General features: G+C 65.5%; 108 protein-coding genes (2 of these 108 cut by a window edge). 72 read left to right on the top strand and 36 right to left on the bottom strand.

Translation table 11 applies throughout. The annotated features are described in order from the left end of the window. The 18 genes from ASC89_RS08435 to ASC89_RS08350 all read left to right on the top strand — a co-directional run. Positions 1–543: the 3' portion of an outer membrane protein gene (locus ASC89_RS08435; protein WP_162247919.1), read on the top strand. The gene continues 42 nt to the left of window position 1, outside the view; 543 of the gene's 585 nt are visible here — the last part of the coding sequence; the start codon falls outside the window, past its left edge; the stop codon is at positions 541–543. A gap of 288 nt (positions 544–831) precedes the next feature. Beyond that, positions 832–1,197 (top strand): NADH-quinone oxidoreductase subunit A, encoded by a 366-nt coding sequence (locus tag ASC89_RS08430; protein WP_055881655.1) that lies wholly within the window; start codon positions 832–834, stop codon positions 1,195–1,197. Further along, complete coding sequence (locus tag ASC89_RS08425; protein ID WP_055881654.1) at positions 1,188–1,763, top strand: NADH-quinone oxidoreductase subunit B family protein; 576 nt, start codon at positions 1,188–1,190, stop codon at positions 1,761–1,763. Before ASC89_RS08430 ends, ASC89_RS08425 begins: the two co-directional genes overlap by 10 nt. An 8-nt stretch (positions 1,764–1,771) precedes the next feature. Next, positions 1,772–2,383, top strand: a complete 612-nt coding sequence (locus tag ASC89_RS08420; RefSeq protein WP_055881651.1) for an NADH-quinone oxidoreductase subunit C — start codon at positions 1,772–1,774, stop codon at positions 2,381–2,383. Beyond that, entirely contained in the window at positions 2,383–3,573 is a 1,191-nt protein-coding gene (locus tag ASC89_RS08415) for an NADH-quinone oxidoreductase subunit D (protein WP_055996659.1), read from the top strand. The genes ASC89_RS08420 and ASC89_RS08415 overlap by 1 nt, the downstream gene beginning before the upstream one ends. After that, entirely contained in the window at positions 3,573–4,847 is a 1,275-nt protein-coding gene (gene nuoE, locus ASC89_RS08410) for an NADH-quinone oxidoreductase subunit NuoE (RefSeq protein ID WP_055996656.1), read from the top strand. The genes ASC89_RS08415 and nuoE overlap by 1 nt, the downstream gene beginning before the upstream one ends. After that, complete coding sequence (gene nuoF, locus ASC89_RS08405; protein ID WP_055881645.1) at positions 4,847–6,160, top strand: NADH-quinone oxidoreductase subunit NuoF; 1,314 nt, start codon at positions 4,847–4,849, stop codon at positions 6,158–6,160. Before nuoE ends, nuoF begins: the two co-directional genes overlap by 1 nt. Before the next feature lie 5 nt (positions 6,161–6,165). Beyond that, complete coding sequence (nuoG, locus tag ASC89_RS08400) at positions 6,166–8,277, top strand: NADH-quinone oxidoreductase subunit NuoG (protein WP_055996652.1); 2,112 nt, start codon at positions 6,166–6,168, stop codon at positions 8,275–8,277. A gap of 9 nt (positions 8,278–8,286) precedes the next feature. Beyond that, positions 8,287–9,384, top strand: a complete 1,098-nt coding sequence (gene nuoH, locus ASC89_RS08395; protein WP_082528229.1) for an NADH-quinone oxidoreductase subunit NuoH — start codon at positions 8,287–8,289, stop codon at positions 9,382–9,384. Next, positions 9,384–9,872, top strand: a complete 489-nt coding sequence (nuoI, locus tag ASC89_RS08390) for an NADH-quinone oxidoreductase subunit NuoI (protein WP_055881640.1) — start codon at positions 9,384–9,386, stop codon at positions 9,870–9,872. The genes nuoH and nuoI overlap by 1 nt, the downstream gene beginning before the upstream one ends. Before the next feature lie 9 nt (positions 9,873–9,881). Further along, a complete protein-coding gene (locus ASC89_RS08385) occupies positions 9,882–10,490 on the top strand; it encodes an NADH-quinone oxidoreductase subunit J (protein WP_055881639.1) in 609 nt (202 codons plus the stop codon). Continuing rightward, a complete protein-coding gene (nuoK, locus tag ASC89_RS08380) occupies positions 10,491–10,811 on the top strand; it encodes an NADH-quinone oxidoreductase subunit NuoK (protein ID WP_055881636.1) in 321 nt (106 codons plus the stop codon). 7 nt (positions 10,812–10,818) lie between these two features. Continuing rightward, a complete protein-coding gene (gene nuoL, locus ASC89_RS08375) occupies positions 10,819–12,885 on the top strand; it encodes an NADH-quinone oxidoreductase subunit L (protein ID WP_055996649.1) in 2,067 nt (688 codons plus the stop codon). After that, on the top strand, positions 12,882–14,399 hold the full coding sequence (locus tag ASC89_RS08370; RefSeq protein WP_055996646.1) for an NADH-quinone oxidoreductase subunit M: 1,518 nt from the start codon (positions 12,882–12,884) through the stop codon (positions 14,397–14,399). Before nuoL ends, ASC89_RS08370 begins: the two co-directional genes overlap by 4 nt. A gap of 9 nt (positions 14,400–14,408) precedes the next feature. Continuing rightward, complete coding sequence (gene nuoN / locus ASC89_RS08365; RefSeq protein WP_055881631.1) at positions 14,409–15,854, top strand: NADH-quinone oxidoreductase subunit NuoN; 1,446 nt, start codon at positions 14,409–14,411, stop codon at positions 15,852–15,854. Then, entirely contained in the window at positions 15,854–16,678 is an 825-nt protein-coding gene (locus ASC89_RS08360) for a biotin--[acetyl-CoA-carboxylase] ligase (RefSeq protein ID WP_055996643.1), read from the top strand. The genes nuoN and ASC89_RS08360 overlap by 1 nt, the downstream gene beginning before the upstream one ends. A 2-nt stretch (positions 16,679–16,680) precedes the next feature. After that, entirely contained in the window at positions 16,681–18,360 is a 1,680-nt protein-coding gene (locus ASC89_RS08355; protein WP_055881625.1) for a ribonuclease J, read from the top strand. 8 nt (positions 18,361–18,368) lie between these two features. Beyond that, positions 18,369–18,617 (top strand): DUF1467 family protein, encoded by a 249-nt coding sequence (locus ASC89_RS08350; RefSeq protein WP_055881622.1) that lies wholly within the window; start codon positions 18,369–18,371, stop codon positions 18,615–18,617. 133 nt (positions 18,618–18,750) lie between these two features. Here the strand turns inward: ASC89_RS08350 and ASC89_RS08345 are convergent, their stop codons facing one another. After that, a complete protein-coding gene (locus tag ASC89_RS08345; protein WP_055881619.1) occupies positions 18,751–19,098 on the bottom strand; it encodes an MmcQ/YjbR family DNA-binding protein in 348 nt (115 codons plus the stop codon). Positions 19,099–19,485: 387 nt separating this feature from the next. Between ASC89_RS08345 and proS the strand changes: the two genes are divergently transcribed. The 4 genes from proS to ASC89_RS08325 are packed head-to-tail and all read left to right on the top strand — an operon-like array spanning position 19,486 to position 24,230. After that, complete coding sequence (gene proS / locus ASC89_RS08340) at positions 19,486–20,835, top strand: proline--tRNA ligase (protein WP_055881614.1); 1,350 nt, start codon at positions 19,486–19,488, stop codon at positions 20,833–20,835. Then, the gene (locus tag ASC89_RS08335; protein ID WP_055881611.1) at positions 20,832–22,193 is read left to right on the top strand and encodes an ABC transporter permease; all 1,362 of its coding nucleotides are present in this window, start codon (positions 20,832–20,834) and stop codon (positions 22,191–22,193) included. The genes proS and ASC89_RS08335 overlap by 4 nt, the downstream gene beginning before the upstream one ends. Further along, a complete protein-coding gene (locus tag ASC89_RS08330) occupies positions 22,190–23,551 on the top strand; it encodes an ABC transporter permease (RefSeq protein ID WP_055996636.1) in 1,362 nt (453 codons plus the stop codon). Before ASC89_RS08335 ends, ASC89_RS08330 begins: the two co-directional genes overlap by 4 nt. Further along, positions 23,544–24,230 (top strand): ABC transporter ATP-binding protein, encoded by a 687-nt coding sequence (locus tag ASC89_RS08325; protein ID WP_055881605.1) that lies wholly within the window; start codon positions 23,544–23,546, stop codon positions 24,228–24,230. The genes ASC89_RS08330 and ASC89_RS08325 overlap by 8 nt, the downstream gene beginning before the upstream one ends. A gap of 122 nt (positions 24,231–24,352) precedes the next feature. On the opposite strand, the gene ASC89_RS08320 is transcribed toward ASC89_RS08325, so the two are convergent. Both ASC89_RS08320 and ASC89_RS08315 read right to left on the bottom strand, forming a co-directional pair. Continuing rightward, the gene (locus ASC89_RS08320; protein WP_055881601.1) at positions 24,353–24,718 is read right to left on the bottom strand and encodes a hypothetical protein; all 366 of its coding nucleotides are present in this window, start codon (positions 24,716–24,718) and stop codon (positions 24,353–24,355) included. Between the two features lie 99 nt (positions 24,719–24,817). Next, positions 24,818–25,645, bottom strand: coding sequence for an oxaloacetate decarboxylase (locus tag ASC89_RS08315; protein ID WP_055881599.1), 828 nt, complete (start codon positions 25,643–25,645; stop codon positions 24,818–24,820). Positions 25,646–25,937: 292 nt separating this feature from the next. On the opposite strand from ASC89_RS08315, the gene dnaE reads away from it, so the two are divergent. Further along, positions 25,938–29,411: a DNA polymerase III subunit alpha gene (gene dnaE, locus ASC89_RS08310; RefSeq protein ID WP_055996633.1), complete on the top strand. Its 3,474-nt coding sequence runs from the start codon at positions 25,938–25,940 to the stop codon at positions 29,409–29,411. Positions 29,412–29,449: 38 nt separating this feature from the next. On the opposite strand, the gene ASC89_RS08305 is transcribed toward dnaE, so the two are convergent. Further along, positions 29,450–30,826, bottom strand: a complete 1,377-nt coding sequence (locus ASC89_RS08305; protein WP_055996630.1) for an FAD-binding oxidoreductase — start codon at positions 30,824–30,826, stop codon at positions 29,450–29,452. 124 nt (positions 30,827–30,950) lie between these two features. Next, positions 30,951–31,265, bottom strand: a complete 315-nt coding sequence (locus tag ASC89_RS08300; protein ID WP_055881590.1) for a hypothetical protein — start codon at positions 31,263–31,265, stop codon at positions 30,951–30,953. A 304-nt stretch (positions 31,266–31,569) separates the two neighbouring features. Here ASC89_RS08300 and rpsB point away from each other — a divergent pair, with 304 nt between their 5' ends. The 13 genes from rpsB (at position 31,570) to ASC89_RS08235 (ending at position 44,435) form a co-directional block, all read left to right on the top strand. Further along, positions 31,570–32,355, top strand: a complete 786-nt coding sequence (rpsB, locus tag ASC89_RS08295) for a 30S ribosomal protein S2 (RefSeq protein WP_055881587.1) — start codon at positions 31,570–31,572, stop codon at positions 32,353–32,355. A 73-nt stretch (positions 32,356–32,428) separates the two neighbouring features. Beyond that, a complete protein-coding gene (gene tsf, locus ASC89_RS08290) occupies positions 32,429–33,355 on the top strand; it encodes a translation elongation factor Ts (RefSeq protein WP_055881584.1) in 927 nt (308 codons plus the stop codon). 110 nt (positions 33,356–33,465) lie between these two features. Next, positions 33,466–34,179 (top strand): UMP kinase, encoded by a 714-nt coding sequence (gene pyrH, locus ASC89_RS08285; protein WP_055881581.1) that lies wholly within the window; start codon positions 33,466–33,468, stop codon positions 34,177–34,179. Between the two features lie 26 nt (positions 34,180–34,205). Further along, positions 34,206–34,766 carry a ribosome recycling factor gene (gene frr / locus ASC89_RS08280; RefSeq protein ID WP_055881578.1) on the top strand — a complete coding sequence of 187 codons (561 nt, stop codon included), beginning with the start codon at positions 34,206–34,208 and terminating at the stop codon, positions 34,764–34,766. Positions 34,767–34,802: 36 nt separating this feature from the next. Further along, positions 34,803–35,564, top strand: a complete 762-nt coding sequence (locus ASC89_RS08275) for an isoprenyl transferase (RefSeq protein ID WP_055881576.1) — start codon at positions 34,803–34,805, stop codon at positions 35,562–35,564. Further along, positions 35,561–36,448, top strand: coding sequence for a phosphatidate cytidylyltransferase (locus ASC89_RS08270; protein WP_055996627.1), 888 nt, complete (start codon positions 35,561–35,563; stop codon positions 36,446–36,448). Before ASC89_RS08275 ends, ASC89_RS08270 begins: the two co-directional genes overlap by 4 nt. Positions 36,449–36,532: 84 nt before the next feature. Continuing rightward, positions 36,533–37,666: an RIP metalloprotease RseP gene (rseP, locus tag ASC89_RS08265; protein ID WP_055881570.1), complete on the top strand. Its 1,134-nt coding sequence runs from the start codon at positions 36,533–36,535 to the stop codon at positions 37,664–37,666. Between the two features lie 263 nt (positions 37,667–37,929). Beyond that, entirely contained in the window at positions 37,930–40,068 is a 2,139-nt protein-coding gene (gene bamA, locus ASC89_RS08260) for an outer membrane protein assembly factor BamA (RefSeq protein ID WP_055996625.1), read from the top strand. A 91-nt stretch (positions 40,069–40,159) separates the two neighbouring features. Further along, entirely contained in the window at positions 40,160–41,188 is a 1,029-nt protein-coding gene (gene lpxD / locus ASC89_RS08255) for a UDP-3-O-(3-hydroxymyristoyl)glucosamine N-acyltransferase (protein ID WP_162247918.1), read from the top strand. Between the two features lie 47 nt (positions 41,189–41,235). Further along, positions 41,236–41,673 (top strand): 3-hydroxyacyl-ACP dehydratase FabZ, encoded by a 438-nt coding sequence (gene fabZ / locus ASC89_RS08250; RefSeq protein WP_055881562.1) that lies wholly within the window; start codon positions 41,236–41,238, stop codon positions 41,671–41,673. Beyond that, positions 41,670–42,479: an acyl-ACP--UDP-N-acetylglucosamine O-acyltransferase gene (gene lpxA, locus ASC89_RS08245; RefSeq protein ID WP_055996620.1), complete on the top strand. Its 810-nt coding sequence runs from the start codon at positions 41,670–41,672 to the stop codon at positions 42,477–42,479. Before fabZ ends, lpxA begins: the two co-directional genes overlap by 4 nt. Further along, positions 42,479–43,297, top strand: a complete 819-nt coding sequence (gene lpxI / locus ASC89_RS08240) for a UDP-2,3-diacylglucosamine diphosphatase LpxI domain-containing protein (protein ID WP_055996615.1) — start codon at positions 42,479–42,481, stop codon at positions 43,295–43,297. The genes lpxA and lpxI overlap by 1 nt, the downstream gene beginning before the upstream one ends. Next, a complete protein-coding gene (locus ASC89_RS08235; protein WP_055996612.1) occupies positions 43,290–44,435 on the top strand; it encodes a lipid-A-disaccharide synthase in 1,146 nt (381 codons plus the stop codon). Before lpxI ends, ASC89_RS08235 begins: the two co-directional genes overlap by 8 nt. Here the strand turns inward: ASC89_RS08235 and ASC89_RS08230 are convergent. Further along, positions 44,411–45,703, bottom strand: coding sequence for a citrate synthase (locus tag ASC89_RS08230; protein WP_055881552.1), 1,293 nt, complete (start codon positions 45,701–45,703; stop codon positions 44,411–44,413). The two genes, ASC89_RS08235 and ASC89_RS08230, sit on opposite strands and share 25 nt — an antisense overlap. Before the next feature lie 157 nt (positions 45,704–45,860). Then, a complete protein-coding gene (gene gltX / locus ASC89_RS08225; RefSeq protein WP_055996609.1) occupies positions 45,861–47,276 on the bottom strand; it encodes a glutamate--tRNA ligase in 1,416 nt (471 codons plus the stop codon). A gap of 140 nt (positions 47,277–47,416) precedes the next feature. Here gltX and ASC89_RS08220 point away from each other — a divergent pair, with 140 nt between their 5' ends. Further along, entirely contained in the window at positions 47,417–49,552 is a 2,136-nt protein-coding gene (locus ASC89_RS08220; RefSeq protein ID WP_055996606.1) for a ComEC/Rec2 family competence protein, read from the top strand. Here the strand turns inward: ASC89_RS08220 and ASC89_RS08215 are convergent. The 7 genes from ASC89_RS08215 to ASC89_RS08185 all read right to left on the bottom strand — a co-directional run bounded on the left by ASC89_RS08215 (position 49,521) and on the right by ASC89_RS08185 (position 58,692). Beyond that, complete coding sequence (locus ASC89_RS08215; protein WP_055996603.1) at positions 49,521–51,479, bottom strand: beta-galactosidase; 1,959 nt, start codon at positions 51,477–51,479, stop codon at positions 49,521–49,523. The genes ASC89_RS08220 and ASC89_RS08215 overlap by 32 nt on opposite strands. A 7-nt stretch (positions 51,480–51,486) precedes the next feature. Then, positions 51,487–52,359, bottom strand: a complete 873-nt coding sequence (locus ASC89_RS08210) for an SMP-30/gluconolactonase/LRE family protein (protein ID WP_055996600.1) — start codon at positions 52,357–52,359, stop codon at positions 51,487–51,489. Next, positions 52,356–52,967, bottom strand: coding sequence for a 2-dehydro-3-deoxy-6-phosphogalactonate aldolase (locus tag ASC89_RS08205; protein WP_055996597.1), 612 nt, complete (start codon positions 52,965–52,967; stop codon positions 52,356–52,358). The genes ASC89_RS08210 and ASC89_RS08205 overlap by 4 nt, the downstream gene beginning before the upstream one ends. 3 nt (positions 52,968–52,970) lie before the next feature. Then, positions 52,971–53,876 carry a 2-dehydro-3-deoxygalactonokinase gene (locus tag ASC89_RS08200; protein WP_055996594.1) on the bottom strand — a complete coding sequence of 302 codons (906 nt, stop codon included), beginning with the start codon at positions 53,874–53,876 and terminating at the stop codon, positions 52,971–52,973. 271 nt (positions 53,877–54,147) lie between these two features. Continuing rightward, entirely contained in the window at positions 54,148–54,870 is a 723-nt protein-coding gene (lexA, locus tag ASC89_RS08195; RefSeq protein ID WP_055881535.1) for a transcriptional repressor LexA, read from the bottom strand. A gap of 149 nt (positions 54,871–55,019) precedes the next feature. Further along, complete coding sequence (locus tag ASC89_RS08190) at positions 55,020–57,800, bottom strand: winged helix-turn-helix domain-containing protein (protein ID WP_055996591.1); 2,781 nt, start codon at positions 57,798–57,800, stop codon at positions 55,020–55,022. A gap of 4 nt (positions 57,801–57,804) precedes the next feature. Beyond that, positions 57,805–58,692, bottom strand: a complete 888-nt coding sequence (locus ASC89_RS08185) for a hypothetical protein (RefSeq protein ID WP_055996588.1) — start codon at positions 58,690–58,692, stop codon at positions 57,805–57,807. Positions 58,693–58,925: 233 nt separating this feature from the next. Here ASC89_RS08185 and ASC89_RS08180 point away from each other — a divergent pair, with 233 nt between their 5' ends. The 7 genes from ASC89_RS08180 (at position 58,926) to ASC89_RS08150 (ending at position 64,498) form a co-directional block, all read left to right on the top strand. Next, on the top strand, positions 58,926–59,693 hold the full coding sequence (locus ASC89_RS08180; RefSeq protein WP_197421260.1) for an alpha/beta hydrolase: 768 nt from the start codon (positions 58,926–58,928) through the stop codon (positions 59,691–59,693). A 121-nt stretch (positions 59,694–59,814) separates the two neighbouring features. After that, positions 59,815–60,648, top strand: coding sequence for an alpha/beta fold hydrolase (locus ASC89_RS08175; RefSeq protein WP_055996585.1), 834 nt, complete (start codon positions 59,815–59,817; stop codon positions 60,646–60,648). Between the two features lie 200 nt (positions 60,649–60,848). Next, a complete protein-coding gene (locus tag ASC89_RS08170; RefSeq protein WP_055996583.1) occupies positions 60,849–61,337 on the top strand; it encodes a helix-turn-helix domain-containing protein in 489 nt (162 codons plus the stop codon). Continuing rightward, entirely contained in the window at positions 61,330–62,040 is a 711-nt protein-coding gene (locus ASC89_RS08165; protein WP_055996580.1) for a hypothetical protein, read from the top strand. The genes ASC89_RS08170 and ASC89_RS08165 overlap by 8 nt, the downstream gene beginning before the upstream one ends. Then, on the top strand, positions 62,037–62,765 hold the full coding sequence (locus ASC89_RS08160; protein WP_055996577.1) for a glutamine amidotransferase: 729 nt from the start codon (positions 62,037–62,039) through the stop codon (positions 62,763–62,765). The genes ASC89_RS08165 and ASC89_RS08160 overlap by 4 nt, the downstream gene beginning before the upstream one ends. A gap of 34 nt (positions 62,766–62,799) precedes the next feature. Next, positions 62,800–63,618 carry an alpha/beta hydrolase gene (locus ASC89_RS08155; RefSeq protein ID WP_055996574.1) on the top strand — a complete coding sequence of 273 codons (819 nt, stop codon included), beginning with the start codon at positions 62,800–62,802 and terminating at the stop codon, positions 63,616–63,618. 49 nt (positions 63,619–63,667) lie between these two features. Next, positions 63,668–64,498: an MBL fold metallo-hydrolase gene (locus ASC89_RS08150; RefSeq protein WP_055996571.1), complete on the top strand. Its 831-nt coding sequence runs from the start codon at positions 63,668–63,670 to the stop codon at positions 64,496–64,498. On the opposite strand, the gene ASC89_RS08145 is transcribed toward ASC89_RS08150, so the two are convergent. Both ASC89_RS08145 and ASC89_RS08140 read right to left on the bottom strand, forming a co-directional pair. Beyond that, on the bottom strand, positions 64,495–67,275 hold the full coding sequence (locus ASC89_RS08145; protein WP_055996568.1) for a winged helix-turn-helix domain-containing protein: 2,781 nt from the start codon (positions 67,273–67,275) through the stop codon (positions 64,495–64,497). The two genes, ASC89_RS08150 and ASC89_RS08145, sit on opposite strands and share 4 nt — an antisense overlap. A 223-nt stretch (positions 67,276–67,498) precedes the next feature. Then, positions 67,499–68,857 (bottom strand): MFS transporter, encoded by a 1,359-nt coding sequence (locus ASC89_RS08140; RefSeq protein WP_162247917.1) that lies wholly within the window; start codon positions 68,855–68,857, stop codon positions 67,499–67,501. Between the two features lie 217 nt (positions 68,858–69,074). Between ASC89_RS08140 and ASC89_RS08135 the strand changes: the two genes are divergently transcribed. Then, positions 69,075–71,696: a winged helix-turn-helix domain-containing protein gene (locus ASC89_RS08135; protein ID WP_162247916.1), complete on the top strand. Its 2,622-nt coding sequence runs from the start codon at positions 69,075–69,077 to the stop codon at positions 71,694–71,696. On the opposite strand, the gene ASC89_RS08130 is transcribed toward ASC89_RS08135, so the two are convergent. From ASC89_RS08130 to ASC89_RS08105, 6 genes are all read right to left on the bottom strand, one after another. Then, positions 71,683–72,981: a winged helix-turn-helix domain-containing protein gene (locus ASC89_RS08130; RefSeq protein ID WP_274532697.1), complete on the bottom strand. Its 1,299-nt coding sequence runs from the start codon at positions 72,979–72,981 to the stop codon at positions 71,683–71,685. The genes ASC89_RS08135 and ASC89_RS08130 overlap by 14 nt on opposite strands. A 198-nt stretch (positions 72,982–73,179) precedes the next feature. Continuing rightward, positions 73,180–74,097 (bottom strand): AraC family transcriptional regulator, encoded by a 918-nt coding sequence (locus ASC89_RS08125; RefSeq protein ID WP_082533235.1) that lies wholly within the window; start codon positions 74,095–74,097, stop codon positions 73,180–73,182. Positions 74,098–74,194: 97 nt separating this feature from the next. Continuing rightward, entirely contained in the window at positions 74,195–75,355 is a 1,161-nt protein-coding gene (locus ASC89_RS08120) for an MFS transporter (protein ID WP_244488417.1), read from the bottom strand. Positions 75,356–75,374: 19 nt separating this feature from the next. Then, the gene (locus ASC89_RS08115) at positions 75,375–76,133 is read right to left on the bottom strand and encodes a DeoR/GlpR family DNA-binding transcription regulator (RefSeq protein ID WP_055996556.1); all 759 of its coding nucleotides are present in this window, start codon (positions 76,131–76,133) and stop codon (positions 75,375–75,377) included. A 62-nt stretch (positions 76,134–76,195) separates the two neighbouring features. Further along, positions 76,196–77,569 carry a sensor histidine kinase gene (locus ASC89_RS08110; protein ID WP_055996553.1) on the bottom strand — a complete coding sequence of 458 codons (1,374 nt, stop codon included), beginning with the start codon at positions 77,567–77,569 and terminating at the stop codon, positions 76,196–76,198. Beyond that, positions 77,569–78,240 (bottom strand): response regulator transcription factor, encoded by a 672-nt coding sequence (locus ASC89_RS08105; protein WP_055996550.1) that lies wholly within the window; start codon positions 78,238–78,240, stop codon positions 77,569–77,571. The genes ASC89_RS08110 and ASC89_RS08105 overlap by 1 nt, the downstream gene beginning before the upstream one ends. Before the next feature lie 89 nt (positions 78,241–78,329). Here ASC89_RS08105 and ASC89_RS08100 point away from each other — a divergent pair, with 89 nt between their 5' ends. From ASC89_RS08100 to cysW, 8 genes are all read left to right on the top strand, one after another. Further along, positions 78,330–79,397, top strand: a complete 1,068-nt coding sequence (locus ASC89_RS08100) for an ABC transporter substrate-binding protein (protein WP_055996547.1) — start codon at positions 78,330–78,332, stop codon at positions 79,395–79,397. Positions 79,398–79,633: 236 nt separating this feature from the next. Further along, positions 79,634–80,584: a tripartite tricarboxylate transporter substrate binding protein gene (locus ASC89_RS08095; RefSeq protein ID WP_055881495.1), complete on the top strand. Its 951-nt coding sequence runs from the start codon at positions 79,634–79,636 to the stop codon at positions 80,582–80,584. 8 nt (positions 80,585–80,592) lie between these two features. Then, positions 80,593–81,126, top strand: coding sequence for a tripartite tricarboxylate transporter TctB family protein (locus ASC89_RS08090; protein WP_055882524.1), 534 nt, complete (start codon positions 80,593–80,595; stop codon positions 81,124–81,126). After that, entirely contained in the window at positions 81,126–82,643 is a 1,518-nt protein-coding gene (locus tag ASC89_RS08085) for a tripartite tricarboxylate transporter permease (protein WP_055881493.1), read from the top strand. Before ASC89_RS08090 ends, ASC89_RS08085 begins: the two co-directional genes overlap by 1 nt. Positions 82,644–82,736: 93 nt before the next feature. Continuing rightward, positions 82,737–82,892 carry a hypothetical protein gene (locus tag ASC89_RS28770; RefSeq protein WP_197421256.1) on the top strand — a complete coding sequence of 52 codons (156 nt, stop codon included), beginning with the start codon at positions 82,737–82,739 and terminating at the stop codon, positions 82,890–82,892. 184 nt (positions 82,893–83,076) lie between these two features. Further along, positions 83,077–84,075, top strand: a complete 999-nt coding sequence (cysP, locus tag ASC89_RS08075; RefSeq protein WP_055996544.1) for a thiosulfate ABC transporter substrate-binding protein CysP — start codon at positions 83,077–83,079, stop codon at positions 84,073–84,075. A gap of 66 nt (positions 84,076–84,141) precedes the next feature. Beyond that, positions 84,142–84,987: a sulfate ABC transporter permease subunit CysT gene (gene cysT / locus ASC89_RS08070; protein WP_407065062.1), complete on the top strand. Its 846-nt coding sequence runs from the start codon at positions 84,142–84,144 to the stop codon at positions 84,985–84,987. Next, positions 84,974–85,813 carry a sulfate ABC transporter permease subunit CysW gene (gene cysW / locus ASC89_RS08065; protein ID WP_407065061.1) on the top strand — a complete coding sequence of 280 codons (840 nt, stop codon included), beginning with the start codon at positions 84,974–84,976 and terminating at the stop codon, positions 85,811–85,813. Before cysT ends, cysW begins: the two co-directional genes overlap by 14 nt. A 41-nt stretch (positions 85,814–85,854) precedes the next feature. Here cysW and ASC89_RS08060 read toward each other — a convergent pair whose 3' ends face one another. From ASC89_RS08060 to ASC89_RS08020, 9 genes are all read right to left on the bottom strand, one after another. Then, a complete protein-coding gene (locus ASC89_RS08060) occupies positions 85,855–87,240 on the bottom strand; it encodes an MFS transporter (protein ID WP_055996538.1) in 1,386 nt (461 codons plus the stop codon). A gap of 88 nt (positions 87,241–87,328) precedes the next feature. Then, positions 87,329–87,775 (bottom strand): Cu(I)-responsive transcriptional regulator, encoded by a 447-nt coding sequence (gene cueR, locus ASC89_RS08055; RefSeq protein ID WP_055881481.1) that lies wholly within the window; start codon positions 87,773–87,775, stop codon positions 87,329–87,331. A 63-nt stretch (positions 87,776–87,838) separates the two neighbouring features. After that, the gene (gene glp / locus ASC89_RS08050; RefSeq protein ID WP_055881477.1) at positions 87,839–89,044 is read right to left on the bottom strand and encodes a gephyrin-like molybdotransferase Glp; all 1,206 of its coding nucleotides are present in this window, start codon (positions 89,042–89,044) and stop codon (positions 87,839–87,841) included. After that, positions 89,041–89,505, bottom strand: a complete 465-nt coding sequence (moaC, locus tag ASC89_RS08045) for a cyclic pyranopterin monophosphate synthase MoaC (protein WP_055996535.1) — start codon at positions 89,503–89,505, stop codon at positions 89,041–89,043. Before moaC ends, glp begins: the two co-directional genes overlap by 4 nt. Next, positions 89,505–90,296 carry an indole-3-glycerol phosphate synthase TrpC gene (gene trpC / locus ASC89_RS08040; protein WP_055881471.1) on the bottom strand — a complete coding sequence of 264 codons (792 nt, stop codon included), beginning with the start codon at positions 90,294–90,296 and terminating at the stop codon, positions 89,505–89,507. The genes moaC and trpC overlap by 1 nt, the downstream gene beginning before the upstream one ends. A 3-nt stretch (positions 90,297–90,299) precedes the next feature. Continuing rightward, entirely contained in the window at positions 90,300–91,319 is a 1,020-nt protein-coding gene (trpD, locus tag ASC89_RS08035) for an anthranilate phosphoribosyltransferase (protein ID WP_055881468.1), read from the bottom strand. Beyond that, complete coding sequence (locus tag ASC89_RS08030) at positions 91,316–91,912, bottom strand: aminodeoxychorismate/anthranilate synthase component II (protein WP_055881465.1); 597 nt, start codon at positions 91,910–91,912, stop codon at positions 91,316–91,318. Before ASC89_RS08030 ends, trpD begins: the two co-directional genes overlap by 4 nt. A 98-nt stretch (positions 91,913–92,010) precedes the next feature. Continuing rightward, positions 92,011–93,522, bottom strand: a complete 1,512-nt coding sequence (trpE, locus tag ASC89_RS08025; RefSeq protein ID WP_055996532.1) for an anthranilate synthase component I — start codon at positions 93,520–93,522, stop codon at positions 92,011–92,013. Then, entirely contained in the window at positions 93,519–95,393 is a 1,875-nt protein-coding gene (locus tag ASC89_RS08020) for a peptidylprolyl isomerase (protein WP_055996529.1), read from the bottom strand. Before ASC89_RS08020 ends, trpE begins: the two co-directional genes overlap by 4 nt. 133 nt (positions 95,394–95,526) lie before the next feature. Here ASC89_RS08020 and tpiA point away from each other — a divergent pair, with 133 nt between their 5' ends. The 5 genes from tpiA to ASC89_RS07995 all read left to right on the top strand — a co-directional run bounded on the left by tpiA (position 95,527) and on the right by ASC89_RS07995 (position 99,697). Then, positions 95,527–96,282 carry a triose-phosphate isomerase gene (gene tpiA / locus ASC89_RS08015; protein WP_082528220.1) on the top strand — a complete coding sequence of 252 codons (756 nt, stop codon included), beginning with the start codon at positions 95,527–95,529 and terminating at the stop codon, positions 96,280–96,282. A 104-nt stretch (positions 96,283–96,386) separates the two neighbouring features. Beyond that, positions 96,387–96,917 carry a preprotein translocase subunit SecG gene (gene secG, locus ASC89_RS08010; protein ID WP_055881457.1) on the top strand — a complete coding sequence of 177 codons (531 nt, stop codon included), beginning with the start codon at positions 96,387–96,389 and terminating at the stop codon, positions 96,915–96,917. Between the two features lie 125 nt (positions 96,918–97,042). After that, on the top strand, positions 97,043–98,671 hold the full coding sequence (locus tag ASC89_RS08005) for a CTP synthase (RefSeq protein WP_055996526.1): 1,629 nt from the start codon (positions 97,043–97,045) through the stop codon (positions 98,669–98,671). Then, a complete protein-coding gene (locus ASC89_RS08000; RefSeq protein WP_200940424.1) occupies positions 98,671–99,168 on the top strand; it encodes a GNAT family N-acetyltransferase in 498 nt (165 codons plus the stop codon). Before ASC89_RS08005 ends, ASC89_RS08000 begins: the two co-directional genes overlap by 1 nt. Positions 99,169–99,193: 25 nt before the next feature. Beyond that, positions 99,194–99,697, top strand: coding sequence for a GNAT family N-acetyltransferase (locus ASC89_RS07995; protein WP_055996523.1), 504 nt, complete (start codon positions 99,194–99,196; stop codon positions 99,695–99,697). Positions 99,698–99,737: 40 nt separating this feature from the next. Here the strand turns inward: ASC89_RS07995 and ASC89_RS07990 are convergent, their stop codons facing one another. After that, the gene (locus tag ASC89_RS07990) at positions 99,738–100,457 is read right to left on the bottom strand and encodes a glutathione S-transferase family protein (protein ID WP_055881452.1); all 720 of its coding nucleotides are present in this window, start codon (positions 100,455–100,457) and stop codon (positions 99,738–99,740) included. Between the two features lie 68 nt (positions 100,458–100,525). Between ASC89_RS07990 and ASC89_RS07985 the strand changes: the two genes are divergently transcribed. The 4 genes from ASC89_RS07985 to ASC89_RS07970 all read left to right on the top strand — a co-directional run bounded on the left by ASC89_RS07985 (position 100,526) and on the right by ASC89_RS07970 (position 102,619). Continuing rightward, entirely contained in the window at positions 100,526–101,137 is a 612-nt protein-coding gene (locus ASC89_RS07985; protein WP_055881449.1) for a TetR/AcrR family transcriptional regulator, read from the top strand. 21 nt (positions 101,138–101,158) lie between these two features. Next, positions 101,159–101,350 (top strand): DUF4169 family protein, encoded by a 192-nt coding sequence (locus ASC89_RS07980; RefSeq protein ID WP_055996520.1) that lies wholly within the window; start codon positions 101,159–101,161, stop codon positions 101,348–101,350. 34 nt (positions 101,351–101,384) lie between these two features. Next, on the top strand, positions 101,385–102,050 hold the full coding sequence (locus tag ASC89_RS07975; RefSeq protein ID WP_055996517.1) for a LuxR C-terminal-related transcriptional regulator: 666 nt from the start codon (positions 101,385–101,387) through the stop codon (positions 102,048–102,050). Positions 102,051–102,139: 89 nt separating this feature from the next. After that, positions 102,140–102,619: a glutathione peroxidase gene (locus ASC89_RS07970; RefSeq protein WP_055881441.1), complete on the top strand. Its 480-nt coding sequence runs from the start codon at positions 102,140–102,142 to the stop codon at positions 102,617–102,619. Between the two features lie 164 nt (positions 102,620–102,783). On the opposite strand, the gene ASC89_RS28415 is transcribed toward ASC89_RS07970, so the two are convergent. From ASC89_RS28415 to ASC89_RS07960, 3 genes are all read right to left on the bottom strand, one after another. Beyond that, positions 102,784–102,942, bottom strand: a complete 159-nt coding sequence (locus ASC89_RS28415) for a hypothetical protein (RefSeq protein WP_156384543.1) — start codon at positions 102,940–102,942, stop codon at positions 102,784–102,786. 116 nt (positions 102,943–103,058) lie between these two features. Next, positions 103,059–103,598, bottom strand: a complete 540-nt coding sequence (locus ASC89_RS07965; RefSeq protein WP_244488416.1) for an isopentenyl transferase family protein — start codon at positions 103,596–103,598, stop codon at positions 103,059–103,061. 69 nt (positions 103,599–103,667) lie between these two features. Next, complete coding sequence (locus ASC89_RS07960) at positions 103,668–104,846, bottom strand: hypothetical protein (protein ID WP_055996514.1); 1,179 nt, start codon at positions 104,844–104,846, stop codon at positions 103,668–103,670. Positions 104,847–105,162: 316 nt separating this feature from the next. On the opposite strand from ASC89_RS07960, the gene ASC89_RS07955 reads away from it, so the two are divergent. The 3 genes from ASC89_RS07955 to ASC89_RS07945 all read left to right on the top strand — a co-directional run bounded on the left by ASC89_RS07955 (position 105,163) and on the right by ASC89_RS07945 (position 108,890). After that, positions 105,163–106,539, top strand: coding sequence for a DegQ family serine endoprotease (locus ASC89_RS07955; protein WP_055996735.1), 1,377 nt, complete (start codon positions 105,163–105,165; stop codon positions 106,537–106,539). Beyond that, the gene (locus ASC89_RS07950; protein ID WP_055996511.1) at positions 106,539–107,855 is read left to right on the top strand and encodes a replication-associated recombination protein A; all 1,317 of its coding nucleotides are present in this window, start codon (positions 106,539–106,541) and stop codon (positions 107,853–107,855) included. Before ASC89_RS07955 ends, ASC89_RS07950 begins: the two co-directional genes overlap by 1 nt. A 375-nt stretch (positions 107,856–108,230) precedes the next feature. Then, positions 108,231–108,890 carry a YqiJ family protein gene (locus ASC89_RS07945; protein ID WP_320410459.1) on the top strand — a complete coding sequence of 220 codons (660 nt, stop codon included), beginning with the start codon at positions 108,231–108,233 and terminating at the stop codon, positions 108,888–108,890. Here the strand turns inward: ASC89_RS07945 and ASC89_RS28925 are convergent. Continuing rightward, a complete protein-coding gene (locus ASC89_RS28925; protein WP_200940423.1) occupies positions 108,871–109,083 on the bottom strand; it encodes a hypothetical protein in 213 nt (70 codons plus the stop codon). The two genes, ASC89_RS07945 and ASC89_RS28925, sit on opposite strands and share 20 nt — an antisense overlap. 100 nt (positions 109,084–109,183) lie before the next feature. Between ASC89_RS28925 and ASC89_RS07940 the strand changes: the two genes are divergently transcribed. From ASC89_RS07940 to ASC89_RS07910, 7 genes are all read left to right on the top strand, one after another. After that, the gene (locus tag ASC89_RS07940; RefSeq protein WP_200940422.1) at positions 109,184–110,527 is read left to right on the top strand and encodes a flotillin domain-containing protein; all 1,344 of its coding nucleotides are present in this window, start codon (positions 109,184–109,186) and stop codon (positions 110,525–110,527) included. A gap of 59 nt (positions 110,528–110,586) precedes the next feature. After that, positions 110,587–110,964: a fluoride efflux transporter CrcB gene (crcB, locus tag ASC89_RS07935; protein WP_055881426.1), complete on the top strand. Its 378-nt coding sequence runs from the start codon at positions 110,587–110,589 to the stop codon at positions 110,962–110,964. Further along, positions 110,961–111,947, top strand: a complete 987-nt coding sequence (locus ASC89_RS07930) for an RluA family pseudouridine synthase (RefSeq protein WP_055996505.1) — start codon at positions 110,961–110,963, stop codon at positions 111,945–111,947. The genes crcB and ASC89_RS07930 overlap by 4 nt, the downstream gene beginning before the upstream one ends. Positions 111,948–112,032: 85 nt before the next feature. Beyond that, positions 112,033–112,662, top strand: coding sequence for a hypothetical protein (locus ASC89_RS07925; protein ID WP_055996502.1), 630 nt, complete (start codon positions 112,033–112,035; stop codon positions 112,660–112,662). Positions 112,663–112,740: 78 nt separating this feature from the next. Then, positions 112,741–113,403 (top strand): HAD-IA family hydrolase, encoded by a 663-nt coding sequence (locus ASC89_RS07920; RefSeq protein WP_055996499.1) that lies wholly within the window; start codon positions 112,741–112,743, stop codon positions 113,401–113,403. 203 nt (positions 113,404–113,606) lie between these two features. Further along, positions 113,607–114,266, top strand: a complete 660-nt coding sequence (locus ASC89_RS07915; RefSeq protein WP_055996496.1) for an HAD family hydrolase — start codon at positions 113,607–113,609, stop codon at positions 114,264–114,266. Then, positions 114,266–114,520, top strand: the 5' end (the start) of a protein-coding gene (locus tag ASC89_RS07910; RefSeq protein WP_055996492.1) for an ATP12 family chaperone protein. It continues 522 nt past the right edge of the window; 255 of the gene's 777 nt are visible here — the first part of the coding sequence; the start codon lies at positions 114,266–114,268; the stop codon falls past the right edge of the window. Before ASC89_RS07915 ends, ASC89_RS07910 begins: the two co-directional genes overlap by 1 nt.

The following is a 114,520-nucleotide window of genomic DNA, read 5'->3' as shown; positions in this document are numbered from 1 at the left end:
ATGCTGGTGCCATTGCGACTGGTGTTTGCAGGAACGTTGCTGGCCGCCATGGCAGGCGCTGCGACGGCTTCTGATCTGATCACCGTGCCAGTGGGCTCGAGCGATGTCGCGGTACCGGTCGCCACGGGATTCAACTGGAGCGGCTTTTACGCCGGGGTCTACGGCGTGGTGCAGTCCAGCCCGGCTCGCGGCACCGAGGTTGGCGCGGGAATCGCTGCCGGCGTAAACGCGCAACTCGACTTCTTCCTCATTGGTGGCGAGGTGGCCCTGCACGGGCTGACCGGCGACACAATCGATACGGCCTATGGCCAGGTGACCGGTCGCGGCGGGGTGCTGGTGACCGATGACCTGTTGGCCTATGCCTCGGCCGGCTATGGCATGGAACTCAGCGGGACCGGCGAGCGCGACTTCCTTGCCGGCGGCGGCCTCGAGTATGCCGTCACCGACGACATCTCGTTGAATGCCGAATACCTGCGTGGCTTCGACCTCGAGGGCGGCAACCCCAAGGACCAGTTCAGCCTCGGCGCGCGGTTCCACTTCTAGGCGAATCCGAGGGTCACATAGCCGGGCGCAGCATTGCGTTTGCGGGGCCTCAACCATGAGTGGAACACTCACGCGGCACCAATAGCCGGAAGACCGTTGCGGGCAGGGCGTCTCAGCCAGTTTTCCGTACTAAGTTGAGCGTAATGATCAACATTAGTTTTTCTTGAATCGCTGCAAGGCGTGGGCTAAGCCCGTGCCACACGAAGTCGCGTCGTCTGAGGGGCCCAAAATTGCCCGTCTGGCCGCGCGAGCCGGCCACTCCAGCCGGCCCGACCATTAGGCTGCACAATGAACGAGTTGCTCAGCAACTACCTGCCGATCATCATATTCGTCGGTCTGGCTGCCGTTATCGGCCTGGCCCTCATGGTTGCCCCCTTCATCGTTGCCTACAAGCGGCCCGACCCCGAGAAGGTGTCGGCGTTTGAAGCGGGTTTTGAAGCGTTCGACGATGCGCGCATGAAGTTCGATGTGCGCTTCTACCTGGTGTCGATCCTGTTCATCGTCTTCGATCTCGAAGTGGCGCTGCTGTTCCCCTGGGCCGTGGCGTTCCGTGATGTCGGCTGGTTCGGCTTCTGGTCAGTCATGATCTTCCTTGGCGTGCTGACTATCGGCTTCATCTACGAATGGAAGAAGGGCGCGCTGGAATGGGATTGAGTGAACAGACGCTGGTCGCGCCGCAGCCCAAGGGCCTGATCGACCCACGCACCAACAAGCCGATCGGCGCCGACGATCCGTTCATGGCGGATGTGAATGCCGAGCTCGCCGACAAGGGCTTCCTGGTTTCGACAGCGTCGCAGCTGATCACCTGGGCACGCACCGGCTCGCTGATGTGGATGCAGACCGGCCTCGCCTGCTGCGCCGTGGAAATGATCCAGATGTCGATGCCGCGCTACGACATCGAGCGATTCGGCACTGCGCCGCGCGCCTCGCCGCGCCAGGCGGACGTGCTGATCGTCGCCGGTACGCTGACCAACAAGATGGCCCCGGCGCTGCGCAAGGTCTACGACCAGATGCCGGAGCCGCGCTACGTCATCTCGATGGGCAGCTGCGCCAATGGCGGCGGCTACTATCACTATTCGTACTCTGTGGTGCGCGGCTGCGATCGCGTCATGCCCGTCGACATCTATGTTCCGGGCTGCCCGCCGACCGCCGAGGCACTGCTCTACGGCATCCTGTTGCTGCAGAAGAAAATCCGCCGCACCGGCACGATCGAACGTTAGGACCGGCCATGACTGACGGCCCCATTCCTTCACCGCTCGCGGCGCTCGCTGAACGCGCTCGCAACGCGCTCGGCGAAAAAATCATCGACCACAAGCTGGCTTACGGCGAACTGACGCTCTCGGTGCAGCGCGACGCGATCATCGATGTCGCGACGTTCCTGCACGATCACGAGGCGTTTGCCGGTATCACCGACGTGTGCGGGGTGGACTATCCGGAGCGCGCAGAGCGCTTCGACGTGGTCTACCACCTCCTGAGCCCCAAGCAGAACCTGCGCGTGCGGCTGAAGCTCTCCACCGACGACACCCAGCCGGTGCAGTCGATCACCGGCCTGTTCCCGGGTGCCGACTGGTTCGAGCGCGAGACCTACGATCTGTTCGGCATCCTGTTCACCGGCCACCCGGACCTCCGCCGGCTGCTGACCGACTATGGCTTTGACGGCTATCCGCTGCGCAAGGATTTCCCGACCACCGGTTACGTCGAAGTCCGCTACGACGAAGAGCGCAAGCGCGTCGTCTATGAGCCGGTGAAGCTGCCGCAGGAATTCCGGCAGTTCGATTATCTGTCACCGTGGGAGGGTACGGATTACGTGCTGCCCGGCGACGAGAAGGCGAAGAACTGATGTCCGAAGTCGATGTAAGAAACTTCACCATCAACTTTGGGCCGATCCATCCCTCCGCCCACGGTGTGCTCCGCCTCATCCTCGAGCTCGACGGCGAAGTGGTCGAGCGCGTCGATCCGCATATCGGGCTGCTGCATCGCGGTACCGAGAAGCTGATCGAGACCAAGACGTACCTGCAGGCCGTGCCGTATTTCGACCGGCTCGACTATGTCGCGCCGATGAATCAGGAGCATGCCTTCTGCCTCGCAGTCGAAAAGCTGCTCGGCATCGAAGTGCCGCTGCGTGGCCAGCTGATCCGCGTGCTTTATGCCGAGATCGGCCGGCTGTTGTCGCACATGCTCAACTGCACGACGCAGGCGATGGACGTCGGCGCGCTGACCCCGCCGCTATGGGGGTTCGACGAGCGCGAGAAGCTGATGATCTTCTACGAGCGCGCCTCGGGCAGCCGCATGCATGCGGCCTATTTCCGTCCGGGTGGCGTGCACCAGGATCTGCCGCAGGCGCTGATCGACGATATCGGCGCGTTCTGCGACCCGTTCCTGCTGGTGCTCGACAACCTCGAGAAACTGCTCACCGGCAACCGCATCTACATGCAGCGCAACGCCGATATCGGCGTGGTGTCGGCGGAAGATGCATGGAAGTGGGGCTTTTCCGGCGTGATGGTGCGCGGCTCGGGCGATGCCTGGGACCTGCGCAAGTCGCAGCCCTATGAGTGCTACGACCGGCTCGAGTTCGACGTGTCGATCGGCAAGAACGGTGATTGCTACGACCGTTACCTGGTCCGCATGGACGAGATGCGCCAGTCGATCCGGATCATGAAGCAGGTGCTCGACCTGTTGAATTCGCCCGAAGGGCAGGGGCCCGTCGCCTCGACCGACGGCAAGGTGGTGCCGCCCAAGCGCGGCGAGATGAAGCAGTCGATGGAAGCACTGATCCATCACTTCAAGCTTTACACCGAAGGCTACAAGGTGCCGGCCGGTGAGGTGTATGCCGCAGTCGAAGCGCCCAAGGGCGAGTTCGGCGTCTACCTGGTCAGCGACGGCACCAACAAGCCATACCGCTGCAAGATCCGCGCGCCGGGCTTTGCGCACCTGCAGGCAATGGATTTCCTCTGCCGGGGACACATGCTGGCCGACGTCGCCGCTATCCTCGGTTCGCTCGATATCGTGTTTGGTGAGGTCGATCGGTAATGTCCGTCCGCCGTTTAGCAGATGAGGCCGTCCAGCCGACTACCTTCGCCTTCACGAAGGAAAACCAGGCCTGGGCCGAAAAGAAGATGGCGGAGTATCCGCCGGGCCGTCAGCAGTCGGCCGTGATTCCGGTGCTGTTCCGCGCCCAGGAGCAGCAGGGTTGGGTTAGCCGCGCCGCGATCGAAGCGGTCGGCAAGCTGCTCGAGATGCCCTATATCCGGGTGCTGGAAGTCGCGACCTTCTACACGCAGTTCCTGCTGCAGCCGGTCGGCACCCGCGCCCACATCCAGGTGTGCGGCACGACGCCGTGCATGCTGCGTGGCGCCGAGGACATCCGCCATATCTGCGAGCGCCGCATCAACCACAACCCGTTCGAGACCAATGCCGAGGGTACCCTCAGCTGGGAAGAGGTTGAGTGCCTTGGCGCCTGCGTGAATGCGCCGCTGGTGATGGTGGGCAGCGACACCTACGAAGACCTGACGGTCGAGAGCTTTGAGGCGATCCTCGACAAGTTTGCCGCCGGCAAGGGCAGCGATGTGAAGCCCGGCCCGCAGGTCGCCCGTCAGTTCGCGGCTGCCGAGGGTGGCCAGACGACGCTGCTCGAAAAGCCGACCGCCAAGCGCACCTACAAGCCGTTCCCGCCGCCGCCGGCCGCTCCCGCGACTGCTCCGGGCGCCGCGGCTCCTGCGGCTCCCGCCGCCGCTGCGCCCGCTCCTGCCGCCGCTGCGCCGACCGCTGCCGGACGCAAGAACACCACGACGGAAGAGACGGCGCCGGCCCTGAAGTCGCCGTCGCCCGAGAAGGTCTCGACGGCGACCGCCGAAGCCGAGCGCAAGGCCGCCAACAAGGCGGCCAAGGCCGACGGCACACCCAACAGGGCGATGCGCGAGACGGCCACCGGCGCGGAATCGCCGGCCGGCAAGATCGATGCCGGTAAGACCGACACCAAGGCCAAGCGCGCACCCGCGCCGGCGACCGCGGTGTCGCCGAGCGAGGATGGCGGCGCCAAACTGTTCCAGGCGCCTGCCGGCACGCCGGATGACCTCAAGCTGATCTCGGGCGTCGGCCCGGTGCTCGAGGGCAAGCTCAATGCCATCGGCATCACCACCTGGGCCCAGGTGGCGGGGCTGAAGAAGGCCGATATCGCAAAGCTCGAAGATCACCTCGCATTCCCGGGCCGGGTGGCCCGCGATGAGTGGATCAAGCAGGCCAAGGCGCTCGCTAAGGGCGGCGTCGAGGAATATCGCAAGGTGTTCGGGAAGGACCCGCGCTGATGCTCGCTGACCAGGATCGCATCTTCACCAATCTCTACGGCACTGGCGACTGGGGCCTCGAAGGCGCCCGGGCGCGTGGCGGCTGGGTCGATACCAAGAAGTTCATCGACAACGGTCGCGACTGGATCGTCAACGAGGTCAAGGGTTCGGGCCTGCGTGGCCGTGGCGGCGCCGGTTTCCCGACTGCGCTCAAATGGACCTTCATGCCCAAGGAAGGCGTCAATGACGGCCGTCCGAGCCAGCTCCTCGTCAATGCCGACGAGTCCGAGCCTGGCACCTGCAAGGACCGCGAGATCCTGCGCCACGACCCGCATCACCTGATCGAAGGGTGCCTGCTCGCCGGCCGCGCCATGGGCGCACACATCGCCTATGTCTACATCCGCGGCGAGTTCATCCGCGAGCGGCAGAATTTCGAAGCCGCCGTGCAGCAGGCCTATGACGCCAAGCTGATCGGCAAGAACAACGTGCATGGCTGGGACTTCGAGATCGTGGTCCATCACGGCGCCGGCGCCTACATCTGCGGCGAAGAAACCGCGCTGATGGAGTCGCTCGAGGGCAAGAAGGGCCAGCCGCGCCTGAAGCCGCCGTTCCCGGCGGCGATGGGCGTCTACGGCAACCCGACCACGGTGAACAACGTCGAATCCATTGCCGTGGTGCCTGAGATCCTGCGCCGCGGCGGCGCCTGGTTCGGCGGCATCGGCCGGCCCAACAATACCGGTACCAAGCTGTTCATGGCCTCGGGCCACGTCAACAAGCCGGCGGTGTTCGAGGATGCGATGGGCTGCACCTTCGAAGAGCTGATCGAAAAGCATTGCGGCGGCATCCGCGGCGGCTGGGATAACCTGCTCGCGGTGATCCCCGGCGGCGCGTCCTGCCCGGTGGTGCGCGGCGAAGACATGCGCACCGCGATCATGGATTTCGACGGGCTGCGCGAGAAGAAGTCCTCGTTCGGCACCGGCGGCATGATCGTGCTCGACAAGTCGGCCGACATCATCAAGGCGATCTGGCGCATCCAGGCGTTCTTCAAGCATGAGAGCTGCGGCCAGTGCACGCCGTGCCGTGAAGGCACCGGCTGGATGATGCGTGTCATGGAACGCATGGTCGAAGGCCGCGCCCAGAAGCGCGAAATCGACATGCTGTTCGATGTGACCAAGCAGATCGAAGGGCACACCATCTGTGCGCTCGGCGATGCGGCGGCCTGGCCGGTGCAGGGCCTGATCCGCAACTTCCGCGACGTCATCGAGGCGCGGATCGACCAATACACCTGGTCCTCGACCAGCGAGGGCGCCGTGCCCTCGATCGCGGCGGAGTAAGGCCAATGGCCAGCATCAAAGTCGACGGTACGCTCGTCGAGGTCCCCGATTACTACACCCTGATGCAAGCCGCGGAAGCAGCCGGCGCGGAAATCCCGCGCTTCTGCTACCACGAGCGCCTGTCGGTGGCGGGCAATTGCCGCATGTGCCTCGTCGAGGTGAAGGGTGGCCCGCCCAAGCCGCAGGCCAGCTGCGCCATGTCGGTCAAGGACCTGCGTCCCGGCCCGAACGGCGAGCCGCCGGAGATGTTCACCAACACCCCGATGGTCAAGAAGGCCCGCGAAGGGGTGATGGAATTCCTGCTCATCAACCACCCGCTGGATTGCCCGATCTGCGACCAGGGTGGCGAGTGCGACCTGCAGGACCAGGCCATGGCCTATGGCGTGGACAAGAACCGCTTCGCCGAGAACAAGCGCGCCGTCGAGGACAAGTATCTCGGGCCGCTGGTGAAGACCGAGATGAACCGTTGCATTCACTGCACGCGCTGCGTCCGTTTCACCACCGAGGTTGCCGGCATCACCGAGATGGGCCTGCTCGGCCGCGGTGAAGACGCCGAGATCACCTCGTATCTCGAGCAGGCGCTGACCAGCGAGCTGCAGGGCAACGTCATCGACCTCTGCCCGGTGGGTGCGCTCACCAGTAAGCCCTACGCGTTCCATGCGCGTCCGTGGGAGCTGGTGAAGACCGAGACCATCGACGTGATGGACGCGGTCGGCTCCAACATCCGCGTCGACAGCCGTGGCCGCGAAGTGATGCGCATCCTGCCGCGCGTCAACGAGGCGATCAACGAAGAGTGGATTTCGGACAAGACCCGCTTCATCTGGGATGGCCTCAAGAGCCAGCGCCTCGATCGCCCCTATGTTCGCTCCGGCGGCAAGCTGAAGCCGGCGTCGTGGGATGAGGCGTTTGCCGCCATCGCCAAGGCGATCAAAGCTTCGGGCGGCGGCAACAAGGTCGGCGCCATTGCCGGCGACCTGGCGGCCGTCGAGGACATGTATGCCCTCAAGGCGCTGATGAGCTCGCTCGGCTCGGGCATGACCGATTGCCGTCCGGCAATGTCGGGGATCGACCCATCGATGCCGCGCTCGGCCTATATCTTCAACCCGACCATTGCGGGCATCGAAGAGGCCGATGCGATCCTGATCATCGGCTCGAACCCGCGCAAGGAAGCGGCGCTGGTCAACGCGCGCATCCGCAAGGCCTGGCGTGCAAAGAATACCCCGATCGCGGTGATCGGCGACAATGCGGACCTCACCTACAAGTACGAGTACCTGGGCAACGGGCTGTCGGCGCTGGCCGACCTCGTGGCGCGCAAGGGCAGCTTCGGCGAGATCCTGTCGAAGGCTGTGCGTCCGCTGATCATCGTGGGCGAGGGCGCCGTGTCGCATGGCGCCGCGCATTCCAAGCAGATCGGCCGTGACGTCCTCGCCATGGCGGCCAAGCTGGCCACCGGCTCGGGCGCCGCGGAAGACTGGAATGGCCTCGCGCTGCTGCACAATGCCGCCGGTCGCGTCGGCGGCCTCGATATCGGTTTCGTGCCGCATGACGGCGGCGTCTGTTCGGCCGACCAGATCGGCCTTGCCGGCAAGGGCGAGCTCGACGTGCTGTTCCTGCTCGGTGCCGATGAGTACGACACCTCGGCGATGGGCAAAGCGTTCGTCGTCTATGTCGGCACGCATGGCGATGCCGGCGCACACCGCGCCGACGTGATCCTGCCGTCTGCCGCCTACACCGAGAAGTCGGGCACCTATGTCAACACCGAGGGTCGCGTGCAGCTCGCCGAGCGCGCCGTGTTCCCGCCGGGCGAGGCGAAGGAAGACTGGGCGATTTTCCGGGCGCTCAGCGCCGTGCTCGGCCAGCCGCTGCCGTTCAACTCGCTCAGCCAGTTGCGCGCCGCGATCTATGCCGAGTTCCCGCACCTGGCGCGGCTCGACCAGATCGCCCAGGGTTCGCTGGCCGATGTGAAGAAGCTCGCCGGCGCCGCGATCAAGACCAAGTCCGCGACCTTCACCTCACCGGTTGCCGACTTCTACCTCACCAACCCGATCGCGCGGTCGTCCGCGACGATGGGCGAATGCGCCGCGCTGCAGGCCGGTCTCCGGCAGGCAGCAGAGTAAGGGGCCCAGATGGATTTCGTTGTTTCAGCGCTGGACTACCTGCTCGGTATCCCGATCTTCGGGTGGGGTGAACAGGTCGGCTTCATCTACAAGGGGCTGCTGCTGCTCATCGCGCTGCTGTTGTTCACCGCGTATATCCTGCTCGCCGACCGCAAGATCTGGGCGGCGGTGCAACAGCGTCGCGGCCCCAACGTCGTCGGCCCGTTCGGGCTGTTGCAGAGCTTCGCGGACTTGTTGAAGTTCGTCCTCAAAGAGCCTGTAATTCCGGCAAGTTCGGACAAGGTGCTGTTCATCCTGGCGCCGCTGGTGACCTCCATCCTGGCGCTCTCGGCCTATGCCGTGATCCCCTTCGACAAGGGGTGGGCACTGGCCAACATCAATGTCGGCATCCTCTACATCTTCGCCATCTCGTCGCTGGGCGTATACGGCATCATCATGGGCGGCTGGGCTTCGAACTCGAAGTACGCCTTCCTCGGTGCGCTCCGTTCGGCAGCGCAGATGGTGTCGTACGAAGTCTCGATCGGCCTCGTGATCATCACGGTGCTGCTGGTGGTCGGCTCGCTGAACCTCACCGATATCGTGGTGGCGCAGCAGTCGGGTGGCATCGCGCATATGCTCGGCGTGCCGTGGCTCAGTGTCCTGAACTGGTACTGGCTGCCGCTGTTCCCGATGTTCGTGATCTTCTACGTCTCGGCCCTGGCGGAAACTAACCGCCCGCCGTTCGACCTGCCGGAAGGTGAATCCGAGCTGGTGGCCGGCTACATGGTCGAGTACTCCTCGACCCCGTACCTGCTGTTCATGCTCGGCGAGTACATCGCCATCATCCTGATGTGCTGCATGACGACGATCCTGTTCCTCGGGGGCTGGGCGGCGCCGATCGACCTGCCGCCGTTCACCTGGATCCCTGGTGTGGTCTGGTTCGTCCTCAAGCTCTGCCTGGTGTTTTTCATGTTCGCGATGGCCAAGGCGATCGTGCCGCGCTACCGCTATGACCAGCTGATGCGTATCGGCTGGAAGGTTTTCCTGCCGATCTCGCTGCTCATGGTGGTCGTCGTCGCCGCGGTTCTCCAGCTCACCGGCTGGGGCTGGCACGGAGGGTCCGTCTGATGCGTTTCGCCCAGTTCCTCAACGGCCTGCTGCTGCGTGAGTTCGTCGGCGCCTTCTTCCTCGCGATGAAGTACTTCTTCGCACCCAAGAAGACGGTGAACTACCCGTTCGAGAAGATCCCATATTCGCCACGCTTCCGCGGCGAGCACGCGCTGCGCCGCTATCCCAACGGCGAAGAGCGCTGCATCGCCTGCAAGCTCTGCGAAGCGATCTGCCCAGCGCAGGCCATCACCATCGAGGCCGGCCCGCGCCAGAACGACGGTACCCGCCGGACGGTGCGCTATGACATCGACATGGTGAAGTGCATCTATTGCGGCTTCTGCCAGGAAGCTTGCCCGGTCGACGCGATCGTCGAAGGGCCGAACTTCGAGTTCGCGACCGAAACGCGCGAGGAGCTGTATTTCTCGAAAGAGAAGCTGCTCGCCAATGGCGACCGTTGGGAGCGCGAGATCGCGGCCAACCTCGCCGCCGACGCGCCGTACCGGTAAGGGATCGAGATGACGCTGCCGCTGTTCTTCTTTTATGTGTTCTCGGTCATCACCGTCGCTTCGGCGCTGATGGTGATCGCGGCGCGCAATCCCGTGCACTCGGTGCTGTTCCTGATCCTGGCGTTCGTCAATTCGGCCGGCCTGTTCATGCTGGCCGGGGCCGAGTTCCTGGCGTTGATCCTGATCGTCGTCTATGTCGGCGCGGTCGCGGTGCTGTTCCTGTTCGTCACCATGATGCTCGATGTCGATTTCGCCTCGCTGCGCCAGGGCATGCTGCAATACGCGCCGGTGGGCGTGGTGGTCGGCGTGATCCTCTTGCTCGAGCTGCTGCTGGTGGCGGGGAGTTTTGTGCTGCCGGTCGATGGCGGGGCGGTGGCCGCGGTGCCGATGGATGCGGCGATCGACAATACCCGCGCCATCGGGCAGTTGCTCTACACGCGCTACGTCTTCCTGTTCCAGGGCGCTGCCGGCGTGCTGCTGGTCGCCATGATCGGCGCGATCGTCCTGACGCTGCGGCACAAGTCGAACGTCAAGCGGCAGGATGTGTTCCGCCAGACCGGGCGCAAGCGCTCGGAAGGCACGGAACTGGTCAAGGTCAAATCGGGGCAGGGGCTCTAAATGCTGGCAGCAACAGGCATCGGGCTCGGGCACTACCTGACCGTCGGGGCGATCCTTTTCACGCTGGGCGTGTTCGGGATCTTCCTCAACAGGAAGAACATCATCGTCATCCTGATGTCGGTGGAACTGATCCTCCTGGCAGTGAACATCAACTTCGTGGCGTTCTCGTCGCAGCTGGGCGACCTCGCCGGACAGGTGTTTGCGCTGTTGATCCTCACGGTCGCCGCCGCCGAAGCGGCGATCGGTCTCGCCATCCTCGTCATCTTCTATCGCAACCGCGGCTCCATCGCCGTGGAAGACGTCAACTCGCTGAAGGGCTGACCGCAAAGTGATCCAGGCCATTGTATTCTTCCCGCTCGTCGGGGCCCTGATCGCGGGTTTGCTGGGCCGCATCATCGGTCACCGCACCAGCGAGTACATCACCACCGGGCTGCTGATCGCCGCCGCCGTGTTGAGCTGGATCGTCTTCGCCCAGTACTGGTTCGCGCCGGCAGCGGTCGAAGGCGCACACGGCGCCGAGCATGCCGCGACCAAGGTCGAAGTGATGCGCTGGATCGTCTCCGGTGCGCTCGACCTGCGCTGGGTGCTGCGTGTCGATACGCTGACCGCGGTGATGCTGGTGGTGGTGACCACCGTTTCGAGCCTCGTCCACCTCTATTCGATCGGCTACATGGCCGATGATCCGCACCGTTCGCGGTTCTTCGCCTACCTGTCGCTGTTCACCTTCGCCATGCTGATGCTGGTGACCGCCGACAACTTCCTGCAGATGTTCTTCGGCTGGGAAGGCGTGGGTCTCGCGTCGTATCTGCTGATCGGCTTCTGGTACACGCGGCCTTCGGCCAATGCGGCGGCGATGAAGGCGTTCGTCGTCAACCGCGTCGGCGACTTCGGCTTTGCGCTCGGCATCTTTGCGGCCTTCGTGGTGCTCGGACATCTGGATTTCGACGGCGCCTTCCATGCGGTCGAGGCGAACAAGGACCTGACCGTCCGCTTCCTCAGCTGGGATCTGCACGCCATGACCGTGGTGTGTCTGCTGCTGTTCATGGGCGCCATGGGCAAGTCGGCGCAGTTCCTGCTTCACACCTGGCTGCCGGACGCCATGGAAGGCCCGACCCCCGTGTCGGCGCTGATCCATGCCGCGACCATGGTGACGGCCGGCGTGTTCATGGTGGCCCGCTTCTCGCCGCTGTTCGAAGCCTCCGAGCTCGCCATGACCGTGGTCATGCTGGTCGGCGCGCTGACCGCATTCTTCGCGGCGACGGTTGGCCTGGTGCAGAACGACATCAAGCGTGTCATCGCCTATTCGACCTGTTCGCAGCTCGGCTACATGTTCGTGGCGCTGGGGGCAGGGGTCTATTCGGTGGGTATCTTCCACCTCTTCACCCACGCCTTCTTCAAGGCGCTGCTGTTCCTGGGCGCCGGCTCGGTCATCCACGCGATGCACCATGAGCAGGACATGCGGAACATGGGTGGGCTCAGGAAGAAGATCCCGATCACCTACTGGATGATGATCATCGGCACGCTGGCACTCACCGGCGTCGGCATCCCGGGCACACCGCTGGGCTTCGCCGGGTTCTTCTCGAAAGACGGCATCATCGAAGTCGCTTACGCGGCGGGTGGTTCGACCGGTTACATCGGCTTCTGGGCCCTGGTGATCGCGGCCATGTTCACCAGCTTCTACTCGTGGCGCCTGATCCACCTGACCTTCCACGGCGAGCCGCGTGGCCAGCATCACGGGCACGGTGCGCACGCGGCGCATGATGACCATGCCCATGCCGACCACGCGCACGACGATCACGGGCATCACGGCAGCGCCTATGACAACGCGCATGAGAGCCCCAATGTCATGCTGGTGCCGCTCTACGTGCTGGCCGCCGGTGCGGTGCTGGCGGGCGTGGTGTTCAACGATCTGTTCTTCGGCCATGCCGAGCATATCGAGCATTTCTTCCAGGGCTCGCTCGTCGTCTCCGAAGAGCTGCTCGAGGCCGCACACGGCGTGCCGATCTGGGTGAAGTGGTCGGCGACCATCGCCATGGTGCTCGGCTTTGCCGCGGCCTACCAGATGTACATCCGCGATCCGGCGGCGCCGAAGCGGCTGGCGCACTCCAACCCGGGGCTCTACCTGTTCCTCTTGAACAAGTGGTATTTCGACGAGCTCTACGACCGCATCTTCGTCAAGCCGGCGCTCTGGCTGGGCAATGCCCTGTGGAAGGGTTTTGACGACATGCTGATCGACAAGACCATCACCGAGGGCCTTGGCAATCGCGTCAAGGACATCACCGGCAAGGTGGTGAAGCTGCAGTCCGGCTACCTCTATCACTATGCTTTCGCCATGCTTATCGGTATCGCGGCGCTGCTCACCTGGGCCATCGCCGCCGGGGGACTTCTTGGATGATCTTCAGTGACCACCTTCTGACGTTCATCACTTTCCTGCCGACGGCGGGCGCGCTGCTGCTGCTGTTCGTCGGCGGTCGCGACGAGGCTGCCAACAACCTGGCGCGCTATATCGCGCTCGGCGTGACGCTGCTGACGGCTGCCCTCAGCCTCTGGCTCTGGTACCTGTTCGACGCATCGAATACCGGCTTCCAGTTCGTTGAAGTGTGGGCGTTCAGCGACTCGATCGGCTACCGCATGGGCGTCGACGGCATCTCGGTGCTGTTCATCCCGCTGACCGCGGTACTGATGCCTGCCGTGATCCTCTCGAGCTTTGGCTCCATCACCAAGCGGGTGAAGGAGTACCTGATCGTCTTCCTGATCCTCGAGACGTTCATGATCGGCGCCTTCGCGACGCTCGATCTGGCGATGTTCTACGTGTTCTTCGAGGGCACGCTGATCCCGATGTTCCTGATCATCGGTATCTGGGGCGGGGCGCGGCGCATCCAGGCGACCTACAAGTTCTTCTTTTACAGCTTCACCGGCACGGTGCTGATGCTGATCGCCATCATGGCGATGTACTGGCAGGCCGGCACACTCGATATCGCCAAGCTCCTGACCTTCAAGTTCCCGCCCGAGGTGCAGACCTGGCTGTGGATCGGTTTCTTCGCCTCGTTCGCGGTGAAGATGCCGATGTGGCCGTTCCACCGCTGGCTGCCGGAAGCGCACGTCGAAGCGCCGACGGGAGGCTCGGTGATCCTGGCCGCGATCCTCCTGAAGCTTGGCGGCTACGGCTTCATCCGCTTCTCGATCTCGATGTTCCCTGATGCCTCGCACCAGTTCGCGAACTTCGTGTTCGTCCTGTCGATCGCGGCGATCATCATCACCTCGCTCGTCGCGCTGGTGCAGACCGATATCAAGAAGCTGATCGCCTATTCGTCGGTTGCCCATATGGGCTTCGTGACGATGGGTATCTTCACCGGCAACATCTACGGCATCCACGGCGCGATCTTCCAGATGATCTCGCACGGTATCGTCTCGGCCGCGCTCTTCTTCTGCGTCGGCGTGGTCTACGACCGGATGCACACGCGTGAGATCGATGCCTATGGTGGGCTGGTGTCGCCGATGCCGCGCTACGCCGTGGTGTTCATGGTGTTCACCATGGCCAATGTCGGCCTGCCGGGCACCTCGGGCTTCGTCGGTGAATTCCTCACCATGCTGGCGGCCTTCCAGGCCAATACCTGGGTGGCGTTCTTTGCGGCGTTCGGCGTGATCCTGTCGGCAGCCTATGCGCTCTGGCTCTATCGCCGGGTGATCTTCGGCGCCTTCACCAAGGAATCGCTAAAGGGCATTCTCGATCTCGACCGGCGCGAAGCCATCGTGCTGGTGCCGCTGGTGCTCCTCACCATTCTCTTCGGCTTCTATCCCGCCCCGATCCTCGATGCGACTGCCGCCTCGGTGAACCTCGTCGCGGAAAACTTCGCCAACGCCATTGGTGCCGCACCGCAAGCGGTTGCCGCGGCGACCGGCCATTAGGAGACGGGCATGCTGTCCGACGTCACGAGCTTCGCTTCGCTCGCCCCCGCCTATCCGGAACTGCTGCTGGCCGTAGGCGCCATCGTGGTGCTGCTGGTCTCGCTGTTCTGGAAGGGCATCAGCTCGACGGCGGTGTCGATCGTCGCCATCGTGCTGCTCCTCGTGGTGCTGGCGGTGCTGCTGCTGCAGCCGGCGACCGGTGTGCTGTTCAACGGCGTGTTCATCGTCGACGGCTTTGCCCGCTACATGAAGGCGCTGGTGCTGGGCGGTGCGGCGGCGACGCTGCTGATCTCGCTGTCGAACAGCAAGGAGCACGGCATCGACAAGTTCGAGTACGCCGTGCTGGTGCTGCTGGCGACGCTGGGCATGATGATCATGGTTTCGGCCAATGATCTGATGAGCCTCTATATCGGCCTCGAGCTGCAGAGCCTGGCGCTCTATGTCGTCGCGGCGATGAAGCGCGAAGACAAGAAGGCCACCGAGGCCGGCATCAAGTATTTCGTGCTCGGTGCGCTGTCGTCCGGCATGCTGCTCTATGGCGCCTCGCTGGTCTATGGCTTCACCGGCACGACGCAGATCGACCAGATCGTCGCCGCCATCACGCTCGACAGCCGCTCGATCGGCCTGATTTTCGGCATGGTGTTCCTGCTCGCCGGTATCGCCTTCAAGATCTCGGCCGTGCCGTTCCATATGTGGACGCCGGACGTCTACGAAGGCGCGCCCACCCCGGTCACCGCGTTCTTTGCGGCTGCTCCGAAGGTTGCGGCGATGGCGCTGTTCATCCGCGTCACCACGGTCAGCTTCGCGCCGATCACCCATGATTGGCAGCAGATCGTCATCTTCCTCTCCATCGCCTCGATGGTGCTCGCCGCCTTCGCCGCGATCGGGCAGAACAACCTCAAGCGCCTCCTGGCCTATTCATCGATCGGCCATGTCGGCTTCGCGCTGGTTGGCCTTTCTTCCGGCACTGAGGCCGGCGTCGAGGGCGTTGCCGTCTATATGGCGATCTACATCGCCATGACGGTGGGCATTTTTGCCTGCGTGCTGGCGCTCAGGACCGAGAACGGCCCGGTCGAGACGATTTCCGAGCTTGCCGGGCTGGCGCAGAAGCGGCCGTTCGTCGCCGCCATCATCGCCATCCTGATGTTCTCGCTGATCGGGCTGCCGCCGCTGGCCGGGTTCTTCGCCAAGTGGCAGGTGTTCCTCGCCGCGGTCGAACAGAACCTGTTCATCCTCGCGGTGATCGGCGTCCTCGCTTCGGCGGTGAGCGCGTTCTATTACCTGCGGATCGTCAAGGTGATGTATTTCGACGAGCCGGTGGCGCAATTTGCCGCCGTGCCGGGCGAATTGAACGTGGTCATGGCCGGCATCGGCTTCCTGATCGTCACCTATTTCGTCACGGTGGGTTCGCCGCTGACCGCGGCTGCCAGTATTGCGGCCGGAAGCCTGTTCTAGTGGCAGGATTCTGGCTTGGGTCCAGGGCGGTCTCCCGCGGCTACAGGCTGAACGGCTTCGACAGCGTCGGTTCGACCTCGACCGAGGCGGCGAGGGCTGCCCAGGCCGGTGATATCGGCGATGTCTGGTTCTGCGCATTGCAGCAGAGCGCCGGTCGCGGCCGGCGCGGCCGACCGTGGCAATCGCCACACGGCAACCTTGCCGCCAGCCTGCTGGTGGTTCCCGATGTCGATCCGGCGATTGCCGCGACGCTCGGCTTCGTTGCCGGCGTGTCGCTGAACCAGGCTCTTGCTGGTATCGTGCCAGCTGGCCTGCTGAGAACCGGCATTGACGGCGCCGACATGGCCAACGGACGCATCGCGCTCAAGTGGCCCAATGACGTACTGGCCGACGGCGCCAAGCTCGCCGGCATTCTGCTCGAAGCGCACAAGCGCCCCGATGGCAGCATGGCCATCGTGGTCGGCATCGGCGTCAATGTGGTCGAGGCCCCCGAGGGCCTGCCATACCCGGCAACGTCGCTGCGCGCCCTCGGGCTCGATACTTCGGCAGAGACCGTGTTCGGCGCGCTGTCGGATGCCTGGGTCGATGCCGTGGAACTCTGGGACCGGGGTAGGGGCGTGACCCAGGTGCTTGAGCTGTGGCGCCGTTCGGCCGCCGGGATCGGCGCCGAAGTCGCGGTGAACCGCGATGGCGACATCGTGCGCGGCATTTTTGAAACAATCGACGAGAGCGGACGACTGATCGTTCGCGCCAATGACAACAGCCGAATTGCCATCACCGCCGGTGATGTGCATTTCGGCACGACCGCAAGCGTTAGGAACTGATCATGGCAAAGCCGAGACCCGATGAGCTCGTGTTCGTGCCGCTAGGCGGCGTGGGCGAGATCGGCATGAACATGGGCGCTTACGGCTTCGGGCCGGAGCGCGGCCGCAAGTGGATCGTGGTCGATTGCGGCGTCACCTTCGCCGGACCGCAGGAGCCGGGGGTCGAGCTGATCCTGCCCGATCCGGCCTTCCTCGAGGAGAATGCCGACGACATCCTGGCGCTGATCCTCACCCATAGCCACGAAGACCACTACGGCGCCGTGCTCGACCTGTGGCCGGCGTTCGATCGGCCGGTCTATGCCACCGCCTTCACTGAGGCGATGCTGAGCGCCAAGCGAGAGTCCGAGGGCATCGTCGAGGATATCGAAGTGAAGCCGATGCGGGTGGGCAAGCCCTTCACCGTCGGCCCCTTCACCATCGAGGCGATCAACGTCGCCCACTCGATCCCCGAGAGCTGTGCGCTCCTGATCACCACGCCGGTCGGTCGGGTCATCCATACCGGCGACTGGAAGCTCGACCCGCACCCGGTGGGCGGCCCGCCGACCGATGTCGGCCGCTTCGCCCGGATCGGTGAGGACCGTTCGACCCCGATTGCGCTGATCTGCGATTCCACCAACGCGATGAAGGACGGCACCAGCCCGTCCGAGGACGAGGTCGCGTCGACGCTCGAGGCGCTGATTGCTTCGTCGACGCACCGCGTCGCCGTCACCACCTTCGCCTCCAATGTCGGCCGGGTGATTTCGGTGGCCCGCGCCGCGCAGAAGGCCGGCCGCAAGGTGGTGATGTCGGGCAGGGCGCTGCACCGGATCAGCGGCATCGCGCGCGAACTCGGTATGCTGGAGGGGATCGATCCGTTCCTCGACCAGAACGAGTACAAGTCGCTGCCGCGCTCCAAGGTGGTGCTGCTGTGCACCGGCAGCCAGGGCGAGGCGCGCGCCGCCATCGCTCGCATTGCCCGCGAGGAGCACCCTGAGATTTCGCTCAATGCCGGCGACCGGGTAATCTTCTCGTCCTGGGCGATCCCGGGCAACGAGCGCGAAGTCATCGACATCCAGAACATGCTGATCGACCGCGGCGTCGACGTCATCACCCAGACGCACGGGCTGGTGCACACCACCGGCCACCCGCGCCGCGAGGAGCTGAAGCGGCTCTACGACCTGATCAAGCCCGAAGTGCTGGTGCCGGTACATGGCGAGGCTGCGCATCTCGAGGCGCATGCGCTGCTCGGCCGGCAGCATGGCATCGAGACGGTCGTTCACGCTCGCAACGGCGACATGGTGCGGCTGTTCCCGAACACCACGCAATTCCCCGGCGAGATTCGCGTCGGTCAGCTCTATCTCGACGGCAACGTGCTCTGCACGCCCGAGGAGAGCGGCGTGAAGGGGCGCCGCCGGCTCAGCTTCGGCGGCCATATCGTGGTCAGCCTCTGCGTCAATGCTTCGGGCCAGGTGCTGGCCGGACCGGAAACGGTGATCGAAGGTCTGCCGGATGTTGAGGATGACGATGAGTCGCTGCCCGATCTCGTCCGTCGTGCGGTAACAGGTACGCTCAAGTCGATTCCGCCCAAGCGCCGCAATGACCCTGAGCTGGTCAACACGGCGCTGCAGCGGGCGGTCCGCAGCGAGGTTTCGTCCTACTGGGGCCGCAAACCCAATGTAACGGTGTTCGTACACCGAGTCTGAGGCTCGCCATGCAAGTCGGAACGTTCCTCGCGATCTTCTTCGTCACCTGGTGGATCTGCCTGTTCCTGGTGCTGCCGTTCAAGGTGCGCAACCAGGTCGACGCGGGCGAGTGGATCGAGGGGACGGAGCGCGGGGCGCCGGCGGGAATTCTCCGGTTGTGGCCAAAGCTGCTGATCACCACCGTGCTCGCGGCTGTTGTCACCGGGTTGCTGCTGTGGGGGCTGACCGCCCCGTGGCTGCAGGAATACTGGCGGTAGGCTGGGGCGGGCACACGGTTTCCACGCACTCAGTGTCATCCCAGCGAAAGCTGGGACCCAACTCGCAGCCCGCGCAGGTGGATAGATGGGTCCCAGCTTTCGTTGGGATGACAGCCGGTGGGTGAGGAGGGGGCTAGCTTCCCTTTGTCTTCGTTCTCTTCCTCGTCTTCACCTTCGGCAGCGCATGCGCATAGGCCATCTCCAGCGCGGCCTTCAGCTCCTCGGCTGACAGCCTTGCCAGTATCGCCGTGGTCCAGCCCTGGCGACCCCAGCCATTGTCGATCGGTACGAACGCCTCGGGCGCCAGCATCGCCTTGAACTCCTGCTCGTCGGGCGTGAGTTTCAGGTTGGCGGTGAGCCCGTCGGCCGCGAGGGTGGCGTAGGTGCGGGCGACCTTGAAAGCCTGCCGATCGAAGTGCGGCGCCTCGGTCGTGCCGTCGAGCGCCAATGCAATTGCCCTGAAGTCAGAAGAAGTTGTCATCGATTCTTCATCCGCAAATGAAAAAAGCAGGGCCGGAGCCCTGCTTTGTAAAGTTTCTCGACAATACGCTGGTCTTAGGCACACGGTTAGGTGGCTGCCAACGCTCCTCCCTTGACGTTGTCGACGTCCGGCAACTTGCGGTTGCCTGTGTTCTTATGGCGACGGACCCTAACAACTGAATCTGGGGCTGCCAAGCGGATTCTGCATGGCAGCCATCGCATTTTTACATAGTATTCAAGTCATCATTTGGTAGGCCGCTCAGACTGCGCAAAAGTGCCGCAGAGCCAAGCGTTTGCCTAAGTTTCGCGCGCTTTTGCGGGCTCCACTTTGCCCCGCTTTGCGCTATAGGGATCGCAATTCCGAATCCGGCGCCATCGAGGACCGTACATGCGTTTGAGCCGTTACTTCCTGCCCCTCCTGAAGGAGACGCCGAAAGAGGCCGAGATCGTCTCGCACCAGCTGATGCTGCGCGCCGGCATGATCAAGCAGCAGGCCGCCGGGAGCTACTCCTGGCTGCCGCTCGGCTTCAAGGTGCTGAACAAGATCATCCGCATCATCGAAGAGGAGCAGAACCGCTCGGGCGCCGTGCAGCTGTTGATGCCGACCATCCAGTCGGCGGACCTGTGGAAGGAATCCGGCCGCTACGACGCGTATGGCAAGGAGATGCTGCGCCTCGAGGACCGGCACGAGCGCGACATGCTGTTCGGGCCGACCAATGAGGAGGTGATCACCGACATCTTCCGCACCTACGTGAAGTCCTACAAGGACCTGCCGCTGAACCTCTACCACATCCAGTGGAAGTTCCGCGACGAGGTGCGCCCGCGTTTCGGCACCATGCGCTCGCGCGAATTCCTGATGAAGGACGCCTACTCGTTCGATCTCGACGAGGCCGGCGCGACGCAGGCCTTCTACCGGATGTTCGTGGCCTACCTCAGGACCTTCCACCGCATGGGCCTCGTCGGGGTGCCGATGCGCGCCGATGCCGGGCCGATCGGCGGCGACTTGAGCTACGAGTTCCACGTGCTGGCCGAGACCGGCGAGAGCGCGGTGTTCCTCGACAAGCGCCTGGTGGACAAGCCGATCCCTGACATCGACATCGATTTCCGCAGCGACCTGACGCCGATCTTCAAGGATTGGACGTCGCTGTTCGCCGCCACCGATGAAATGACCGACGAAGCCGGCTTCAAGGCCGCGGTCGAGCCCGAGCATCAGCTCGCGGCCCGTGGCATCGAGGTTGGCCACATCTTCTTTTTCGGCACCAAGTATTCCAAGCCGATGAAGGCGACCGTGACCAACCAGGAAGGGCAGGCGGTTGAGGTGCAGATGGGCAGCTATGGCATCGGCCCGACCCGGCTGGTGCCTGCCATTATCGAAGCCTCGCATGATGATGCCGGCATCATCTGGCCGGTCAGCGTCGCGCCGTTCGAGGCCGTGGTGATCAACCTCAAGGTCGGCGACGCGGAGAGCGACCGGGCGTCCGAACGGCTCTACGACGATCTGACGCGCGAGGGCATCGATGTGCTGCTCGACGATCGCGACCAGGGCGCCGGCGGCAAGTTCGCCGCGGCCGACCTGATCGGCATCCCGTACCAGCTGATCGTCGGGCCGCGCGGCCTCAAGGATGGCGTGGTCGAAATCAAGCACCGCAAGTCGGGCGAGCGCGAAACGCTGTCGATCGAAGAAGCCGTCGGCCGGCTCAAGTCGCTGATCGTGCCGCAGCGGCGGGATAGCGTTTGAGCGTTTCCCCGCCTATCGCGGCGAAGCGGACAGGGCCGTTCTCGCGCTTCGAGTTCCTGGTGGCGGGCCGCTATCTGCGCGCCCGCCGCAAGGAGAAGTTCGCCTCGGTCATCGCGGTCCTGACGCTGTTGGGCGTGGTGCTGGGCGTTGCGACGCTGATCGTCGTGATGTCGGTGATGAACGGGTTTCGCACCGAGCTCCTGGGCAAGATCCTTGGCCTCAACGGCCATTTCGTGGTGCAGACCGCGGGTACGGGCTTCGACGGCTACGACGATGTGGTGACGCGCCTCGAAGGCGTCGAAGGCGTGCGCTACGCCATCCCCTATGTCGAGGGACAGGCGCTTGCCTCGGGCAATGCCAGCGCCACCGGCGTGGTGGTCCGCGGCATCAGCGAGGCCTCGCTGGCCAAGCTCGACCTGCTGCGCGAGGGCGCGGTGCTGGGCGGCTGGGACCAGTGGGATGGCAGCCAGGGCGTCGCCATCGGTCAGCGGCTGTCGGAGCGGCTGGGCGTGTCGCTGGGCGACCAGATCACCATCATCAACCCCAATGGCACGCCGACGCCGTTCGGCATGACACCAGCGGAACTGTCGCTGCCGGTGAACGTCATCTTCAATATCGGCATGCCCGAATATGACAGCTTCTATGTCTACCTGCCGATGCAGGAGGCGCAGGTCTATTTCCGGCTGTTCGAGGACAAGCTGAAGCCCGGGGTGCAGATGCCCGGGGTGATGGCGACCGACGAAGAGATCGATGCTGCCTATGAGCGTGCCTACAAGGTGAGCGGCGTCGAGGTTTTCGTCGCCGATCCCGACAACATTGCCGGGATGCGCGGCAAGCTGCAGGCGGCGCTGGACGGCGACTTCACCATCACCGACTGGCAGCAGCGCAACGCCACGTTCTTTTCCGCCCTGCAGGTGGAGCGGGTGGTGATGTTCGTCATCCTGTCGTTGATTATTCTCGTCGCCGCCTTCAACATCATCGCCAGCCTCGTGATGCTGGTGAAGGACAAGGGGCCTGACATCGCGGTGCTCAGAACCATGGGCGCGACGCGCGGCTCGATCCTCCGCATCTTTTCGATGACCGGTTTCGCCATCGGGCTGTCGGGAACCTTGCTTGGCCTGATCCTGGGGTTGGTGTTCGCGATCAACGTCGAAGCGATCCGCTCCACTGTCTCCAACCTCCTCAACATCTCGATCTTTCCGCCCGAGCTGTTCCTGATGTCGGCCCTGCCGTCGCGGGTCGATCCGGGTGAGGTGACGGTGGTGGTGCTGTTGTCGCTGGGCTTAACTTTCCTCGCAACCCTCTATCCGGCCTGGCGGGCGGCACGGCTCGATCCGATCGAGGGGTTGAACCAATGACCGATCGCGCCCCGGCTTCCGATCCCGGCCCGTTCTCGCGCTTCGAGTTCCTGGTGGCCGGCCGTTACCTGCGGGCCCGGCGGCGCGACCGCTTCGTCTCGGTGATCGCCGCGCTGACACTGACCGGTATTGCACTTGGGGTGGCGGCCTTGATCGTCGTGACCTCGGTGATGAACGGTTTTAATGCCGAGATCGTCAGCAAGCTGCTCGGCCTCAACGGCCACTTCTCGGCCTATCCGATCGAGGCGCGCTTCACCGACTACGAGAAGTCGGCGTTCCAGATTCAGAGCGTCGACGGGGTGGTCGCCGCGATCCCGTTTGTCGAGGGGCAGGCGCTGGCCTCCGGCGCCAAGGCCGATGCCACCGGGGCGATCGTCCGCGGTATCTCGCTGGACTCGGTCGAGAAGCTGAAGCTGCTGCATGACGGGGCGATCCTCGGGCACTGGGATGGCTGGGACGACGGCAACGGTGTCGCCATCGGGCGGCGCCTGGCCGAAAAGCTCAAGGTCAATATCGGCGACACCGTAACCCTGTTGAGCCCGGACGCATCGGGGTTGCAGAGCGGCGCCCGGCCGCGCACCCGGTCGTTCCCGGTGCAGGTGATCTTCGATCTCGGGATGACCGAGTTCGACAGTTTCTACCTCTACATGCCGCTCAGGCCGGCGCAGGACTATCTCGAGATGTTCGACCGGGTGCTGAAGCCCAATGCGAGCGTGCCACCGGTCGACGCGGACGAGGCTGACCGCGAGGCGGCGTATGACCGGATCTATCGCGCCACGGCGATCGAGGTGTTCATCGCCGATCCGAACGCGCTCGATGCGATGCGGCTGAAGATCGGCCAAGAGATCGAACGGCCGTTGATCCTCTCGGACTGGCGCCAGCAGCACCAGAACTTCTTCGATGCGCTGCAGACCCAGGGCAGCGTGATGTTCGTCATCCTGTCGATGATCGTTGTCGTCGCGGCGTTCAACATCATCTCCAGCCTGATCATGCTGGTGAAGGACAAGGGCACCGATATCGCGGTGCTGCGCACCATGGGCGCGACGCGCGGCTCGATCATGCGAATCTTCGGCATTGCGGGCGTGGCGATCGGCGTCGGCGGCACGCTGCTCGGCCTGGCGCTGGGGCTGGTGATTGCCGCCAATGCCGAGGCGATCCGAGCGTGCCTTTCGAGCGTGCTCGGCTTCACCATCTTTCCGCCCGAGGTGTTCTTCCTGTCCTCGCTGCCGAGCCGCACCAACCCATCCGAAGTGATCGCCATCGTTGCCGTCGCCATGGGCTTGTCCTTCCTTGCGACGCTCTATCCCGCCTGGCGCGCCGCCCAATACGATCCTGTCGAGGCCCTTCGCTATGAGTGATGTCCACCTGAAGCTCGCCAAGGTGCATCGCCATTACGGCGAGGGCGCCACGCTGGTGCGGGTGCTCGAGGCAGCCGACCTCGAGGTCAAGGGCGGCGAGCTCGTCGCGATCGTCGCGCCGTCGGGCGCCGGCAAGTCGACGCTGCTGCATATTTCGGGGCTGCTGGAGCGGCCGCAGGGCGGCGAGGTCGAGATCACCGGCGTGCCGACCAGCAAGCTCAACGAACGCGGCCGCACCGTGCTGCGCCGCGATACCATCGGCTACGTCTACCAGTTCCATCACCTCTTGCCGGAATTCTCGGCGCTCGAGAACGTCACCATGCCGCAGCTGATTGCCGGGCGGGACCGTGCGGCGGCCGAGAAGCGGGCCATGCAGCTGCTCGATATCCTCGGCATCGCGCCGCGGGCCCAGCATCGACCGGCCGAACTGTCGGGCGGCGAGCAGCAGCGCGTCGCCATCGCCCGCGCTGCGGCCAACCATCCGCGGATCATCCTCGCGGACGAACCCACCGGCAACCTCGACCCGGCGACCAGCGACGTGGTGTTCGAAGCGCTTGCCGCGCTGATCCGGGAAGAAGGCGCCGCAGCGCTGATCGCCACGCACAACCATGAGCTGGCGCGCCGGGCCAACCGGATCGTGACGCTGCGCGGCGGGCTGATCGAGCCGATCACGCTGTAGGCCGCTTGCGATCCAAACGGGAGGGAGGGTCGGCCACCAACTCGCCTCCCCACCGGCTGTCATCCCAGCTTTCGCTGGGATGACACCGAGTGGGTGGAACGAACGGTGTGGTCCTCCCCCCTCTAGCCGTCCGTCCGGACCTCGTCCTCATCGCCCTCGCTGGCGCGCCGCAAGCGCTCACGGTCGAGCAGGCTGTTTACCCGGGTCCTGAGGCCGCGGATCTGTCGGGCCTGGCGCTCATTGGTGTCCCGGAGCTGGCGGATGCGGGTCTCGGCTGCTTCCTGGTGGTTGATGTCCCACTCCCGCACCCGACGGACCACTACCTTGGTTTCAGGTGGCGGTTCGAGCAGCGTGTCCCAATCGGTCCCCAGCGACGCGACCAGCTTGTGTGCGGCGAGCGCGGCGGAGTCGCGTTCGCCTGGTTGGTCCGACCCGAGCAGCTTCAGGATGCGGACGAGTTTCTTGCGGGTGCGGGCATCTATCGCCATGGCCGAAGGGGTAACCGCATCGCTACGCGAAATCCAGCCGCCTCACTTCTCCCATCATGGGAGAAGTGCAAAACAGCAGGCTCCGCAGACTTTCACAGCTTAGCGCTTCGATGCCATCAGCGCCGTCACCTCGGCAAAGGTGATGGCGTCGTCCAGATAGGTGGCAGTGCCCGGGCCCAAGAGCTCCAGCGACGCATCCCTGAGGCCGGTGAGCGCGGCGCGGGCGAACGAGCTGCCGGTGCTCACCCGGCGCACGCCGGCCGCCGCCAGGTCGGCGAGAGAGTAGGGGGTGTTCTTCGCCCCCAGCACGACATTTACCGGCTTTGTCACCGATGCGCAGACTGTGCGGATGGCATCGAGGTTGGGCAAGCCCGGCGCGAACAGCACATCGGCGCCGGCTTTCTCATAGGCCTGCAGGCGGCGGATGGTGTCGTCGAGGTCGTTGCGGCCGTGGAGGAAATTCTCGGCGCGGGCGACGAAGGTGAATGGGAACGAGCGGGCATGCGCCGCCTCGGCCGCGGCGGCGACGCGCTCAACCGAGAGGTTGAAGTCGTAGATCGGATCGGCCGCGTTGCCCGTCGCGTCCTCGATCGAGCTGCCCACCAGGCCCACCTCGGCAGCGAGGCGCGTGGTTTCGGCGGCGTCCTCGGGCGTGTCGCCATAGCCGTTCTCAAGGTCGGCGCTGACCGGCAGGTCGGTCGCGGCGACGATCTCGGCAGCGTTGCGCAGGGCCTCATCGCGGCTGACGCTGCCTTCGCCGTCGCGGCGGCCGAGTGCGAAAGCCAGGCCGGCGCTGGTGGTGGCAAGCGCCGAGAAGCCGAAACCAGCGAGCAGGCGGGCGCTACCGGCGTCCCACGGGTTGGGGATGACGAACAGCGCGCCCTGGTGAAGCGCCTGGAAACGCTCGGCTTTCTGCTCTTGGTTCAACTCTCGTTCTCCTTGCGGCTTGGTGGATCGGCGACTCGCGCGTTAACCACGTATTCATGGCTAGGCCGATGGTGCTAGACAAGAACAAATTGAGAACATACAAGAACGGAACAGAAACTTTGGAGGTTCCGATGCTCTCTTTCGTCAAGGATCTGCTGGCTTTCGTCACTATCTGCGGCTTTTCGGTCGCCTCGCTGACCTGGATGGATATCGCTGCCCGACTCGTGTGACGAGCTGTGGATTGACGTCCTCGTGTGTGGCCGTGGTGCCGCCACGGGGTTAGGAACGACGAATGGCTGGCCCCGGCTTCATTCACCTGCATGTACACTCGGCTTACTCGCTCCTCGAGGGAGCGCTGCCGCTCAGCAAGTTGCTCGATCTCGCCAAGGCGGACAAGCAGCCGGCGCTCGGTATTGCCGACACCAATAACCTGTTCGGCGCGCTCGAGTTCTCCGAGAAGGCGGCGGGGAAGGGGATCCAGCCGCTGATCGGCGTCGAACTGGCGGTGGATTTCTCCGCCATGGAGGACAGCCAGGATCGCATGCAGGAGCGCGGCCATGATCGTGGCCGTTATGGCAAGGGCGGGCTGGTGCTGCTGGCGGCGTCAGAGACCGGCTTCGCCAATCTGTCCGGTCTCGTCAGCCGTGCTCACCTCGAGGGCGAGAATGGGCGCGCCGCCGCCAAGCTCGGCTGGCTGCAGCGCGAGGCGCTCGAGGGCATCATCTGTCTCAGCGGTGGCCCGGAAGGCGCGATCGACCCGTGGTTCGCCAATAATGTGGATACGATTGCGCTGGGTCGGCTCGACCGGCTGCGTGAGCTGTTCGGCGACCGGTTCTATATCGAGCTGCAGCGGCATGGCCGCCCGCAGGAAACGCTGAACGAAGCCAAGCTCCTCGATTACGCCTACGCCCGCGGCGTGCCGCTGGTCGCCACCAACGAGCCGTTCTATCCTGGCCCCTCCGACCATGAGGCGCATGACGCGCTGCTGGCGATCGCCGGCGGTACGGTGGTGGCGCAGACCGAACGCCGCAAGCTCACCGACCAGCACTATTTCAAGACCCGCGAGGAGATGCAAAAGCTCTTCGCCGACCTGCCCGAAGCGCTCGACAACACCATCGAGATCGCGCAACGCATCGGTTACCGGCCCAAGAAGCGCAATCCGGTGTTGCCGACCTTTGCCGCATCCCCCGGCCAATCGGCCGAGGAGGCGGTGGCGGCCGAGGCGCAGGCGCTCGCCCATATGGCGCGCACCGGCCTCGAGGAGCGGTTCCGCGTGGTCGGCGTCGCCCCCGGCAAGACCGAGGAAATCTATCGCGAGCGGCTGGAATACGAGCTCGGCATCATCGAGCGGATGAAGTATCCCGGCTACTTCCTGATCGTTGCCGACTTCATCCAGTGGGCCAAGGCGCAGGACATCCCGGTCGGCCCCGGCCGCGGTTCCGGCGCCGGCTCGCTGGTGGCCTATGCGACCACCATCACCGACCTCGATCCGCTCCGCTACAACCTGCTGTTCGAGCGCTTCCTCAACCCCGAACGCGTGTCGATGCCGGACTTCGACATCGACTTCTGCCAGGACCGCCGCGAAGAGGTGATCCGCTACGTCCAGCAGAAATACGGCGAGGCGCAGGTTGCGCAGATCATCACTTTCGGAACGCTGCAGGCACGCGCCGTGCTGCGTGACGTCGGCCGCGTGCTGCAGATGCCATATGGGCAGGTAGACCGCATTGCGAAGCTCGTGCCGGCCAACCCGGCCGACCCCTGGACGCTCGAGCGCTCGCTGAAGGAAGTGCCGCAGCTGAGGCAACTGGCCGACGAAGACGAGCAGGTCGGCGAGCTGCTGGCCATCGGGCAGAAGCTCGAGGGGCTCTACCGGCACGCTTCGACCCACGCTGCCGGCATCGTCATCGGCGACCGGCCGCTGCAGGAACTGGCGCCGCTCTACCGCGATCCGCGCTCGGATATGCCGGTCAGCCAGTACAACATGAAGTGGTCGGAGACGGCCGGGCTGGTGAAGTTCGACTTCCTCGGCCTCAAGACGCTGACCACCATCAAGCGCGCCGTCGACATGATCAATCGCAGCGGCGACGGCAAGTTCCGCATCGAAGACATCCCGATCGACGACGAGAAGACCTACAAGCTCTACGCCATCGGCGACACGGCGGGTGTGTTCCAGGTGGAAGGCGCCGGCATGCGCCGGGCGCTGGTCGACATGAAGCCCGACCATTTCGAGGACATCATCGCGCTGGTGGCGCTCTACCGCCCGGGCCCGATGGAGAACATCCCGCTCTTCAACGACCGCAAACACGGCCGCGAGGACGTGGAGTATCCGCACGAGGCGCTGAGCGAAGTCCTCGACGAGACCTACGGCATCATCGTTTACCAGGAACAGGTGATGCAGATCGCGCAGATCCTTTCCGGCTATTCGCTCGGCGAAGCCGATATGCTGCGCCGCGCCATGGGCAAGAAGATCAAGGCCGAAATGGATGCGCAGCGGGCGCGCTTCCAGGAGGGCGCGATCAGGTACGGCCTGAAAAAGGGCCTCGCCGACACCATTTTCGACCTGCTCGCCAAGTTCGCCAACTACGGCTTCAACAAGTCGCACGCCGCGACCTATGCGCTGGTCAGCTACCAGACCGCCTATCTCAAGGCGCATTATCCGCACGAGTTCTTCGCGGCGACCATGACGCTCGACATGGGCAACACGGATAAGCTCAATGAATTCCGCCAGGACGCCAAGAAGCACGGCATCGAGATCGTGCCGCCCTGCGTCAACCGCTCCGATGCGGTGTTCAACACCCACGACGGCAAGGTGTTTTACGCCATCGGCGCAGTGAAGGGCGTGGGCCAGGCGGTGGCCGAGCACATCATGGAAGCGCGCGGCGACAAGCCGTTCAAGGATCTGAGTGATTTCGCGTCGCGCGTCGACGCCAGGATCATCAATCGGCGGACGCTTGAGGCTCTCGTCAACGCCGGCGCGTTCGACCAACTGGTGCCACGTCGGGAGCAGGCTTTCACTGCCATCGACGCTATCGTCGCGACGGCATCCTCGATCAACAGCGATCGTGACACCGGTCAGCTCGGCCTGCTGGATTTCGATGGTCCTCCGCCGATCCTGCTCAATCAAGCCGTAACCAATTGGCTACCGGCCGAACGGCTGGCGCGCGAGCACGGCGCCATCGGCTTCCACCTTTCGGGTCATCCGCTCGATCAGTACGCCGAGCTGTTCGACCGGCTGCGGGTGACGCCCTACAGTGATTTCGAGCGGGCGGTAAAGGAAGCCGATGCACGGGCAGGGCGCATTGCCGGCACGATTGCGTCCCGTAACGATCGCCGTACCAAAAAGGGCACGCCGATGGCGATCCTCAGCCTGTCGGACGCGAGCGGCGGCTACGAGGTGATCGCCTTTTCCGAGCAGATCAGCCAGTTCTCCAATGTCCTGCAGCCAGGCAAGTCGGTGATCCTGACGGTTGAAGCCGATGAACGCCCCGATGGCATAAGCATTCGCCTGAGCAAGGCTGAGCCGATCGAGGGGGCGGCTGAAAAGGTCGGCCGGCGCCTCACGGTATTCGCCGGCTCCGAGAAGTGCCTCGCCCCGATCGCTTCGCAGCTCAAGCCCGGTGGCGAAGGCCAGGTCAGCTTCATCGTCATCCGCGATGCGGGGGCGAAGGAGTACGAGATCGAGCTCAGGGGCGGCTACCGCCTCAGCGCAGAGATCGCCGGCAGCATCAAGGCGATGGAAGGCGTGGTGGACGTCCGGCTGAACTAGGTCGGGGTCGCGGCTGCCAGACCGATCGACCGGGTCGATCAGCCCGGCGGGATGTTGTGGTTGAGGTGGAAGACATTGCGCGGGTCGTACTCGCGTTTGACCTGTACCAGCCTCTTGTAGTGATCCGCACCAAACCCGGCGACCACGCGGTCGGCCCCCTCGTCGCCGATGAAGTTCAGGTAGACGTGCTCCGTCGACCATGGCTTGAGGTCGGCAACGATGTTTCGGGCCCAGCTTCGGCCTCTGGCATCGTCCGCCGCATCGGTCCACAGGCCGAACGGGTGGGCGCACCACGGTGCGCTCCGCCACGGCACCGGCCAATCCGCCGTTTCGCGCGCGACCTTGCCGCCACCCGGGAACAGCACGTGCTGTGAAGCGGACGGCACGATCATATCGGCCGCTCGGGAACAGAACCGGTCGACCGCGGCGTCCGGGAGCGAGGTGAGGTACTGCGCCGACCAGTAATTGCGGTAGCCCGGCGGATCATCGATCATGCACTGGAAGTCGGCATACGGCATTTCGGCGATCATGCCGCCGGCGTGCCCGAGCGAGAGCATCGGCGCCAACACCTTACGGGCATCGGCCTCGCCACCCGCGAAGACAAGCAGCAGGATGAAGGAGAGCTTGCCGACCAGCGCGGCAGGGACGAACTCCGCCTCGGGGCCGGTCAGGTAAACTGCGCCGCCCCCCACTTCGTCGGGCGCCACCTCGATGAATTCGCGGAACTGCCTGAGGATATCCGGGCCTTGTTCGGGCGTCCAGAACAGCAGCGCGGCGGTGACCGACGAGAGCGGGTAGAGCCGGAAGGTCAGCGATGTCACGACGCCGAAATTGCCGCCGCCGCCATGCAGCGCCCAGAACAGTTCCGGGTTCTCGGTCTCGGAGGCGGTGAGCATCCTGCCGTCGGCAGTGACGAGGTCGGCCGACAGGAGGTTGTCGCAGGCGAGGCCGAACTTGCGGTCGAGCCAACCGGTTCCGCCGCCGAGGGTGAAGCCGCCAACGCCCGTCGTCGAGACCCTTCCGCCGGTGGTCGCCAGCCCATGGGGCTGGGTGGCGCGATCGAGGTGGCTCATGGTCGCGCCGCCGCCGACCCGGGCCGTCATGCGATCGGGGTCGACGGAGACGGCGTTCATGCGCCTGAGGTCGATGACCATGCCGCCATCGACACTGCCCTTGCCGGCCACGCTGTGTCCGCCGCCCCGGACCGCCACTTCGAGGCCGTGCTGGTCGGCGAAGGCCAGCGCCGCGACGACATCGGCCGATGTGGCGCATTGCGCCAGAGCGGCGGGACGGTGGTCGATCATGGCGTTGAAAACGGTTCGGGCCTCGCCGAAGGACGGGCTTTGGGGTGTCACGACCTCGCCCGCGAAGCCGGCCCGCAAAGATTCGAACGCCTGTTCAGAAAGCAAGGCCATGCCACACCTCTCCATCGAGCAGTGACGCCGGGCCCCGAGGCCGCGCGGCCATCGAAGCGATCGGCACGGACAGCGACAATCTAGCTTCGAAGGGCAGGGGCGTCGAGAGTGCCCACCGCGAGGGCTAAGCAGTCCCGGCCAGGACCGCTTCGACCTGTTCTTCCAATCCCAGCCGGCTGAGTTTCCTCTGGAACGTTTCGAGGGCGGCATAGTCGGTAGCCATCTGGAGCGTAGCTACCTGCGGTAGTTGCCGATCTTCCCACCAGCGGCGGTGCCGCAGCTCGACCGTAACCTTCAAGTGCCCGCGCGAAGTCAGCGGAGTGACAGAAATGCGCACCTCGTCCTCGATCACGCCAGTGTAGTAGGTGATGCCGGTCTCGGCGTTGACAGGGTAGGTGCCAAGGTCGTCGACGAACTGCAGGAGCGGATCGAGGGCCACGTAGCTCTCCGCGCGTCCTGCGAAGCCGCCTCACTGTGCCTGTACGACGAGGGTGCCAAGCCGGTTCTCGTCGTCGTCTGCAATGTAGGTTAGTCGAAGCTCGCTCATGCCGGGTTTGATAGCTGACGGCGCGACCCTTGCCTATGACAGCAAAACCCCCTATATGCGCGGCGCGTCCTGAGACCCAGGCGTAATTCACACGCGAAGCGCGGCGCCACGGCACTTAGGCCGATGGTTCCAACCGGTGGCGGGACATCCCGCCGCAAACGCTCGCGGAGGCAATAACCGGTAAAGGAAGCCTTCCATGGCATTGCCCGATTTTTCTATGCGTCAGTTGCTCGAAGCAGGTGTTCACTTCGGCCACCAGAAGCACCGCTGGAACCCGAAGATGGAACGCCACATTTTCGGCGTCCGCAACGACATCCACATTCTCGACCTGTCGCAGACCGTTCCGGCTCTGCAGCGCGCGCTGCAGCTGATCTCGGACACCGTCGCTGACGGCGGCCGCGTGCTGTTCGTCGGCACCAAGCGCCAGGCCGCTCCGGTCGTGGCCGAGGCTGCCCGCCAGTCCGCCCAGTACTACGTCAACTCGCGTTGGCTCGGCGGCACGCTGACCAACTGGCAGACCATTTCGAACTCGATCGCCCGTCTGCGCGAGCTCGAAGCACAGCAGGCCGACGGCGGCCATGGCCTGACCAAGAAGGAGCTGCTGCTCCTCAGCCGTGAGCAGGAGCGCCTCGAGCGTGACCTGGGCGGCATCAAGGACATGGGTAACCTGCCGAACCTGCTGTTCGTGATCGACACCAACAAGGAAGCGAACGCCATCAAGGAAGCCAAGCGCCTTGGCATCCCGGTGATCGCGATCGTCGACTCGAACTCGGATCCCGACACCGTCGATTTCGCCATTCCGGGCAATGACGACGCGGCTCGCGCCCTCGAGCTCTACTGCTCGCTGGTATCGCGCGCCGCCATCGACGGCATCGGCCGTTCGGCCGCCGGCCGTGGCGCCGATCTCGGTGCTGCCGCCGAGGCTCCGGAAGAGCCGGCGCTCAGCGCCGAAGACGCCGATACGTCGTCTGCCGCCAACTAATCCGGTTCGCTCCGGGTTACGCATTCGAACAATGGCGCGGCTCCGGAACGGGGCCGCGGAAAGGTGATATCAAATGGCTGTTTCCGCTCAGCAGGTTAAAGAGCTCCGCGAACTGACCGGCGTGGGGATGATGGACTGCAAGAAGGCCCTCGAGGAGACCGGTGGCGACATGGAAGCGGCAGTCGATTGGCTGCGCACCCGTGGTCTGGCCAAGGCCGCCAAGAAGGCCGGCCGTGTCGCGGCTGAAGGTCTGGTCGGCGTGTCGCTCAACGGCACCCGCGGCGCGATCGTCGAAGTGAACTCCGAGACCGACTTCGTTGCCCGCAACGACCAGTTCCAGTCGATCGTCGCCAACATTGCCAAGCTCGCCCTCGACGCCGATGGCGACGTGAGCAAGCTCAGCGAGATGCCGTACCCGGGCTCGGGTCGCTCCGCTTCGGCCGAACTCACCGACGCCATCGCCAAGATCGGCGAGAACATGAACCTGCGTCGCACCGGCACGCTCACCGTCAAGGACGGCGTGATCGGCTCGTACGTGCACAACTCCGTGGCGCCCGGCCTCGGCAAGCTCGGCGTGATCGTCGGGCTCGAGTCGACCGGTGACAAGGCAGCGCTGAATGCCCTGGGCAAGCAGCTCGCCATGCACATCGCCAACACCAAGCCGCTGAGCGTGTCGCCCGACGACATCGACCAGGACGTGCTGGCCCGCGAGCGCGCCATCTTCACCGAGCAGGCGCGGGAATCCGGTAAGCCGGAGGCCGTGATCGAGAAGATGATCGAAGGCCGCGTGCGCAAGTTCTACGAGGAAGTGACGCTGCTCTCGCAGGTGTTCGTGATCGACGGCGAGACCAAGATCGCCGACGTGGTCAAGAACGCCGAGAAGGATGCCGGCGCTCCGATCAAGGTGACGGGCTTCGTCGCCTACGCGCTGGGCGAAGGCATCGCCAAGGAAGAAACCGACTTCGCTGCCGAAGTTGCTGCCACTGCCGGCGTGAAGTAAGACGCGGGATAAGTTTCGGACGGGCTGGTCAACAGCCCGTCCGAATATGCCATAACCGCCTGCGACGCCCCTAGATTCGGGCATTGTTGTGCACCTCGGGAGACTGACGAATGGCCAAATCCGCCTACAAACGGATTCTGCTGAAAGTCTCCGGCGAAGTGCTTGCCGGCGACCAGTCCTTCGGCATCGAGCCGAAATTCCTCCACGCCATGGCCGACCAGATCGCGGAAGTCGCCAAGAGCGGCGTCCAGGTGGCGATCGTCATCGGTGCGGGCAATATCTTCCGCGGCATGGCCGTGGCAGCCAAGGGCGGCGACCGGGTCACCAGCGACCTGATGGGCATGCTGGGCACAGTGATCAACTCGCTGGCGCTGGGCGACGCCATCGAGCAGAAGGGCTTGAAGGTCAAAGTTTATTCCAACGTGCCGATGGAGACGGTGGCCGATACGTTCACGGCCCGCGACGCCAACCTGGCGCTGGCCGATGGCTACGTGGTGGTGTGCGCCGGCGGCACCGGCAGCCCGTTCTTCACCACTGATACGGCGGCGGCGCTGAAGGCGATCGAGCTCAGGTGCGATGTGCTGCTCAAGGGCACCAAGGTGGATGGAGTCTATTCCGAGGATCCCAAGAAGAACCCCAAGGCGCTGCGCTTCGAGACGATCAGCCATGAAGAAGTGATCGCCAAGGACCTGCGGGTTATGGATACGGCGGCCTTCGCGCTTGCCCGCGACAACGGCTTGCCGATAATTGTTTACGCGCTCGACGACAAGGAAGGCCTCAAAGGCGTCCTGGCCGGCCGGGCAAGGAGTACACGCGTCGGCTAAGACGCGGGATATCAAGGAGTTTTACGATGGCCGAGGCATTCTCGCTGCCCGCACTCAAGGACCGGATGCAGAAGTCGATCGTCTCGCTCAGGGACGAACTGGCTGGCCTCAGGACCGGACGCGCAAGCGCCAGCCTGCTGGAGCCCGTAACGGTCGAGGCCTATGGCGGTCGCATGCCGCTCAACCAGGTGGCGACGGTCACCGTGCCGGAAGCCCGCATGCTCAGCGTGCAGGTGTGGGACCGTACCCTCGCCGGCGCCGTGGAGAAGGCCATCCGCAATTCCGGCCTTGGACTCAACCCGGCGGCCGAGGGCGTGGTGATCCGCGTGCCGCTGCCGGAGCTCAACGAAGAACGCCGCCGCGACTTGACCAAGGTTGCGCATAATTATGCCGAGCAGGCGCGCGTCGCCGTTCGCCACATCCGTCGTGACGGCATGGACCTGCTCAAGAAGCTGGAGAAGGACGGCGACCTCAGCCAGGACGACAGCCGTAAGTTGGGCGATCAGGTGCAGCAGGCGACCGACGCCGCCGTGGCCGATATCGACAACGTGCTGGCCGTCAAGGAACAGGAAATCATGCAGGTCTAGTATAGGCCTGTAACGCGCTGCCCCTGGAGGGCGTCAATGTCCGCCGATACTGCCGTCGCCACGACGCTCAACGAGAAGCCTGGGCTCAAGATTCCCGCCCACCTGGCGGTCATCATGGATGGCAATGGGCGCTGGGCCAAGGCGCGCGGCAAGGTGCGTACCGAGGGCCATGTCGAGGGCGTCAAGGCGCTCCGCCGGCTGGTCGACCTGTCGATCCGCTACGGCGTCAAGCACCTGACTGTGTTCAGCTTCTCATCGGAGAACTGGAGCCGGCCGCGCGATGAAGTCAACTTCATCTTCGGGCTGCTGCACCGGTTCGTCGCCTCCGACCTGGCGACGCTGATCCAGAACAATGTCCGGGTGCGGATCATCGGGACCCGTACCGGCCTCGACGAAGCGCTGAAGCGGCTGATCGACGAAGTGCAGGTCAAGACCGCCCGCAATACCGGGCTCGAGCTGATCGTCGCCTTCAACTATGGCGGCAAATCCGAACTCACCGAGGCGACGAAAGCGATCGCCCAGGCGGTGGCGTCCGGCAAGCTGCGCGTCGAGGACATCACTGAAGAGACCATCGCGCGGGCGCTTTACACCTCCGGCACGCCGGATCCCGACCTGATCATCCGCACCAGCGGCGAGCAGCGGGTTTCGAATTTCCTGCTCTGGCAGGGCGCGTACTCCGAACTGGTGTTCGTCGAGGAGAACTGGCCGGATTTCGGCGAGCAGGTTTTCCTCAAGGCGCTCGATGAATATTCCGCGCGCAGCAGACGCTTTGGCGGGATCGAGTCGAGGAGCCAGTGAGCGCACCGGAGGACCAGCGTCCCCAGTTCAACCCGCTTGCCCGTCGGTCCTGGACCGACCTCGGCCCCCGTTTCGCTTCGGCAATTGTGCTTCTCATCATGGCCGGCGTGGGGCTCTATTTCGGTTCCTACGTCTTCGCCGCTCTGGTCGCCGTGGTGTTTGCCGGCTGCTATCGCGAGTGGGAACGGATGGTGACGCTGAAGCCACTGACCACCGTTGGCGGCGCGCTGATCGGCCTGTTGGTCATTGCCGCACTGATCTATCCCGCGCTCGGGCCGCTGGCATCGCTCGCCGCCGTGGCAGCGGCTGCCGTGGTTGCAGCATTCGGCAGCCCCGGCAGCCGCCTTTGGCGAATCGGCGGCGTGGTTTTCTACGGCATTGTCATCATCGCGCTGCTGCTCATCCGCGGCGACGCAACCTGGAACCAGCCGGGGGTGTTCGACAGTGGCCTCTGGGCCGGCCTGCTGCTCGGCTGCGTGATCTGGGCGACCGATACAGGAGCCTATTTCACCGGCCGTCAGGTTGGTGGCGAGAAGCTGGCGCCCGATATTTCGCCGTCCAAGACCTGGTCGGGCGCCATTGGCGGCTTTGCGCTGGGCACCCTGGTCGGGCTGGTGGTCTGGCTGCTGGTGGTGCCGCAATCGCCGTGGTGGGTTGGCCTCGCGCTGTGCGCCGCCCTCAGCATCCTGGGGCAGGTCGGCGATCTGGCGGAGAGCGCCATCAAGCGGCGTTTCCGGATCAAGGATTCCGGTGACATCATCCCGGGGCATGGTGGCCTGATGGACCGGCTCGACAGCCTGACGCTCAGCTCGATCTTCCTTTGCGTCGTGGGAGCCCTACATGGCGGCCTGGGCGCAGTGGCGTCGGGCTTCCTCAACTGGTGACGCTGCGACACCCGGTCCTATCGCAATCTTAACGCATTCGACCCCTAGGTTCTCGGCAACTGCGGGGCGTTCGGAACCGACGACATGGACTTTGTTTTCTGGCTGCTTTCCTTCGTGGTGCCGTTCCTGGTGGTGCTCACCATCATCGTGTTCGTGCACGAGATGGGACACTATCTGGTGGCGCGCTGGAACGGCATTGCCATCCAGACCTTCTCGATCGGTTTTGGACGAGAGCTCATCGGTTTCGACGACAAGCGCGGCACGCGCTGGAAGATTTCGGCTATCCCGCTAGGCGGCTATGTCCGCTTCGTCGGGGACATGAACGCAGCCAGCATGCCGGACGAGGCGTTCATTGAGCGCGCCGGTCCCGAGTTGAGCCGGCAACTATTCGTCAACAAGAACGTGTGGCAACGCATCGCGGTGGTGATCGCCGGGCCTGTCGCCAACATCATCTTCACGTTGCTCGTGCTCTATGCCCTGCTGTTGAGCAATGGCCGTACGACCATTCCAGCGGTGCTCGATACGGTGCCGGTGGAATCGATCGCCGGGCAGGCAGGCCTCGCGGGAGGGGACCGCATCCTTTCGGTCGATGGGTACGAGGTGCGCGGCTTTGAGGACTTCCAACGGCTGATCGCGACGGCTCCGGAGCGTCGAGTGTCAATTACATTCGAGCGCGCCGGGCACACGAAGACCGTCACCGCTGTGCCACTGGCCGTGTCGGTCAAGGATCGGTTTGGCAACAACCACCGGATCGGTCGCCTTGGCGTCACCAAGGATGTCGATCAGGCCGAAGTCGTGCAGTACCGACCCAACCCGGTCGAGGCGATCGGGATGACGTTCGAAGAGGTCCGTTTCACCATCGATCGCACGGTGGCTTTCCTGGGCGATTTCTTTGTCGGCCGAGGCGATCTCGAACAGCTGGGCGGCCCGGTGAAAGTCGCCAAGGTGTCCGGCGAAATGGCCAGTCTGGGGCCCATAGCGCTCATTTATCTTGCTGCGGCGCTGTCGCTTAATATCGGCATTTTCAACTTGTTACCGATTCCGGTGCTCGATGGCGGCCATCTGCTCTACTACGTTGCAGAGGCGATCCGGGGGCGGCCGCTGCCGCAGCGGGTGCAGGACATTGGAAATCGGTTCGGGATGGCACTGGTGTTCACCCTCATGGTGTTCGCCACGTTCAACGACACCATTCTCAGCTACATTCGCAGCCTCGGGTGAGGGCACGCCGCAACGCGGCGTGCAGCCACATTGTCGCCGCGCCTCCGACGCATTTGCTCGAATGCCCCTACATTCCTGTTAACCCTTGGATAAGCTTAGTTTTCTAGGTGTTGCAGGAATGCACGAGGGCCAATCTTTCGCTAACCTCGAAGCCGGTCGCGGCTTGTCCGTGGTTAAAATTCCAGTAAAAGCTTTTGATGGAGTTAGCTGGGGACGCTGTGCATGGCGATTCCCAGCGTAGGTCGCACGAGGCAACAAGAATCATGACGAACCCGAAAAAGCTGATGCGCGGTGTTTTTGTAGCGCTCGCCCTCGTGGCAGCGCCGCTCGCAGGCGTCAGCGGTACATTCATCGGGGTCGATGCGGCCCAGGCTCAGCAGCAACGCCTCATCTCGGCGGTGCTGTTCGAAGGCAACAGCGGCTTCTCCGACGCCCAACTGCTCGCGATGGTCAACGTGGCGGAGCAGGGGAGCTTCACCGAGGGCGGCCTCGCAGCCGACGCAGAGTCGATCCGCCTTGCCTATGTCGGCAAGGGCTACATGGGCGTGACGGTTACGCCGCGGGTCGAGCAATCCGAGAGCGGTCGCGCCCGCATCACCTTCGTGGTCAATGAAGGGCAGCGCACCGGCATCGCGGCGATCAACTTCACCGGCAACAACTCGATCAGCTCGGGCACCCTCAAGTCCATCATCCGGACCCATGAGACGAGCCTGTTGAGCTGGCTGTTCCGTGACGACACCTACAGTGAAGATCTGCTGACGATCGACCGTGGGCTGATCGAACTCTACTACATGAACCACGGTTACCCGGATGCGCAGGTGACGTCGGCCGTCGGCGAGTACGACACGTCGCGCAATGCGTATTTTGTGAACTTCACCATCTCCGAGGGCGAGCGCTATCGCTTCGGCGCGATCGGTGTGGAGACCTCGATCCCGGGTCTGAACCCCGACGCCATGACCGGTGCGATCCGCACCGGCAAGGGCGGCACCTATTCGCTGGCCGATCTGCAGAAGTCCCAGGAAGACCTGGCCTTCGAGGCGACCGCGCAGGGCTATGCCTTTGCCGACGTTCGTCCGCGTGTCGACCGTGACGTGACCAACAGCACCTTCAACGTCACCTACCTGGTGGACGAGGGCGCCCGCATCTATGTCGAGCGCATCAACATCAGCGGCAACACCAAGACCCGCGACGCGGTTATCCGTCGCGAGCTGGATTTCGGTGAAGGCGACCCCTTCAACCGTTCGATGGTGCAGCGCGGCAAGACCCGCATCGAGGGTCTCGGATTCTTCAAGACGGTCGCCTTCGACATGCAGGCCGGCAGTGCGCCCGATAAGGTGGTCATCAACATCACCGTCGAAGAGCAGTCGACCGGCGATTACGGCCTGACCGCGGGCTTCGACTCGAGCGCTGGTCTCCTGGGCGAGGTGTCGGTCACCGAGCGCAACTTCCTTGGTCGTGGGCAGTATGTTCGCGCCGCAGTGAGTGCGTCGGAGTCGGGACAGAGCTACGACTTCTCGTTCACCGAGCCCCGTTTCATGGGCCTGCGTATTTCGTCCGGCGTCGATGTTTATCACCGCATCACCGAAGAGACGGACAAGAACACCTATGGCACGGCTGCGACCGGCGGGCAGATCCGCTTCGGTGCGCCGATCACTACAGACCTGAGCGCGTCGATCTTTACCGGTCTTGAGCAGAAGGTGCTGAAGGATCACGAGGCGCCGTGGACGGATGTGTTCAACCCGGGCCACGTTGCCGGCTTCGAGGATACCTTCAACAAGGCGTGGGTCGGCTATTCCCTGGCGTACAACACGCTGGACGATACCAAGCGTCCGACCGAGGGCATCTACGCGACCTTCTCGCAGCAGTATATCGGCTGGGACTACAACCTGCTGAAGACGGAGGCGAAGGCCCGTTATTTCATGCCGCTGCTGTCGGACTGGAACGTCATCGGTAGCGTCAAGGGGCAGGCTGGCTACATCGCCGCTCTCGACGGCGGCGGGGTCAGCCCGCTGGAAGCCTTCCGCAGCGCGGGCTCGATCGTCCGTGGCTTCCAGAGTGGCGGGATGGGTCCGCGTCTCGACAGCTCGCAGGAACTGCTCGGCTATACCGGTTATGTGGCAGCTTCTGCCGAAATCGAGTTCCCGATCCCGATCCTGCCGGAAACTTATGGTGTTCGTGGTGCGATCTGGGCCGACGCGGCTCTGATCGATGGCAATGGCAACGGCGGTGCGGGTATCATCGATCCCGGCAGCATCGACCAGAACTTCAAGTCCTCGGTTGGCGCCTCGATCATCTGGGACAGCCCGTTCGGTCCGCTGCGTGGCGATTTCGCCCACGTGCTGAACAAGGCGACGGACGACAAGACCCAGGTCTTCTCGCTCACGCTGCAGCAGCTGCTGTAATCGGTCGGCCGGCGCAATCGCCGGCCTCCCTCCTGGTTATCGAGGCCGCGGCGCGGTTGCCCCGCGGCCTCTTTGTTGTGTAATGACAGCCATGGTCGATACGCGCTTCCATTCCTCGTCGGGACCGATTTCGCTTGGTGTCGTGCTGTCGACGCTGGGCCGGAAGGTCGATGTCGACGAGCGGCGGGCAGCCGCACTGGTGATCAGCGGCGCCGAGGAACTCTCCCTGGCGGAGCCCGACCACCTTGCGCTGGCGGCGCAGGCCGAGTACCGCACGGCGCTCGCCGAGACCGGTGCCGGCGCAGTGATCGTCCACCCGAAATTCCTCGCCGATGTGCCGGCCGGAACCGTGCCCATCGTCGACGAGCGACCGCATGAGCTGTTCGTCGATTTGCTGGAACGGCTCTACCCGCTGGGCACTCGCGGTATCGCGTCAGGACTGTTCGAGCCTGGCGGTCCGGCCCCCTTCATCGAGGAGGGTGTGCGGATCGGCGCCAATGTGGTGATCGGCCCCGGCGTCGAGATCGGCCGCAATACCATCATCGGGCCCAACACGGTGATCGGTCGCGGCGTGACGATCGGCCGGAATGCGGTGATCGCCTCCAATGTCTCGATCGAGTGTGCGTATCTGGGCAACAACGTCGTGCTGCATGCCGGCACGCGGATCGGCAGCGAGGGATTCGGCTGGCTGGGGCAGGGCCGCTCCAACCGCAAGATCCCGCAGCTCGGTCGGGTCATCGTGCAGGACGGCGTCGAGATCGGCGCCAATTCGACGGTCGATCGTGGCGCCCTGGGCGACACGGTGATCGGCGAAGGTACCAAGATCGACAATCTCGTGCAGATTGGCCACAACTCGCGCATCGGTCGGTATTGCCTCATCGCTGGTACCTGCGGTATCGGCGGCGGCACGATCATCGGCGATAACGTGCTGGTGGGCGGCGGTGCGGGCACGGCGGGACACTTGCGGATCGGTAATGGCAGCATATTGTCGGCCCGATGCCTGGTGACGAAGGACGTGCCGGCGGGCGCGAGAGTCGGAGGCTATCCGGCGCAGGACCTCAAGGCCTGGCAGCGCGAGATAGCGATGTTGCGGCGACTGAACAAAAGGGGACGAGAGTGACGGTTACCAACGAGGCGCCAGCGAGTGAGACGAGAGAACTCTCCTCGATGGACATCGGTCGGATCCTTCAGGTTCTGCCCCATCGCTACCCGTTCCTGCTGATCGACCGAATCATCGAGGTCGACGGCGACAATTCGGGTATCGGCATCAAGAACGTCACGTTCAACGAGCCGATCTTCCAGGGCCACTTCCCCGGCGAGCCGGTGTTCCCCGGTGTGCTGATCATCGAGGGCATGGCGCAGACGGCGGGCGCCATGGCAATCGCGGCGGGCGCGGCCGGCGGGATGAAGCACATCGTCTACCTGCTGACGATCGACAAGTGCAAATTCCGCAAGCCCGCGAGGCCGGGCGATCAGATCGAGTATCATATCAGGAAGCTGCGCCGGCGGATGACCATGGGCTGGTTCGAGGCCAAGGCGATCGTCGACGGTGTCGTCATTGCCGAGGCCGAGGTCGGCGCCATGGTGAGCCCCAGCGAGCAATGACCATCCACCCTTCTGCGATCGTTGAGCCAGGTGCCAGGATCGGCACCGGCGTCAAGGTGGGGCCGTTCTGTGTGGTCGGTAGCGACGTGACGCTGGAGGACGGCGTCGAGCTGATCTCGCATGCCGTGGTCACCGGCCGCACCAGTGTGGGCGCCCGCACGGTGGTGTTTCCGTTCGCGTCGGTCGGACACCGCCCCCAGGATCTCAAGTATGCGGGCGAACCATCGACGCTGTCGATCGGCACCGACTGCGTCATCCGCGAGCACGTCACCATCAACCCGGGTACGGCCGGCGGCGGGATGAAGACGGTTATCGGCAACCACTGCCTGCTGATGATCGGCGTGCATATCGGGCACGACTGCATCCTCGGTGATCACATCGTGCTGTCCAACAACACCGGCATCGCCGGTCACTGCGTGATCGACGATTACGTCATCATGAGCGGTCACTCGGGCTCGGCACAGTTCGTCCATATCGGCGCGCATGCCTTCATCGGCGGCATGACCAAGGTCGAAAAGGACGTGATCCCCTACGGCACCGTGCTGGGCAATCCGGCGGCACTGTCCGGCGTCAATATCGTCGGCCTGAAACGTCGTGGTTTCGACCGCGAGGCGATCCATCGGCTGCGCACGGCCTATCGGATGATCTTTTCCAGCGAAGGTACGCTGCGCGAGCGGGTCGACGATGCGTCCGCCATGTTCCCCGACGAAGAGCTGGTGCAGGACGTGGTGAAGTTCGTCGCCGCGGCCGAGCGCCCGCTGACGCTGCCGGGCAACCTGCCGATCAACGTGCCGGGCGAGGAATGATGCCTCGCCGGCTCTCCGTCCTTGCCGGATCGGGAGCCCTTGTCTCCCACGTCGTCGAGGCCGCGCTGGCGGCCGGCGATGTCGTGCAGGTGGTCGGCTTTGCACCGCAGCCGGAACGCCCGGGGGTGCCGCTCGCGGCTGGCAGCCTGACCAACCCGGCCGCCGCCATCGCGGCGATCGTCGCCTTCAAGGCGACTCACGTGGTGCTCGCCGGCGCGCTGATGATTTCGGACCGCGATCGCGAAGCGTTGGCCGGCTTCGCCGGCGGCGCGCCTGGTGCGGCTCAGGGTGACGCCGCTCTGTCGTCGGTCACGGCGTCCATCGAGAAGTTCTCCGGCGCCAAGGTGATCGGCGTGCATGAGGTGGCGGCTGATATTCTGGCGGACGCAGGCCAGATCGCCGGTCGGTTGCCAACGGACGCCGAGCTGGCCGCGGCGCGTCAGGGTCTGGCCGCAGCACGGGAGGTCGGCCGGCTCGACCTTGGACAAGCCGTGGTGGTCGCGGGCCGGCGCGTCGTCGCCGCGGAGGACGTCGGCGGGACTGACGAGCTGCTGGTGCGGGTGGCAGCGCACCGCGCCGCCGGCCGGATTGGCAATGGCACCGGGCCGCTCGTCCTCGCCAAGGCTGCCAAGCCGCAGCAGCCGCTCTATGTCGATCTGCCGGCGATCGGCCCCGACACCATCGCCAATGCGGCCACAGCCGGGATCGAGGTAATTGCCGTCGAAGCGGGCAGGGCACTGGTGCTCGACCGGCCAAGCCTTGTCGCAGCGGCCGAGCGGCACGGCATCGCGGTCATCGGCCTCAGCATCGATGGCTGAGCCGCTGCGCCTGTTTGTCCTCGCCGGAGAAGCCTCGGGCGATCGCATTGGCGCGGACCTGGTCCAACGGCTTCGCCGGCGGACAGAGCTCTCTCTCAACGGCATTGGCGGAACGGAGCTCGAGGCCGAGGGGCTGGTGAGCCTCTTTCCCATGGAGAACCTCTCCGTTATGGGCTGGAGCGACGTGCTGCGTCGATTGCCGCTGCTGCTGTGGCGGGTGCGGCAGACGGCCAGTGCCATCATCAAACAGCGTCCGGATGTGGTCGTCCTCATCGACTCGCAGGTGTTCGTGCAGGCGGTTGCGAAACGTGTGCGCCGCGCCGGGGTGCGTGTGCCGATGCTGCTCTATGTCGCCCCCAGCGTCTGGGCCTGGCGACCGGAACGCGCCGCCGAGCTCAAGCCGCTGTTCGACGAGGTGCTGGCGGTGCTGCCGTTCGAACCCAAGGTGATGGCGGAACTGGGCGGGCCGCCCACCAGCTATGTTGGTCATCCTGCGCTCGCACGCTTCCCGATACGGCCGGCACAACCGGAGCGTGGTCCGCTGCTGCTCTTGCCCGGAAGCCGCGAGGGTGAGCTGCGCCGGCACCTGCCGCTGATGCGCGAAGCGGCGACATTGCTGCAGGCGCACCCGCGGGTTAGCGGCTTCATCATGCCGACCCTGTCGTCGCTGACCGGCCGCCTCAGGGCCGAAGTCGCGACGTGGCCGGTACCGGTCGAGGTGGTTGCCGGCGAAGGCCGTGGCGCCGCCTTTGCAGTCGCCTATGCCGCCTTTGCGGTCAGCGGCACCATCACTTTCGAGCTCGCCATGTCGGGCGTGCCCATGGTCGTCACCTATGTTGCCGATCCGCAGCAGGCCAAGCGCGCCGCGAAGATTGGCCGCCCGGTACAGATCGCGCTGCCTAACATCGTCCTCGGGCGCGAGGTAGTGCCGGAACTGCAGTTCGTTGATCCCAGGGCAGGGCGCTCACTGGCGCCGCTCGGCGCGCTGCTGGACGATCCAGACGCGATCGCGGCGCAGGTCGCCGCCTTCCATGAGCTTCGCGCCCTGATGCAGAAAGGGGCGCCCGAGGCGCCCCTTGTCGATCCCGCCGAGCGGGTGTTGGCTTGTGCCAATCAACGGCTGCTGATCGGCTCGTAATCGCGAACCGGTGCGCCGTTGTAGAGCTGGCGCGGGCGGCCGATCTTCTTCTGCGGGTCGGCGATCATTTCCTTCCACTGCGCGATCCAGCCGACGGTGCGGCTGAGCGCGAAGATGGCGGTGAACATCGAGGTCGGGAAGCCGATCGCATCGAGGATGATGCCCGAATAGAAGTCGACGTTCGGGTAGAGCTTGCGATCGATGAAGTACTGGTCGGAGAGCGCGATCTTCTCGAGTTCCTTGGCCACCTGCAGGGTCGGCGACAGGTTGTCGGCGCCGAGCTGGGCCAGAACCTCGTTGGCGGCCTGCTGCATCACCTTGGCGCGCGGATCGTAGTTCTTGTAGACGCGGTGGCCAAAACCCATCAGCCGGAAGCCCGAGTTCTTGTCCTTGGCCTTGGCGATGAACTCCGGGATGCGATCCACGGTGCCGATCTGCTTGAGCATGTTGAGCGCCGCTTCGTTGGCGCCGCCGTGTGCGGGGCCCCAGAGGCAGGCCACGCCCGCCGCGATACAGGCGAACGGGTTGGCGTCTGACGAGCCGGCAAGCCGCACGGTCGAGGTCGAGGCGTTCTGCTCGTGGTCGGCGTGCAGCGTGAAGATCAGGTCCATGGCACGCGCCACGACCGGGTTCACCACAAAATCCTCGGCCGGAACCGAGAAGCACATGCGGAGGAAATTCGAAGCGTAATCGAGGTCGTTGCGCGGGTACACGAAGGGCTGGCCGACCGAGTACTTGTAGGCCATGGCGACGATCGTCGGGATCTTGGCGATCATGCGGATCGAAGCGATCTCGCGCTGCTCGGGATCATTGATGTCGATCGAGTCGTGGTAGAAGGCGGCCATGGCGCCGACCACGCCACAGACGATGGCCATCGGGTGCGCATCGCGACGGAAGCCACGATAGAAATAGTGCATCTGCTCGTGCACCATGGTGTGACGCGTGACGCGCTGCTCGAAATCGGCCATCTGCGCCTTGTTGGGCAACTCGCCGTAGAGCAGCAGGTAGCAGACCTCGAGGTAGTTCGACTTTTCGGCCAGCTGCTCGATCGGGTAGCCCCGATACATCAGTTCGCCCTTGTCGCCGTCGATGTAGGTGATGGCGCTGTCGGTCGCAGCGGTAGAGGTGAAGCCCGGGTCATAAGTGAACATGCCGGTCTTGGCGTAGAGTGAGCGGATATCGATGACATCCGGCCCAACCGAGCCCGAAAGCACCGGGAACTCGAAAGTCTGATCCCCGATGGTGAGTTTGGCGACGGTATCGCTCATCTTCGCACTCCTTGATGGCCTTCAATGGCCCGCGGAAGGTGGGAGCGGGCAGGCCGTATGGTCGTTTAGAGGCAGGTTCGGCTGGCGTAGCTCATATACCCCAGCACTGCAACAGGTGGGTGAACACCGCTGACCTAATCACTTTTCCCAATATGCATCAGCCGGCCTGATCACCGAGCCGGGCCAGCGTTTCGTCGCGCCCGATCAGTACCATGACCTCGAAAATGCCTGGCGAAACCGTGCGTCCGGTGAGCGCGGCGCGCAGCGGCTGCGCCACCTTGCCGAGCTTCAGCCCACGGGCTTCGGCAAAGGCGCGGGCGGCCGCGTCGATGGCTTCGACCGACCAGTCGTTGAGCCCCTTCAGGATATCGGCAAAGGCCCCGACATTGGCTCGGGCGTCGGGGGTCAGCTGGTCGGCCGCCGAGGCATCGATGGTGAGCGGGCGGACGGCGTAAATGAACTGCGCCAGGTCAATCAGCTCGAGCACCGTCTTGGCGCGTGGCTGCAGCTCGGGCAGGGCGGCGAGCACCGTCTCACTGTTGGCCGCAAGGCCATCCATGTCGAACACCCGGTTCAGCTCGGTCGCCGTTTCCAGCATCACCTCATAGAGCCGCTCGGGCGTCGCCTGGCGGATGTAATGGCCGTTGATGTTCTCGAGCTTGACGAAGTCGAAGCGCGCGGCGCCCTTGTTGAGGGCCTCGAGGGTGAACCACTCGACCATCTGCGCGGTCGAAAACAGCTCTTCGTCACCGTGGCTCCAGCCGAGGCGGGCGAGATAGTTGCGCAGTGCCTCAGGCAGATAGCCCAGCTGCCGGTAGGCTTCGACGCCGAGCGCGCCGTGGCGCTTGGAGAGCTTCGCGCCATCCGGGCCGTGGATCAGCGGGATGTGCGACATCTCCGGCACCGACCAGCCCATGCCGTTGTAGATGACGATCTGGCGGGCGGCATTGGTCAGGTGATCGTCGCCGCGGATGATGTGGGTGACGCCCATGTCGTGGTCGTCGACCACGACGGCCAGCATGTAGGTCGGAGTGCCGTCGGAGCGCAGGATGATGAAATCGTCAAGGTTCTCGGCCTTGAACACCACCTCGCCCTGCACATGATCCTGCACGCGGATCTCGCCGGACTGCGGCGCCTTGATGCGGATGACAGGCGCAACGCCAGCCGGGGCTTCCGCCGGATCGCGATCGCGCCAGTAGCCGTTGTAGCGCGGCGGCAGGCCGTTGGCCCGCGCGGTCTCGCGCATCTCGGCCAACTCCTCGGGCGAGCAGTAGCAATAGTAGGCCTGGCCACGCGCCAGCAGTTCGTTGGCGATCTCGGCGTGCCGGGCGGCCCGGGAGAACTGCATGAATGGCTCGCCATCCCAATCCAGCCCCAGCCATCTCAGCCCCTCGAAGATCGCCTTGACGGCGCCCTCGGTCGAACGTTCGCGATCGGTATCCTCGATGCGCAGCAGCATCTTGCCGCCGGTGTGGCGCGCAAAGGCCCAGTTGAACAGGGCAGTGCGGGCCCCGCCGATATGGAGATAGCCGGTGGGCGAGGGAGCAAAGCGGGTGACGACTGGGGTAGCCATGGGTCGGTGAAACATCCCGGAGAATTGGCGTTTGGCGGTGTGTAAGCACCCCGGGGCCGAAGCGCAAGCGCGGCAGTTGGCATGGCGGCACCACCCGGTTAGCATTACTGCCGCGATCGGGCGGAGCGGGGGCTCGGCGAATGACCGTGACTGTCGGAAAGGCGGTGGCTGAGCGGCTGGTTCCGGCGCGGGCCGAACCGGCGTTGCCGTCGCCGCTGCCGGCCAGGCTGCGGCCTCGTGTGACACTCTGGCAAGGCTTCCGCACCAGCGTTGCAACGGCCCTCGAACACCGACGGCTGTTTCTGCTCTGGCCTTATGCCATCATCGCCGGCCTCATGGTTTCGCTGGTGGCGCCGACTGAGCCCGAGCCCTGGGTACTTGGGCTCATCGCTTCTGCGATCGCCATCGGGCTGCTTTTCTCTCGCGGCCACACGGTTGTCTTTCGCGCCCTGACCCTCGCCGGTGCGTTCTGGGTTGGCATCTCGCTGCTCTCCATCCACGCGGCCTTGTTCGGCACGACAATGCTGGCCCGGCCGGCCTACGGCACCTATGAGATGCGCGTCGACGAGATTGTGTCGGAGCTCGAGAGCGGGACACGGGTCATCGTCTCGGCGATCACCCCGCAGGGAACGTCGCGGACCGTGCCGATGCGGCGTGCCCGGATCGTCATTGCCGATGGACCATCGCTGGCTCCGGGCGACATCATTCGCGCGCCGGTGCGGTTCTACGCGGTGCCCGGTCCGGTGGTTCCGAATGGCTTCGATAGCCAGTTCCACGCCTTCTTCGATGGGGTCGGCGCCTATGGCAACGCCACCGGACCGGTCGAGCGGGTATCGACCGGCAGCAACTCGGCGCCGGAACGGGTGATCGACGGCATCCGCCGCGGCATCGCCGCGCGCATCGACGTCGACCTCAGGCAGCCGACCGCCGGCATCGCGCGCGCCCTGATCACCGGCGACCAGAGCGCGGTGCCCGACGAGGCGCGCGAGACCATGGCCGCGGCCGGGCTGGCGCATGTGCTGTCGGTTTCCGGGCTGCACCTGACGATCGTCGCGGGACTGGTGCTGGTGACGCTGCGAGGCGGCCTGGCGCTGGTGAGCGGCATCCACCGGTTCGTTTCGGTCAAGCGCGTTGCTGCGGCGGGCGCCGTGGTCGCAGCGCTCGCCTATTTCGCCATTTCGGGTGGCAATGTTGCGGCGCTGCGCTCGACGATCATGCTGGTGCTGGTGCTCGGCGCTATCGTGTTCGGTCGGCGCGCGCTCACTATGCGCAATGTCGCCATCGCGGCGCTGATCGTCATCGCCACTGATCCCGCCAGCGTGTTCCGGCCGAGCTTCCAGCTGTCGTTCGCGGCAGTCGTGGCACTGATCGGCGCGTGGGAGCTGATGCGGCCGCCGGAGGGACGAGAGAAATCCCTACTGGCGCGCACCGGCGGATATCTGTGGGGCATCGTGCTGACCAGCCTGATCGCCGGGGCTGCGACGCTGCTGTTCTCCGTCTACCACTTCCAGCAGACCTCGCCGCTCGGCGTGCTGGGCAACCTGTTCACGCTGCCGCTGGTCGGCTTCGTGATGATGCCCTTCGCGGTGTTGGCAACGCTTGCCATGCCGTTCGGTTGGGAGGCTCCTTTCCTTGCCGTGATGGGGTGGTCGATCGACCGGATGCTCGATCTTGGCGGGCTGGTGGCCAGCTGGAGTTCGGGCCTCGATGCCAGTCCATTGCTGGCGCCCGTTGCCCTGCTGATGGGGCTCGCAACGCTTGCCTGGTTCACGTTCCTCTCGACCTGGCACCGGCTGATCGCGCCCGTGCTGCTGGTGCCGGCTGTTCTGCTGTTCGCCGTTGATCGTCCGCCTGATGTCCTTATCGCCGACACCACGCAGGCGGTGGCTTTGCGGGGCGACGCGGGCCTGCAGCTTGTGGCGGGTAAAGCCGACAGCTTTGCCGTCGGAGTGTGGCGCGAGACCTATGGCGAGGTCATTGAACCCGGCGCGCTGCTCAGCTGCGACAGTATCGGCTGCTTTGGCGCCAGCAGCCGGGGCTTCACCGTGACGATCGTGCGGGACCCGGCCGGCTTCTACGAGGATTGCGGCATGGCCGATCTGCTGATCGCCCGCCGGGCCGTCCCAGCCAACTGCGCGGCCGATACGGTGATCGACGCAGCTGCGCTGGCCCGCGGCGGGGTGCAGTGGCTGCGCTGGGATGAAGCGCGGGGCGGTTTCGAAATCCGCCCCGCTATTCCGCAACTCAGCCGGCCGTGGCGAGCAACGCTACCGTGACCCCGGCCGCTTCGATCTGGGCGCCGCCCAGCACATAGCCCTTCTCGTCGGGCGCCGCAGTCAGGTTTGCCACAGTGTCGCCGTAGTTAAAGTAAACGCGCCATTTACCTCTGGTGCGGCAGCGCACGCCGGCGGGGAGGTTGAGCGTCGGAACATCCGCTTCGGTGAGCAGGTGATCGACGATCCGCTGCATCAGGGCGCGATCACCGCTGGCTGCCAGGTAATTGAGCTTTCCCTGTGCCACCAGCACCGGGAAATCCTCTTCGTCCTCGATGACGATCTCAGCCCGGGTGTCGAGCCGCTCCCGCCAATGGCCGACGGCGCCGCCACCCTTGACCGAAACAGTCCGGCGCGGATCGGTGCTGTCGACGCGCGCCACCTTTGCGTCGAGGAGGTTCTGCGGCAGGTCCGGACCAAGGCCGGTGGGGATAGAGAAGTTCTCGGTCTTCGAGCCGGAGCGCGGGCCGATCAGCAGGTGGCCGTCAAAATTCTCGATGGCGGTGCGGAGCTGGTCGTTCCAGGCGAACAGCGCCGGGATCACCACCAGGTCATAACCAGAGAAATCGGTGGTCGAAGGCGGCAGGATATCGACGTCGACGCCACGCTTGCGCAGCGGCACATAGACGTTGCGGACATGCTGGTGGTGCGAGAACCCCTTGGCCTGCGGCTGGATCCGCCATGCCCATTCGCTCTGGTAATCGTAGACGACGGCGACGCGACCCTTGTTGGCCACCCCATCGATGCCGAGCCGCTTGAGTTCCTCTGCGACTTGCTTGGCCTCGTGGTAGGCCGGGGCCGGCTGGCTATCGGGACGCAAGAGGCCGGCATGCATCTGCTCCTGCGCGAATGGCGCCTGCCGCCAGCGGAAGTACGACACCACCTCAGCGCCGTGCGCGAAGGCTTCCCAGGCCCACAGGCGAGCCATGCCGGGCAGGGGATCGGGGTTGTACTCGGCCCAGTTCACCGGACCGGGTTGCTGCTCCATGATCCACCAGCGGCCATGGCCGACGGCACGGTAGATGTCGTGCTGCAGGCCCTGCGCGTCCGGCTCGCCCTGGCGGAAATACGCGGCTTTCACCTCGTCGGATTCATTGGAAACCGCGAGATGGCCGATCGGGTAGGAGTCCCAGCTCGCCACATCGAGCGTCTCGGCCACTTCGTAGTGATCGAACTCGGTGAAGCGGCCCATGAAGTTGTGGATCACCGGCAGATCGGGACGTGCGGCTTTCATCAGGTCGTACTGCGTCTTGTTGAACGCAGCGACCTGCGCGGAGGAGTAGCGGCGGAAATCGAGACAGGCTGCCGGCGCGGCCTCGGTCACCGTCAGGTTCGGCGGGTCGATTTGCTCGAAGTTGTTGTACTCCATCGACCAGAACACGTTGCCCCAGGCGGCGTTCAGCGCATCGATGGACTTGTACTTGTCTTTCAGCCAGAGCCGGAAACCAAGCGCGGCGGCTTTGGAGTAGGAGTGCACGGTGTCGTGGCAGCCATACTCGTTGTCGGTCTGCCAGCCGGCGAGCGCCTGGTGCTGGCCGACCTGGTCGATCAGCAGCCGGGTAATGCGGGCGCACTCACGCCGATAGCCCAGATGCGAGAAGTCGTAGTGTCGCCGCGAACCAAAGCCGCGCGGCCGGCCATCACGGTCGACCGCCAGCATGTCGGGCATCTTGTCGAGCAGCCAGCGCGGCGGCGTGGCCGTGGGCGTGCCGACGATGACCTTCAGGCCATGCTTGCCGAGCACATCCATGGCAGCCACCAGCCAGCCGAAGTCCATCTCGTTCGGCCTGGGCTCGAGCCGCGACCAGGCGAACTCGCCGATGCGGACATACTGGATGCCGATTTCCGCCATGCGGCGCGCGTCATCCTCCCACCATTCGACGGGCCAGTGTTCGGGGTAGTAGCAGACGCCGACAGCGGGAAAAGACACGTGAAACTCAGAGCTTGAGGAAGGGTTCGGCGATACCGGGCACGTCGAGCGCCACGGCGAAGACGCTGCCCGCATGCGGCTCGCGTTCGATCTCTGCGGGCGTCATGTGTTCGCGCGCCGTGGTGATGTAGAGGGTCTTGAGGTCGTTGCCGCCAAAGGCCGGGCAGCTCACCTGGCTGACGCCGGGCACCTCGACCACCTTGTCGAGCTTGCCGTCGGGCGAGATGCGGATGACCTTGCCGCCGCCCCAGCGGGCATTCCACAGACAGCCCTCGGAGTCGACCACCGAGCCATCGGCGCCGCCAGGGCCGTCCATGGTGAAGAAGTCTTCCCACGGCCCGACCGGCAGGCCGGTCTCCGGGTCGGTGGCGCATTTGACGATCATCTTGCCGGCGTCCGTGAAGTAGGCGGTGCGGCCGTCGGGCGAAAAGCAGATCGAGTTGGGGATGCGGATGTTCTCGATCACCTTGGTGGTCTGCCCGGCCCGGTACTGGTAGACGCCGCCGACTCCCGCTTCGGCTTTGCGGCCCATGGTGCCGATCCAGAAACCACCGGTGCGGTCGACGCGGCTGTCATTGGTGCGGTTGGTCGGAACATCGCCGTCGATCTCGGCGATCACCGAGGTCGTGTCGGTCAAGAAGTCGTAGCGGAGCAGGGCGCCCGACTGGGCGATTGCAAGGCTCTGCTTGTCGATCACCGCGCCGGCGCTGACGGTGTCCTTGAAGGTGATGCGGTCGACGATGTGGCCATCGGTTCCGGCGCTCAGCATGGTCTGGTTGAGGATATCGAACCAGAACAGGCGCTCGAGCAGCGGGTGCCAGAACGGGCCTTCGCCCAGCTCGCAGCGGCTATCGACAAAGAGCTCGGCCTTGGTGTTCATCGCGGTTTTCCCTGGTCATAGGCAGCGACGGCCGCGGTGGCGCGCAATGCCACATCCGCGGCGGACATGCCGGGCTTGAAAATGTAGGTGCCGAGACCGAAGCCGGCGCAGCCGGCGGCGAAGTACTCGGTGAAATTATCGGGATTGGCGCCCCCGACGGCGTAAAGCGGAATGTCGGGTGGCAGTACGGCCTTCATCGCCTTGATGCCCTTGGGGCCCAGCACTTCGGCCGGAAAGAACTTGAGGCCCGTGGCGCCCGAGCGGATGGCGTTGAAGGCGTCGGTGGGCGAGAAGACGCCCGGATACGAGGTCATGCCACGCTCGATGGTGGCGCCGATCACCGCCGGGTTGGTATCTGGCGAGACGACGAACTGCCCCCCGGCATCAGCAACGGCATCGACGTCGGCGCGGCTCAGCACGGTGCCGGCGCCGATCAGCGCCCGGCCCTCGAACACCTTGGCGGCATCCTCGATGGAGCGCAGCGCCTCCGGCGAGTTCAGCGGCACCTCGATCATGGTGATGCCGGCGAGCACCAGGGCGTCGCAGACTTCGAGGGTTTCATGAGGGGTGATGCCGCGAAGGATCGCGATGATGTGTCGGTGGGTCATGGTCTATGCCTGTCTTGCAGCCTTGAGGCCGGCGAGGGTGGCGTCGGTTGCATCGATAATGCGGGTGCTGGCGCCCAGCCGGGCGAAGGCCATCTGGTAGAGCCCGCAAAGGCCGACGCTGCCGACCAAGGGGATCTCGGCTTCGCCGATCCAATCGCGCTGGCCGCCGATTTCAGCGCCGATGAGCAGACCCGAGAGGAACCCGGCGCACCATGGTGCGCTGCGTCCTGAGAGGAGCGAGCCGGCGCGAACCTTGAACAGCGTCGCAGTCAGCCGTTCGGGACGTTCCAGCCCCTGATCGAGGCCGGCTTCGAAGCCGCGCTCCCGATCTTCGCCTTCGAGTTCGCCACCCAGCGAGTGACGCAGTACCGAGTGGGTGCGCAGCAGTTCGAAAATCTCGCCGGTCATGGCGCTCGAGAAGCGCTCGAGCCTGGTGCCAGAAAGCAGCGCCCATTTGCTGTGGGTGCCGGGCATCACCGCCAGACCGGAGAAGCCCGGGAGCAACGATGACAGGCCCAGCAACTGGGTTTCCTCGCCGCGCATCACGTCCTCGGCGCCGACATCACGCAGGCAGACGCCGGGAAGAATGCGGGGGTTGAGCGGACCGGGCATGTCGGGCGCCACCGCGCCTTGAACGAGGCGACCAAGCTCGGCCGGCGCGTCGAGATAGGGGGCCTCGATCCAGCCCTGGCGGGCACCGGCCATGCCGCAGATCAGCACGTCTTCGACATCCTCGGCGACACCGCTGAGCAGCGAGGTCAGCACATCGGGGTATTGTTCGCGGCTGAGGCGACCCATGCCATCCGGCGACGAGCGCGCGAAGGCGATCTCGCCGGCGGCGTCGATGCCCCATGCGCGCAGATTGGAAGTGCCCCAATCAACGGCGACCCATTCGACCTCTGCTGCCAAAACCTTCTCCCTGGCGCTGCACGTTTGCTGCGCACCGCCATGCCGCTAAAGCGCGATCGGGAAGGTTGTCCACTCTCCTGGTACGATCGCGACGGCCATTTGCATGGCGGCGCTGCCCGAGGATGCCCGAAGCCTCCCTTGGCGGCGCGGACCGTAACGTCTTTGCCGGCCCGGCCCTAGTGCAAATATCGGCGGGGAGGTTCGGTTTCATAAGAAAAAGGGCCGGCAAGGCTGCCGGCCCAGGGACCCGATTGGCGGTGGGGTCAATACGTCAGTATTTGCGCAGCAGGCCCACCAGCCGGCCCTGCACCTTCACCCGGTCAGGCGGGAAGATGCGGGTCTCGTAGGCCGGGTTGGCCGCTTCGAGCGCAACGGAGTTGCCGCGGCGGCGAAGCCGCTTCAGCGTCGCTTCCTCGTCATCGACTAGGGCGACCACGATCTCGCCAGTCGAAGCGGCGTCCTGCTTCTTGATCAGCACGGTGTCGCCATCGAAGATGCCGGCGTCGATCATCGAGTCGCCGCGGACTTCCAGTGCATAGTGCTCACCAGGCCCCAGCATTTCAGGCGGCACCATGATGGAGTGGCTGTGGGTCTGGATCGCTTCGATCGGCGTGCCTGCCGCGATGCGGCCCATTACCGGGATCGTCACCGCCCGATAGGAGTCGGCATTGACCACCGGTGCCGAGGGGCGGGCCGGAGGCGCCGACACCTTGCCGAGGTTACCCTCGATGACCGAGGGCTCGAAGCGGGCCTTGCGACCACCGAGCGAGGGGTTCATCGAATCCGGCAGCTTGATCACCTCGAGCGCGCGGGCCCGATTGGGCAAACGCCGGATGAAGCCACGCTCTTCCAGCGCGGTGATCAATCGATGGATGCCGGACTTGCTTCTCAGGTCGAGCGCGTCCTTCATCTCGTCGAACGAGGGTGGGATGCCGGACTCTTTCATCCGCTCGTGGATGAACATCAGCAGTTCGTGTTGCTTGCGCGTAAGCATGGGCGGCTCCGTGAGCAGAATCGGAACAAAGACTGAACGTGTTATACGTGTTCCAGTTATGTTCTGCAATCGAGCGGTGAATATTGCGTTACGATTGGGGGCGCAGCGAGCGGAATGAGCAGGTGTCGGGCCTAGGAACGCCGCTGCTCTCACCCATTGGCGAGGCGGCGGAGGAGGGCCGTGGCGGCGAGGAGATCCGAGGTAGCCTTGCCTTCGGTGAAGGCGTGGAGAGTGCCCGCAAGGAGCTCGTAGGCGGCAGTCCGCCGGTCCCTCGACCACAGGCGTGCGAGGCTCATGGCGGCCCTCAGTTCCCAGGCGAGCGCTCCCTGGGTTCGAGCGAGATCGATGGCCTCCTGCAGCAGCCGCGTGCCGGCCTCGATATCGCCGTCAGCGACCCTCGCGAGGGCGAAGGCCCGCAGGATCTCGGGTCGGCACCAGCCGCTGCTGCGTTCGGGGGAGAGCTTCAGCCCGCGCAGCGAGCCGGTGAGCGTCACCCAGGTCTCGGCCTGCAGGAAGCTCGCCGGCTGCAACAGGATGGCGCTTTCGCTGCGACGGCCTTCGCGGACGGCGATGTGGATCATCACCTTGCGGTAGAGATCGGCCCATGAGGTCCAGAGCGGCAGCCCGGCATGCTCGGCCGCGCGCCCCAGTTGCGTGATGCAGCCAACGGCTCGGTCATCCTCGCCGTACCACAGCAGCAAAGGGCAGGCGCCGAGGCCAATCGCTTCGCAGAGGGCCCAGGGACCTTGCTCGGCGGCGAAGTTCAGCGCCTCGAACAGCAGGTGGCGGGATTGGTCGGGCTTGCCCAGCAGCCACAGCCGGCGCGCCTCCACGACGCGCAGGGCCCCCCTCGGCGGGGAGGTCAGAATGGCGAGCGGCGCCGGCAATTGCCAGTCGGGTCCACCGATCATGGCGTTGGCGAGGCGGGCCGAGGCGGCATGGTCGCCGGCATAGTGGAGCGCCTCCGCCTGCAACCGGTCCGCGGTTTGCGCCAGATCGCGACGTCCGGCAGCGCGGGCATAGGCAAGAGCCGCCTGCGACAGCCCGGCGGCGTGCCGGAGGTGACCGGTGCGCAGCGCCAGGGCCGAGCGGACCAGCAGAAGTTCTGCATCGGCCCATGCGGCGGCCATGGTGCGGCCAAGGCGGGCCGCCTCGAGCAAGTGCCGGCCTTCGATGCGCAGCGGACCGGCGCGATCTTCCGTCAGCGTCGCCAGTTGCAGATGCAGCCGGAACCGCAGGTTGGCTGGCAGAAGCGCTCCGGCCCGTAGAGCTGTCACGGCGCGGCTCCGCATCTCATCATAGTGGCCACCCCGCAGCAGCAGGGGGCTCGCATGGGCCGCGAGGAGGGCGCCAGCGTCTAGGTCGCCATGCGGCGAAAGGCACCGGTCGAGTGCCTCGCGGACCTCCTCGACCAGGTCGCCATGCCGTTCCAGCCACTCGGCCCGTGACAGCTTCTGCCAGGCCTCGAGGGCATTGATGACATGCGACAGGGCGAGGTCGGCATGACGCCGTGCCGTCCGAGGCAAATCCTCCGACGCGGCGAGCCGTTCGGCGGCGTAGGCGCGCAAGGGGCGGGAGAGACGGTATCGCACTGCATGTCCACCCCGAGCGGTGAGCACCTGCGACTTTGCCACGAGGCCTCCCAGCGCGGCGATGAGGCGGCGATCATCGAGGTCGCCGTCGGTGGTCACGGCAGAGGCATCAGCCAGGTCGAACGCGCCGGCGAAGATCGACAGCCGCCGCAACACGATGCGTTCGTCGCCGGAAAGCGTGCCATGGTTGAGCTCATAGAGCCCGCGCATCGAACGGTGGCGCGGCGCAACGGTGCGGCGGCCATCGGACAGAAACTCGATACCGCGCTCGAGTTGGGTGCGCACTTCCTGCAGCCCGAACACCTGGATACGAGCGGCGGCCATATCGATGGCGAGCGGCAAGCCGTCGAGTTTGCGGCTGATGGCCACGAGGTGCCGGACGTCGCGGTCGCTGCCGCGCAGGGTTTCGTTGCCGGCCTGGACGCGCTCGATCAGCATGCGCACCGCGGCGTGGGTCATGGCCTCGTCCAGCCCGATATCGTCGCGTTCCGGCAGGTCGAGCGGCGCCAGGCGATAGACGTGCTCTCCGGCAGCTCGCAGCGGCTCGCTGCTGGTGGCGAGGACGTGGAGGCGCGGCAGCAGGCGCAGCACGGCTTCGATCGCGACGGCGGCGTCCTCGATCAGCGCGTCACAACTGTCGATCAGCAGCAGTTTGTGAACATCCACCGGCCGGTCCCCGCTGCCCGCTGCGAGCGCCCGCAGCAACTCCGGCTCGACCCTGCGACCGCCGGTCAGCGTGGAGAGGTCGACATAGGCGCCCCCGTCGGCGAAGCGACCGGCCAGCCGCTGCGCCGCCACGGCAGCGAGCGAACTCTTGCCGATGCCGCCCGGGCCCACGACGCTCACCAGCCGGCGCGCCGTGACCATGTCGGCAACGGCGCGCAGCGCCTCGTCACGGCCGATCAACTGGACCAGGCTACCTGGCAGTGTTGCGGGTGGGCCGTCGGCAGCGCGAGCAACCGGCGTTCTGCCGCCGACCGGCGCGATAAAGCGATAGCCGCGGCCCGAAACGTTGGCGATGTAAACCGGCCTGGTGGAGGAATCGCGCAGCGCACGTCGAATGGCGGCGAGGTGCACGCGCAGGTTCACCTCCTCGACGAAGGTCTCGGGCCACGCCACCCGGACCAGCTCCTCCTTGGTTACGAGGGCGCCGGGTCGCTCCAGCAGTGCCAGAAGAATGGCCATGGCGCGGCTGCCCAGACGCACCGGCTTGTCGTCCTCGAACAGCAGGTGGCGGGAGGCGTCGACGCTGAAGCCACCAAAATGCAGTAACTGGTCTTCGGACGCCCCGGCGGCATCCGGCGAGCGCAGCTTCAGTTCATTTGGCGGGCCATTCATCGGGTCAGGGGCCGAGGGTAGGGTGGTGCGGGGGCGGGAAACGGCCGCCGTGCTGCGCCGCCGTCTCGTCGATGCGCTTCACCCAGGCGATTGCGCCTTGCTCGAGGGCGGTAGCGCGGGCCTCTGCAAGAAGGCGCCGGGCGGCCGCTGGGTCGAACCAGATGGCCGTGCTTGCCTGGGTGCGCAGCACCTCGGGTTTGGTCCAGCCGACGGTGCCTTCGGCGACACGCCGCAGCGCCAGTTCGGAAATGGCGCGGCCGTCCACCGTTGCCAGGTGGTCGGCTTCGATCGCATCGAGGCTGTCGACCTCGAGCGGCTCCTCGTTGACCTCGTGGGGATTGAAGCGGAGATCGATGGCGCGGAGCAGGCGGCGGCCCCAGTTGCGCCAGTAGTTGAGCCCGTCGCCGCCAGCTTCCTCCATCAGCTCGAACGCATAGGAGCGGGCGGCCTGTTCGTCATCGGTCCAGATGGCGATGGGGGCACAGGCCAGCGCAATGGCGTGACAGTTGGCGATGAGGTTGTCGCGGCGTGATCGCGCCAGGGTGTCGGCAGCGATCTCGACCGCCTCCTGGCCGTCGCCGGTGAGACACGCGATGCGGGCGAGGACGATGCCCATCGAAACGTAGGGGTGCACAGAGGTGCAGGGGATGAACCCCTTGGCCTCGCGTCGGACGCGTTCCGCCACCCGTTTCGCCTCGGCATGTTCGCCGAGAAAGTGCAGCGACTGGGCGATCGATTTGTAGGCGAAGATCGGTTCGTCGAGCCGCTCGCGCGTCGCCTGCTCGACCATGTCGTAGGCGATTTGTCGGCAGCGCGGATAGTCCGCCTCGGTGAAGGTGGCGCACCACTGCATGGCCATTTCGGTGTGCGTGTCGGCCGCTGAAATCGTCATCGGCGCTGCCTCCGGATCGGTTGCGGAGACAATGCTGTCGCGGCTGACGGCAGCATGCCCCAGCAGAGACCCTAGCGAGTCGGCCAACCCGCGGCGTGTGAAGAGTTGCTAAGAAGCATGAATCGCTCGGCGCGCCGTTACGATACTTCACAGCGATTAACTGGCAGCATGACCGGCGCCGGATCAGCTTTGGACCACCGAGACAGAACTCGGTCTCACCAAGGAGAGATCCAATGCTTTCAACAAAGATGATCGCGCTCAGCCTCGCGACAGCGCTGCCGATGCTGCTCGCGGCCATGCCGCAGGCACTCGCCGCCGAGATCAAGAATGTCGTGATGGTCCATGGCGCCTGGGCCGATGGCTCGGGCTGGCGGCCGATCTACGAGATCCTGAAGAAGGAGGGCTATAACGTCCGCATGGTGCAGAACCCGCTGACCTCGATCGAGGCAGACGTCGCTGCCACCGATCGGGTGCTGGACCGCATGGATGGCCCGGTCATTCTCGTCGGCCACTCGTATGGCGGCGCGGTGATCACCGAGGCGGGTGACCACGAGAAGGTGGCGGGTCTCGTCTATGTCGAGGCTTTCGTGCCGGATGTCGGGGAATCGCCGTTCGGCCTGATCCCGCAGGATCCGAACCATCCGCCGCCGTTCGATATCGGCGAGGATGGCTTCGTGTTCTTCAACGAGGCTGCGTATGTTCCCGGTTTCGCCGATGCGCTGCCGCAGGCCGACGCCGAATTCCTGCGTGACTCGCAGGTGCCGATCTCGCTGCAGGGCGCCAGCACGCCGCTCACCGTTGCCGCCTGGAAGGACAAGCCGTCCTGGTACCAGTTGGCCGATGCCGATCACGTGATCCCGCCCGAGGCGCAAAAGCAGATGGCCGGCCGCGCCAAGGCAACCGTGGTGACGGTCAGCGGCGGGCACCTGGCGTTCATTGCCCATGCCGAGGACACCGCGAAGCTGATCATGGACGCCGCCAAGGCGGTGTCGGCGCAGTAGCCCACGCTCTCCCGCGAGTGCAGACGCCCCAAATCCTGCGCTCGTGGCCCTCGCGTGCCGCCCGCCCTCCCATGCCCCTCGCGTGGCGGCACGCGTCTTTCCCTTACCCAGGAGATTGCCCATGGCCCACTTCACCACCAAGGACGGCACCGAGATCTACTTCAACGACTGGGGAACCGGACAGCCGATCGTCTTCTCGCATGGCTGGCCGTTGAGCGCCGACGCGTTCGAGGACCAGATGTTCTATTTCGCCGAGCGCGGCTACCGGGTGATCGCGCATGACCGGCGCGGACATGGCCGATCGAGCCAGCCCCTCGGCGGCAACGATATGGACAACTATGCCGACGACCTCGCGGCTCTGGTCAGCCATCTCGGGCTTGCCGATGCCATTCATGTCGGCCATTCGACCGGCGGTGGTGAGGTGGCTCGCTATATCGGCCGGCATGGCACGGCGCGTGTCGCCGCAGCTGTGCTGATCGGTGCGGTGCCGCCGCTGATGCTGAAGACTGCCGCCAATCCGACCGGGCTGCCGATCGAGGTGTTCGATGGCATCCGCGCCGGGGTGCAAGCGGACCGGTCGCAATTCTTCATCGACCTGTCGATGCCGTTCTACGGCTACAACCGACCCGGCGCGAAGATCAGCCAGGGCGTCCGCGACAGCTTCTGGCGCCAGGGCATGGCAGCGGGCATGCCGGCCAGCCACTACTGCATCAAGGCGTTCTCGGAGACCGACCTCACCGAGGACCTGAAGCGGTTCGACAAGCCGACATTGATCCTCCACGGCGACGACGATCAGATCGTGCCGATCATCGCATCGGCAGCGCAGTCGTCCAAGATCGTCGCCGGCAACGAGCTGCGTGTCTATGCCGGCGGCGACCATGGCATCTGCACCACGCAGAAGGACCGGGTGAATGCCGACCTCTGGCAGTTCGTCTCCGGGCTGGCCGCGCCATGACCAGGCGAAAACCGGCAGGGGATCGCCCGCCGCCGCTCGCGCCCGAGCTTGGCACCGTCCGCGATTCCGGTCCGGCGGCGATGCGCCGCCCGGCGCGGGATTGGGATCTGGTGGATGAGGAATCCGACGAGTCCTTCCCCGCCAGCGATCCGCCTTCGCATGCACCGGCTCGGTCTGGCTGACCAGCCTCGGAGGACGACATGAACATGCTCGACATGCGCGCGAACGAGGTTGAAACGCAGCTGGTCGACGCCGTAGCGGCGGCGCTCAAAAGCCGGCTGGCTCGGCCGATCCCGGCCTATCTGCGGCGTGATCGGCGGGGCAGCGGCGGGCTTGCAGCCTGGCAGGAGAACCGGGTGGCGCGTCACATCGTCGACAACGCCGATCGTCCGCTGCGGGTCAGCAAGCTGGCCGACCTCGCCGGTCTGAGCTCCAGCCACTTCTCCCGGGCCTTCCGGGCGAGCTTCGGGCTGTCGCCACACAAGATGCTGGCGCACCACCGCATCATGCAAGCCAAGCACCTGCTGCTCAGCACCGACCTGCCGCTGTCTGAGATCGCCAGCGCCTGCGGCTATGTCGACCAGTCGCATTTCTCGCGCCGGTTCCACCGCCACACCTCCACCAGTCCCGGCCGCTGGCGCCGGGACCACCAATGTCCACCCATCAGCAAAGGACAAGTCCATGCGTAGCTCATCACTCGTGGCGCTCGCCGTCGCGGCCGCACTCGTTCCGCCGGCCGGCGCCCACGAGATCGCCAGTGCCAGCGATCCGGCGGTGCATGCCGCGTTCGACATCGTCGATACGCGGGTTACCACTGAGGGCGGCGATGTGGTGTTCGCCGTCAAGGTTCGTGATGGGGCTGGCACCAGCAAGCCCGATCCGAAGGGTGAGTTCGCCGGTTCGGAGGTCTATGCCTATGTCTGGCCGACCTCGATCGACAGCGGCGATATTGGTTTTGACGTTGGCCAGGGGATCGTCGCCATGGCGGTTACCTTCCACCCGGATTTCGACGACGCGGCCTATGGCGGCAAGAACCGTCACATCTGGCACCCCCATTGGGTGGTGCTGGTCAAGGACGAAGCCTGCGGCGGTGGACTGACGGTCAAAGACATTCCCGAGGGGGCGACGGTCAAGACCCCGCCGACCTGGCCGGGGGTGCCGATCCTCATCGATAGCCCGGAGTTTCCGCTCGATTTCACTTCGGACACGGTGGAGGTCCGCGTTCCTTTGAGTGCGGTCTCGTCGCTCGCCGGCGCCAGTTTCGACGGTGTCACCGCCGGTCTCAAGGTCAACGCCAACATCCACGCCCCACTGCTCTGCGTCGATGATGTCTTCAAGATCGCCTCGGGCGACCTCAGCCTGCCGGGCAAAGTGGCGCCGGCGCCGCAATGAACGGCAGCGCCCCCAGGACCTGTGTCGCCCTCCGGCATGTCGAGTTCGAGCACCTCGGCACGCTGGAGCTGCTGCTGCGACAATCGGGTTTCGACATTCGCCTGGTCGATGCGGGCAGGGACGCGCTGCCGGTCGCCGAAGCGCTGGAAGACGACCTGCTGGTGGTGCTCGGCGGGCCGATCGGCGCCTATGACGAGCATCACTACCCGTTCCTTACCGAGGAGATCCGCCTGATCGAGGCGCGGCTCAGGCGCGGGCGACCGACGCTGGGCATATGCCTGGGCGCACAGCTCATGGCGCGGGCGCTGGGAGCCTCGGTTGATCTGTGCCCGGTCAAGGAGATTGGCTGGAGCGAGCTGGTGCTCACCGACCGCGGCCTGCAATCGCCATTGGCGGCTCTGCAGGACGTAGAGGTGCTGCATTGGCATGGCGATGTGTTCAATCTACCGGATGGGGCGAGCCTGCTCGCCGCCACACAGGCCTGCCCGCATCAGGCGTTTGCCCTGGGGCACTACGCCCTTGGCCTGCAGTTCCACGCCGAAGTCGATGCCGACGAAATCGAGAGCTGGCTGATCGGCCATGCCGTCGAGCTGGCGATGGCCGGCAAGTCGCCCGAGCAGCTTCGTCAACAATCGCTCCACCATGGCGCCGCGCTCAAGCGGGCGTCGCGCCACCTGTTTGCCGAGTGGCTGGCCGACCTGCCGGTCGAGACTGTCCAAGCCTGAACAACCCGAGCCTGAACAATCAAGGAGACGACGAATGAGCAACACCATCGTTCTGGTCCACGGCGCCTGGCTCAATGCCAAGAGCTGGGAGAAATGGGTCGCCCACTACGAAGCCAAGGGCTACCGCGTCGTGGCGCCCAACTGGCCCTACGACGATCGCGATCCCGCTGAACTGCGGGCGCATTCACACCCCGAGCTCCGGACGGTCGGCTTCCTCAAGATCCTCGAACACCTCGACCGCACCATTCGCAGCCTGCCGGAAGAGCCGATCCTGATGGGACACTCGGCCGGCGGCGTGATGGTGCAGAGCCTGCTCAATCGCGGCCTCGGCGTTGCCGGCGTCGCCATCGACCCGGCGCCGACCACCGGCGTGCCGCTGGGGCCGCATTCGATCGTCTCGGCCTTCCCGGTGCTCGGCTCGTTCGGCAGCTGGGGGCGGGTGATGCAGATGTCGCGCAAGTTCTTCGCGACGCGTTTCGCCCAGACCATCCCCGCCGGCCAGTCCGATGCGCTCTATGATCGCTACATCGTGCCGACCCCCGGAAAGCTCTATTGGGACGGCATCCTGACGCAGACCGGCAAGATCCAGTGGGACAACCCGCAGCGGGCGCCGCTGCTGATGATCGGCGGCGGCAAGGATCTGGTGGCCGATGCGAGCATGACGCGGGCCAATTACGAGCGGCAGAAGCGCGCGCCTTCCAAGACCGAGCTTCGGATCTTCCCCGATCGGTCGCACTGGACCTGCATGGATCTCGGCTGGGAGGAGGTCGCCGACCTGGCGCTCGACTGGGCGAGCCGCAACGCCCGCTCCGGCCGCAGCAATGTCGCCGCTCTCAAACGCTCGGTGGCATGACATAGTAGCGGGCCGGTCTACGGGCCGGCCTGCCCTGGGGTGAGGTTCGATGCGTATCCACCACCTGAACTGCGGAAGCCATTGCCCGGTCGGCGGTCGCTTCTACGACAGCGCCGCGACCGGCCTCAGCGCCAATATCTGTACCCATTGCCTGCTGATCGAGCTGGCCGACAGCCTCGTGCTGGTCGACACCGGCTATGGCCTGCAGGATGTGAGCAGCATCCCGGAGCGGCGCCTAAGCCATCTCTGGCCGCTGGTGCTCAACCCTCGGCTTCGGGAAGCGGATACGGCCATCCGCCAGGTCGAGGCGCTGGGCTATTCGGCCCGCGACGTACGGAACATTGTGCTGACCCACCTCGATTTCGATCACGCCGGCGGGCTCGAGGACTTTCCAGGCGCCAAGGTGCATCTGCTTGCGGCCGAGCACGATGCGGCGCGGCAGCTGCCGCGAGGCTTCGTCGGCAACCAGCGCTACCGGCCGCTGCAGTGGGATGCGGTCCGCGACTGGCGGAGCTACACCCCCGACGGCGAGGCCTGGTTCGGCTTCGAGGCGGTGCGCCAGCTGGAAGGCCTGCCACCCGAAATCCTGCTCATCCCGTTGCGCGGCCACACCCTGGGTCACGCCGGCGTTGCGGTATCGACGAGCGACGGCTGGCTGCTGAATGCCGGCGATGCGTATCTTCACCACAGCGAGCTGCTGGCGAAAGGCGGCATGCCGCCGGGTCTGGCGCTCTACGAGCGGATCATGACCACCGACCTGCCGGCGGCGCGGCACAACCTGGAGCGGCTCCGCCAGCTGCAGCAAGCTCATAGCGGCGAGATCGAGATCTTCTGCAGCCACGACACCGGCGAACTCACCGCGCTCAAGCAGCGCGGCTAGGCCAGCTCGGCCAACAGCGCCCGGGCGGCGATCGGGTCGGCAGTGCCATGCCCCTCGGGCAGTTGCTCGAGAGTGCCGCTGAGCAGGTCCACGGCCTCCATCCGTCGACGTCTGCTTGCCCAAAGACGCCCAAGGCTCATCGCGCAACGGAGTTCCCAGGCGCGCGCCCCATGCTGCCGGGCGAGCTGCAGCGCGTCGGTCAGGTCTGCTTCACTGCTGTCACGCTCACCGCGCAGCCGGAGCAGTTCGGGGGCCGACCAGTCGGCGAGGTTGATGGTCGTTGGCAGCGGGGCGGCGAGGCCCACGATGGACGACAGAGTCTGTACCTGCAGGTCGCCTGTCGCCGGGGGGATGGGCCGGCCCGCTGTGTGCCAGGCGATGACGTCGTCAAACAACTTACCCCACTGGGCCCAGTACTTGAAGGAGTAGCGCTCCGAGTGCTCGAGCAGCATCGTCGTCAGCTCGCGCGCCCGCCCGTAGTCGCCGCACCACAAATAGACCGGGATCGCGGCCATGCCCAGCAGTTGCGCCAGGGCGACGGGACCCGCATCGGGCGCGATGACAATGCCTTCCTCGGCTACCCGCCTCGCCTCGTCGGCGCGGCCGCTCATCCATAGCGATCGCATCAACACCCAGCGCATCGAAATCCGGCGGTCGGTGTGAACGAAGCCATAGGTGTAGGGGATGTTGCGCACCGGGTGGCGCAACACGGCGTTGGCCAGCTCCATGGCGCGCCCGTGCTGGCCGACGTAGTGGGCGGCTTGCGCCTGGACGCGGCTTGCGGAGAGAACCGCGTATTCGTCGCCGCTCCGATATGCCAGTTCCAGCGCTCGGGCGCCGACGACGGCGGCCGTTTCGAATTGAGCGAGGCTGATATGGGTAGAGCTGATCTGCACCAGCGGCTCGAGCCGGTGACGGTCCTTTCCCGTCATTTCGGCCAGCTCCACGGCGCGGGCAAAGGCGACATCGACGGTCTGCCCGACATTGTAGGTGAAGGCGTTCCTCGCGATGTGCAGCCGCAGTTCGGGCACGACAAGTGGCTTGGGCAACCGTCCGGCATGCTCGATGGCAAGGAACATGCGCTCGCGGAACTCGTCGTGGAGGCCCAGTTGCATGGCCAGCGGCAGGCTGAGTCCGGTCAGCACGATCCCGCCTGCGGCATCGCCATCCGACCCGAAGGACCAACTCAGAGCCGTGCGGATATCGTCGATGTAGCGCTTGTAGGTGTCGGTCCAGTCCGGCACCGGTGTCGTATTCCAGGCAGTTTCCGCCCTGCGCAGTACATCGCAGAGGTAATGGACGTGCAGTTCGCGGACCCGCTTCACCTCGCCGGCCTGCGCGAGCTTGTCCTGGGCGTAGATCCGCGTGCTGTCGAGCATGCGGAAGCTCGACGCACCGTCCCGGGCACCCTGCATCAGCAGGGATTTGCGCGCGAGACTCATGACCGCATCGGTCGCGCTGCTCTGGTTGACACGCTCGTCGCCCGCCACCAGCGCGGCAGCGTCGATGGAAAACTCGCCAGCGAATACCGACAGCCGTCGCAACACGACGCGATCGCGCTCGCCGAGGTTGTCGTGGCTCCAATCCAGCATATTGCTCAGGGTCTGGTGCCGCGTCGCAGCGGTGCGCCGTCCGCCGGTCAGGATGCCGAAGCGGTCATCGAGCCGGGCAGCCAGTTCGGCGATGCCGAACGTGCCGACGCGCGAGGCGGCGATCTCGATTGCCAGCGGCAATCCGTCCAGCCGACGGCAGATTTCGACGATGAACGGCACATCGGCATCGCCGATGGTCAGCGCGTCGTCGTTGGCCAGCATGTGCGAGACGAAGAGCTCGACGGCGGGGAGGAGCAGGGCCTCGCGCAGCGGCAGGCCATCTGCGCCCGGGGGCAGTTCGAACGGCGCCAGCCGGAACACCCGCTCGCCCTCCATCCGCAGCGGCTCATGGCTGGTGGCGACGATCCTGATGCCGGGGCAGCCCCTGAGGATAGCCTCGGTCACATGCGCGGCGGTATCGATCACGTGCTCGCAGTTGTCGAACACCAGCAACGCCTCGTCGCGCGTGAGGTGGGCAACCAGGCTCTGCGCCGGCCGCTCGGTGTCGATGGCGATCCGAAGCGCCGAAGCGACGGCGAATGGAAGGTTGTCTGCGGACGAGACTGCTGCCAGATCAATGAAGTAGGCGCCACTGCGAAACTGATGCTTTAACCTGTGGGCCAGCGCGACCGCGACCGTGGTCTTGCCGATGCCACCCGGTCCGGCGATCGTCACTTCGCGCGATTGCTCCAGCAGCGTTACCAGCACATCGAGGACGTCGGCCCGTCCGATGACATTGGCAACCTGCGCCGGCAGGTTGTCACGGATCGCCGGGGTGAAGCCCTCCAGTGGCGCGGGGCCGCTCATCTCCCGTGATACCGGGCCCACGAACTTGTAGCCGCGGCCGGCGACATTGAGGATGTATTTGGGCAGTTCGCTGGAATCGCCGAGCGCGCGGCGGAGGGCGGCGATGTGCACGCGGAGATTGCCTTCCTCGACATGCGTGTCGGGCCAGGCGCTCGCCAGGAGGTCGTTCTTGCTCACCAGTTCGCCCGGCCGCTGCAGCAGCGCCGAAAGGATCATGATGGCGCGACTGCCAAGCCGGACCGGCTGCCCGTTCAAGGTGAGCAACTGGCGGGCCGCCGACAGCTCGAACGGGCCAAAAGCATAGGATGGAGCGCCGGAGCCGTGGCCAGACACCACCACACCGGGGTCGTCAGCCGAAGGATCTCCAGCTTCGTCCATCACGTTGCACCGCTCTCGGCCAGCTCAGGGGAAGCGCCCCGCACCGGACGGTAGGGTAGGCCGCGAGGGTTGCGCAAGCCTCGCCGCCGCGAGGCTGCCCGGCACAGGTTGCGGTAGCGTGCTGCGTCCACAGCGCCGCGCATGAAACGTCCCCATTCAATAAACCTGCTTGGCCGCCGACACAGATCGCGCCGGCGGCCGCTGCAGCAAAAACCAATACCTGTCAGTCGACGGCGCGCCCGGCCTTGCCGTTGGGCGCCACGAAAACTATTGCGATGCCGACCGCTAGGATCGCGATCATCACCGAGAACATGGGCCAGATTCCATGCGTCTTCAAAAGCGGCAACAGCACCAGCGGCGCCACTGCCGAGGCGAGGCGGTTGATCGACCATGCCGCCGTTGAGGTGCGTGCCCGCCATGCCGTGGGGAACAATTCCGCCGCGTAAATGGTCATGGTCGGGACCTGCATCATCGCCAGTAGCTGGAAGGCGATGCCGGCAGCCATCAGCCAAAGCGGGTTGAGGCTGGCGGCAAAGGCGATGGCGGAAACGATCATTCCGAGGCCAAAGGCAACGAGGCCGATCCGGCGCTCGAACTTGTCGACGAACAGCGATCCGATGATCGTGCCGATCGCCGGTCCGAACATCGAGACGCCGACATAGAACAGGCTGTCGGAGAGCGCGAAGCCCTTCTCGATCAGCACTGCGCCCATCAGCAGCGGGAAGGCTACGGTGCCCCAGGGCGAGGCAAAATAGATGGCTGCGACCAGGACGAAGTGCCAGCGGTTCGGCTTGGCGTCGGCGGCATCGACCGGATGCGCCACCGGCGGCGGAACCGGCGCAGCGCCTGGGGGATTCGGAATGGCGACGCGCGAGCGTTCGAACCCTTCGAGCGCCAGTTCGGCCTCCCGGATGCGGCCGCGGGCAACCAGCCAGCGCGGCGATTCCGGCACGAAACGGAAGCAGATCGCCACCACCAGCGCGCCCACAGCGCCGAGAATGAAAGCCCAGCGCCAGGCTTCGACGCCGAACGGCTGAATGGGCGTCAGCCAGCGCACGAGGAAGATCATCAGCACCGGCCCGAGCGACGCGATGCCGGCCGTCATCATGATCACCGTGCCGCGGCGGCGCGGCGGCATGAAGTCGGTGAAGAACGAGAACAGCAGCGGCGGATAGGCGCCGAGCGCCAGCCCCGACAAAATCCGCGAGACGATCAGCGTATTGACGTCAGGGCTCGCCGCGGCGGCGATGGAGGTGACGCACAGCACCAGCAGCACGGCGAGCATCACCTGTTTCCGGCCATAGCGATCGGCCAGCCACCCGGCGATGAGTGCACCGGGAATGGCGCCGACATACATGGCGGCGAGCAACCACGAGAGCTGCACCGCCTCGACGGCGTAGGGCGGGGCGCTGAACACCGCCGACAGCACGTTGCCGAGCGACACCTCCATGAGATCGAAGGTGAAGCCGAACGCGCCGATCGCAACGATCCCCAGATGCATCCAGGTGAGCGGCAGGCGATCCATGCGCTCGACAATGGACGCCGCCGAGGCCCTCGGCGCCGTGTCGTTCGTCAAATCCATTCCGATGTGACCGGTTGCGATCGACATGGCCCGTCCCGCCTGTTTGTATCGTTCCACAGAGGCTATGCGGGGGCGCCCTCGGCGCGGCGTTAAATCTTGTTAAGTCCCGCAATCGCAGGCCTTTGGTGCATTCGCTTAACATCGTTTCGCTCGTGGTTGGATGTTCGCCCGGCTAGCTTCGGAACGTGGCAATGGCGCCACGTCGGACTTACTCGCCTTGGCCCAGACCGCAGCAGATTTGGTGAGCTTTGGGCCCTTCGTGCTCGACCTGACCGAACGCCGGCTCACTGACCGCGACAGCGAATTGCGGCTGGGCGGCCGAGCCTTGGACCTGCTGATCGCGCTGATCGAGCGGTCGGGGGAGGTGGTCAGCCACAATGAGCTGCTGCAGCGGGTCTGGCCCGGCATGCAGGTGGATGAATCGAGCCTCAGGGTGCACATGAGCGCCTTGCGCAAAGCGCTTGGCGATGGCCAGTCGGGCACGCGCTTCATCGTCAACGAGCATGGTCGCGGCTATCGTTTCGTCGGCCGGATCGGCCACGGGCCGGCGCTCGCTTCCGTGCCGGCTTCTCCGGGCATGGCGCTTGGGCTGCCGGCTCAGATCGTGCGGATGCTGGGACGCGAGGATGCGATGCGTTCGCTGTCCTCGGCCCTGCAGCGCTCTCGTCTCGTCAGCGTGGCGGGGCCGGGTGGCATCGGCAAGAGCACCCTGGCGATCGCCTGGGCCGAGCGGAACGCCGAGCGTTTTGCCGGTGGGGTCCGGTTCGTCGACCTGTCACCGGTGACCTCAATCGAGGAGGCGGGAACCTGGCTCGCCGCCTCGCTGGGAGTCGATGCGTCCGAACGCGACAGCTTCCGGCAGATCGCCAGCAGCCTTGCCGACGCCGAGTTGCTGGTGGTGCTCGACAACTGCGAGCATTTGATCGACCTGGCGGCGCAACTCGTCGAAGCGCTGCTGGCGCATGCCCCCAATGTCAGCATTTTGGCCACCAGTCGGGAGGCCCTGAGGGCAAGCGGCGAAACGCTGTTCCGCCTGCCCGGACTCGCCGTTCCCGAGGAGACCCTCGAGACAGTGGGGGAGGCGGCGCTCTACCCGGCGGTCGAGTTATTCCTCGAGCGTGCCGCGGCAAACTCTCCCGCCATGCAGATCACCGACGCCGAGGTCGGCGCCATTGCGGAACTGTGTCGACGGCTCGACGGAATCCCCCTCGCCATCGAGCTCGCGGCCAGCCTGATCGACGTCATCAGCATCCGCGAACTGGCGGCACAGCTCGATGGTCGGTTCCTCTCGATGGCCGAGGGCCGGCGAACCGCCAATCCTCGGCACCGCAGCCTCGAGGCGACGCTCGGCTGGAGCTACGCTGCGCTCGATGACCAAGCGCGCCTGGTGCTCAACCGCCTCGCGGTGTTCCAGTCCAGTTTCACCCTGCAAAGCGCCATCGGCATCGCGGCGGGTGGCGAACTCGATGACAGCGGTACGCTGCGCGCCGTCGCTACACTGGCTCGCAAATCGCTGCTGCAGGTCGATATCTCCGGCGATGTCGTGCGCTATCGGCTGCTGGAGACCACCCGAACCTACGCACTTGAGCGGCTCCTCGAGGCAACCGACGTCAATGCGGTACGCCGTCGGCACGCGCTGGATTGCTGCGACCTGCTTGCCGGAGCAGAGGAAGCTATCCTCACTGTCGGCTGGAGTGACTGGATGGCGCGCTATGGCGGGCTCGTCGGCGACGCCCGGGCCGCGCTGGCCTGGGCGTTCTCACCCGATGGGGACCGCATGATCGGCAAGCGGCTGACCCTGCTCTCACTGCAGTTCGGCCAGCAATTTCCGTTGACCGGCGAGTACTTGCAGCACATCGAGGCCGCGCTCGAGTCCGTGGACCTGCCGGATGCGCCGCTCCGGCGTGACGCGTTGCGGCTTTCCCTGGTCCACGCCGTGCTGATTTCCAGCATATCGGGAGATACCGGTGCGTTTGCCGCCCTCGCGAACCGTGCGCGAAGGATCGAAGCCGAGACAGGAGACGTCGTACCGGAAGGCGTCATGGCTCGTTTCGGGGCGGCCATCACCACAGGCGACTATCCCGAGACGCTGCTCGCAGCGACCGACATGGACGCGGCGGCCGACAGGCTGCACTCGCCCGAGATCAAGCTGACGGCGATGCGGATGCGCTCCCAGGCCGAACACTTCCTCGGGCGACATCTGCTGGCCGAAGACCTTGCCGAGCAGGTCCTGGCCTGTCCCTACGAGTTCCTGCCGCTTTCTAACGTGAGCCATCGGGTATCGGCGCGGATCATCCTGGCGCGTATCGCCTTCCTCAAGGGCGAGATCGGGCGGAGCCACCTGCTTGTACAGCGTGCCATCGAGCACGCCGGCGCCAATCCGGGAGCGCTGTGCCAGACCATGGCACTGGCCGCGGTGCCGCTTGGACTGTGGACCGCGGACTACGACTTCGTGGACCAATCTCTCGCCAGTTTCCGCGAAACCGCGGTACGGATCGGAACCACATTCTGGAACGACTGGATCGTTGGCTTCGAGGCTGCGCGCTCCATGGGTCGCTCGGGTCGCATCAGCCCGTTGCCGGAGTTGCCCCGCAAAGTCGTCGATATGCTGCCGACCTTCGATCCGGCCTTCCTGACGCCGCTGGCCAGTCAACGCGTCGCCGCCGGCACCGTTGGCTGGAATGCGCCCGAGGTGCTGCGTGCGGAGGCTTTGACCTGCGCCGACAGGCGGGAGGCCAAAGACCGTGCCGTTGCCGCGATGGCCTGCGCCCAAGCGCAAGGCGCACTCGCTTGGCGCCGCCGAGCCGAAGCGACGATCGAGGCGCTTACACCTCGTTGAGGTGTTGGTTTGCGTAAAGGCGTGTGCTGGCGAGCATCCGGTACAGCAAGCGACCGTCTTGCCTGACCGGAACGAGCAGGCTGCGCCGGATCAACCTGGCGATGATGTCGGCGCCGGCTGCCTGCTCCAGCCTTTGCAGGTCGAACGGCTCGGCGAGTTGAGCCAGTCTCCGCAACGCCAGGTGTTCGGGGCCGCTCAGGCGGCGTGTCGTCCAGTCGAGCATGGCGCGCATGGTCTGGTGCCGAGCCGCCGCTGTCCGTCTGTTGCCGAGGTCCAGGCCGCGGCCGGAACTCAACTGCCCAAGCAGTTCGGCGAGCGAAAGCACATCCAGATTCGCCGCGGCGATCTCGATGGCCAGCGGCAGTCCGTCCAGCCGGTCGCACAGCGCGCGGATAGTGACGGCGTCCGCGTCACCGAGTTTCCGCGTTGGCTGCATAGCGAGGGCGCGACATACCAGCAGCGCGCAGGCCGGGAAGCGCAGCGCACCCTCCAGCGTCGTCGTCGCCTCCGGCACTGCGAGTGGCGTAACCCGAATGACCCGTTCAAGCGCCAGCCCCAGCGCCTCGTGACTCGTCGCGATGACGCTGATATCGGGGCAGGTATGGAGGATGGCCTGCGACAGGGCCGCCACAGCGGGCAACAGATGCTCACAGCTGTCGAAAACGAGGGTCAAGGCGCGGGCTCGCGCGAATTCGAGCAGCGCCGGGAGCGCGGCGTCGGCGTCGACCTCCAGCCCAAGCGCCGCCGCCGCGGCTGCCGGTACGAGTTCTGGCGCCTCCAGCGCGGCAAAGTCCACCTGGCAGATGTCCATCATGTGCTGGTCGTGCAGCCGCTGAGCGGCAGCAGCGGCAATGGTGGTCTTGCCGACGCCGCCGGGCCCCGTCAGCGTTACCAGCCGCGATCGCCGGGTTGCCCGGACAAGTGCGGCAACCTCTCGATCGCGGCCGACTATGGCGGTGATCTGGTGCCGTGGCAGGGCTGCTCCAGGTGCTGCCGGTTCATGCCAGTCGCCCTGTTCGACGGGGACGCCGATACGGTAGCCGTAGCCGGCGACGTTGATGAGGTAGGTTGCCGACTGGCCATCATCGTTGAGGGCCCGCCGCACCGCCGAGATCTGCACGCGTAGGTTCGAGGCCTCGACGAAGGTCTCTGGCCAGGCCCGCTCGATCAGCTGGCGTCGCGGCACCAGCTCGCCGCGCGCTGCCACCAGTGCCGCCAGCATGCTCATGGCACGGCTGCCGAGCCGAATGTGACGCCCATTCTCGGTAAGAATCGAGCGCGCCACGTCCAGCACGAAGGGGCCGAAGCGATACTGCCCCGGCTGCAGTGCCTGCGGCGTATCCCCTTCACGTGAGCAACAGGTTTGCACGCGGCCACGTCCCGATTAGTTCCTCCCGCAAGGACTAGTCGGTGATCGCCGGCTGCCATTGAACGCACCTGCTGGCTTTGGACAAAGCTGCGCCAAATTCGGCGGCGAGCTGAACTATTCGGCCCGCTGATGCCGCCACCTGCCGGGACTGACCCCGACGGTTCGGCTGAACACCCGGGTCAAGTGGCTCTGGTCGGCAAAGCCGCACGCGGCGGCGATCTCGCCGAGCGATTGATCGGTGTGCACCAGCAGTTCCATGGCCCGGCCGACGCGCTTGCCGAGGAGGAAGCGATGCGGCGGCATGCCCATGGTGGCCCGGAACGCATGGGCAAAATGGCTCGACGATTGCCGGCAGATCGCGGCGAGCTCGCTGACCGTGATGTCGGTGTCGAGATGCGCCGCCAGGTACTCCAGCACCCGGGCCTGCTGCCAGGGAGCCAGCCGGCCGTTGCGGCGATTGACCAGGCGCACCGAACCATAGGCCGAGGTGAAATGCGCGGCCGCGGCGGAGATCACGTGATCGGCAAACAGCCGGCTGACCTCCTGCGGTCGTGCCAGGCCGGGCAACAGGGATCGCGCCAGATGCAGCAACGTCTGGTCGGTGCGTTCAGCGTCGAAGGTGCGGGCTGCGATCTCGATCCGCGAGTCCGGCTGATCATCGAGCACTACGGCGCGCAGCAGGGCCTGCGGAAAGCTGAAATGCACACAGTCGAAGGCGTCGATGAGTTCGGAGGTCCAGTTGTACCTCAGATCGTGCACGTGGAGGCTGCCTTCGGTCATTTCCGAAGTCGGCAAGTGCCGCCCGTCCCACCAGGTGTGACCGGGGTCCATGTGCTTGAGGTGCACCGTGCAGAGAATGGCGTCCTGGATACCGAAGGTCTCAGCGGTATGGCTGTTGTCGCGCATCGGCCGTCGCTCGGCCTGAAATGTCCGCGCCACCACCAGATCGCCGTGCGCCAGCGTCTGCCTCAGGAACCCGGCACTGTAATACGACGCTCCCTCAGGTGGCGTCGCGCGCGTTTGCAGCGGCATACTGGGTACTTCGAGAGATTGCCTGGCGGCAGGATAACGTTTTCCGCCGCCGGCAGTCAAAAGCCGGCGGCGGTACAATACACAGATGTGCGATCCGCTATTTCGCGACCTTGTAGCTTGCCGCCACCATCAGCATGGCGGCCGAGAGCAGCACGAAGGCGAAGGGCAGGGTGGCAAGGTGCGCTACGAACCCGATCAGTGCCGGCCCGGCGAGCAGGCCGAGATAGCCCAGCGTGCTGACGGCGGTGATCGCGAGGCCGGGCGACATGTCCCGGGTACGACCCGCGGCCGAGAACAGCACCGGTACGAGGTTGGAGGCGCCGACGCCGACGAGGAAATAGCCGACGAGCCCGGCATGAGTCGAGGGAACCAGCAGCACCACGGCGAAGCCGATGGCGCCGATCAGGCCACCAAACACGATGACGCGCCGCTCGCCCAGGGCCATCCGGATACGATCACCGGCGAGCCGTCCGCCGGTCATCGCCACGGCGAAGGCGGCATAGCCAAGCCCGGCAAGGCCGATATCGGCGCCGCGTACCGAGGTGAGGAACACGGCACTCCAATCGAGCACCGAGCCCTCAGCGAGGAAGGTCAAGAGGCACAGGATGCCGAGCAGCAGCACGCCGCCCTTGGGCAGAACGAACAGCGGCGACTTCTCCTGCCCATTGTCGCCATAGGGCAGCAGCCCGCCCAGCGACAAGCCAACCAGCAGCAGCGACACGACGCTGACGGCGATGGCCGCCACCAGCGGCGACAGGCCGCCGAGCGCCAGCAAGGCGCTCATGCCACCGGCCCCGGCGATGCCGCCGAGGCTGAACAGGCCGTGGAAGCCCGACATCATCGGTCGGCCGCTGTCGCGCTCGACCATCACTGCCTGAATGTTCATCGCTACGTCAACCGTGCCCAGGGAGGCGCCGAAGACGGCGATGGCAACCGCCATGCTGAGCCAGCTGTCGGCGATAGCGAGGAACGGGAAGGCGCCGATCATGATCACCGAGGCGACGGCGATCACGGCGCGGCAGCCCCACCTGGCAGTCAGGATGCCGGTGATCGGCATGGCAAGAATCGAGCCGAGGCCCAGGCACAGCAGCAACAGGCCGAGCGCGCCTTCATCGAGGCCGAGGCGGAGTTTCGCCAAGGGCACAAGCGGGGCGAAACCGGCCATGACGATGCCGACCACGAGGAATATCATCCGGGTGGCGATCTGCTCGCGGCGGGCGGATAGGAGGCGGTCGGAGGCGATCGTGGTGGCGGTCACAGCGGAGATCCAGTGCGGCTTAGGTGGCGTGGTGGACGGTGGTGCCTTGGGCGGTGAAATCTCCGAGCAGGCCGGGATCAGCATCGCCTTCGACCACCAGGTGGGTCAGCGCTTCGGGCCTCGCGACCCGGAATGGCGCAGCGAGGCCAAGCTTGTCGGCAGTCGCAGCGACCACCAGGGCGCGGCTCTGCATCACCATGGCGCGCTTCACTTCGGCTTCGACGGCATCAAGGGCGGAGACACCGAACGTCAGGTCGATGGCGCAGGTGCCGAGAAAAACCAGATCGGCATAGATGGCCTCGACCGCCTCGACGGTGGTGTTACCGCTGACGCTGCCGAGTTCGCCGTTGTAGACGCCGCCCAGCACCATGATGGTGACCTGCTGGTGGTCAGCGAGCGCCGCGGCGATGGCGGGAGCGTTGGTGACCACTGTCAGCTCCATGTTGCGCGGGATGGCACGGGCGATGGCGTAATTGGTGCTGCCGGCATCGATGAACACGGTGTGCCGCGGCTGCAGCAGTTTTACCGCCTCGGCCGCCAGGCGGGTCTTGGCATCGGCGTCTTTCTCCACCCGGGCCGAGATCGGCAGCGCCACCGGCGCCGGGGCAAGGGCGCCGCCATGGACGCGCCGGCAGTAGCCGGCCTTGGCCAGTTCGCGCAGGTCGCGCCGGACGGTGTCCTCCGACACGCCGAACCGCGCTGCGAGTTCGTTGGCGACGACGCGCCCATCGCTCAACAGCAGGGCGCGGATCACATCGTGGCGTTCGTCGGTGAGCATGTGCGACTCCGTGCGTGGTTGTGCATGATATTGCACGAAGACGCACGAATGACAACTGTCCGCTAGTGCTGGCCCGCAATCGGGAGGCGGAGCTGCACGCGGAAACCGCCGCCTGGCGGCGAGGCGACGCTCAGCTCACCGCCGAGCAGTTGAGCAATTTCCTCGACGATGGGCAGGCCGAGGCCGGCGCCAGGTTTGTCGCTGTCACCCCGGCTGAAGCGCTTCTGCACTGCGGCCAGCTGCTCTGGCGCAACGCCTTTGCCGGTATCGGCAATCTCGAGCAGCACGTCCTCCGCGGCGGCGACGCGAACCGTTGCCTCGGCACCCGGGCCGGCATAGGCGATAGCGTTCTCGATCAGGTTGCTGAGCAGTTCGCCCAGCAGCATCGGGTCGCCGCGGACCAGGGCAGGGCCGTTACCGTCAAAGCCGAGGTCGATCTCGGCGGCATGGGCGCGGACGACGTAGTCGCCTGTGCGATCTCGTGCAAGTTCGTGCAGATCGACGACCGGGAACTGCAGCCGATCGGAGGCGGCCTCATCGATGCGGGCGAGCAGCAGCAGCTGCGCCAGCACGCGCTCGGCGTGCACGACCGCGGCATCGGCGGTTCGCGCCGCCTCGCGCGCTGCGGCCGGCGTATCGGCGCGAAGCGCCAGCGCCAGCTGTGTGCGGATGATGGTGAGCGGGGTGCGGAGCTGGTGGCTGGCATTACCGGTGAAGTGTCGAAGCGCCTCGAGCGCTGCCGACAGCCGGGTCATGAAGGAGTTGATGGTGTCGACCAGTCCCTGCACCTCGCGTGGCACCTGCTGCTCGATCGGGCTGAGGTCATCGAGGGCGCGGCGCGAGATGGCGTCGCGCAAGCGGTAGAGCGGAGCGAGGGAGAACCCCACAGCGAGCCAGAGGATCACCGCCGCGGCGAGAATCAACAGGGCCAGGCGGATGGCGGACCGCACCAGCAGGGTTTGCGTCAGCTGCGTGCGGGCAATGGTGGTTTCGGCCACCGTGACGGTGAAGGGGATAGCGCTGACGCCTGACGACGCCGCCCGCCGCAGCACTGCGACCCGGATCGGCTCGCCGCGGAAGCTGGCGTCGGAATAGGCGATGTCGGCCGTCGCGACGTCGGAGGTCGGCAACGTCTGGTAGCCGGTGATGAAGCCCTCCGGGCCATCGACGCGGTAGAACACCCGGTCCTGCGCCGCTGAGGTCAGCATTTCCAGCGCCACATAGGGCACGTCGACCTCGAGCGCCCCGTCCTCGGTGACGATCACCCGCTCCGCGATCGCCAATACCGAGCCGGCGAGCACCCGATCCGACAGCGAGGTGGCGGTGTCGCGGGCCTCGCGCCAGGTGTCGACCACCGCCAAAGCCGCGACGGCGAGCAGCGCCACCATCAGCCAGAGCAGCAGGCGCCGGCGCAGCGAGTAGGGCCGCGTCATCATCAGTCGACGATCCGGTCGAGATAATAGCCGAGCCCGCGCGCCACCCGGACGGTGAGGGCGTAAGGCGCGAGCCGGCGGCGGAGACGCGAGATGTACTGCTCGACCGCGTTCTCGCTGAGGTCGTCGTCGAAGGCGGCGAGCGATTCGATGATCGATTGCTTGGCCACCACCTTGCCGGCCTTGTGCAGCAGCGTTTCGAGCACGCTCAACTCGCGCGCCGGAATATCAAGCGTCTGGCCGAAGGCCGACAGGGTGCGCGATACGGTATCGAGCTCGATGCTGCCAAAGGCGATACTCGAGTTGTGCAGCCCGGCCTGGCGGCGCAGCAGCACGCGGATGCGGGCCTCCAGTTCCGACACTTCGAATGGCTTGGTCATGTAGTCGTCGGCGCCGAGGTCGAGGCCGCGCACCCGCTCGTCGAGCGCCCCGCGGGCGGTGAGGACCAGCACCGAGGAGGGGTTGCGGCGGCCCCGCATGCGGCGGAGCACATCGAGCCCATCCATCTCGGGGAGACTCAGGTCGAGCACCACCAGATCGAAGGTTTCGGTCGTGAGCACCGCGTCGGCCGAAACACCGTCATGCACCACATCGACCGCATAGCCGGCGACGCGCAGCACCGCGGCGAGGCCATCGGCCAAGGTCCGGTTGTCTTCCACCACCAAGATACGCATCACTCGCTCCCCGAGCCCACGGTAGTTTGAGCGTGGCGCGTTGCCCATAGCCCTTGTGGAGCAGGCAGGGGAGCGGGCATGGTCGCGCCATGCTGCGTCTGTTCGCCATCCTCCTGCTGCTCGTCACGTCTCCGACCCTGGCCCAGGGGATGAAGCTGTTTCCGGCGCTCGGTGGAGCGGCCGAGGCGCGGACGGTGACGGTGTATTCGTCGCTCGACGAGCCGCTGGCGCGCCCGATGATCGCAGCGTTCCAGGCCGCTAATCCCGATATCGCCGTGGCCTACGAAGACCTGCAGACCGTCGATATCTACGACCGGGTCGTTGCCGAATCCGATGCCGGGGGCCCGACCGCCGATTTCGCCTTTTCCTCGTCGATGGACCTGCAGGTGAAGCTGGCCAATGATGGCTATGCGCAGGAGAGCAGCGTGCCGCTATCGGCGAGCTGGCCGCGTTGGGCCAACTGGCGCAACACCGCCTATGCGCTGACCTACGAGCCCGCGGTGTTCATCTATCACAAGCCGAGCTTTGCCGGGTCGAAGCCGCCGTCGACGCGGGCCGAACTGATCCAGTATCTCGAGGCCAATGCTGATGCGATCCATGGCCGGATCGGCACCTACGACATCGAGCGCTCCGGCGTCGGCTTCATGTTCTTCTCGCGCGACCAGGAGCAGTATTCGGACCTCTGGACGCTGGTCGGCGCGATGGGCGCGGCGGGGGTCAAGCTCTACTCGACCACCTCGGCGATCGTCGACCGCGTCGCCGATGGCCGGTTCGTCTTCGGCTACAACATCCTCGGCTCCTACGCCGCCGAGGCGGCGGCGCGGAACCCCGATCTCGGCATTGTCCTGCCGGCCGACTACACCATCGTCACCTCGCGCATCGGGCTGGTGCCGAAGGCCGCGGCCAACCCGGACCTGGGCCGTCGCTACCTCGCCTTCTTCATGTCGGCCGAGGGCCAGACGATCATGGCGCAGCAGTTGCAGATCGCGGCACTCAACCCCAGCGTCATCGGTGACAACACTGCCAACGCCATGCAGCAGGCGCTGGGCAACCAGCTCCGGCCGGTACCGGTCAGCCCCGGACTGATGGTCTATCTCGACCAGGTGAAGCGGGCCCGGCTGATCCGCCGCTGGAACGACGCGCTGAGCATCCAGTAGGTAGGGCGCACCCGTCGTCTGGGAGAGGGCGCGTCAGCTTCACGACAGCTTGCTGTGCTCTGGTCCAACCTGGCCGAGGCGCAACAGCGTCCGGTCGAGGAGTCTGGGAGGACCCCGCAGTTTTGATCAGCGTTGCCGCAACCCTGCGGCAGCCCGCGCTGTTCATCGCGGGGTATTCCCCCCTGGATCGAAATAACGACGGTCGGCGTTGCGTCGGCCGCATTGGAGGACAAGCAATGAAGCATCTCGTCGCGACTGCCTTGCTGGCGGGCGCCTTGGCGCTGCCTACCGCGGCCTTTGCCGCCGACTATTCGATCATGGCGCCTGCCGCGCCCGGTGGCGGCTGGGACCAGACCGCCCGCTCGATGCAGGAGGCCCTCACCGCCGAGGGCATTTCCGGCAACGTGCAGGTTACCAATGTGCCGGGCGCCGGCGGCACCATCGGCCTCGCGCAGTTCGTGCAGGAGGCCAATGGCAACCCGTCCAAGCTGATCGTCGGCGGTTACGTGATGGTCGGCGCGATCCTCACCAACAAGGCGCCGGTGACCCTCGACGCGGTGACGCCGATTGCCCGGCTCACCGGCGAATACGAAGTGATCGTCGTACCCGCGGCTTCCGACATCCAGGACCTCGCCGGTCTCGTCGCCAAACTGAAGGCCGATCCCGGCTCGGTGTCGTGGGCTGGCGGCTCAGCTGGCGGTACCGACCACATCACCGCCGGCCTCTTTGCCAAGGCCGTCGGCGTCGACCCGAAGCTCGTCAACTACGTGGCCTTCTCGGGTGGCGGCGAAGCGCTCGCCGCCGTGCTCGGCAGCCAGGTGACGGTGGGTATTTCAGGCTATGGCGAATTCCAGTCGCAGGTGGAAGCCGGTGCGCTACGCGTCATCGGGGTTTCGTCGCCCGAGAAGGTGGCCATCATCAACGGGCCGACCTTCAAGGAAGGCGGCGTTGACCTGGTGGTGCAGAATTGGCGCGGCGTGTGGGCCGGTCCTGGCCTCAGCGCCGAGCAGACCGCCGCGATCGGTGCCGATATCGAAAAGCTGGTGAACTCGGCTTCGTGGACGAAGATCCTCGAGACCAAGGGCTGGAACAACACCTACCTGGCCGGTGACGCGTTCAAGACCCAGCTGGCCACTGAGATCACCTCCACCGAGGCAATTCTCAAGGACGTCGGTCTCGTGCAATGATCGAGCCCATGGCTCAGGCAAACAAGCAGCGCCGCCCTGACTGGGCGGCGCTGGTCATCGCTGCGGGTCTGTTGGCTCTCGCGCTGCTGGTGGCGTGGGACGCCTCGCGGCTGGGCGCCGGTGGCGCTTATGCGCGGATCGGACCGCAGACCATTCCCTATGCGATCGCCATCTGCCTTGGCGGCCTCGCCATCTGGACCGCAATTGCCGCCTATCGGCACGATTTTCCCGAGCGCGAGCAGCAGGATTTTCCGCCCGTACTGTGGATCGTCGGCGGACTTGTCGCGCAGATGGCGCTGATCAAGTTCACCGGCTTTTCGATCGCCACCGGCATCCTGTTCGCCATGACGGCGCGGGGCCTGGGCAAGGTTTCACTGCCGCTGGCTTTGCTGAGCGGCATCCTCATCTCGGGCTTCGTCTGGTTCGTGTTCGCCCGCCTGCTGCAGCTGACGCTGCCCGCCGGTCCGCCCGAGCAGCTGTTGATCCAGGGTTTTGACCTCATCACCGCGCCGTTCAAGGCCGCTCCGGGGAGCGCCAGCTGATGGATACCTTCGCCCTGCTGCTGCAGGGGCTTTCGGTTGCGATCCAGCCGATCAACCTGTTGTACGCCCTGGTCGGCGTGACGCTCGGCACCGCCGTCGGCGTGCTGCCCGGCATCGGGCCGGCGACCACCGTGGCACTGTTGCTGCCGGTCACCTACAAGCTCGATCCCGCCGGGTCACTGATCATGTTCGCTGGGATCTACTATGGCGGCATGTATGGCGGCTCGACCACTTCGATCCTGCTCAACACGCCCGGCGAAAGCGCCTCGATCGTCACGGCGCTCGAGGGTAACAAGATGGCCAAGGCGGGCAGGGGTGGTCCAGCCCTCGCCACCGCGGCCATCGGCTCGTTCGTTGCCGGCCTGATCGCCACCATCGCGCTCGCCTTCCTCGCCCCGTGGGTGGTGAAGTTCGCGCTCGCTTTCGGGCCGCGCGAGTATTTCGCGCTGATGGTGCTGGCTTTCGTCACCGTCTCAGCGGCGTTCGGCGATTCCGCCCTGCGCGGATTGACCTCGCTGTTCATCGGCCTGACGCTGGGGATTATCGGCATTGACCTGCAGACCGGGCAGGCGCGGCTGAGCTTCGGCATTCCCGACCTGCTCGACGGCGTCGAGGTCACGACGCTGGCCGTCGCCATGTTCGCTATCGGCGAGACGCTGTTCGTCGCGGCACAGGGCAAGCGCGCTCCCGAAACGGTGGAGCCGGTGCGCGGCTCGCTGTGGATGAGCGCCAAGGACTGGGCCCGGTCGTGGAAGCCGTGGCTGCGCGGCACCGTTATCGGCTTTCCGATCGGCGCCATGCCGGCCGGCGGCGCCGAGATCGGCACGTTCTTCTCCTATGCGGCGGAAAAGAAACTCTCCAAGCACCCAGAGGAGTTCGGCCATGGCGCCATCGAAGGCGTGGCGGGACCGGAAGCGGCCAACAACGCGTCCGCCGCGGGGACCCTGGTGCCGCTGCTGACACTGGGGCTGCCGACCTCGGCGACCGCGGCGATCATGCTGGCCGGCTTCCAGCAATATGGCTTGCAGCCGGGTCCGCTGCTGTTCACCTCGAACCCGCAGCTGGTCTGGGGCCTGATCGCCAGCCTGTTGATCGCCAACCTGATGCTGATTGTCCTCAACCTGCCGCTGATCGGGCTGTGGGTGAAGCTGCTCACCATCCCGAAACCCTGGCTCTATGCCGGCATCCTGCTGTTCGCGACGCTCGGCACTATCGGCGCCAACCCGTCGGTGTTCGAGCTCGGCATGCTGCTGGCCTTCGGCCTGCTGGGTTATGGCTTGCGGCTGTTCCATTTCCCGATCGCTCCCGTAGTGGTGGGGCTGATCCTCGGCCCGATGGCCGAGCAGCAGTTGCGGCGGGCGCTGGCCATCTCGCAGGGCGATGTGATGGTGCTGTTCACCTCGCCGATCTCGGCGACGCTGCTGGCGCTGGCGGCGCTGGCGCTGATCGTGCCCCTGATCCTCAGGGCGCGCGGCAAGGGCGAAGTGCTGGCGGCGGTTGCTGCCGACAACGACTGACGCCTGCAACACACGCATGGCTTGCCTGCCTTCCCGCCCACTGCCGGAGGCAGGCAAGCCTTCCCATTTATGGGGGGACGAAAGGACCTCCAGATGACCCGCAAGCCCAGCCTTCTCCGTGACGTCTTCAGCATTTTCGGCGCTGCCAACGCGGCCGCTGCCGCGACGCAGGCCGGCCGCGTTCCGACCGCCCGCGACCTGCGTACCTTGGGCATCGAGCCCAAACAGTTCCGCGCCATCGGTCGCTGACCGGTCGAGGCGCTGGAAATGACGTTGCGCGCGGCACCGGTCCCACGCAACGCGATGCTCTTTGCCTTGCCCGAGGGGAATAAGTCCTCCGGATCAACGCACTAGGCTTTGACGCGGGCTGCCGGATTCGTGTTTCTCGCCTCACCGAATCCTCGGTTCATTCCGATTTTTCCGCTGGGGCATAATGAACAAGCTTTTCACTGCGGCCGTTGCCGCCATTCTCCTGGGGACCGCGCCGGTGCTGGCGCAGACTACCGAGATCCTCAACGTCTCCTATGACATTTCGCGCGAGCTGTTCGATGCGGTGAACGCCAAGTTCGTCCCGTCCTACAAGGCCTCGGCCAACGCCGACGTGAAGGTCAACCAGTCGCATGCCGGCTCGTCCAAGCAGGCCGGCCTGATCCTCGAGGGGCTGGAAGCCGATGTGGTCACCTTCAACCAGGTGATCGACGTCGATACGCTCGCCAAAGGCGAGTTTGTCACCGCGGACTGGAAGTCGAAGTTCGCCAACAACGCCTCGCCGTTCTACTCGCTGCCGGCCTTCCTCGTGCGTGAGGGCAACCCCAAGGGCATCAAGGACTGGTCTGATCTCGCTCGCGACGACGTCAAGATCATCTTCCCGAACCCCAAGACCTCGGGCAATGGCCGCTACACCTATCTCGCCGCCCGCGCCTGGGCGACCGAGGCGTTTGCCGGCGACGAGGTCAAGATCGAAGAGTATCTGAAGAAGGTGTTCTCGAACGTTCCGGTGTTCGAGACCGGCGGCCGCGCCGCCACCACGACGTTCGTCGAGAACAAGATCGGCGACGTGCTGATCACCTTCGAGGCCGAAGTGCTCGGCACCATCAAGCAGCTCGGCGACGACCAGTATGACGCAGTGATCCCGTCGGTGAGCCTGCTGGCCGAATTCCCGGTCGCCGTGGTCGACAAGGTGGTCGACAAGCGCGGCACCCGCGAGATCGCCACTGCCTACCTCAACTACCTCTATTCGCCCGAGGGCCAGGACATTGCCGGCGCGCTGTTCCACCGCGTCCACGAGGCGTCGGCAGTCGAAAAGTACAAGGCGCAGTTCCCCGAGGTGCGCCTGGTGACGGTCGAGGACGTGTTCGGCGGCTGGGACAAGATCAAGGCCGACCACTTCGCCGAAGGCGGCCTGCTCGACAAGGTGTTCGTCAACCAGTAGGGCCGGGCTTTGACCAGCCTCGATACGGCGCGGGAGGCACCCCGCGCCGTTGCCTTTGGAACGCGCCTGCCGAAGGCGCGAAAGCCCGGTCGCAGGCATCTGCTGCCGGGCTTCGGGCTGACCTTCGGCATCACGGCGCTCTATCTCGTCCTGATCGTGGCGCTGCCGCTGGCGGCAATGCTGCTCAAGACCTTCAGCCTCGGCTGGCCGGAGTTCTGGCGCATCGTCTCGTCGCCACGGGCGATTTCGGCCTACTGGATCACCTTCTCCTCCGCCGCTGCCGCAGCGGTGTTCAACGGCTTTTTCGGCCTGCTGCTGGCCTGGGTGCTGGTGCGCTACGAATTCCCCGGCAAGCGCATCATCGACGGGCTGGTCGACCTGCCATTCGCGTTGCCGACCGCTGTCGCCGGCCTCGCGCTGGTGACGCTGTTCGGTCCGGCCGGCTGGTATGGGCAAATCCTCGTGCCGCTCGGGGTCACTGTCACCCACGCGCAGCTTGGCATCATCGTCGCCATGGCCTTCACCTCGCTGCCCTTCGTGGTGCGTACGGTGCAGCCGGTGCTGGAGGACATTCCCGAGGACGTGCAGGAGGCAGCCCGGCTGCTCGGCGCGACGCCGTTCCAGGTGTTCTCGCGGGTGATCCTGCCGCTGATCCTGCCGGCTTTCACCACCGGTGTGGTGCTCTGCTTTGCCCGCGCCATCGGCGAGTTCGGCGCCGTGGTGTTCATTGCCGGGAACCTGCCGGGGATGACCGAGATCGTCTCGCTGCTGATCTTCATCCGGCTCGACGAGCACAATTACCCGGCCGCCGCCGCGCTCGCGACCGTGCTGCTGGCGACTGCGTTCGTCACCCTGTTCCTTACCAACCTGCTTCAAGCCTGGCAGCTCCGCTATGCAGATAAATCCCGCTGACGCGTCGCTCCCGGCCGATCCGCGCCGCCCGCAATCCGCGGTGGCGTGGGGGCTGATCGGGCTCGCCTACCTGATGGCCGGCGCCGTGCTGCTGGTGCCGTTGCTGCTGATCGTCGTCACCGGATTTCGCGAAGGCGTCGGCGTCTATCTCGCCAACATCGTCGAACCCGAAACGCTGCACGCGATCTTTCTCACCGTGCTGGCGGCGATCGTCGTGGTGCCGATCAATGTCGGGTTCGGCATCGCCGCCGCCTGGCTGGTGACGCGCTACGAATTCCGCGGCAAACGGCTGCTCATCACCTTCATCGAGATCCCGTTCTCGGTGAGCCCGATCGTGGCTGGTGTGATCTACCTGTTCCTCTATGGCGGGCAGGGGCTGCTCGGCCCGCTGCTGGCGCAGTTCGACCTCAAGCTGATGTTCACGGTGTGGGCGATTTTCCTCGTCTCGCTGTTCGTCACCTCGCCGTTCGTGGCGCGCGAGCTGATCCCGCTGATGCAGCAGCAGGGCGGCGAAGACGAGGAGGCGGCGCTGTCGCTCGGCGCCAACGGCCGGCAGATCTTCTGGCACGTAACGTTGCCCAACATCCGCTGGGCGCTGCTCTATGGCGCGGTGCTGTGCAATGCCCGGGTGATCGGCGAGTTCGGCGCGGTGTCGGTGGTTTCGGGCGCCATCCGCGGCCAGACCAATACGCTGCCGCTGCAGATCGAGCTCTTGTTCAACGATTTCAACGTCACCGGCGCCTTCGCCGCCGCCTCGACGCTGGCGCTGCTGGCCGTGCTCACCATCGTCCTCAAGTCGGTGCTCGAGCGGAAGACCAGGCACTAGCGGTGGAGTGAGGCCCGGCGCCGACGCCGGGCCCATTCTCGCTACTCCGCGGCTGCCGCCTGCGTGGCCGGGGTGCCGCTGATGAACAGCAGCGCGGCCAGCGCGGCGACCGCCGCGACGATCATCGCCCCGAAGAATGCCGCCTGGAAGCCGGCCAGCAGGTCTGAGCCGCTTCCCGCCGCCACCGCCACCATGGCGGCGAGGCCGATGGCCGAGCCGACCTGATAGGTGGTGCTGATCAGGCCAGAAGCGAGCCCGGTCTGCTCGGGGCGTGCGCTGGACATGCCGGCCATGGTGGCCGGGATGTAGGCCAGCGCCATGCCCAGCGCGGCCAGCAGCGAGGCTGGCAGCACGTCGACCCAGAAGTCGCCGTCGGCGGGCACGCGGGTGAACAGGAACAGCGCAACGGCCATGGCGAGCAGGCCGGCCACGAGGTTGGCCTTGATACCGAAGCGGCCGACCAGCCGGCCCGACAGCCAGACCATCAGCACCATGATGGTGATGGTCATCGGCACCAGCGCCAGGCCGCTATAGAGCGCCGACAGCCCCAGCACCTGCTGCAGGTAGAGGTTGAGGTAGAACCACAGCGGAATCCACGCCGCGCCGAGCAGCGCCATCAGCAGGTTCGCAGCCGCGAGGTTCGGGGTCGCGAAGATCGAGAGCGGCAGCAAGGGCTGCCGGCCCATGGCCTGCAGCGCGACAAAGCCGACGAACAGCAGCGCCGCCACACCGAGCAGGGTCAGCGTCGTGGGCGATGACCATTGTCCCGGACCGGTGGTGACGATGGCGTAGACCGCCAGCGACAGCGCACCGGTGATGGTGATGGCGCCGAGCCAGTCGATCCGGCCGATGCCGCCATGCACCCGCGGCAGCAGGGCGGGGGTCAGCAGCAACACCAGCGCGCCGAGCGGCACGTTGACGAGGAAGGTCCAGGGCCAGCTCAGCCACTCGGTGATAACGCCGCCGAGGAACACCCCGGCGGTGCCACCGGCAGCCGCGGCGGCGCCCCAGACGCCGAACGCCTTGCCGAGCTCGCGACCATCATGCGCGAACAGCTGCATCAGCAGCACCAGCGCCGACGGCGCAATCAGCGCTGCGCCAACACCCTGGATGGCGCGGCCGGCGATCAGCATGGCCTGAGAGCTCGCGACACCAGCCAGAATCGAGGCTGCGGTCAGTATGACGAAGCCGAGCGCGAACATGCGGCGCGCCCCGAACACGTCGCTCAGCTTGCCGCCGAGCAGCAACAGGCCACCAAAGGCGACGACATAGGCGTTGAAGATCCAGCTGAGGTTCTCGGGCGAGAAACCGAGCTGGGTCTGGATCGCCGGCAGGGCGACGCCGACGATCGAGGTATCGAGAATGACGATGAACTGGGCGGCGCTCAGCAGCGCCAGGCCCCACCACCGCCGTGGATCGGGTTGCATTGGAAAGGTCCTTTCGACTGGTCCGGCGCGGGAGTCGCGCGGCATCGATCGAGGTGCCTAAGGGTTCCAATGTTTGGAGGGTCAAGCCTCAGTGCAACTGCGCGATGCCGAAGCGCGGGCGGTTTGCCGGACGGCCCGAAGACGGCACGGCAGCGGCGATCTTCTCGATGATCGGGCAGCTCGGCCGGTCATCGCCGTGGCAGGTTTCAGCCAGGTGCTGCAGCGTCTCGCTCATCGCGGCGAGGGCGCGCGCCTTCTCGGCCAGCACCGCGATATGCGCGCGGGCGATCGCCTTGACGTCGGCACTGGCCCGGTCGCGATCGCGCCACAGCGTCAGCAGGTCGCGCATCTGTTCGACCGAGAAGCCGAGGTCACGAGCCCGATTGATGAAGCGCAGCGCATGCAGATCGTCGTCGAGATAGACCCGATAACCGGACTCGGTCCGGTGCGGGGCAGCGACCAGCCCGATCGATTCGTAGTAGCGGATCATCTTGGTGGAGATGCCGGTGGCCTTCGCGGCCTGTCCGATGTTCATGCAATGCCTCCTTGTCAGCAGGAGGCGGATACACCTTCCCATGATGGGAAGGTCAAGTCCGAGTCAGCCCCAGCTGAGCGGGATCACGTCGACGATCTCGCCCGGCGGCACGCCCGGAGAATCCTCCGGCACGACGATCAGTGCGTCGGCCAGCGCCAGCGAGGTCGAGTGGCTCGAATCGGTCTCGAAGATCGGCTCCACCTGCAGGAAGCCAATGTCGTTGCGGCTGAGCGTCGCTCGCATGAAGTGCCGGCGCGGCCCGTTCGGCGGCAGGCCGAGCAGGGTGGGGACGCCAATGCGCGGCCAGAACGGATCGATGTGGCCGGTGAGCGCTCTGAGCGCCGGCTTCAGGATCACGGTGGCCGTTACCAGCGCCGAGACTGGGTTGCCCGGCAGGCCGAACACCAGCGTCTTGCCGCGGGTGCCGAACATCAGAGGCTTGCCCGGTCGCATCCTGAGCTTCCAGAAATCCACCTCGACGCCCAGGTCGCGCAGCACTTCCTGGACGTAATCGCGCTCGCCAACGCTGGCACCGCCAGTGGTGACCAGCATGTCGACGCCCTGGTCGAAGGCGCCAAGCAGCGCCGCCTCGAGCTTATCCTTGTCGTCAGCGACGATGCCGAGGTCGATCACCTGTTCGGCCCAGGGCGCCAGCAGCGGGATCAGTCCGTAGGTGTTCGAGGCAATGATCTGGTCCGGCCCGAGCGGCGTGCCCGGCGCTACCAGTTCGTCGCCGGTCGCCAGCACGGCTATCCGGGGTCGGCGCGTCACGGTCAAGGTCGGGTGGTTGGCCGAAGCGGCGAGGTTCAACATCGCCGGGGTCAGCGCCACACCCGCCGGCAGCAGCTCGGCGCCGCGCTTGAAGTCAAAGCCCTGCTTGCGGACGCTCTGGCCGGGCTTGGGCACCTTCTCGAAGCTGATCTGGTTGCCCTTGGCCGTCGCTTCTTCCTGCATGATCACCGCATCGGCGCCGATCGGCAACGGCGCGCCGGTGAAGATGCGGACGCACTGGCCATGCTCCATCATACCGACGAAGCGGGCGCCGGCCTGCGAGGTGCCGGCCAGCTTCAGCGGCTGGCCCGGCACCACCTCGGCGGCGCGTACGGCGTAGCCGTCCATGGCGCTGGCATCGAACGGCGGCTGGCTGTGCCGCGCCACCAGTGGCTGGGCGAGCACGCGGCGATGCGCGCGGACCAGCGGCAGCGCCTCGCTGCCGAGCTTGGGCAGCTTCCTGAATATCCGCTCGATGGCTTCGTCGACCGGCATCATCGGTGGAAATCACCCGACTTGCCGCCCGATTTCTCCTCGAGCTGGATGGAGGTCACCCGCATGGCGCGATCATGCGACTTGGCCATGTCGTAGAGGGTCAGCGCGGCGACTGAAGCCGCCGTCATCGCCTCCATCTCGACGCCGGTCTGCGCTGTGGTCTCGGCGGTCGCCGTCACCAGCAGGGCAGGGCCGTCGCCTTCGATCTCAACGCTCACCTTGGTCAGCGGAATCGGATGGCAGAGCGGGATCAGCTCGGAGGTTTTCTTGGCCGCCATGATGCCGGCGATGCGGGCTACGGCCAGGGCATCGCCCTTTTTCAGTTCGCCGCCAAGGATCAGCGCCACTGTCTCGGGCTTGGCTTCCAGCCGCGCTGTTGCCACCGCCCGGCGGCGAGTCGTGGCCTTGTCGCCGATATCGACGATATGCGCTTCCCCCCGCTGGTTGAGGTGGGTGAGCGCCATCAGCCGTGCAGCAGCTTGATGGTTGCGGCGGTGACGTCGTCCTGGCGCATCAGGCTCTCGCCGACGAGGAAGGTGCCGATGCCGGCATGCTCGAGCTTCACCAGGTCGGCATGGGTGTTGACGCCGCTTTCCGACACCAGGTGCACCCCCTGCGGCACGCCGCCGGCGAGGGTCACCGAGGTGTTGAGCGTCGTCTCGAAGGTGCGCAGGTTCCGGTTATTAATGCCGATGAACTCGGCATTCAGCCCCAGCGCCCGATCGAGCTCGATCTGGTCGTGCACTTCCACCAGCGCATCCATCCGCCACTCCTCGGCGGCGTCGAGCAGGTAGCGCGCGGTGTCGTCGTTGACCGCGGCGAGGATGATCAGGATGCAGTCAGCGCCCCAGGCGCGGCTCTCGGCCACCTGGTAGGTCTCGAACAGGAAATCCTTGCGCAGCACCGGGAGCTTGGTGGCGTTGCGCGCCTCGATCAGGTAGCCCGGCGCGCCCTGAAAGCTCGGGCGGTCGGTGAGCACGGAGAGACAGGAGGCGCCACCCAGTTCATAGGCCCGGGCGATCTCGGCTGGGTTGAAGTCGGGACGGATCAGGCCCTTGGAGGGGCTCGCCTTCTTCACTTCGGCGATCAGCGCGAACTGGTTGTCAGCCCGCTTCTTTTTCAGCGCCGAGAGGAACCGCCGCACCGGAGGCGCGTCATGCGCTTCGGCGACCACCTCGTTCCAGGGGCGGAGGGTCTTCGCCGCGGCGATTTCCTCGCGTTTGTAGATTTCGATCTGGGAGAGGATGTCGGACATGGGTCAGCTGTTCGATACGGAAATGAGTTTGTCGAGCGTCAATTTGGCGCGACCGGAGTCAATCTCGCGGGCCGCAAGATCGGCGCCGAGCTTCAGCGTGTCGGCGCGGCCGGCGACGATGAAGGCGGCGGCGGCGTTGAGCAGCACGATATCGCGATAGGGGTCTTTCACCCCATCCAGCAGCCCGCGCAGCCGCGAGGCGTTGTAGGCCGGGTCAGCGCCCTTGAGGTCGGCCATGGTGGCGCGCGGCAGGCCGGCATCCTCCGGGGTGATCTCGAAACTGCGCAGGTCCCCGCCCTTGATCGAGGCGACGAAGCTCGGGCCGGTGGTCGAGAGCTCATCGATGCCATCGGCGCCATGCACGACCCAGGCCGAAATGGCGCGGTTGGCAAGCAGCGCCGCGGCGACCGGTTCGACCCATTTCTTGTCGTAGACACCCAGCATGTAGCGGCGGGCGCCGGCCGGGTTCGACTGCGGCCCCAGCAGGTTGAACATGGTGCGGGTGCCCATCTCCATGCGGGTGGGGCCGACATGCTTCATCGCCGGGTGATGCGCCGGCGCGAACATGAAGCCGATGCTGGCCTCGCGGATGCACTGGCTGATCTTGTCGGGCCCGATATCGGTTTTGATACCGAGGGCCTGCAGCACATCGGAGGCGCCCGACCTGGAACTCAGCGCGCGGTTGCCGTGCTTGGCCACTGGAACGCCGGCACCCGCCACGACGATCGATGTCGCGGTCGAAATATTCAGCGTCTCCGCCCCGTCGCCACCGGTGCCGACGATATCGATGATGCTGTCCGGGGCGTCGACCGCCACCGGCACCATCTTGTCACGAAGGATCGACACGGCCGCGGCGATCTCGCCGACCGTCTCGCCCTTCACCCGCATGCCCATCAGGAACGCGCCGATCTGGCTCGGCGTCGCTTCGCCATCCATGATCGTGGTCATCACGGCGCGCATTTCCTCGCCGGTCAGATCCTGGCGCGATGCGATCTTGTTGAGAGCTCCCTTGATATCCATCACGCGGCCTTCCTGAGGTTGAAGTCGCGGGCGAGGTTGAGGAAATTCTGCAGGATCGCGTGCCCGTTTTCCGACGCGATGCTCTCGGGGTGGAACTGCACGCCGTGGCTCGGGTAGTTCCGGTGCTGCATGCCCATGATCAGCCCGTCATCGGTGGAGGCGGTGACCTCCAGCACATCCGGCAGGCTTTGAGGCCTGACGATCAGCGAGTGGTAGCGCGTCGCTTCGAAACCGGAATTCAGCCCGCGGAACAGGCCCTTGCCGCTGTGATTGATCTTGCTGGTCTTGCCGTGCATCAGCTGCGGCGCGCGGATCACCTCGCCGCCCATCGCCTGGCCCAGCGCCTGGTGCCCAAGGCACACCCCGAGGATCGGCGTTGTCGGCGCGAAGCGCTCGATCAGGCTGAGGCAGATGCCGGCCGTATCGGGGGTCGCGGGACCCGGCGACAGTACAATGGCTTCGGGGGCAATCGCCGCGACCTGATCGAGGGTGATCTTGTCGTTGCGCCACACCTCGGACTCGCCGCCCAGTTCGCCCAGGAAGTGGACGAGGTTGTAGGTGAAGCTGTCGTAGTTATCGATGACGAGGAGGCGCATGTCTCAGTTTCCAGGCTCGGACGTTATGTAAAACACCGGGTCATTCCCGCGAAAGCGGAAATCACAGAATCAGAGCTGCCCCCGCCATCGTAGAGTGCTCATTGGCCAACCCGCGCTTCGCCGGCATAGCGGAGCGCCTCTTCTGCGGCGCTGAACAGGGCGCGCGCCTTGTTCTCGCATTCGAGCTGCTCGAGCTCGGCCTTGCTGTCGGCGACGATACCGGCGCCCGACTGTACGTAGATCTTACCCTTGGCGACGATCGCGGTGCGCAGCACGATGCAGGTATCCATCGTGCCGTCAGCGCCGAAATAGCCGACGCAGCCGCCATAAATGCCGCGGCGCGATTTCTCGAGTTCGTCGATGATCTCCATCGCCCGGACTTTTGGCGCGCCCGAGACGGTGCCGGCCGGGAAGCCGGCGGCCAGCGCATCGACGAAATCGTATTTCGGGTCGAGGTCGCCCACGACGTTCGAGACGATGTGCATGACGTGCGAGTAGTACTCGAGGAAGAACTTGTCGGTAACCTCGACGCTACCGATCTTGGCCACCCGGCCGACGTCGTTGCGGCCGAGGTCGAGCAGCATCAAGTGCTCGGCCAGTTCCTTGGGGTCGCTCAGCAGCTCGTCCGCCAGTTCCTTGTCGCGCGTCGGCGTGGCGCCACGTTTGCGGGTGCCGGCGATGGGGCGGATGTTGACCTTGCCGTCCTGCACCTTGACCAGGATTTCCGGGCTTGAGCCCGCGACGGCGAAATCGCCGAAATCCAGCATGTACATGTAGGGCGAGGGGTTGGTGCGGCGCAGCGCGCGATAGAGCGCGGTCGGCGGCAGCGTGAACTCGGCCTCGAAGCGCTGGCTCAGCACCACCTGGAAGATGTCGCCGGCCCGGATGTATTCCTTGGCGTCCTCGACCATGCGGGCATACTGCTCGACGCTGGTGTTGGACTTGACCGCGATGGCGTCGATATCGGGCGGGGTCGAGGTGTAGGGCAGGGTGCGCCCCATGCGGCCAACGGCATCATCGATGCGGCTCTGCGCACCTTCCCAGGCCTGCCGGGCGGTCACGCCCGGGCGGATGTAGACCGGCGCAGTGAGATAGAGTTCGTCCTTCAGCGTATCGAACACGGCGAGCACGGTGGGCCGCATCAGGATCGCTTCGGGGAAACCCAGCGGATCCTCGTGGCGGTCGGGCAGCACCTCCATCAGGCGCACCATGTCGTAGCCGAGATAGCCGTAGATGCCGGCCGCAGTCGAGGGAAGACCGGGCGGCACTTCGGCCTGGCTCTCCGCCACCAGGGCGCGCAGCACATCGAGCGGCGGCTCGCTGACCGGGGTGAAGGCGTCGGGCGTCAGGCCGGCATTGCGATTGATGCTCGCCTGACCCCGCTCGACCTTGAGGATGATGTCCGGATCGAAGCCGATCATCGAGTAGCGCCCGACAGTGGCGCCATCCTGCACGCTCTCGAGCAGGAAGGTGTTCTTCCGCCCCTCGGCGAGCTTCAGGTAGGCGCCGATCGGCGTTTCCAGATCGGCGACGACACGCCGGAAGACGATCTGGGCGCGGCCGGCATCGTATCCGGCCGCGAAGGCGCCGTACTGGTCGTCAGCGGTCATTGCAGGGCGCCGGTATCGGTAAGTTGCTTCAGGACCTGCTCGTTGATCCTGAGGCCGGCTTCCGACTTCAACCCGGTCAGCAGATCGCTGTAGAGCGCATCACGGCTCGACTCTTCGACGAACTTCTTGATCTCGGCCGTCTGGTCGGAGGTGCCCTGGTTCACTTCGACCACCTGGAACACCACGTGGTCGCCGTCGCCGTTCACCGCCGAGCCGAAATGCGTCGGGCCGCCGTTGAAGATCTCATTGGCTACCGCCTGGTTCAGCACGGTCGTGCCGTCGCCAGCGCGCTTCAGCGGCTGGCTGAGGATCGGGAACTGGCCGATGCTGCTGGCAACGTCGGCAAATGCGGTGCCGGCCTTCACCTGCTCGAGCAGCTTGGCTGCTTCGGCGGTGACGGCTTCGTCGGTCTTGGCATTGGTCCAGGCAGTGATCACCGCGTCGCGGACCTCGTCGAGCGTCTGGTCTCGCGCGTCCTCGACCTGCTTGAGGTCGAACCAGAGGTTGCGGGTCGAGCTCAGCTGGATGGTCGGAGCGAGGTTGCCCTGCTCGGCCTTGAACACCGCGGTGGCGATGCGCTGCGCATCCTCAGGGCCGACATCGGGGCTGTTGGCGAGCTCCGCACCGGTTTCGGTCAGCGGGACGGTCACGGTGTGGAGGCCAAAGCGCTCGGCGATCTCCGGCAGCGGCTTGAACGCGGCGCGCAGTTCCTCGATCTGGTCGAGCACGTCGGTATATTCGTTGCGGGCCTGGGTGAGCGCCAACTGCTTGGCGATATCGGCCTTGGCGTCCTCGAGGCTGATGACGCCGCCCGGCTCGATCGCCGAAACGGTGACGGCGCGCTTCGAGCCGATGCCCTCGATGATGACGTAGTCGTTCAGCGCCAGCCCGAACGCCGCGTCGGCCAGGCTGCTATCGGTGATCTCGGTCTTGCTGAGGTTGCCCAGATCCTGCGCGCTCGCGCCGCTGGCGGCGAGCACGTCGGCGAACGGCGTAGCGGCGGCCTTGCCGTCGGTGAAGGCCTTCTCGAGCTCGGGCGTGTTGAGCACCACCTGCTTGACGGTGCGCCGCTCGATCTTCACGCGGCTCTGCTTGGTGCGCTCGTATTCGGCCGCGACGTCTTCATCTGAAATGGTCTTGGTAGCGGCGATCGCCTCGGGTGACAGCGCCAGCAGCTCGATCGTACGGGTCGCCTTGGTGCGGAAATTGGCCTGGTTGTCCTTGAGGTAGGTCGCCAGCTCTTCTTCCGTCGGTTCGGCAACCGGGGGCAGGGCCTGGGCGTTCAGGATGAAGTAGTCGACAGTCCGCGTGTCGCCCGAAAAGCGGCTCAACAGCTCGGTAGCGGTCGTAGGCGCCGGCGCACCGGAGAGCAGGCCGCTCACCAGTTGCTGGCGGCGCGCCGCCTTGGTCTGGAGGTCGAAATACTCAGCTTCGGTGAAACCATTCTGTTGCAGCACGCGCAGGAAATTGCTGCGATCGAACGCACCAAGCGCGCTCGAAAAGCTCGGGTCCTCGCGCAGCATCTTGCCGAGGCGGTCCTCGGAGACGCCGAGGCCGAGGTCCTCGCCGAGCTTGTTGACGGCGGCCTCACCAGCGAGCCGGTCGAGCACCGCGCCCGGTACGCCGAAGACATTGGCTTCCTCGACGGTCGGCACGCGCCCGATCTGCTGGGCGACAGCATTGATCTGGGTATTGTAGGCGCGCTGATAGTCGCGAACCGAAATATCCTGTCCGGCGACGGTGGCTACGGTGTTCGTGCCAAAGCCGGTGATGACGTTCGAAATACCGAACCCCGCCAGGCCGACAATCAGAAAGGCGCCGAGAATCTTGCCGAACCAGGTCTTGGTCAGGTGGCGAAAGCTATCGAGCATCGAGACAAATCCAACAACAGCCGCCTCCCCGGCGGGCGGCGGATACTAGACAGGGTCGAGTTTGTGCCGCAAGGCACATCGGGACGGGGGTTATGGGAAACTCCCACAATAGGCAAGTAGAAGGAGCGTCAAGGTGACGGCAGAGATAACGCCGCTGATCGCGGGCAACTGGAAGATGAACGGCACCACGGCCTCCCTGGGGGAGGTGCAGAAGCTTGCCGCGCTCCTCGCCAATGGCGGCGGCCCGCGGGGAACGGTGGTGATCTGTCCGCCTGCCACGCTGCTCGAGCGGCTCAACGAACTGGCGGCTCCCGCGGGCATCGTCACCGGTGGACAAGACTGCCATCCGGCCGCCAGCGGCGCCCATACCGGCGATATCAGCGCGCAGATGCTGGCCGATGCCGGGGCGCAGTTCGTGATCGTCGGCCATTCGGAACGCCGCACCAACCATGGTGAAACCGATGTGCTGGTGCAGCAGAAGGCGCTCGCGGCGCACGCCTCCGGGCTCGTGCCGATCATCTGCGTGGGCGAGATCGAGGCCGAGCGTGACGCCGGCAATGCCGTCGCCGTGGTTATCGGGCAACTCGAACGCTCGGTGCCGGATGACTGGTCGGGTCACGACATCGTCATCGCCTACGAGCCCGTGTGGGCCATCGGCACCGGCCGTACTCCCACTTCGAGCGACATCGCTGAGATGCATAATGCCATCCGCGACCAGCTGAAATCCCGCTTCGGCGAGCCCGGCGCGGCAGTGCGCATCCTCTATGGCGGCTCGATGAAGCCGTCCAACGCCAGCGAGATCCTGCGCATCGCCAACGTCAATGGCGGGCTGGTCGGGGGCGCAAGCCTCTTGGCAAACGACTTCCACGCCATTATCTCCGCCCTCTAGAAGACGCATCCGGCGCCGAGCGAAAGGCGGCGGATGGCGCTGGCATTTGTGTTGGCGCGCGTGTAGAAGGCGCGCCAAACCGATATCGAAAGCCTGAAGGTCCAATGGCCAACGTCCTGATCGTCGCCTACCTCCTGATCGTGCTCGCGCTGATTGCAGTGATCCTGCTGCAGCGGTCGGAGGGCGGCGGGCTTGGTATGGGTTCCTCGAATGCCAACGGGCTGATTTCGGTCCGTGGTTCGGCGAACCTTCTGACCCGCACCACGGCAATCCTCGCGGCCCTGTTCTTTGCCTCGGCCATCGGCCTGACGATTCTCTCCTCGGTTGATCGCGGTACGAGCTCCATCCTCGACCGCGCCGCCCAGGGTGGCGACGCGGCGCCGACGACCGTGCTCGACGCGCTGCAGCAGCTGCAGCAGCAGAGCGCCGGTGACTTGCCGGTTCCGACTGACACGACCACCGCGCCGGCGCCGGCCACGACGACCACTCCGTCGACCACCACCGAAGCTCCGGCGACCACCACCGAAGCTCCGGCGACCGGTTCCGACCTGCCGGTGCCCACCGAAACGGCGCCCGCTACCGAAGCTCCGGCGGCGCCGGCGACGACAGAACAACCAGCGGCGCCCGCCAACTGAGGCCGCCGCGACAGCGAACCGGGGAAGGGGATGGCAACATCCCCTTCTTCTTTTTGTGTGGGGTGCCGTTCGTGATCGGCGGCGCTCTTGAGAATCAGAACTTCGACCGAATAGGATAAAGGCCCATGGCTCGGTACGTTTTCATCACCGGTGGCGTGGTTTCCTCATTGGGCAAAGGCCTTGCGTCCGCCGCTCTCGGAGCGGTGCTGCAGGCTCGTGGCTACAAGGTCCGCCTCCGCAAGCTCGACCCCTACCTCAATGTCGATCCGGGCACGATGTCGCCCACCCAGCACGGCGAGGTGTTCGTCACCGACGACGGCGCGGAAACCGACCTCGATCTCGGTCATTACGAGCGCTTCACCGGTCGGCACGCCAACAAGCGCGACAACATCACCACCGGCCGGATCTATTCCGACATCATCGCCAAGGAGCGCCGCGGCGATTACCTCGGCGCCACCGTGCAGGTGATCCCGCACGTCACCGACGCCATCAAGGACTTCATCCGCGAGGGCAACGAGGATTTCGACTTCGTGCTCGTCGAGGTCGGCGGCACCGTCGGCGATATCGAAGGCCTGCCGTTCTTCGAGGCGATCCGCCAGTTCGGCAACGACCTGCCGCGCGGCCACGCCATCTATGTCCACCTGACGCTGATGCCGTTCATTCCGTCGGCCGGCGAGCTGAAGACCAAGCCGACCCAGCATTCGGTGGCGACGCTGCGCTCCATCGGCATCGCGCCGGACATTCTGCTGATCCGCTGCGATCGTCCGATCCCGCATTCCGAGCGCAAGAAGCTGGCGCTGTTCTGCAACGTGCGCGAGAGCGCGGTGATCCAGGGCCTCGACGTCGCTTCGATCTACGACGTGCCGCTCGCCTACCACAAGGAAGGCCTCGACCGCGAAGTGCTCGCTGCTTTCGGCATCGAGGACGCACCGGCGCCGGACCTCAAGGCCTGGGAGGATGTGTCCTCCCGCCTCCACAACCCGGAGGGCGAGGTCAACATCGCCATCGTCGGCAAATATACCGGCCTCAAGGACGCGTACAAATCGCTCAGCGAAGCCCTGGTGCATGGCGGCATCGCCAACCGGGTGAAGGTCAACCTCAACTGGATCGACTCCGAGATCTTCGAGCACGAGGATCCGGCGCCCTATCTCGAACATATCCACGGCATCCTGGTGCCGGGCGGCTTCGGCGAGCGTGGCTCGGCAGGGAAGATTCAGGCGGCCCGCTTCGCGCGGCTGAAGGACGTGCCGTATTTCGGCATCTGCTTCGGCATGCAGATGGCCTGCATCGAGGCGGCGCGGAACACCGCCGGCATCAAGAACGCCAATTCCACCGAGTTCGGCCCGACCAAGGAACCGATCGTCGGCATCATGACCGAGTGGACCAAGGGTAACGAGCAGGTTACGCGCAGTTCCGAAACCGATCTCGGCGGCACCATGCGTCTCGGCTCCTACCCGGCGCAGCTCGCCAAAGGGTCTCGCGTCGCCGACATCTACGGCTCGACCCGCATCACCGAGCGGCACCGTCACCGCTACGAAGTGAACATGAACTACCGCAAGGTACTCGAGGCGAATGGCCTGCTGTTCTCCGGCGTCTCGCCTGACGGCAAGCTGCCCGAGATCGTCGAACGCACCGACCACCCGTGGTTCATCGGCGTGCAGTTCCACCCGGAGCTGAAGTCGAAGCCGTTCGAGCCGCACCCGCTCTTTGCCAGCTTCATCGAAGCGGCGAAGGAACAGAGCCGGCTGGTCTGATGGAAATCCGTACGGCGCGGCTGCTGCTGCGCCGCCCACGTGCTGACGACCTGGACGCGTTCTTTGCGATCATGTCGGACGCGCGAGGGATGCGCTACTGGTCGACGCTGCCGCACGCCGATCGTGAGGTGACCCGCGCCTGGCTCGACCAGAAGATCGAGCGCACGGCAGCGGGTGGCGAGGATTTCGCGATCGAGTTCGAGGGCCGGTTGGTCGGCGATGTCGGCGCGGGCCGCCTGCCGGATTTCGGTTTCATGATCCACCCCGGCTATTGGGGGCGGGGGATTGCTTCCGAGGCGGCGGCGGCGTTCATCGACTACGCCTTCTCGCGCCAGCTCACCGACCAGTTGCTGGCCGATGTCGACCCGCGAAACCTCGCATCGCTGCGGGTGCTGGAGAAGCTCGGTTTTGCCAGGACCGGCGAAGCGAAGAATACGTTCCTGCTCGGCGACGAATGGTGCGACAGCATCTATCTCGCGCTGCCCGGCCCGCGATAGGCTCCAGGGATTTCAGGAGTTCCAGTTGTCCGAGCTTCGAACGGCGCGCCTGGTGCTGCGCCGCGCCATTCCTGCCGACATCCTGGCGATGCACGCCATCCTCAGCTCGCCTGAGGCCATGCGCTATTGGGCGACGCTGCCGCACGTATCGATGGCAGAGACAGAAACGTGGTTCGAGGCGCAGTTCTTCAGCGGTGACCCGGCGCGCGACGAATGGGTCATCGTTCAGGATGGGCAGGTGATCGGCAATATCGGCATCTGGAAGATGCCGGAGATGGGCTTCATCCTGCATCCCGGCGCATGGGGCAAAGGCCTCGCGACGGAAGCGGCCTCGGCGTTTCTCACCTATGCCTTCGCGACCTATCCGATCGAGGCGGTGACTGCCGACGTCGACCCGCGCAATGCGGCCTCGCTGAAGCTGCTGCAGCGCCTCGGCTTTGCTGTCACCGGCGCCGCCGAGAACACGTTCCTCGTCGGCGATGAGTGGTGCCACAGCGTCTATCTGGCGCTGCCGCGCCCCACCGCGTAGGGCGCGTCCAGGAAACACTGCAGTGTTTCAAAGCGTGAGCCTAGGCGGCAACACGCTGCTCGGCCTTGGCCTCCGCTACCCGCTGCAGGTAACCCATCAGCTTCGAGCGGCTCTTGATGCTGTCGGCAACTGGGGTTCGCATTGGCCAGGCAGCCATCGGACCCAGCAGTCCGTAGGCCGTCACATCCGCCATCGAAGGACGGCTGCCCACGAGGAACGGCTTGTCGCCGAGGATCGCCTCGATGGCGTCAAGGTCCGACTTGCCTTTTGCGGCAATCGTCTCGGCGCTGTGTCGCGCCATCCCGCGAGCGCCCAACTGGTTTCGGAAGTGGCGGCAGATCATGGTGGCGACGGGGCCGGCCATGATACCCGGCACCATTCGGGCCGCCATGGCGCGCACCGCTTCGATGCCCGCAGGGTGAACAAACAGCTCCCATTCGAACACCATGTGGAAGTGCTCCTCGAGCATGCGCCGCAGCGTGTGCGACAGCGCCCGCTGCTCGTCGGCGAGGTCGCGGTCGATATCGAAGCCGCTGCGCCGTGCCAACAGTTCGATGATCACCTCGCTGTCGCCGATCCGCTCGCCGTCCAGTTCGATCCATGGGCTCTTGCCCTTCGGCCCTTTGGACGGAACGTCCTCGAACTCCTGGTCATAGGGGATGCCGGCGAGATCCAGCCACTTGAGCAGCTTGAGCGCAAACGGGCCCGAGGTCGGCAGTCCCCAATCGGGCGAGAAGGTAGACACGGTGAGTTTCGACATCGCGACACCACTTGCTTACCATTGGTAAGTTACCATACTTACCGTTGGTAAGTTGTCAATGGATCGAGATGGCAGGGCGCAGTCGGGTCACCCGAGAGTCGATCGTCGAGCATGCCCGGCGGATCGTCGCCGAGCATGGCACCGCGGCATTGACCTTCCAGGCGCTGGCCGGAGCGCTGGGGGTATCCAAGCAGGCCATCATCTACTGGTATCCCAACAAGTGGGAACTGATCCGCGACTTCTCGCTTCCCGAACTCAAGGCCGAAGCCGATGTGCTGATCGCGGCGGTCAAACCGACAGCATCAGGCGCTGCAGCGGTCGAACGCTTCATTCGCGCGCTGGTGGCGCATCACCTCGCCGACCTCGGCCGTTTCCGTATGCTCTATCTCGCGCCGCAATTCGACGAGCGGGCGGCCGTACCTGGGACAGGCGAACTGCTCGCACCGATTCACGCGGCGACCTCGTCGATGTACAGCGCCCTGGCGGACAAGCTCAGCCCTGAATTCACGGGAGCCGAGGACGCACGCCGCCTGGCCGTCGCTGCCCACATGGCCGGGATCGGCTTCATCACCATGGTGGCGCTGGCGGACGCGATGGACGATCCGATGGCACATCGGATCGATGCGATGCTGGATGCGCTGGTGGCGCTGTTGACCCGGGCGCCGGCCGCTGCACAATAGCGGCGAACTGGAGTGTCAGTCGTGGCCGAAATCCTCTCGCTCTCGAAAGCCCGCAAGGCCAAGGCGCGCGTTGCCAAGGAGCAGGTGGCGGCGGAGAACCGGATCAAGTTTGGCCGCACCAAGGCGGAGCGGCAGCTTGAGAAGGCGCAGGAATCACTCGAGACCCGGCGGATCGACGCGCATCTGCGCGACCCCGATGGCAGCGAGGGGTAGGGAAATTCGCCCCGCGTTGCGCTAGCCTCCGCTGATGAGCGTAACGAGGTCGCGTGGCCGCCCGCCCTATGCCGATAGCCTTACCCCCGCCGAATGGCGGGTGGCCGATGCCATCCGGCATGGCGGTACCGATCGCACCATCTCGAAGCGCCTCGGCATCAGCAGCGACGCGGTGAAGTTCCACGTCGGCAATATCCTGGGCAAGCTCGGCTTCGCCGATCGCCGCGCCCTCCGGCAGTGGGCCGGGGTGCCGCAGGCGAGCGCGCTTGGGCGGCAAAGGCAGAGGGGAGACGACATGGCATCGGCTACTGAAGTTCTGGAGCGCAACGACGTCCAGTGGGGGACTATCGGGCAGCTGTCTCGCTCGGTTCACGACATTGCGGCGGCCGAGGCCTGGTATCGCGATGTGCTGCGGCTGCCGCACCTTTACACCTTCGGCAACCTCGCCTTCTTCGATTGCGGCGGCACCCGGCTGATGCTGAGCGCCGGCGAGAAAGCCGAGGCCGACGGCTACGTCATCTATTTCCGCGTGCCCGACATCCATGCCGCGCACCGTGAGTTGCAGGCGCGTGGGGCGGTGTTCCAGGCAGCGCCGCACATGATTCACCGGCATGCCGACGGCACCGAGGAATGGATGGCGTTCTGTGGCGACAACGAGGGTCGGCCGCTCGGCATCATGTGCCAGGTCCCGCCGGCTTGACGGTTACAGGCCTGTTCCTTGAAAAGCCTCGCGGCATGATGCAGGTATCGGGTTAGGGCAGGGATGTTGCCCTGACCGGAGCTATTGCCTTGACCACACTTTATGACTTTTCCGCCCCGTTGCTCGGTGGGGCCGAGCAGCAGCTGTCAGCCTATCGCGACAAGGTCGTGCTGGTGGTCAACGTCGCCAGCAAATGCGGTTTCACTCCGCAATATACCGGGCTCGAGAAGCTGTACGAAACCTACAAGGACCGTGGCCTCGTCGTCCTCGGCTTCCCCTGCAACCAGTTCGGCGAGCAGGAGCCGGGCACCGAGGCGGAGATCGCGGCGTTCTGCGACCTCAACTACAACGTCACCTTTCCGATCTTCGGCAAGGTGATGGTCAATGGCCGCGGCGCGCTGCCGCTCTACCAGTGGCTGCGCCGCAAGGCGCCGGGCCTGCTCGGTGTGCAGCTGATCCCGTGGAACTTCACCAAGTTCCTCGTCGATCGCAGCGGCAAGAACGTCCAGCGCTTCGCCTCGGCGACGGAGCCGGCTGACATCGCGCCCGCTATCGAGAAGCTGCTCTAGTCGGAGCCGTCCACTCCAGGCTCAGTTTGCGCTGCGTTTGTCTCGGTATGCGAGGATGCTTGTGAGCCCGCCTCTGGGGCGGCGCCACGCCGGAACAGCATGACGCCCCAAACGGCAAGCGCCGAGGCGGCGCAGATTGCGATGATAAGACCGAGGGACATCGCTCACCCCTTGTGATGGATGCGCCGTCGCTCGGCCCGTGTTTCGTGCCGTTCCTCGTGCAGCGCCTTGCGGTCGACGACCCGTCCCCGCCAGAACAGCACCGCGCCCCAGGCCACAAAACCTAAGAGCACCACCAGAGCCAAGACCACCCCACCCGGCATCTCGCCACCTCGTTTGGGTTGCTGAGGAGGACGATATGCCTGTTACGGCGGGGTGAACAGGGGTTCGCGCGGGCCCTATCGCTCAGTCGCGATGGTACCGATGGGGCGGTGCCGAGCTATTTTCGTTTCAGATCCCACGATGCATAGAGCCGGTTCAGCTCCTCCGGGGTCCCGGTGAAGACATGCGGCAGGCCGGATGCCAGCGCCAGCTGTCGATACTTGCCGGCCGCGTTCCGCGACTTCCACAGCCAGCGGAGCATCGGCCAGTTCAGCGAGTCCTGTTCCCCCTCCAGGGCGCCGGCTCGCGACTTCTGAAACAGGGTGCGGTAGAAATAGCGGCGATAGCGCGTGGCGAGGCCCGCATCGATAACCAGAATGGCCGTGGCCCGTCGAACCCGCTGTGGCGCCAGTCGCGAATAACCGCCGTCGATGACCCAACTTGGCTCAAGGATGACCTGGTCGTGCAGGGCGGCGAACTCCTCCTCGGGCCGCACCTGCCAGTTGGTATTGGGCAGGTGCTGCAGGCGGTCGAGGTGGATGGCAGGAATATCGAGCTTCTGTGCCACGGCGACGGCCAAGGTCGATTTGCCCGAGTTGGTGGGGCCCAGGATCATGATCCTGCGACCGAGACTGGCAAGTGGAGGCAGGTCCTGCACGTCGTTCCTCCAGAGACAGAAATGCCGCCCCAGCACTGGGCTGGAGCGGCATAGCAGTTTGAATGAGACTCACTCGGCCGGCTGCATGTCCTTGCCGGTGTAGACTTCGTCCACCCAGTACTGGTCGCGGCGCCAGAAGCCGTTGAACGGGGTCAGCGAGGCCTGGGTGTAGGCGCCCATCAGGCCGAACTCGATCCAGTCGTCTTCATCGACGTCGGACGGCAGGGTGAAGATCTGCGGCAGCACGTCATAGCTGTCGCAGGTCGGGCCCCAGACGGTGAAATCGGAGAACTCGCCGTCATTGTCGTGCAGGCGCGGACCACGCCACACCCGGGTCGGCGGGGTGAAGTGCATGAACTTCACTTCCATCAGCGAGCCGTAAGCGCCGTCGTTGAGGTATACCGACTGTCCGCCGCGCTGGTGTTTTACACGCAGCAACAGTGAAGTGGAGGACGTCACCAGCGCACGGCCCGGCTCGATGATCAGCTCGGGCTTGGAGCTGGCGAAGTTGTCCTTCACCGCCTGCGAGATGGTCTCGAAATAATAGTCCATCGGCGGCGCTTCGGAGGTCGGGTAGGGGGCAGGATAGCCGCCGCCAATGTTCAGGCGCTTGAGCTCGATGCCCGACTCTTCAGCAATTTTGGCGGCTGCCGCGATGTGACGCTCGTAGGCATAAACGTCCTCGCACTGCGAGCCGACGTGGAAGCAGAGCGACGGCGTGTAGCCCATCTGGTCGACGAGCCGGACGATCTCGGCGGCGCCGTCCTGCATCACGCCGAACTTGATGCCGAAATCGTAGGATTTCAGCGCCTTGCCGGCCTTGAAGCGGGTGGTCACCTCGATGTCGCGCGACGGCGACACCACCGCCGCCAGCTGGTCGAGCTGCTGCGGGTGATCGATGGTGAACGAGCGAACCCCGAACTCCTCATAGGCGCGCTCGATCTCGCGCTTGTTCTTGATCGGGTTGTTGTAGTGCATCGCCGCGCCCGGGGCGTTATCACGCACCAGCTCCATCTCCATGTTGGAGGCGACGTCGAAGGCCTTCAGGCCCTCTTCGTGCAGCTGGCGGATAATGTGCGGCGACGGGTTGCACTTGACCGCATAGGTCAGGAGGCCGTCGAACCCCTTCTTGAACACCTTGGTCGCCCGGTGCAGTTCTTTCTTGGAGAACAGGAAGCTCGGAAAATCCGGCTCCTCGCTGGCGATAAGCTGCGACGTGTTGGTGTAGACCGTGGTCGGCTCAGTCATTGGGCGGCTAACCTTTCAGGGGTCTTGTACGAGAAGGTCCTCGGGGCAGAAAAGTGAGCGCTGCATATAGGGTCGATTGACCTACTGGGCAACGTCATATTTCGGGGATTACCAATCGGTAAGCCCAGCACCTAAAAGGCGCCAGATTCGCGGCGTTTGTCGGGCCATCGCGCCCACGGTTCGCGGCGCACTATCGCCCGAGGATATGACGATGTCGAAACAGGGTTTGGTCTTGGTGCTCGGAGGCGTTGCGGCGGGCGCCGCGCTGGTGTTCGGCTACGCCGAGCTTTCGAGTCGCACCGCCGAGCCGCCGGCCATGGTCAGCGCCGTGCAAGCCACCGAACCGGCCGCGGCCGAAACGCGCGCCGTTCCTGCCACCCGCACCGAGCTGCAGCTCAGCTTCGCGCCGGTGGTGAAGTCGGTCACCCCCTCGGTAGTCAATGTCTACGCCACGACGATCAGCCAGCGCGCCACCTCGCCGTTCCTCGATGATCCGTTCTTCCAGCGCTTCTTCGGCGGCGATGGTCCGTTCATGGACAGCCGGCCGCAGAAATCACAGTCGCTCGGCTCCGGTGTCATCGTCGATGGCGCCGGGGTGATCCTCACCAACCATCACGTCATCGAAGGCGCGACGGATATTCGGATCTCGACCAATGACGGACACGAGTACCCGGTCGACCTGGTGCTCGACGATCCCAAGACCGATCTTGCCGTGCTGAAGGTCAAGGACGCCAAGGGCGCGACCTTCCCGGCACTGGCCTTTGCCGATTCCGACCAGCTCGAGGTCGGCGACCTGGTGCTCGCCATCGGCAATCCGTTCGGTGTCGGCCAGACCGTCACTTCCGGCATCGTCTCGGCGCTGGCGCGCACCGGGGTCGAGAGCTCGAACTACGAGTTCTTCATCCAGACCGACGCGGCGATCAACCCGGGCAATTCCGGCGGCGCGCTGGTCGATCTGCAGGGCCGGCTGGTCGGGGTCAATACCGCGATCGTGTCGCGCTCCGGCGGCTCGGTCGGCATCGGCTTCGCCATCCCGGCCAACATGGCCAAGCTCGTAGCCGAGACCGGTATCGCCGGTGGGGCGCTGGTGCGTCCGTGGTTCGGCGCCCGCATGCAGCCGGTGACCGCCGATCTCGCCGACAGCCTCGGGCTTGGCCAGGCACGCGGCGCGCTGATCAGCGAGATCGCCCCGGGTGGTCCGGCCGAGAAGGCCGGCTTTGCCGATGGCGACGTGATCCTGGCGGTCGACGGGTTCAACATCGAGCAGCCCAGCGCGTTCGATTTCCGCCTTGCCACCAAGCCGGTCGGCGCCACGGCGGACCTGCAATATTTCCGCGCCGGCAAGACCGAGGACAAGATCATCACCCTCGAAGCGCCTCTGGGCACCGCCAAGCCTGTCACCGTTTCGGGCAACACGCGCTTCGCCGGCACCACCGTCGAAACCGTGACGCCCGCCGTGGCGCAGGAGCTGGGGCTGCCCTACGACACCCATGCAGTGGTGGTGCGCGGCATCGAGTCCGGCTCGCCCGCCGACGATATGGGTTTGCGTGCCGGCGACCTGATCATCAGTCTCAACGGCAATGCGACCGATGATGCCGAGCGTTTCGGCAAGCTCGCCAATGACCGTCCGCAGAGCTGGCGGGTTGTGCTACAGCGGGGCGGCCGGATCGTCCGGGCCGAGGTGAGTGGTTGATGCTTTCGTTGTTCGATGATGCCGCGCCGCGTCCGCTCGCCGAGGCCCTGAGGCCACAGCGGCTCGCCGACGTCATCGGGCAGGATCACCTGCTCGGGCCCAATGGCCCGATCGGCCGCATGGTCGCCGCCGGCCGGGTCTCGTCGTTCATCCTGTGGGGCCCGCCGGGCGTCGGCAAGACCACCATTGCCCGGCTGGTGGCAAAGGAAGTCGGGCTCGATTTCGTGCAGCTGAGCGCGGTGCTGAGCGGGGTCGCCGACCTCCGCAAGGTGATCGCCGACGCCAAGGCGCTGCGTTTGGGGGCAGGGCGGCAGACGGTGATGTTCGTCGATGAACTCCACCGCTTCAACCGCACCACGCAGGATGCGCTGCTCCCCCATGTCGAGGACGGCACCGTCATCCTGATCGGCGCCACGACGGAGAATCCGAGCTTCTCGATGGTCGCGGCGCTGTTGTCGCGCGCCAAGGTCTATACCCTCCGCCGCTTCGAGAAGCCCGACCTCGCCATCCTTGCCGAGCGGGCTGAGGCGCATGTGGGCAGGAAACTGCCGATCAGCGCCGAAGCGCGCGATGCGCTGCTCGAGATGGCCGATGGCGATGGCCGCTATCTCATCGGCCTCGCCGAGGAACTGTTCGCGCTGCCGGAGGATGCGATGCTCGATGTCGCCGCCCTCGCCGAGACGGTGCAGAAGCGGGCGCCGGTCTACGACAAGGGGCAGGAGGAGCATTACAACCTGCTCAGCTGCTTCCACAAAAGCCTGCGCGGCTCCGACGTGCAGGCAGCGATGTACTGGGCGCAGCGCATGCTGGTGGGTGGCGAGCACCCCGACACCATCTTCCGGCGCCTCGCCTGCGCCGCCTCCGAGGATGTCGGCATGGCCGATCCTCAGGCCATGGTGCAGGTGATCACTGCCTGGAACGCCTTCGAACGCACCGGTTTCCCCGAGGGCGAGCTGTTCATGGCGCAGGCGATCGCCTATGTCGCCACGGCTCCGAAATCCAACGCCGCCATGCTTGGCTTCGCCAATGCCAAGGCGCTGGCCCAACAGACCGGCTCGCTGCCGCCGCCCAAGCACATCCTCAACGCCCCAACCAAGCTGATGAAAGAGCTCGGCTACAACAAGGGCTACCGCTACGACCACGATTATCCGGATGCGTTCTCGGGCCAGGAGTTCTTCCCGGACGAGTTGGCCGGCGATCGCCGCCCCGAGTTCTACCAGCCGAACGAGCGCGGCTTCGAGCGCGAGGTGATCAAGCGGCTCGACTTCTGGTCCGGCCGCCGCGAACAGCGACGCGAGGAAGAGGGCGACAAGTAGAGCGTCTCACGGATTGAGTTGAACCTCCTTGCCGCTGGGTGGGTGGGGGGCTGTCGTCGAACTGATCCACTCCGATCTCCCCAGCTACGATGTCATCCCAGCGAAAGCTGGGATCCAAGCATCCACTCGCGCGGGCTGGGAGTTGGGTCCCAGCTTCCGCTGGGATGACAGCCGGTGGGTGGTCGAAGCCCAAGCCCAACAGCTTGGCCGATGCAGCTCAATCGTGAAACGGTTCCGGTGCGCCCACCGTTGCTTGGCGCCCCCTGAGCAACCAAGATTAGCCATATCGAAAATCCGTACCCTGAAGTCCTTGCGCCCTATGGAAAACTGTCACAACAGTCCCATATGACTTGAAGGGACCAGGGGAGGGGCAAGATAGAACTGTTCGCGCCGGAATTCGCACCGTTCACCGTTGCATTGATCGTCATGCTGGCGATCGGCGTAATCGAGTTGCTATCTCTGCTCATCGGCTTTTCGCCCTCCGCCTCGATCGAGGCGGCGCTTCCCGGCGTTGATGTTCCCGATCTCGAGGCGCCGGAGCTCAGCGGCGCGGAGGTCGGCCCGCTCTCGCACGTGCTCAGCTGGTTCTCGGTCGGACGGCTGCCGTTCCTGGCGCTGCTGGTGATCTTCCTTACCGGCTTCGGGTTGAGCGGCTACATCGTCCAATGGGCCGCCAATAGCGCCACAGGCAGTGCTCTCAACCCGTGGATCGCCGCGGTCCCGGCGCTGATCGGCGCCGGCTATGCGACGCGCTATCTCGGGCGCTGGCTCGGCGACATTTTTCCCCGGGATCAGTCGGAGGCGGCCAGCCGCTCCGAACTGGTCGGCAGCTACGCTACGATCATTCGCGGCGAGGCTAAGCAGGGCCAGCCCGCCGAAGCCAAGACCACCGACCTCCGCGGTCGCACGCATTACATCCTGCTCGAGCCGGGCGAACCCGGCATGACCTACAGCGCCGGCGATAGGGTCTTCCTCGTCGGCCGCGACAAGAACGTCTATCGCGCCATTACGCGTCTCACCCCGCCACAGGAATAGCTCCGCAATGTACGACCAGCTCATTATGAACCTGTTTTCGGCCGGCATCATTCTCGTCGCGATCTTCGTGATCGGCATGATCATCGCGCGGCTCTATCGTCGCGCCAGCAAGGAAGTATCCTTTGTCCGCACCGGGTTCGGTGGGCAGAGGGTGATCATGAACGGTGGCGCCCTGGTGCTGCCGGTGCTGCATGAGACCATCCCTGTCAACATGAACACCCTCCGCCTCGAAGTGGTGCGCACCGCCGAACAGGCGCTGATCACCAAGGACCGCATGCGCCGCCGAGTTCTACGTGCGCGTGCAGCCGACCGCCGAGGCCATCGCCGACGCCGCCCAGACCCTGGGCCGCCGCACCATGGAGCCGCAGGCGCTGAAGGAACTGGTCGAAGGCAAGTTCGTCGATGCGCTGCGCGCTGTCGCTGCCGAAATGGCGATGGAGGAGCTGCACGAGCAGCGGGTCAGCTTCGTGCAGAAGGTGCAGGCTGCGGTGTCCGAGGATATCCTCAAGAACGGCCTCGAGCTCGAATCCGTCTCGCTCACCGGCCTCGATCAGACCAACCGGGAGTTTTTCAATCCCGACAACGTGTTCGACGCCGAGGGTCTGACCAAGATGACCCAGTCGATCGAGGATCGGCGCAAGACCCGTAACGACATTGAACAGAACACCCAGGTGGCGATCGCGCGGAAGAACCTCGAGGCGCAGCAGGAGCAGTTCACGATTACCCGTGACAGCGAGTATGCCCGCCTCAACAATGAGCGCGAAATCGCCATCCGCATCGACCAGCAGAACGCCGAGATTGAGAGTCTCCGCGCCCAGCGCGCGACCGAGGCCGAGGCGGCCCGTACGCTGTCGCGCCAGCAGGTGAAGGAAGCGGCGATCAAGGCCGACCAGGCCATCGCGCTCAGCGAGCAGATCAGCGCCACGGCGATCGCCGCCAAGTCCGAGGAGCAGTCGAAGGCCGAAGCCAAGGCCGACGTCGCCCGCGCGCTCGCCGCCAAGGCGGCCGAAGAAGTCGAGACCGCGCGCCTGACCGAGATCGCCGAGCGGACCAAGCGCATCCAACTGATCGAGGCCGAGCAGGAAGCCCAGAAGGCTTCGATCAACATCGTCATCTCGTCCGATGCCGAAAAGCAGGCGGCCAAGAACCGCGCCGAAGCCGCCCGCACGCTGGCGCAGGGCGAGGCGGAAGCCGCCAAGCTGAAGGCCGCCGCCACCGAGGTCACCTACGCCGTCGAGGCCGAGGGCAAGCAGAAGCTCAACGAGGCCGCCAACCGCCTGTCGCCCGAGCAGATCGCCATGAACATCCGCATGGCGCTGATCGAGGCGCTGCCGTCGATCATCGCGGAATCGGTGAAGCCGATGGAGAACATCGAGGGCATCAAGATCTTGCATGTCGACGGGCTCTCCGGTGGCGGTAGCCATGGCCACGGGCTGAATGGTCATGCCGGCGGCGGGATCGCCGACCAGGCGGTCGATGCGGCGTTGCGCTACCGCAGCCAAGCCCCGCTGATCGATGCGCTGCTGGCCGAGCTCGGCCTCAAGGGCGGCTCGCTCAACGGCCTCGTCTCGTCGGCGGTGGCGCCGGCGCTCGATATCGACGAAGAGGACGACGAGGCAGGCGTGCCGGCGACCTGACAGCGACCCCGCGTGCATAGGGCTGGTCTTCCGCGGGCGGTGCCCGTAGAAGTCAGCCCATGCAAGCTTATCTTCTCGTCGGAATCGGCGGCGCGCTCGGCGCCTTGGCGCGCTTTGGCGCGCAGAACTGGATCGGCAGCCTGCCCAACGGCTTCCCGGTGGCGACGTTCCTCGTCAACATCGTCGGTTCGATCGCCATGGGCGTGCTGGTCGGCGTCCTCGCCAAGACCACGCCGCAGTACCAGAACGAGATCCGGCTGTTCGTCGCCGTCGGCATTTTCGGCGGCTTCACCACGTTCTCGAGCTTTTCGCTCGACGCCATTACGCTGATCGAGCGCGGCGATATCCTGCTCGCCGCTTTCTACATCGTCGGCTCGGTGCTGCTGTCGCTGGCCGGGCTCTGGATGGGCATGCTGGCCATGCGGGTGGTCGCATGAGTGGCGTCCGGCAACAGGTCGTCGCCCGCGACGAAGACGGCATGCGGCTCGACCGCTGGTTTGCGACGCACTTCCCGCAGGTCACCTTCGGGCATCTGCAGAAGCTGCTGCGTTCCGGCCAGATCCGCGTCGACAGCGGCCGCGTAAAGGCCAACGCCCGCCTCGCGGCGGGGCAGGTGGTGCGCGTGCCGCCGATCGAAGCCGCACCGGAGCGCGCCGAGGGCGAGATCAATTCGCGCGACGCCGACTTCCTCAGGGACATCATCCTCTACGAGGACGACGAACTCTACGTCTTCAACAAGCCGCACGGCCTTGCCTCGCAGGGCGGTTCGGGCACCAAGCGGCACATGGATGGGCTGCTGAAGAGCCTCCCCAACAAGAAGGGCGAGGCGCCACGGCTGGTACACCGGCTCGACCGCGATACTTCCGGTTGCCTCGTCGTCGCCAAGACCAAGGCGGCGGCGGCGCATTTCGGCGAAGTGTTCTCGTCACGCCAGGCGCGGAAGATCTATTGGGCCGTGGTGTGGGGCAACCCGCACCCCAAGCAGGGCTCGATCTCGTGCTTCCTCGCCAAGCAGGCGACCACCGATGGCGAGCAGATGGTGGTGGTGCCGCAGGGCACGCCTGGCGCACAGCATTCGATGAGCTACTACTCGACCACCGACACGGCTGCCCGACGCTTCGCCTGGGTGACGCTGAAACCGGTGACCGGGCGCACGCACCAGCTGCGCGTCCACATGGCGCAGCTGCACAACCCGATCATGGGCGATCCGCGCTATTTCAATATCGAGAATTGGACGCCGCCGGACGAAATCTCGAAGGGGCTGCACCTCCACGCCCGCCGCATCCGGTTGCCGCTGCGCAGCGGGCAACTGCTCGATGTCTCGGCGCCGCTGCCGCCGCATATGCAGGCGACCTTCGACGTGCTCGGCTTCGATGCCGATCGCTACGACGTGCAGGATCAGGATCCGGAACAGGACTGATCAAATCGCCGCGAGCGCCGGACGAAACGCGGAGCTCGCGTGTTCACCCTGTTGCGGCCCATTCCGGGCGCACAGGGAGATGCCAATGAAAACGATCGTTCTCGCCGCTGCCACCGCGGCAACCCTCGCCATTGCTGCACCGGCCATTGCGCAGGACGCGACCACCATGACCTTCTTCGTCACCAGTGTCGGTGCCGAAGATGGCGCCAATCTCGGCGGGCTCGATGGGGCAGACGCCCACTGTGCCAAGCTGGCAGAAGCCGCCGGCTCGACAGGCAAGAGCTGGAAGGCCTATCTCAGCGCCGATGGCGTCAACGCCAAGGACCGGATCGGCGCCGGGCCGTGGCAGAACTTCAAGGGCGACGTGATCGCCACCGATGTCGCCAACCTGCACAGCGCCGACAACAAGCTGACCAAGGCGACAGCGCTGTCCGAGACCGGGAAGCCGATCAACGGGCGCGGTGACGATCCGAACCAGCACGACATCCTCACCGGCTCCAATCCGGATGGCACCCTGGCCGCCGGCCAGACCTGTGGCGACTGGACGCTGAACGGCGAAGGCAGCGCCATTGTCGGCCATTCCGATCGCACCGGTCTCGATGAGTCCGACGCTGCCAAATCCTGGAACTCCTCGCATCCGTCGCGCGGCTGCAGCCAGGAGAACCTGGTCGGCACGGGCGGCGCGGGTCTTCTCTACTGCTTCGCCGCGATGTAGACTTCCATCCAGTGGCGCAGGGCGTGACACGCCCTGCGTTTTATGGTTCTGAACGGGCCGAATTCAGGGGGAACTCCCGTGCGGCTCATCGTCTTCGATATGGATGGAACACTGATCGATACCCAGGCGCTCATTTCCGAGCATATGGGGGCCGCGTTCCGCTCGCTCGACCTGCCGGCGCCGACGCCGGCAGAGGTTCGGCAGATCATCGGATTGTCACTGCCCGTCGCAGTCGGCCAACTCGCCGGCACCAGCGATATCGATGTGATCGAAGGCATCGTCGGGCAGTACAAGAGCTTCTACAAGGCGTCGCTCGAGCACGAGTTCGATCGCGAGCCGCTCTACCCGGGCGCCCGCGAGGCGCTGGACCGGCTGCGCGAGCAGAAGGGCACTGTGCTGGGCATTGCCACTGGCAAGGGCCTCACCGGCGTCGCTCGGATCCTCGACAATCACCGGATCACCGGGCACTTCACCACTCTGCAGACGCCCGACCACAACCCGTCCAAGCCGCATCCCGGCATGCTGCTCAGCGCCATGGAAGAGACTGGCGCCGCTCCGGAGCAGACGGTGATGGTTGGCGACACGGTGTTCGACATGGAGCTGGCCCGCGCCGCCAAGGTGCGCTCCATCGGCGTCAGCTGGGGCTATCACGATGCCGCTGAGCTGATCAAAGCCGGGGCAGGGACCCTGATCCACGACTATTCCGAGCTCGATGCCGCCATCGAGCGCGTGCTGGAATAGCAGCAGCCGGGGCAGTTTTCCGCGATCGAGCTATGCCTTTCGCGGGGCGTGACACGCCCGGCAAATTGTGGTTCTGAGCGGGCCTGGAGCGGGATTGCGTTTCGTTGAATCGCACTCCCGCTCCAAGTCTTTGTTTTGTCGCGAGATCGAACCGGAAAGGTCTGCAACCTTTCCTGATCTCGCTCTGGGCAGGAGTTCTCCCGATGCGGCTCGTCGTCTTCGATCTCGATGGCACTTTGATCAATTCCGAGGCGCTCATCATCGAGACGGTCCGCGAATCCTTTGCCTCGGTGGGGCAGGCGATCCCCAGCGACGACGCGATCCGCTCTATCTCCGGCATCACCGCGCGCGATGCCATGGGTATCCTCGCACCTGATGCCGACAGCGACCGGATCGACGTCATCCTCAACGCCTACCGCGCGACATACCTGCAGAAGGCCGGGCTCGCCCGCGAGCCGATGTTCGAGGGCGCCCTGGATGCGCTCGATCACCTGCAGGCCGACCCGGAAACCATCCTCGCCGTGGCCACCGGCAAGGGCCATGCCGGCGCCATTACGCTGCTTGAGCGCCACGAAATCATCGGTCGCTTCAACTCGATCCAGACCCCCGCCCACAACCGCGGCAAGCCCGACCCGCAGATGATCGAGACGGCAATGGAGGCGGCCGGCATCGGCCGCGAAGCCACCGTAATGATCGGCGACACCTCACACGACATGAAGATGGCCCGCAACGCCAACGTCAAAGCTCTCGGCGTAGCCTGGGGCTATCACTCGGTGGCTGATCTCGAGGCCGCAGGCGCCGATCTGGTCATCCATCGCATGGATCAACTGGTCGACGCCGTGGACAAGCTATTGGAGGCCTGATGCGCGAGTTCCTCGAAGACGCCGACAAGCATCGCGACGACGGTTACGGCCGGGCGCAGCACCTCAACAAGGTCGAGCTGCCCAAGCGCTTCTACAAGGACGTCGGAGTGGGTACCGTCGCTGGCGGCTTTGCGGTGACGCTGGACGGCAAGACGCCACGCACTCCGGCGCAGAAGCCGGTGGTGGTGCCGTATCGGCCGGTGGCCGCCGCCATGGCCGAGGAATGGGCGGCGCAGCAGCAGTTCATCGACCCC

The sequence above is a fragment of the Devosia sp. Root413D1 genome (assembly GCF_001425235.1).
Lineage (GTDB): Bacteria > Pseudomonadota > Alphaproteobacteria > Rhizobiales > Devosiaceae > Devosia_A.
The sequence above is the reverse complement of the archived record's forward strand: the minus strand, read 5'-3'. Positions and strand labels throughout refer to the sequence as shown.

Coding starts and splice junctions, on each gene's coding strand:
- pyrH (WP_055881581.1), top strand. CDS start 33,466: ATGGCCAAATCCGCCTACAAACGGATTCTGCTGAAAGTCTCCGGCGAA.
- tsf (WP_055881584.1), top strand. CDS start 32,429: ATGGCTGTTTCCGCTCAGCAGGTTAAAGAGCTCCGCGAACTGACCGGC.
- cysP (WP_055996544.1), top strand. CDS start 83,077: ATGAACAAGCTTTTCACTGCGGCCGTTGCCGCCATTCTCCTGGGGACC.
- ASC89_RS08205 (WP_055996597.1), bottom strand. CDS start 52,967: ATGACCCACCGACACATCATCGCGATCCTTCGCGGCATCACCCCTCAT.
- ASC89_RS08000 (WP_200940424.1), top strand. CDS start 98,671: ATGGAAATCCGTACGGCGCGGCTGCTGCTGCGCCGCCCACGTGCTGAC.
- ASC89_RS08185 (WP_055996588.1), bottom strand. CDS start 58,692: ATGACGATTTCAGCGGCCGACACGCACACCGAAATGGCCATGCAGTGG.
- ASC89_RS08175 (WP_055996585.1), top strand. CDS start 59,815: ATGGCCCACTTCACCACCAAGGACGGCACCGAGATCTACTTCAACGAC.
- ASC89_RS07915 (WP_055996496.1), top strand. CDS start 113,607: ATGCGGCTCGTCGTCTTCGATCTCGATGGCACTTTGATCAATTCCGAG.
- ASC89_RS08090 (WP_055882524.1), top strand. CDS start 80,593: ATGGCTCAGGCAAACAAGCAGCGCCGCCCTGACTGGGCGGCGCTGGTC.
- dnaE (WP_055996633.1), top strand. CDS start 25,938: ATGGCTGGCCCCGGCTTCATTCACCTGCATGTACACTCGGCTTACTCG.
- proS (WP_055881614.1), top strand. CDS start 19,486: ATGCGTTTGAGCCGTTACTTCCTGCCCCTCCTGAAGGAGACGCCGAAA.
- ASC89_RS08220 (WP_055996606.1), top strand. CDS start 47,417: ATGACCGTGACTGTCGGAAAGGCGGTGGCTGAGCGGCTGGTTCCGGCG.
- ASC89_RS07930 (WP_055996505.1), top strand. CDS start 110,961: ATGAGTGGCGTCCGGCAACAGGTCGTCGCCCGCGACGAAGACGGCATG.
- ASC89_RS08305 (WP_055996630.1), bottom strand. CDS start 30,826: ATGGCCTTGCTTTCTGAACAGGCGTTCGAATCTTTGCGGGCCGGCTTC.
- ASC89_RS07975 (WP_055996517.1), top strand. CDS start 101,385: ATGAGCGTAACGAGGTCGCGTGGCCGCCCGCCCTATGCCGATAGCCTT.
- ASC89_RS28770 (WP_197421256.1), top strand. CDS start 82,737: ATGACCCGCAAGCCCAGCCTTCTCCGTGACGTCTTCAGCATTTTCGGC.
- ASC89_RS08165 (WP_055996580.1), top strand. CDS start 61,330: ATGCGTAGCTCATCACTCGTGGCGCTCGCCGTCGCGGCCGCACTCGTT.
- ASC89_RS08160 (WP_055996577.1), top strand. CDS start 62,037: ATGAACGGCAGCGCCCCCAGGACCTGTGTCGCCCTCCGGCATGTCGAG.
- ASC89_RS08115 (WP_055996556.1), bottom strand. CDS start 76,133: ATGCTCACCGACGAACGCCACGATGTGATCCGCGCCCTGCTGTTGAGC.
- ASC89_RS08060 (WP_055996538.1), bottom strand. CDS start 87,240: ATGCAACCCGATCCACGGCGGTGGTGGGGCCTGGCGCTGCTGAGCGCC.
- secG (WP_055881457.1), top strand. CDS start 96,387: ATGGCCAACGTCCTGATCGTCGCCTACCTCCTGATCGTGCTCGCGCTG.
- ASC89_RS08170 (WP_055996583.1), top strand. CDS start 60,849: ATGAACATGCTCGACATGCGCGCGAACGAGGTTGAAACGCAGCTGGTC.
- ASC89_RS08370 (WP_055996646.1), top strand. CDS start 12,882: ATGATCTTCAGTGACCACCTTCTGACGTTCATCACTTTCCTGCCGACG.
- ASC89_RS08330 (WP_055996636.1), top strand. CDS start 22,190: ATGACCGATCGCGCCCCGGCTTCCGATCCCGGCCCGTTCTCGCGCTTC.
- fabZ (WP_055881562.1), top strand. CDS start 41,236: ATGGACATCGGTCGGATCCTTCAGGTTCTGCCCCATCGCTACCCGTTC.
- ASC89_RS07985 (WP_055881449.1), top strand. CDS start 100,526: ATGGCAGGGCGCAGTCGGGTCACCCGAGAGTCGATCGTCGAGCATGCC.
- ASC89_RS08085 (WP_055881493.1), top strand. CDS start 81,126: ATGGATACCTTCGCCCTGCTGCTGCAGGGGCTTTCGGTTGCGATCCAG.
- glp (WP_055881477.1), bottom strand. CDS start 89,044: ATGATGCCGGTCGACGAAGCCATCGAGCGGATATTCAGGAAGCTGCCC.
- ASC89_RS08095 (WP_055881495.1), top strand. CDS start 79,634: ATGAAGCATCTCGTCGCGACTGCCTTGCTGGCGGGCGCCTTGGCGCTG.
- ASC89_RS07960 (WP_055996514.1), bottom strand. CDS start 104,846: ATGACTGAGCCGACCACGGTCTACACCAACACGTCGCAGCTTATCGCC.
- nuoF (WP_055881645.1), top strand. CDS start 4,847: ATGCTCGCTGACCAGGATCGCATCTTCACCAATCTCTACGGCACTGGC.
- nuoE (WP_055996656.1), top strand. CDS start 3,573: ATGTCCGTCCGCCGTTTAGCAGATGAGGCCGTCCAGCCGACTACCTTC.
- ASC89_RS08180 (WP_197421260.1), top strand. CDS start 58,926: ATGCTTTCAACAAAGATGATCGCGCTCAGCCTCGCGACAGCGCTGCCG.
- gltX (WP_055996609.1), bottom strand. CDS start 47,276: ATGGCTACCCCAGTCGTCACCCGCTTTGCTCCCTCGCCCACCGGCTAT.
- moaC (WP_055996535.1), bottom strand. CDS start 89,505: ATGGCGCTCACCCACCTCAACCAGCGGGGGGAAGCGCATATCGTCGAT.
- ASC89_RS08325 (WP_055881605.1), top strand. CDS start 23,544: ATGAGTGATGTCCACCTGAAGCTCGCCAAGGTGCATCGCCATTACGGC.
- trpC (WP_055881471.1), bottom strand. CDS start 90,296: ATGTCCGACATCCTCTCCCAGATCGAAATCTACAAACGCGAGGAAATC.
- ASC89_RS08150 (WP_055996571.1), top strand. CDS start 63,668: ATGCGTATCCACCACCTGAACTGCGGAAGCCATTGCCCGGTCGGCGGT.
- ASC89_RS08235 (WP_055996612.1), top strand. CDS start 43,290: ATGGCTGAGCCGCTGCGCCTGTTTGTCCTCGCCGGAGAAGCCTCGGGC.
- ASC89_RS08430 (WP_055881655.1), top strand. CDS start 832: ATGAACGAGTTGCTCAGCAACTACCTGCCGATCATCATATTCGTCGGT.
- ASC89_RS08020 (WP_055996529.1), bottom strand. CDS start 95,393: ATGCTCGATAGCTTTCGCCACCTGACCAAGACCTGGTTCGGCAAGATT.
- trpE (WP_055996532.1), bottom strand. CDS start 93,522: ATGACCGCTGACGACCAGTACGGCGCCTTCGCGGCCGGATACGATGCC.
- ASC89_RS07990 (WP_055881452.1), bottom strand. CDS start 100,457: ATGTCGAAACTCACCGTGTCTACCTTCTCGCCCGATTGGGGACTGCCG.
- lpxD (WP_162247918.1), top strand. CDS start 40,160: ATGGTCGATACGCGCTTCCATTCCTCGTCGGGACCGATTTCGCTTGGT.
- ASC89_RS08100 (WP_055996547.1), top strand. CDS start 78,330: ATGCTGCGTCTGTTCGCCATCCTCCTGCTGCTCGTCACGTCTCCGACC.
- ASC89_RS08275 (WP_055881576.1), top strand. CDS start 34,803: ATGTCCGCCGATACTGCCGTCGCCACGACGCTCAACGAGAAGCCTGGG.
- ASC89_RS08005 (WP_055996526.1), top strand. CDS start 97,043: ATGGCTCGGTACGTTTTCATCACCGGTGGCGTGGTTTCCTCATTGGGC.
- rseP (WP_055881570.1), top strand. CDS start 36,533: ATGGACTTTGTTTTCTGGCTGCTTTCCTTCGTGGTGCCGTTCCTGGTG.
- frr (WP_055881578.1), top strand. CDS start 34,206: ATGGCCGAGGCATTCTCGCTGCCCGCACTCAAGGACCGGATGCAGAAG.
- nuoH (WP_082528229.1), top strand. CDS start 8,287: ATGGATTTCGTTGTTTCAGCGCTGGACTACCTGCTCGGTATCCCGATC.
- ASC89_RS07950 (WP_055996511.1), top strand. CDS start 106,539: ATGCTTTCGTTGTTCGATGATGCCGCGCCGCGTCCGCTCGCCGAGGCC.
- ASC89_RS28415 (WP_156384543.1), bottom strand. CDS start 102,942: ATGCCGGGTGGGGTGGTCTTGGCTCTGGTGGTGCTCTTAGGTTTTGTG.
- bamA (WP_055996625.1), top strand. CDS start 37,930: ATGACGAACCCGAAAAAGCTGATGCGCGGTGTTTTTGTAGCGCTCGCC.
- lpxA (WP_055996620.1), top strand. CDS start 41,670: ATGACCATCCACCCTTCTGCGATCGTTGAGCCAGGTGCCAGGATCGGC.
- nuoI (WP_055881640.1), top strand. CDS start 9,384: ATGCGTTTCGCCCAGTTCCTCAACGGCCTGCTGCTGCGTGAGTTCGTC.
- ASC89_RS08105 (WP_055996550.1), bottom strand. CDS start 78,240: ATGCGTATCTTGGTGGTGGAAGACAACCGGACCTTGGCCGATGGCCTC.
- ASC89_RS08385 (WP_055881639.1), top strand. CDS start 9,882: ATGACGCTGCCGCTGTTCTTCTTTTATGTGTTCTCGGTCATCACCGTC.
- ASC89_RS08425 (WP_055881654.1), top strand. CDS start 1,188: ATGGGATTGAGTGAACAGACGCTGGTCGCGCCGCAGCCCAAGGGCCTG.
- ASC89_RS08420 (WP_055881651.1), top strand. CDS start 1,772: ATGACTGACGGCCCCATTCCTTCACCGCTCGCGGCGCTCGCTGAACGC.
- lpxI (WP_055996615.1), top strand. CDS start 42,479: ATGCCTCGCCGGCTCTCCGTCCTTGCCGGATCGGGAGCCCTTGTCTCC.
- cueR (WP_055881481.1), bottom strand. CDS start 87,775: ATGAACATCGGACAGGCCGCGAAGGCCACCGGCATCTCCACCAAGATG.
- nuoN (WP_055881631.1), top strand. CDS start 14,409: ATGCTGTCCGACGTCACGAGCTTCGCTTCGCTCGCCCCCGCCTATCCG.
- nuoG (WP_055996652.1), top strand. CDS start 6,166: ATGGCCAGCATCAAAGTCGACGGTACGCTCGTCGAGGTCCCCGATTAC.
- crcB (WP_055881426.1), top strand. CDS start 110,587: ATGCAAGCTTATCTTCTCGTCGGAATCGGCGGCGCGCTCGGCGCCTTG.
- ASC89_RS07955 (WP_055996735.1), top strand. CDS start 105,163: ATGGTCAGCGCCGTGCAAGCCACCGAACCGGCCGCGGCCGAAACGCGC.
- rpsB (WP_055881587.1), top strand. CDS start 31,570: ATGGCATTGCCCGATTTTTCTATGCGTCAGTTGCTCGAAGCAGGTGTT.
- ASC89_RS08320 (WP_055881601.1), bottom strand. CDS start 24,718: ATGGCGATAGATGCCCGCACCCGCAAGAAACTCGTCCGCATCCTGAAG.
- lexA (WP_055881535.1), bottom strand. CDS start 54,870: ATGCTTACGCGCAAGCAACACGAACTGCTGATGTTCATCCACGAGCGG.
- ASC89_RS08355 (WP_055881625.1), top strand. CDS start 16,681: ATGGCAAAGCCGAGACCCGATGAGCTCGTGTTCGTGCCGCTAGGCGGC.
- ASC89_RS08030 (WP_055881465.1), bottom strand. CDS start 91,912: ATGCGCCTCCTCGTCATCGATAACTACGACAGCTTCACCTACAACCTC.
- ASC89_RS08190 (WP_055996591.1), bottom strand. CDS start 57,800: ATGAATGGCCCGCCAAATGAACTGAAGCTGCGCTCGCCGGATGCCGCC.
- ASC89_RS08145 (WP_055996568.1), bottom strand. CDS start 67,275: ATGGACGAAGCTGGAGATCCTTCGGCTGACGACCCCGGTGTGGTGGTG.
- ASC89_RS08345 (WP_055881619.1), bottom strand. CDS start 19,098: ATGACAACTTCTTCTGACTTCAGGGCAATTGCATTGGCGCTCGACGGC.
- ASC89_RS08125 (WP_082533235.1), bottom strand. CDS start 74,097: ATGCCGCTGCAAACGCGCGCGACGCCACCTGAGGGAGCGTCGTATTAC.
- ASC89_RS08415 (WP_055996659.1), top strand. CDS start 2,383: ATGTCCGAAGTCGATGTAAGAAACTTCACCATCAACTTTGGGCCGATC.
- ASC89_RS08350 (WP_055881622.1), top strand. CDS start 18,369: ATGCAAGTCGGAACGTTCCTCGCGATCTTCTTCGTCACCTGGTGGATC.
- ASC89_RS08210 (WP_055996600.1), bottom strand. CDS start 52,359: ATGAACACCAAGGCCGAGCTCTTTGTCGATAGCCGCTGCGAGCTGGGC.
- ASC89_RS28925 (WP_200940423.1), bottom strand. CDS start 109,083: ATGCAGCACCGGCAGCACCAGGGCGCCACCGTTCATGATCACCCTCTG.
- ASC89_RS08140 (WP_162247917.1), bottom strand. CDS start 68,857: ATGGATTTGACGAACGACACGGCGCCGAGGGCCTCGGCGGCGTCCATT.
- ASC89_RS08230 (WP_055881552.1), bottom strand. CDS start 45,703: ATGAGCGATACCGTCGCCAAACTCACCATCGGGGATCAGACTTTCGAG.
- ASC89_RS08110 (WP_055996553.1), bottom strand. CDS start 77,569: ATGATGACGCGGCCCTACTCGCTGCGCCGGCGCCTGCTGCTCTGGCTG.
- nuoK (WP_055881636.1), top strand. CDS start 10,491: ATGCTGGCAGCAACAGGCATCGGGCTCGGGCACTACCTGACCGTCGGG.
- ASC89_RS07925 (WP_055996502.1), top strand. CDS start 112,033: ATGAAAACGATCGTTCTCGCCGCTGCCACCGCGGCAACCCTCGCCATT.
- ASC89_RS08155 (WP_055996574.1), top strand. CDS start 62,800: ATGAGCAACACCATCGTTCTGGTCCACGGCGCCTGGCTCAATGCCAAG.